A 114,352-nucleotide genomic window follows, 5' to 3' on the forward strand; every position below is an offset into this window, starting at 1 on the left:
CCCGGCCTCCGCGAAGCCGGTCACGCTCTTCGCGGAGATCCCCGGCACCCCCACCTACACCCCGCGCGACCTGCTGCGGCTGTCCGCCGTGCTGGCCCCGCTCACCGCCGCCCTGGTCCTGCTGTTCGCCGTCGCGGTGTGGCCGCTGCTCGGCGTGCCCGTGACCCGCTAAGGAGTTCCGTCATGCTCAACCGTGTCGTCGTAGCACCCAGCGGCTTCAAGGAGTCGCTCTCCGCCCAGGCCGCCGCCGACGCCATCGCGGCGGGTGTCCGCCGGGTCCTGCCGGACGCCGAGATCGACCGCATCCCGCTGGTGGACGGGGGTGAGGGAACCGCCTCCGCGCTCGCCGCCGCCACCGGCGGCCGGCTGGTCGCGCTGGCCGCCACGGGACCGGTCGGCGAACCGGTCGGCACCCACTTCGCGGTGCTCGGCTCCCAGGACACGGCGGTGGTGGAGATGGCAGCCGTCGCCGGCCTCTCCCTCGTCCCCCGCGCCCGCCGCGACCCGGGCGCCACCACCACGTACGGGGTCGGGGAGCTGATCCGTGCCGCGCTCGACCAGGGCGTCCGGCGGATCCTGGTCGGCTGCGGCGACTCGGGCACCTCCGACGGCGGGGCGGGCGCCCTCCAGGCGCTCGGCGCACGGCTGCTGGACGCCGACGGGTTCGAACTGGGCCCGGGAGGGAGCGAGTTGGCACGCCTGGGGCGCGTCGACCCGTCCGGGCTCGATCCCCGCCTCGCGGACGTGGAACTCCTCGTCGCCTGCAACCCGTACAACGTGCTGTGCGGGGAGCGGGGCGTGGCCCGGGTGTTCGGCCCGCAGAAGGGGGCGACCCCGCGGCAGGTGGAGGAGTTGTCGGCGGCGCTGGAGAACTGGGCGCGGGTGCTGACCCGGGACCTCGCCGTCACCGGCACCGACCTGCGGCTCGGCCGCGGCACGGGCGCCTCCGGCGGCCTGGGGGCCGGACTCGCCGCGCTGGGCGCGTCCCTCGTCCCCCGCTTCCCGGTGCTGCTGGACCACCTCGACCTCGACGAGCGGCTGGCCCGCGCCGATCTGGTCGTCACCGCGGAGGGGGCCCTGGACCACCAGACACCGCGCGGCAAGGTGCCGGCGGAGGTGGCGCGGCGGGCCAAGCTCTCCGGGCGGCCGGTGCTGGCGCTGGCGGGGACGCTGGGTGAGGGGGCGGGGGAGGTGCCGGGGGTGGACGCCTGCCACGGCATCCTGCCCGCGCCGATGGCTCTGGCGGAGGCGCTGGTCCGCGGCGCGGAGCTGCTGACCGACGCCACGGAGCGCGCCCTGCGCATGATCGTCCTCGGCGCCCGCCTGCCGGTGGCCCGGGCCTGATCCCCGCCCCGGACCCCGCTCCGCGGGCTGATTCGGCCCCTCCGGCGTTTGTGGAGCGGGGGTCCGGGGGCAGCGCCCTCCCCGGGGGGGAACGGGGAGGGGCGGCGGGGCGAGCGAACCCTCAGGCGGACACGTCCGGCACGCAGCGGCCGTCCACCGTGCGGTAGGTCCAGCGGGCACCGTCACGGACGAGTTCGCGTACCGCCCGCACGAACCGCTCCACGTGCTCGTCCGGCGTACCCGCACCGAAGCTCACCCGGATCGCGTTGAGCGACTTCTCACCGGACGCCGCCTCGGGAGCGCCGCACTCGCCCTGCGCCCGCCCATCGCCCCCGAGCAGCCTGCGCAGCAGCGGGTGCGCGCAGAACAGCCCGTCGCGCACCCCGATGCCGTACTCGGCGGAGAGCGCGGCGGCGAAGTGGGAGCTGTTCCAGCCCTCGACGACGAAGGACAGCACGCCGACCCGCGGCGCCTCGTCCCCGAACAGCGACAGGAACCGCACCCCGGGCACGTCGGCGAGCCCGTCCCGGACCACGCGGACCAGCGCCTCCTCACGCGCGGCCAGCGCCTCGAAGCCGGCCTCGGTGAGCGCCTTGCAGGCGGAGGCGATGGCGTACGCGCCGATGACGTTGGGCGAGCCGGCCTCGTGGCGGGCGGCGCCCTCGTGCCACTCCACGTCCACTCCCCCGTCCGCGCCCCGGGTGACCTTCCGGCTGGCGCCGCCGCCCGCGAGGTAGGGCTCGGCCGCCCGCAGCCAGTCGGCGCGGCCGGCCAGCACACCGGAGCCGAAGGGGGCGTACAGCTTGTGCCCGGAGAAGACGACCCAGTCGACGTCCAGGTCGCGCACGCTGACCGGGTGGTGCGGGGCGAGCTGGGCGGCGTCCAGCACGATCCGCGCACCGTGCGCGTGCGCGGCGGCCGCCAGCTCCCGCACGGGCCACAGCTCACCGGTGACGTTGGAGGCGCCGGTGACGCAGACCAGGGCGGTGCCGTAAGGATCACGGTCGGCGAGGGCGCGTTCCAGGGCCGTCACCGCGGCGCGGGGGCTGTCGGGCGCGTCGAGGCAGGTGACGCGTGCGCCGCGCCAGGGCAGCAGGGAGGCGTGGTGCTCGGTCTCGAAGACGAACACCTCGCAGTCCTCGGGGAGCGCGGTGGCGAGCAGGTTGAGGGAGTCGGTGGTGGACCGGGTGAAGACCACCTGGTCCCCGGTGCGGCAGTCCAGGAACTCCGCGACGGTGCGGCGGGCGTTCTCGAACAGGTCGGTGGAGAGCTGGGAGAGGTATCCGGCGCCCCGGTGGACGCTGCCGTAGTACGGCGCGTAGGCGGCCACGTCGTCCCACACCCGCTGCAGGGCCGGGGCGCTGGCGGCGTAGTCGAGGGCGGCGTAGGTGACCTCGCCGCCGGTGACGAGGGGGACGGTGACGTCCCGGCCCAGGACGGGCAGCGGGGTGCGGACGGACCGGTCGACGGCAGCGGTGGAGACGGACATGGCGGAACTCCCGGTGAGGCAGGCGGAACCCCCGCGCGAGCGGACGGCGCTCGAGCGCGGAAGGGAAGGAAGAAGGGGTGCGCGGAGGCGGGGCTCGGCGGCCCTAACGCATTCGCTGGCTCACAGGGGGCTCCTCGACGACCAGGACCCCTGGTGTACGAGGGGTCCGCGCTTGCCGTGGACCTCGCTGCCCACGGCCTGGTCTTCACCCGGGGCACCCCGCCACGGACGGAGGGTTGCCGGACAGCCGGCCGGGGCCTGATGGCTGTCACTCATGACCTGGGAGGAAACTACGTGACGTGCGCGACGTCCCGCAACCCGTGTCCGGATCGCGGGACGTCGGGGGCCGTCGGGCCGCTACGCGTTGCTGACGGCGACCCAGCGCTCCAGGACCCGCTTGGCGGCCCCGGAGTCGATGGACTCGGCCGCCTTCGCCATCCCCGCGCGGATCTGCTCCGTCAGGGTGCCGGGGCCCGGCTCCAGGGCGACCAGCGCCGCCGCCGAGTTCAGCAGCACCGCGTCCCGCACGGGGCCGGTCTCACCGTCCAGCACCCGGCGGGCGACCTCCGCGTTGTAGGAGGCGTCGGCGCCGCGCAGGGCCTCCACCGGCACCAGGTCGATGCCGACGTCGCGCGGGTCGAAGGTCTGCTCGTCGACCGCGCCGTCACGGACCACCCACACCCGGGAGGTGGCGGTGGTGGTCAGCTCGTCCAGGCCGTCGTCGCCGCGGAACACCAGCGAGGAGTGGCCGCGCCCGGCGAAGACCCCGGCGATGATGGGCGCCATGCGGGCGTCGGCGACCCCCACCGCCTGCGCCTTGACCTGTGCCGGGTTGGACAGCGGGCCGAGGAAGTTGAAGACGGTGCGGATGCCGAGCTGGCCGCGCGCCGCGGCCACGTGACGCAGCGCCGGGTGGAACTTCACCGCGAAGCAGAAGGTGATCCCCGCTTCTTCGGCGACCTCGGCGACCCGTCGCGGGGTCAGTTCCAGGTTGACGCCGAGCTTCTCCAGGACGTCGGAGGCGCCGGACGCGGAGGAGGCGGCCCGGTTGCCGTGCTTGACGACCTTCGCGCCGGTGCCGGCCACGACGATCGAGGACATCGTGGAGATGTTCACCGTGCGGGCGCCGTCCCCGCCGGTGCCGACGATGTCGACGGTGGCGCCCGGCACCTCGATGACGTTGGCGTGGTCGTACATGGCGCGTACGCAGCCGGTGATCTCCTCGACGGTCTCGCCCTTGGCCCGCAGCGAGACCGCGAAGCCGGCGATCTGCGCGTCGGTCGCCTCGCCGCGCATGATCAGGTCCATCGCCCAGGCGGTGTCGTCGGCGGACAGGTCCCGTCCGTCCAGCAGTCCGTTCAGTACGGCGGGCCAGGAGCGGCCCGCCGCGGTGTCGCCTCCAGCGGGGGTCACAGCGCTCATGGCCGCTCCTGATGGTCGTGGAAGAGTGCGGGGATCCGGCAGGGTCCCGGGCTCCACCCTATCCAGCTCCGGGCACGGCGAAGGGCCCCCGTCCGTTCTGCGGACGGGGGCCCTTCACTGTCGTGTGGCGACGGGGGTGAGGTGTTCCGGGGGATCAGTGGTGGCCGTGGCCGCTCGTGATCTCCTTGTACTCCTCGACGGTCGGCTTGGGAATCTGGGACTCCCCGCCGTAGTAGCCCTTGCTGAGCTTGGCGCGCAGCTTCTCGCTCATCTTCACCTTGCGCCGGACGCCGTTCTCGTCGACCTCCGGGCCGAGCTCGAGCGGCTTGTACTGCTCGTGCGCGGTGAGGGTGTGCAGCTGCTCCTGGCTGAGCGGCTCGTGGACCTCGATGAACTCACCGTGCGGCAGGCGCTTGATGATGCCGGTCTCCCGGCCGTGCAGCACCTTCTCCTTGTCCCGGCGCTGGAGGCCGAGGCAGATCCGCTTGGTGACGACGAAGGCCACGACCGGGGCGACGAAGAACGCGATGCGCACGAACCAGGTGATCGCGTTGATCGACAGGTTGAAGTGCGTGGCCCACAGGTCGTTGCCGCCGCCGACGAGGAGCACGAAGTACAGCGTGATCCAGGCGACACCGAACGCGGTACGGGTCGGGGCGTTGCGCGGGCGGTCCAGGATGTGGTGCTCGCGCTTGTCGCCGGTGACCCAGGACTCGATGAACGGGTACACCGCGATCGACACCAGGACCAGCGGGAAGATCAGCAGCGGGACGAACACGCCCAGTACGAGGGTGTGGCCCCAGAAGTTGATCTCCCAGCCCGGCATGACACGGATCAGGCCCTCGGAGAAGCCCATGTACCAGTCGGGCTGGGCGCCGGTGGAGACCATGTCCGGCCGGTAGGGGCCGATGTTCCAGATCGGGTTGATCGTGGCGATCGCCGAGACGGCCGCCAGCACACCGAAGACCAGGAAGAAGAAGCCTCCGGCCTTGGCCATGTACACCGGCAGCAGCGGCATGCCGACGACGTTCTTGTTCGTCTTGCCGGGGCCCGCGAACTGCGTGTGCTTGTGGTAGAAGACCAGGATCAGGTGCGCCACCACGAGGCCGAGCATGATGCCCGGCAGCAGCAGGATGTGGACCGAGTAGAACCTGGCGATGAAGTCGTCGCCCGGGAACTCGCCGCCGAAGATGAAGAACGACAGGTACGTGCCGACGATCGGCACGGACAGGACCGCGCCTTCCATGAAGCGGATACCGGTGCCGGAGAGCAGGTCGTCCGGGAGTGAGTAGCCGGTGAAACCGGTGAACATGCCGAGGACGAACAGCAGGAAGCCGAACAGCCAGTTGATCTCACGCGGCTTGCGGAACGCGCCGGTGAAGAACACACGCATCATGTGGACGAACATGCCGGCCAGGAAGACCAGCGCCGCCCAGTGGTGGATCTGCCGGATCAGCAGACCGCCACGGACGTCGAAGCTGATGTCCAGCGTCGACTTGTAGGCCTCACTCATCAGCTGGCCCTGCATGGGGATGTAACTGCCGTGGTACTCCACCTCGTTCATCGACGGGTGGAAGAACAGCGTCAGGTACACACCCGTGAGGATGATGATGAGGAAGCTGTAGAGGCAGATCTCACCCAGCATGAACGACCAGTGGTCGGGGAAGATCTTGCGCATGTTGGCCTTGGCCAGGGAGTAGATCCCCAGCCGGCCGTCGGCCCAGTCGGCGACGCGTTCGCCGGCCGGCGCCTTCCCGCGCGAGCGGGACTCGGGGGTCGTTGTGGTACTCATCCGCGCTCCCAGAAGGCAGGACCGACGGGCTCGTCGAAGTCGCCGAGCGCTTCGAGGTAGCCCTCGTCGTTCACGCCGATGCGCAGCTGCGGCAGGGCGTGACCGGCGGGACCGAAGATCACCTTGGCACCGTCGGAAAGGTCGAAGGTGGACTGGTGACAGGGGCAGAGCGCGTGGTGCGTCTGCTGCTCGTACAGGGAGATCGGGCAACCGACGTGGGTGCAGATCTTCGAGTAGGCGAGGATCCCCTCGTGCGACCACTCCAGCGCCTGCTTGTCCTTGATGTCGTCCGGCTGGATGCGGACCAGCATCAGGGCTGCCTTGGCGATCTCGGTCATGAAGCCGTGCTCGTGCGGGTCGAGACCCTCGGGCTGGGCGAAGGTGAGCGAGCCCACGATGATGTCGGACGGCCGCAGCGGCTCGTTCGTGTTCATGTTGACCAGCAGCTTGCCCTTGGACCACGCGGTCTCGCGCAGCTTGGTCCCCGGCAGCGGTCCGAGGTCGCGCAGCAGCACCACTCCGGAGAGCGGGAACAGGGCGAGCGCGCCGAACATCGTGTTGCGGATCAGCTTCCGGCGGCCGAGCACCGACTCCTTGGCACCCTGGCGGAAGTCGTCCATGACCTTCGCCTTGACCTCCGGGGAGGCCTCGATCGGGTGACGCTCGTCGGCGATCTCGTGGTCGGACATCAGCGTGCGGGCCCAGTGGACCGCGCCGGCGCCGATGGCGAACAGGGCGACGCCGAGGGTCATGCCGAGCGCGAAGTTCAGCGCGCTGACGTGACCGAGCATGAAGATGTAGACGGACTGGTCGACCGGGATCGTCACGAACGAGACGATGAAGCCGACGGTGGCCAGCATCGACAGCGTGAACAGCAGGGCGACCGTGCGCTCGGACCGCTTGGCGGCCCGCTCGTCGAGGTCCTGGATCCTCGGCTCGTGGGGCGGCAGCCCCGGGTCGGCGAACGGGTTCTTCTCGTCCGCCGCCTTCACCGCGCCGTGGCTGGTGTCCTGCGCTGCGGGCAGGTTCTCTTCGGGAATGTCTTGGCTACTCATGACTTCTTGGCCTTTGCGGTCCGAGCGGCGACCCAGACGGCGACCGCGACCAGCGCGCCGAGTCCGAAGACCCACGCGAACAGACCCTCGGAGACCGGGCCAAGTCCGCCGAGCGCGAGACCACCGGGGCTCTCCGACTCGTCGCTGTTGACCGTGTGCAGGTACGCGATGATGTCCTTCTTGTTCTGCTCCGACAGCGTGCTGTCGGGGAAGGAGGGCATGTTCTGCGGGCCGGTGAGCATGGCCTCGTAGATGTGCTTGGGCGCGACGTCCTCGAGGTTCGGGGCGTACTTGCCGTGCGTGAGCGCGCCGCCCTTGCCGGTGAAGTTGTGGCACTGCGCGCAGTTGTTGCGGAACAGTTCACCGCCCTTGGCGATGTCGGCACCCTCGGGGCCGTACTGCTCCTCGGTGGGGATCGCCGGACCGGCACCCAGGGAGGCGATGTACGCGGCCAGCTGGTCGATCTCGGCCTGCGAGTAGACGGCCGGCTTGTCGGGCAGCTGGGCGCCCTGCGAGGTGGCGGCCGGCATGCGGCCGGTGCTCACCTGGAAGTCGACCGCGGCGGCGCCCACGCCCACCAGGCTCGGACCGTCGGAGGTGCCCTGACCGCCGGTGCCGTGGCAGCTGGCGCAGCCGACCGCGTAGAGCTTCTTGCCCTCCTCGATGGTGAGGGACTGGGCGGTTTCGTCGGCCTGCGCCTTGTCCGCGGGTGCGAACACGGCGTAGAGCCCCCCGGTGCACGCCAGGGCGAGGAGTAGGACGACGAGCGCCGCCAGCGGGTGGCGTCGTCGTGCGGAGAGCTTTTTCACGGATTACCCCGGTGTCAGGATCTTCTGCGTCGATGCTTCTGGTTGGTGCGCTGCTTCGCGCGCGAGGCGGAGGGGCCTGCTACTTGATCATGTAGATCGTGGCAAAGAGGCCGATCCAGACGACGTCGACGAAGTGCCAGTAATAGGACACGACGATGGCCGCTGTCGCCTGTTCGTGTGTGAACCTCCGTGCCGCGTAGGTCCGGCCCAGGACCAGCAGGAAGGCGATGAGACCGCCCAGCACGTGCAGGCCGTGGAAGCCGGTGGTCAGGTAGAAGGCCGAGCCGTACGCGTCGGAGGAGAGAGACAGGCCGTAGTGCTTGACCAGCTCGGTGTACTCGAGGACCTGTCCTCCGATGAAGACCGCACCCATGATGAAGGTGACGATGAACCACATCCGGAGCTTCTTCACGTCACCGCGCTCGGCGGCGAAGACGCCGAGCTGGCAGGTGAGGGAGGAAAGCACCAGGATCGTGGTGTTCGCCGCCGAGAACGGGAAGTTCAGGGAGTCGGCCTTCTCCGACCAGAAGTCGGGTCCGGTCACCGATCGCAGGGTGAAGTACATCGCGAAGAGGGCCGCGAAGAACATCAGCTCGGAACTCAGCCAGATGATGGTTCCGACGCTGGTGAGGTTCGGTCGGTTGACCGACGGGTGCGCGTGCCCGGTGTCTACTGTCGTTGCTGTCGCCACGCCGACATTATGTCGGTCGCTTATCCCGCCCTCACTCCCGGGGGTGCCGTTCGGTGTGTTCCCCCCTCCTGGACTGCCCGGATGGCCCACCCGGAGGCCCGTCGGGACCCGTTCGAAGCCGTGTCCGAACCAGTGTTGACCGGGGGTCCGAGGGGGTAGCATCCGCGCCATCGGTACCCGAAGTTCCCGACAGAGCCGTGCCCTCTCTCTTACGCGTGGAGGAACAATGCAGGCGACCGCCACGGTGCTGGTCTACAGCGACGACGCCAACACCCGGGAGCAGGTGCGGCTCGCCACCGGGCGGCGGCCGGCCCCGGACGTGCCCGTAGTGGAGTTCGTGGAGTGCGCGACCCAGGCGGCCGTGCTCACGGAGCTGGACCGGGGCGGCATCGACGTGTGCGTGTTCGACGGCGAGGCCGTGCCGATGGGGGGCATGGGCCTGTGCCGGCAGATCAAGGACGAGGTGTTCGACTGTCCGCCGGTGCTGTTGCTGATCGCCCGGCCGCAGGACGCCTGGCTGGCGACCTGGAGCCGGGCGGAGGCCGCGGTGACCCTGCCGGTTGAGCCCGTGGAGTTCGCGTCCGCGCTGGCCGGGCTGCTGCGGCGGAAGCGGCTGCAGAGCGCGTAGTCACTCCGCCGGTCCTGTGATGCGGCGGCCGCGGGTCCGTCGTGGCCGGCCGCGCGGTTCCCCGCGCCCCTGAGGGGGTCACACCGCCGTCGGGCGGAGGCGTGCCGTGTCGCCGGAGCGGGGGGACACGGGGGTGGTGAGGGCGCTGCCGGCCTGCCACTTCTCCCAGTCGAGGTTCCAGTCGCCGTAGCCGTTGCCGAAGGGTTCCATCGTGTCGCCGGCCGAGTTGACGACCTCCACGATGTCGCCCTCGCGCACGGCGCCGAAGAACCACTCGGCGTTGGCGGTGTTCATGCCCACGCAGCCGTGGCTGACGTTGGCGGAGCCCTGGGAGCCGACGGACCAGGGGGCGGCGTGCACGTACTCGCCGCTCCATGTCACCCGGGTGGCCCAGTGGACGTCCATGTCGTAGGACTCCGAGGAGCCCTCGGCGATGCCCACGGTGCTGCTGCGCATCCGTACGAGGGGTTCCTTGGCGAGGACCACCTTGACGCCGTTGCGGGTCTCGAAGCCGGGCTTGCCGGTGGTGACGGGGATCTGCTTGATCTCCTCGCCGTTCTTGAAGACCGTCAGGGTGTGCGCGGCGGCGTCGGTGAGGGCCGTCACCCGGTCACCGGTGCGGATGGTGAGGGGGGCGGAGGCGCCGCCCCTGAGCCGGTCGCCGACCTTGATGCCCTCCAGGGTGCTGCGGACCCGGACGGTGGCGTGGGCGGGCCAGTAGTCCTTCGGGCGGTAGTGCAGCTTCTTGTCGTCGACCCAGTGCCAGGAGCCGGTCACGGCGGGCGTGGAGTCGACCTTCAGGGCGCGTTCTACGACGGCCCGGTCGGCCCGTGCCCTGACCGGTTCGTTCAGCTCGGCGGTGAGGGGCTGGCCGACGCCGTAGGTGCCCGCCCGGGGTCCGAGGGCGACGTCCAGGCGCTTGGCGGCGGCGGGCCTGCCGGTGGTGAAGGTGAGGACCTTCCGGCCGGGCGCCCCGTCCTCGTCCTCGGTGCTCACCCGGACCGTGTACCGGGCGTCGGCGGCCAGCGGGGAGGTGCTGTGCCACCGGCTGCCGTCGGCGGCCAGTTCGCCCGTCACGTGGCGTCCTGAGGCGTCCACGGCGGTGACGTCCGTGATGCGTCCGTCGGAGTCCTCGGCGACCACTTCCAGGGGCTTGTCGGGGTCGGCGGGTTTGCCCTCCTCGATGCCGATGAAGGAGATCTGGTCCGCCGCGTCGTAGGGCTCGGCGGACAGCGGGCTGCCGTCGGAGGAGCAGCCTGCGACGCCCGCGCCGAGGGCGATCACCAGCAGCGCGCAGCCGGCGACGCGGCTCCGGCCGGCGCCCGCGCCACGGGGGGACTCTGTCTGTCTCATGACCTCACGCTAGGAAGCCGGGCCCGCGTCGGCTCACTGGACGGCCCGAACGGGTGAGGCCGGGGGGAAAAGCGGGGGCCCGGACGCTCCTGACGGAGTGTCCGGGCCCCGAAGTGCCGTGGCGCGTGTTACTGGGTGCGGTTCTCACCGCGGTAGTACTCGAAGACCCAGCCCCAGATGCCGAGCAGCAGCACCGGCGCCGAGAAGTACATCAGCCACCAGCCGACGGCGACACCCAGGAAGGCGAGGGCGCCACCCGCGGCGAGCGCCAGCGGCTGCCAGCTGTGCGGGCTGAAGAACCCGACCTCGCCGGAGTCGTCCGCGACGTCCGCCTCCTTGTTGTCCTGGGCGCCCACGTCGACCCGCCGGGCGGTGAAACCCAGGTAGAAGCCGATCATGATGCTCAGGCCGAACGCCAGGAAGAGGGCCGTGGTGCCGACCGGCTCCTTCGACCAGACGCCGTAGACACCGGCGACGATCAGGAAGAAGAGGCTCAGCCACATGAACAGGTTGCCCTGGATTCTCACTTGCCGGCCTCCTTGCCACCAGCGAGCGCCTTCTCCCCGTGACCGGCGTTCTCGAGCTCGTCGAGCGCGGCGATCTCCGGGTGGTGCAGGTCGAACGCCGGGGATTCGCTGCGGATCCGCGGAAGGGTGATGAAGTTGTGGCGCGGCGGCGGGCAGGAGGTCGCCCACTCCAGGGAGCGGCCGTAACCCCACGGGTCGTCGACGCCGACCGGCTTGCCGTACTTCGCCGTCTTCCAGATGTTGTAGAAGAACGGCAGGATCGACAGGCCGAGCAGGAACGAGGCGATCGTGGAGACCGTGTTCAGCGCGGTGAAGCCGTCGGCCGCCAGGTAGTCCGAGTACCGGCGCGGCATGCCCTCGACACCCAGCCAGTGCTGGACGAGGAAGGTGCCGTGGAAGCCGATGAACAGCGTCCAGAAGGTGATCTTGCCCAGACGCTCGTCGAGCATCTTGCCGGTGAACTTCGGCCACCAGAAGTGGAAGCCGGCGAACATCGCGAACACCACGGTGCCGAAGACCACGTAGTGGAAGTGCGCCACCACGAAGTAGCTGTCGGAGACGTGGAAGTCCAGCGGCGGCGACGCCAGGATCACGCCGGTCAGACCACCGAAGAGGAAGGTGATCAGGAAGCCGACCGACCACAGCATCGGCGTCTCGAAGGACAGGCTGCCCTTCCACATGGTGCCGATCCAGTTGAAGAACTTCACGCCCGTCGGCACCGCGATCAGGAAGGTCATGAAGGAGAAGAACGGCAGCAGCACGCCACCCGTGACGTACATGTGGTGCGCCCACACTGTCACCGACAGGCCGGCGATGGCGATCGTCGCGGCGATCAGGCCCATGTAACCGAAGATCGGCTTGCGGGAGAAGACCGGGATGATCTCGGAGACGATGCCGAAGAACGGCAGCGCGATGATGTACACCTCGGGGTGGCCGAAGAACCAGAAGAGGTGCTGCCACAGCAGCGCTCCGCCGTTGGCCGAGTCGAAGATGTGCGCCCCGAACTTGCGGTCCACCTCGAGGGCGAACAGCGCGGCGGCCAGCACCGGGAAGGCCAGCAGGACCAGCACACCGGTCAGCAGGACGTTCCAGGTGAAGATCGGCATGCGGAACATCGTCATGCCGGGAGCGCGCATGCAGATGATCGTGGTGATGAAGTTGACCGAACCGAGGATCGTGCCGAAGCCGGAGAAGGCCAGGCCCATGATCCACATGTCGGCGCCGATGCCCGGCGAGCGGACCGCGTCGGACAGCGGCGAGTAGGCGAACCAGCCGAAGTTGGCCGCGCCGTCCGGGGTGAGGAAGCCACCCAGCGCGATCAGCGAGCCGAACAGGAACAGCCAGTAGGCGAACATGTTCAGCCGCGGGAACGCCACGTCGGGCGCGCCGATCTGCAGCGGCATGATCCAGTTCGCGAAACCGGCGAAGAGCGGCGTCGCGAACATCAGCAGCATCACGGTGCCGTGCATCGTGAACGCCTGGTTGAACTGCTCGTTGGAGACGATCTGCAGGCCCGGGCGGGCCAGCTCGGCACGCATGACGAGCGCCATCACGCCACCGATGACGAAGAAGGCGAACGACGTCACCAGGTAGAGCGTGCCGATCGTCTTGTGGTCAGTGGTCGTCAGCCACTTGATCACGACGCTGCCACGGTTCTGGCGCCGCACCGGCAGCTCGTCCTCGTAGTGGGACCCGGCTGCCTCGGCACCCTGGGGTTGGTTGAGGATGCTCACAGGATGTTCGACTCCCGGTTCTTCTCAGGGCCCGTCTGTCCGATGCCGGCGGGCACGTAACCGGTCTGCCCCTTCTTCACGAGGTCCTTCAGGTGCTGCTCGTACCGCTCCTGGGAGACGACCTTCACGTTGAAGAGCATCCGGGAGTGGTCGACGCCGCAGAGCTCGGCGCACTTGCCCAGGAAGGTGCCCTCACGGCTGGGGGTCACCTCGAAGGCGTTGGTGTGCCCCGGGATGACGTCCTGCTTCATCAGGAAGGGCACCACCCAGAAGGAGTGGATGACATCACGCGAGGTCAGCACGAAGCGGACCCGCTTACCCTCGGGCAGCCACAGGGTGGGGCCCGGGTTGTTGGTCTGCGGGTTGCGGGTGCCGGGGACACCGCAGTCGTAGACACCGCCGGCGTCGGCCGGGAACGCGTCCTTGTAGCGGTCCGGAATCGCGTCCAGTTCCTTGGACTTCTTGGCGTCGCCCGTCGAACCGTCGACGTTCTCGACGTAGTTGAAGCACCAGCTCCACTGGAAGCCGACCACGTTGACCGTGACGTCGGGATTCTTCTCGAGCTTCAGCAGCTCGGACTCATCGCGCGCGGTGAAGAAGAAGAACACCGAGACGATGATGAGGGGGACGACCGTGTACAGCGCCTCGATGGGCATGTTGTACCGGGTCTGCGGAGGGACCTCCACCTTGGTGCGGCTGCGCCGGTGGAAGAACACACTCCACAGGATCAGGCCCCACACCAGCGCGCCGATGGCGAGCGCGGCAGCCCAGGATCCCTGCCACAGGGAGAGGATCCGCGGAGCCTCTTCCGATGTTGGGGTGGGCATACCGAGGCGGGGGAAGTCCTCCCATGTGCAACCGGTGGCGGTCGCCAGGACCAGGCCCGCGGTCAGTGCCTGCAGCAGCTTCCGCCGCATGGGGCGCCGCGGCGAGCGGTCGGAGCCGTTGGGACTCACGTAGCGCCTTCCCGAGAGTCTCGCCCGCGCTGTACGGCTGCGGCCTGGCCTTCTCGCTGGTCGGTCGCCGCCCTGCGTCGGGCAGGGGTTTGGATGTTTATGCGGACCAAACCCTAGCCGACGCCCTCCGGGGGGTCGCGGGGAGGGGGGCCTAGTCGGTCCGCGGGTCGCTGGATTGGCGGCTGCGGGTGCGCGGGCGCCTGCCGCGCGGTTCCCCGCGCCCCCGGGGACGGCTGCCGCGCCGGAGTTCTACCGTTGCCGTATGGCCTACTTCGACGCCGCTTCCGCCGCTCCTCTCCATCCTGTTGCCCGGCAGGCCCTGATGGCCTCCCTCGACGAGGGGTGGGCCGACCCGGCGCGGCTCTACCGGGAGGGGCGGCGGGCCCGGATGCTGCTGGACGCGGCGCGCGAGGCCGCCGCGGAGGCGGTGGGGTGCAGGGCGGACGAGTTGGTGTTCACCCCGTCGGGGACCTCGGCGGTGCACTCCGGTGTCGCGGGCGCGCTGGCGGGGCGACGGCGCGCCGGGCATCACCTGATCGTGTCGGCGGTCGAACACTCTTCTGTCCTCCACGCGGCGGAGGTTCACCGCGCCGGCGGGGGGCCGGTCACCGAGGTGGCGGTGGAACGCACGGGTGCCGTGAGCCCGTCGGCGTACGCCGGGGCGCTGCGGCCGGACACCGCGCTGGCCTGCCTCCAGTCGGCCAACCACGAGGTGGGGACCGTGCAGCCGGTGGCCGAGGTGGCCGGGGCGTGCCGGGCGGCGGGGGTGCCGCTGCTGGTGGACGCGGCCCAGTCGCTGGGCTGGGGGCCGGTGGAGGGCGACTGGTCGCTGCTCGCGGCGAGCGCGCACAAGTGGGGCGGTCCGGCGGGCGTGGGGCTGCTCGTCGTGCGCAAGGGGGTGCGGTTCGCTCCCCAGGGTCCGCGGGACGAGCGGGAGTCGGGGCGGGCGCCCGGGTTCGAGAACCTGCCGGCGATCGTGGCCGCGGCGGCGTCCCTGCGGGCGGTGCGGGCGGAGGCCGCCGGGGAGGAGGCGCGGCTGCGGGAACTGACGGAGCGCATCCGGGCGCGGGTGCCGGGTCTTGTGCCGGACGTGGAGGTGGTCGGCGACCCGGAACGGCGGCTGCCGGGGATCGTCACCTTCTCCTGTCTCTATGTCGACGGGGAGACGGTGCTGCACGAGCTGGACCGGGCCGGTTTCTCCGTGTCGTCCGGGTCCTCGTGCACGAGCAGCACGCTGACGCCGAGCCATGTGCTGAGGGCGATGGGGGTGCTCAGCGAGGGGAACATCCGTGTCTCGCTGCCGCCGGGGACGCCGGAGGAGGACGTCGAGCGCTTCCTGACGGTGCTGCCGGAGGTGGTGGCGGGGGTGCGGGAGAAGCTGGGCGCGCCGGTGTCCGCGGGGGACACCGCGGCAGGGCGGAGCGAGGACACCGTGGTCGTGGACGCGCTGGGCCGCCGCTGCCCGATCCCGGTGATCGAGCTGGCGAAGGTGATCGGGGACGTCCCGCTCGGCGGCACGGTCCGCGTCCTGGCCGACGACGAGGCCGCCCGTCTGGACATCCCGGCCTGGTGCGACATGCGGAACCAGCAGTACCTCGGCGAGGAACCGGCCCCCGGGGGAACCGCCTACTCGATCCGCCGCCTCACCTGACCCCCTCGGGGGCGCGGGGGAACGCACGGCCGGCCCCACGCCCCCGGGTGACTCAGCCCAGGTGTGCCCGGACCTCCTCCGCCGCCTCGTCCCCGTACGCCTTCGTGAACCGCTCCATGAAGTGCCCGCGCCGCAGCTGGTACTCCTGCGTGCCCACCGTCTCGATGACCAGCGTGGCGAGCATGCAGCCCACCTGCGCCGCGCGCTCCAGCGACACGCCCCACGCGAGCCCCGACAGGAAGCCCGCCCGGAACGCGTCACCGACCCCCGTCGGGTCGGCCTTGCGCTCCTCGTCCGGACACCCGACCTCGATCGTCTCCTCGCCGGCCCGCTCGATGCGGACACCGCGCGCGCCGAGGGTGGTGACCCGGTGGCCGACCCGGTCGAGGATCTCGGCGTCGCTCCAGCCGGTCTTCGTCTCGATGAGCCCCTTCTCGTACTCGTTGGAGAAGAGGTAGGTCGCCCCCTCCAGCAGTATCCGGATCTCCTCGCCGTTCATCCGGGCGATCTGCTGGGAGAAGTCGGCGGCGAACGGGATGCCCCGCGAGCGGCACTCCTCGGTGTGCCGGAGCATGCCCTCCGGGTCGTCGGCGCCGATGGAGACCAGGTCGAGGCCGCCCACGCGGTCGGCGACGGTCTTCAGCTCGATCAGCCGGGCCTCGCTCATCGCGCCCGTGTAGAAGGAGCCGATCTGGTTGTGGTCCGCGTCCGTGGTGCACACGAAGCGGGCGGTGTGCAGGGTGTCGGAGATACGGACGGAGTCGGTGTCGACGCCGTGCCGGTCCAGCCAGGCCCGGTACTCGTCGAAGTCGAACCCGGCCGCTCCGACCAGGATCGGCCGGGTGCCGAGCTGGCCCATTCCGAAGGCGATGTTCGCGGCGACGCCACCCCGGCGTACGTCGAGGTTGTCGACCAGGAAGGACAGCGAGACCGTGTGCAGCTGGTCCGCGACGAACTGGTCGGCGAAGCGGCCGGGAAAGGTCATGAGATGGTCGGTGGCGATGGAGCCGGTGACTGCGATGCGCACGGCGTCGATTCTCCTGGGGGAGGCGGGTTGACACTTCACGCTACCGGGTGGGAGCGACCCGCAGAAGCGTCGGAAACTACCCGATAGTAGGGCTTTCTTCGTGACCTTGGTCGTGCATACGGTGCGAACATGACGAACATCAAGGTCCACACGTCCACGCCCGTCGACCTCGAGGGCGACCTGGCGTCGCTGCGCGGCGACTGCGCCCGGATGGCGCCCCACTGGGCGGTGCCGGACCGGGCCGTCGCGCGGCCGGTGTCCCCGTCCCTGATCCACGGTGTGAGCGTGCCGCCCGCGTCCGCCCGGCTGCTGGACGCGATGTCCGAGTACGGCGACTGAGCCGACGCGGGAACCGCGCGCTCCCCCGCTGCGTCCCATCGCCGTCCCCCGTAAAGGGGATGCGGGATACGACCCCTCAGCGGTCCCGGCAGGACCGGGCAGGGTCCACTGGGACAGTTGCGCAGCCGAAGGAGCGATGCGGTGAACACCGAGCGACCCGACAACGACGACGCCGAGGCGCGCACCGACGCCGGCAGCACGGGCGGCACCGGGGGCGCTTCGGGCCGCGACGGGGCGGCGGACGCCGGGCAGCGGCGGGACCGCCCGGCCGGCCCGGAGGCGCCGGCCGCCGACGCCCCCGCCGGGGAGCCGGAAGGCGAGCGGACCGAACCGGAGCCGGCCGACTCCGCCGCCCCGGTCACCCGGGCCCCGCAGGACGAGCCCGAGCCGTCCGAGCCCCCCGCCCCGGAAACCCGGGCCCCGCAGGACGAGCCCGAGACCGGCCGTCCGGCCGACGGTCTCGCCGTCGCGAAGGCGGAGGAGCCCGGGGAGGCGCCGGACGCCGCCGCGGAGGAGCCGTCCGCCGCCGGGACGGAGACGTCCGGGCGCGGGCCGGAGCCCGGCCCGGACGAGACGGTCGTCGGGGAGCACCGGACCGGCGGCCGGCGGTCCGCGGACGGGAGCGCCGGCGGTCCGGCGCGACGGCGTTCGCCCGTGCTGATCGCGTCCGTCGCCGCTGCCGTACTGCTGGTCGGAGGCGGTGGCGCCTACCTGGCGACCGGGGCCGTGGGCGGCTCCGGCGACTCCGGGGCCGGGACGACCCCGGGGGCGAACGGTGACCCCACTCCCCCGCCGCTCGCCCTCGACGGCCACTCCGAGGGCGCCGGGAACGGCATCGCGCCCGGCGAGCCCGACCCCTACGGCACCACCTACCGCGCCGACGGCACGCTTCCCGCGGGTCCCGGCTCCGCACCGGTGTACCGCGCCGGCGGGCAGGTCGCCGAGGAGCGGGTGGTCGCGCTGGCGAAGGCGCTCGGACTCGACGGGAAACCGGTCGCGGAGGCCGGCGGCTGGCGGATCGGCGGCCAGGACGGCTCCGGTCCGACCCTGCGGGTGGAGCGGGAGGCCCCCGGCTCGTGGACGTACAGCGCGTACACCCCGCGCACCGACAACTGCAAGGGGGCCACCTGCAAGCCCCCGTCCGCCGGTGACGCCTCCCCGGTGAGCGAGGCCGCCGCCAGGAAGGCCGCCGCGCCGGTGCTGAAGGCGGCGGGGCAGGACGACGCGAAGCTGGACGCGAGCCAGGTCATGGACGGCAGCCGCGTGGTGAACGCCGACCCCGAGGTGGGCGGACTGCCGACGTACGGCTGGACGACCGGTGTGATCGTCGGCCCCCGGGGCGAGGTGGTCGGCGGCAACGGCCGGCTCGCGGAGCCGGTCAAGGGGGACACGTACCCCACGGTGAGCGCGGGGCAGGCGCTGGACATGATGAACGCGGCGCCGGGCGACGGCCCGCGCACGGGCATCGGCGGCTGCGCCACGTCCGTACCGCTGGAGGAGGACCGGCAGCAGGAACGGTGCGACCCGGGGGCGAAGCCCGCCGGGGAGAGCCTGACCGTCGACGGCGCGGTGTTCGGACTGGCCGCGCACTCCGTGGAGGGGCGGCCCGCGCTGGTGCCGTCGTGGCTGTTCGAGGTGCGGCCGGAGGGCGCGCGGGAGGCGGTCACGGTGACCCACCCTGCGGTCGACCCGGAGTTCCTGGCCCCGCGGGAGCAGTCCGGTGAGCCCACTCCGGCACCCACGGAGCCCGGTGACGGGCCGACGTCCGCGCCGTCGGCCCGGGAGACCCCCGTCGAGGGCTACACGGCCGAGGGCTCGGAGCTGACCGTGGTCTTCACGGGCGGGGTGTGCGCCGACTACGAGGTGACGGCGACCGCGGACGGCGGCCGGGTGACGGTGCGGGTCACCGAGACGCCCTGGCCGGACAAGGTGTGCATCATGATCGCCAAGCGGTACCAGGAGACGGTGCGGCTGGACGCGCCGCTCGGTGACCGCGCGGTGGTGGACACCGACGGGAAGCCGGTGCCGCTGCACAAGGAAGGGGCCCGGCTGCCCGCGCCGCCCACCCGGTGACCCCCCGGCGCACGGCGAAGGCGGCGGCCCCGGGAGGGGTCCGCCGCCTTCGTCCGTGTCGCCGAGAGGCCGGGAGCCGGCTCAGCTGAAGGAGTCGCCGCAGGCGCAGGAACCGGTGGCGTTCGGGTTGTCGATCGTGAAGCCCTGCTTCTCGATGGTGTCGACGAAGTCGATGGTGGCGCCGCCCAGGTACGGGGCGCTCATGCGGTCGGTGACGACCTTCACACCGCCGAAGTCCTTCAGCACGTCGCCGTCGAGCGAACGCTCGTCGAAGAAGAGCTGGTAGCGCAGGCCGGAGCAGCCGCCGGGCTGGACGGCGACGCGCAGGGCGAGGTCGTCACGGCCTTCCTGGTCGAGCAGGGCCTTGACCTTGGACGCGGCGGCGTCGGTCAGGACGATGCCGTCGGTGACGGTGGTGGTCTCGTCCGATACGGACATCTACATCTCTCCCGGGTTGTACGGAGACTGCTTGCCGACGGTTGCAACCGGCGGGACCGCGGATTCATTCCGGGCCGGGCGCGTCTTTTCCTCGCCTCCCTCCTCATGCTCGCACACGCGATGCGGAGCGGAAACCGGCTGCCGCGGGGCCCCGTGGGAATGGATCGGCGCCCGCCGGGATTCACGTCACACGGACGCTATGGCCGTCGTCAAAGTGACGTGAACCGGTTATGATAGATAGCGTCATTTCGACGAGAAGTCGCCAGAACAGAAAGGGTGCGTGTCGTGACCACCGCCCAGACCCAGGAGCTCGACGTACAGCCGACGCCCCTCGCCCTGCTGCTCCTCGGCCGTGAGGCCGACCCGAGGAGCGAGCGCGGTGTGGAGTGTCCCGGCGACCTCCCCTCGCCGTCCGACCCGGACCTGGTGGAGCGCGCCCGCGCCGCCAAGGAGAAGCTCGGGGACAAGGTCTTCGTGCTCGGCCACCACTACCAGCGCGACGAGGTCATCCAGTTCGCGGACGTCACGGGCGACTCGTTCAAGCTGGCCCGGGACGCCGCCGCGCGGCCGCAGGCGGAGTACATCGTCTTCTGCGGTGTGCACTTCATGGCCGAGTCCGCGGACATCCTCACCGGGGACGAGCAGAAGGTGGTCCTGCCCGATCTGGCCGCCGGCTGCTCCATGGCCGACATGGCCACCGCCGAGCAGGTCGCCGAGTGCTGGGACGTGCTGACCGAGGCCGGGGTGGCCGAGCAGGTCGTCCCCGTCTCGTACATGAACTCCTCCGCCGACATCAAGGCCTTCACCGGCAAGCACGGCGGCACCATCTGCACCTCCTCCAACGCCCGGCGCGCCCTGGACTGGGCCTTCGAGCAGGGCGAGAAGGTGCTGTTCCTGCCCGACCAGCACCTGGGCCGCAACACCGCGGTGCGGGACATGGGCATGTCCCTGGAGGACTGCGTCGTCTACAACCCGCACAAGCCGAACGGCGGGCTGACCGCGGACGAGCTGCGCGGCGCGAAGATGATCCTGTGGCGCGGCCACTGCTCGGTGCACGGCCGCTTCAGCCTCGACTCGGTCGACGACGTGCGCGAGCGCATCCCCGGGGTGAACGTGCTGGTGCACCCCGAGTGCCGGCACGAGGTCGTGGCCGCGGCGGACTACGTCGGCTCGACCGAGTACATCATCAAGACGCTGGAGGCGGCCCCGGCCGGCTCCAAGTGGGCCATCGGCACCGAGCTGAACCTGGTACGGCGCCTGGCGAACCGTTTCGCGCCGGAGGGCAAGGAGATCGTCTTCCTCGACAAGACGGTCTGCTTCTGCTCCACCATGAACCGCATCGACCTCCCGCACCTGGTGTGGGCGCTGGAGTCGCTCGCCGAGGGCAAGCTGGTCAACCGCATCGAGGTGGACAAGGAGACGGAGGCGTTCGCGAAGCTCGCGCTGGAGCGGATGCTGGCGCTGCCGTAGCCCCCCCGGACGCTGCCTCACACGCGGCAGGCCCTGTCCGACACCGGATGTGTCGGGCAGGGCCTGCTCGCGTCGTACGGGGCGTCAGACCTTCGCGGCCTCGGGTTCGCCGGCCGCCGCCCGGTCGGGGGCGCCGCCCTTCTTCGCCGCCTTCTTCGCCGCGCGCCGCTCCTTGCGCAGCTCCAGCATCACGTAGAGCGTCGGCACCAGGAGCAGGGTCAGCAGCGTCGACGTGATCAGACCGCCGATCACCACCACGGCCAGCGGCTGGGCGATGAAGCCGCCCTCGCCGGTGACGCCCAGCGCCATCGGCAGCAGGGCGAAGATGGTCGCCAGGGCCGTCATGAGGATCGGCCGCAGACGGTGGCGGCCGCCCTCCAGCACGGCCTCGACGACGCCGTGCCCCTGCTCGCGGTACTGGTTGATCAGGTCGATCAGCACGATCGCGTTGGTGACCACGATGCCGATCAGCATCAGCATGCCGATCATCGCCGGGACGCCCATCGGGGTGCCGGTGATCAGCAGCAGGCCGAGCGCGCCGGTCGCCGCGAACGGGATGGACACCAGCAGGATCAGCGGCTGGGCGAGCGACCGGAAGGTGCCGACCAGCAGCATGAACACGATCGCGATCGCGGCCAGCATCGCCAGGCCCAGGTTGGCGAACGCCTCGTCCTGGTCCTCGGTCACACCGCCGATCTCCGCGGTCGCGCCCTCGGGCAGCGTCAGCGCATCGATCTTCGCCTGGAGGTCCACGCCCACGGCGCCGGTGTCCTCACCGACCGGCCTGGCGGTGACCGTGGCCGAGCGCTGGCCGTCGATCCGGGTCATGGAGACCGGCCCGTCCACCACCTCGACGGTGGCGACGTCGCTCAGCTTCAGCGGCCCCAGCGGCAGGTTCCTCAGCTCCGCCACGGTGCCGGCCGACCGCTCCGAGCGGATCACGATGTCGCGCTCGGTGTCGTCGAGCACCGCCTTGGCGGCCGGGGTGCCGCGCACCGCCTGGGCGACGACCGCGCCGAGGGTCTGGTCGTCGAACCCGGCCGCCGCGGCCTTGTCGTTGGCCTTGACCGAGATGCGGGGCACGCTCTGCGCCAGGTCGCTGGTGACGTCCGTGACGCCGTCCAGGGAGGCCACCGCTTCGCGGACCTGCTCCGCCGCCTCGCGCAGCACCTGCGCGTCGGCCGCCTTGACCACCACGCTCAGGTCCTGGCTGCCGAAGCCGTCACCGGCCGCGACGGTGGTGGTGCCGATGCCGTCGAGTTCCCCGAGGCCCTGCTCCAGGCTGTCCCGCACGTCCGCGGAGGACGCGTCGTCCTCCAGCATCACCTGGTACGTGGCCTGGTTGGTGTCCGTACCGCCGCCGAAGGCCGCCATGAAGCCGGACGAGCCGACCGTCACCTGGAAGTCCTCGACACCCTCGGTGTCGCCGAGCAGCTTCTCGACCTTCCGCGCCTGGGCGTCGGTCGCGGCCAGGCTCGTGCCGGGCCGCAGCTCCTGCCGGACGGTGAGGACCTGCTGCTCGCCCGGGTCGAAGAAGTTGGTCTTCAGCAGCGGCGCCATGGCGAACGTGCCGATCAGCACGACGACCGCGATGGCCAGGCTGGCGAGCCTGCGCCGGGTGGCGAAGCGCAGGACGGAGAGGTACGTGCGCTGGAGGCGGCTCCTGGCCTCCTTCTCCTCGGCGAGCCGGCGCGCCTCCTCGGCGTCGTCGGGCGTGCCCTTCGGGGGGCGCAGGAACCAGTACGACAGCACCGGGACGACCGTCAGCGACACCAGCAGGGAGGCCAGCAGCGCGGCGGTGACGGTGAGGCTGAAGGAACCGAACAGCTCGCCGACCATGCCGCCGACCAGGCCGATCGGCAGGAAGACGGCGACGGTGGTGAGGGTCGCGGAGGTGACCGCGCCGGCCACCTCGCGGACCGCCTTCATGATCGCCTCGTGGCGCTCCTCGCCGTAGCCGAGGTGCCGCTTGATGTTCTCCAGGACGACGATGGAGTCGTCCACGACCCGGCCGATGGCGATGGTCAGGGCGCCCAGCGTCAGCATGTTCAGCGACAGGTCGCGCGTCCACAGCACGATCAGGGCGAGGACCACGGACAGCGGGATGGACACCGCGGTGACCAGGGTCGAGCGGACCGACGCCAGGAAGACCAGGATCACCACGACGGCGAAGAGCAGACCGAGCGCGCCCTCGGTGGTCAGGCCGTCGATGGCCTTGGACACCGCCGGGCCCTGGTCGCTGACGACGGTGAGAGTGGCGCCGTCCCCGAGGTCCTCGCGCATCCCGGGGAGCTTGTCCTGGACGGCCTCGGAGATGGCGACCGCGCTGCCGTCGTGGTCCATGGTGGCCATCACGGCGAGACTGGGCCTGCCGTTGGTGCGGGTGAGGGAGTCGGCCCTGGCCTCCTCCTGCGTCACCCGGGCGACGTCGGCGAGGCGGACCGGCTTGCCCTTGCCGGGCTCCCCGGTGACCCGCAGGTCCTCGATCTGCTGGAGCGAGGTGAAACCGCCGCCCACCTGGACGGTGCGGTTGGCGCCGCCCTCGTCGAAGGAGCCGGCCGGCACGGTCGCGCCGCCCGCCGTCAGGGCCTGGGCCAGCGACTGCGCGGTCAGGCCGGCCTTCGCCAGCCCGGCGGTGTCCGGGGTGACCGTGACCTGGAGGTCGCGCACGCCGTCCACCAGGACCTGGCCGACGCCGTCGATGCCCTCCAGCGTGGGCACCACGGTCCGCTCCAGCTGGTCGGCGAGCGCCTGCTGGTCCTTGTCGGAGGTGACGGCGAGCACCACGGTCGGGATGTCGTCCGTGGAACCGGCGACGACCTGCGGGTCGACACCGTCCGGCAGGAAGGCACCGGCCCGGTTGACGGCCTGCTGGACGTCGGCGACGAGCTGCTGGGTGTTGTTGCCGTAGTCGAAGGACGCCATGATCACGGCGTTGCCCTCGCTCGCCGTCGAGGTGACGCCGGAGATGCCGTCGACGGCCTCCAGGGCGTCCTCGACGGGTTCGACGACCTGCTTCTCCACCACGTCCGGGGAGGCGCCCTGGTACGGCGCGATCACGGACACCATGGGCAGTTCGATGGTGGGCAGCAGTTGCTGCTTGAGCTGGGGTATCGCGATCGCCCCGAAGACGAGCGCGATGATCGACACCAGTCCGATCAGCGCCCGCTGCGCGAGGCTGAATCTGGACAGCCAGGACATGGGCAGGGTCTCTTTCCGTGGAGCGGCAGAAGTCCGGAAGGCGGGCGCGCGCGCAAGTGGGCGCCCGCTCTACACCCTGGGCCATCGCCGGGGGCCGATCCGTAGACCCGAGGTCCCATCCCGTCGTGCGGCGCGTACTGCCGTCGCAGTACGCCCCGAAGGCCTCACTCCACCCTTGGACGGACCAGGCCCGACTCGTAGGCGGTGACCACCAGCTGGGCCCGGTCGCGGGCCCCCAGCTTGGCCATGGCCCGGTTGACGTGCGTCTTCACGGTCAGCGGACTGACCTCGAGGCGTTCGGCGATCTCGTCGTTGGAGTGGCCGCCCGCCACCTGGACGAGCACCTCGCGCTCGCGCCCGGTGAGCGACCGGAGTTTCTCGGCGCGGTCCTGGTCGCGGTCGGGGTCGGCGGGGCCCTCCTGGGCGAGGAACCGGGCGATCAGGCCCTTGGTGGCCACCGGGGACAGCAGCGCCTCCCCCTCGGCGGCGATCCTGATGGCGTTCAGCATCTCCTCGGGCTCGGAGCCCTTGCCGAGGAAGCCGGAGGCGCCGGCCCGCAGCGACTGCACCACGTAGTCGTCGACCTCGAAGGTCGTCAGGATCACCACCCGCACCCCGGCGAGCGCGGGGTCGGCGCTGATCATGCGGGTGGCGGCGAGCCCGTCGGTACCGGGCATCCGGATGTCCATCAGGACGACGTCGGCGCGCTCCTCCCGGGCCAGCCGGACCGCCTCCGCCCCGTCGGAGGCCTCCCCCACCACCTCCATGTCCGGCTCGGAGTCGACGAGCACGCGGAAGGCGCTGCGCAGCAGTGTCTGGTCGTCGGCGAGCAGGACGCGGATCGTCATACGGGCTCCAGCGGCACGGTGGTCACGGGCGGCGGCGCCGGGACGGTCAGGGACGGCCCTCCTCGGCGGCGGACGTGCGGGTCTTGACGGGAAGGATCGCATGGACGCGGAAACCGCCGCCGTAACGGGGACCGGTGGTGAGGGTGCCGCGCAGGGCGGTGACCCGCTCGCGCATGCCGAGCAGTCCGTGCCCGCCGCCGGGGCTCTGCTGCCGCTCCCCGTCGCTGCCGTCGTCGATGACCGTGATCTCGATGTGGGGTCCCACGCGGACGACGCTGACCTCGGCCCGCGCCCCGGTACCGGCGTGTTTCTGCACGTTGGTCAGGGCCTCCTGGACGATCCGGTAGGCGGCCAGGTCGACGGCGGCGGGCAGTTCGGTGCCCTGGTCGGTGCGGGCGACCTCCACCCGCAGTCCGGCGCTGCGGAAGGTGCCGGCGAGCTCGTCGAGGCGGTCCAGGCCGGGCGCGGGCTCGGTGGGCGCCTCGGGGTCGCCGGACTGGCGCAGCAGGCCCACGGTGGCGCGCAGCTCGCCCAGTGCGGAACGGCTGGCCTCGCGCACGTGGGCGAGGGCCTCCTTGGCCTGGTCGGGGCGCTTGTCCATGACGTGGGCGGCGACTCCGGCCTGGACGTTGACCAGGGCGATGTGGTGGGCGACCACGTCGTGCAGGTCGCGGGCGATGCGCAGGCGCTCCTCGGCGACCCGGCGGCGGGCCTCCTCCTCCCGGGTGCGTTCGGCGCGTTCGGCGCGTTCGCGGATCGCCTGGACGAAGGCGCGGCGGCTGCGCACGGCGTCGCCCGCGGTGGCGCCGATGCCGGTCCAGGCGAAGATCGCCAGGTTCTCCTGGGCGTACCAGGGCAGGGGGCCGGCCACCATCGCGGTGCCGGTGAGGACGGTCATGGTGAGCAGGCCGACGCGCCAGGTGGTGGGGCGGTCGGTGGCGGAGGCGACGGTGTAGAGGGCGACGACGGCGCACATGACGACGGGGGCGCGGGGGTCCCCGGTGACGGACTCGGCGACCGAGACACCGCCGGCGAGCGCGAGCACCGTGCGGGGGGCGCGCCGGCGGAAGACGAGCGCGGCGGCGCCGAGCGTCATGAGGAGCAGGCTGAACGGGTCGGGGGTGCGCAGTTCCCAGTTGACGCCCTCGGAGTCGTGCGGGTCGACGAAGGAGCCGGCGACCATGCAGACGAGGACGCCGGCCGCCAGGGCCGCGTCCAGGGCGAAGGGGTGCGCCCTGGCTCGGCACCGGGCGCGTGTCAGGGTGCTCACGGCTGTCCACGGTAGCCGGGCGGTGCCGCCCGGGATCCGTGCGCCCGGGCGGCCCGGCGGTGCCGCGTGATCGTCAGGGGCCCGGGATGAGGCCGTCGTCGCTGAGCAGTTCCCTGACCTCCTCCAGGGTCGCCTCCGGCGACGGCAGGATCAGGTCGGAGGGTTCCAGTGCGTCGTCGGGCAGGGGCTCGCCGAGTTCGTGGACCTTGGCCAGCAGGGCCTTCAGGGTCGCGCGGAAGCCGGGACCGTCGCCGTTCTCCATCTCGGCGAGCAGTTCCTCGTCCAGCGCGTCCAGCTCGGCGAGCCGGCTCTCCGCCAGCCTCACCTGCCCCTCTCCCATGATCCGTACGATCATGTCGCCCTCCTCGGCGCGGGCTACTGCTTGTCGAAGCGCGGAGTGTCCTGCGGCTGCTGCTGGGACTGCGTCTGGCCCTGGCCCTGGCTGCCCTCGATGGCCTGCCGGTCGCCGCTGCCGCCGGCCAGTTCCGCCTTCATGCGCTGCAGTTCCAGCTCCACGTCCGTACCGCCGGAGAGGCGGTCCAGCTCGGCCTGGATGTCGTCCTTGTGCATGCCGGACTGGTCGTCGAGGGCGCCGGAGGCGAGCAGTTCGTCGATCGCGCCGGCCCTCGCCTGGAGCTGGGCGGTCTTGTCCTCGGCCCGCTGGATCGCCAGGCCGACGTCGCCCATCTCCTCGGAGATGCCGGAGAAGGCCTCGCCGATGCGGGTCTGTGCCTGGGCGGCGGTGTAGGTGGCCTTGATGGTCTCCTTCTTGGTGCGGAAGGCGTCCACCTTGGCCTGGAGGCGCTGGGCGGCGAGGGTGAGCTTCTCCTCCTCGCCCTGGAGCGTGGCGTGCTGCGTCTCCAGGTCCGTCACCTGCTGCTGGAGCGCGGCGCGGCGGGAGAGCGCCTCGCGCGCCAGGTCCTCGCGGCCCAGCGCGAGCGCCTTGCGGCCCTGGTCCTCCAGCTTGCCCGACTGGGACTGGAGCTGGTTGAGCTGGAGCTCCAGCCGCTTGCGGGAGGTCGCCACGTCGGCGACGCCGCGGCGGACCTTCTGGAGCAGCTCGAGCTGCTTCTGGTACGAGTAATCGAGGGTTTCGCGCGGGTCCTCGGCCCGGTCAAGGGCCTTGTTCGCCTTCGCGCGGAAGATCATCCCCATACGCTTCATGACACCGCTCATGGGCTTCGCGCGCCCCCTTCTGACGTCCAGCTCCAGCGACTGCAACAGAACCCACAGTACGGGCCCTGCCTCCATTACCGCACTGTTCGGGGACGGATGCGCTCATCCCCAAGGACGACTGCGTATCCTCCCGGTCCGGCGTAGGGAGTAGGTGGTTCCCGGGGTACGGTCCGCTGGGGCCGTCCCGGGGAGCCGCACTACGTCCCCTCCTGTCCTTTTGGAGACGTCCGGTGTTGCCGGATCGTTCCCCACCGGGCTGGGGTCCAACCCCGGGACCCCGTACCCTTGGGTTTTGTGTTCCGTAGCCGTGCCAAGGAAGAGAAGGCATCCGTCGCCGACAAGGCGACGTTGACCGACTCCAAGCAGACCCGTCACCCGGAGGCCCCCAAGGGCCGCCCCACACCCAAGCGCAGTGCGGCCCAGTCGCAGCGCCGCAGCGTGGCCAACACGTCGATGACGCGCAAGGATGCCGCCAAGCGGCAGCGCGAGGAGCGCCGTGCCGCGCTGGAGCGTCAGCGCCAGGCGCTGGCCAGCGGCGACGAGCGCTACCTGCCCGTGCGCGACAAGGGGCCGGTGCGCCGGTTCGCCCGCGACTACGTGGACTCCCGGTTCAACATCGCGGAGTACTTCCTGCCGATGGCCGTGATCATCCTCGTGATGAGCGTGATCCAGGTGCCCCAGCTGCAGAACGCGGCCCTGCTGCTGTGGCTCGTGGTCATCGTGATGATCGTGCTCGACTCGATCGTGACCGGGTTCCGGCTGAAGAAGCGGCTCGCCGAGCGCTTCCCGGACGACAGCAGGCGCGGCGCGGTCGCCTACGCCCTGATGCGCACGCTCCAGATGCGCCGGCTGCGGCTGCCCAAGCCCCAGGTCAAGCGCGGGGAGCGGCCCTGAGCACCACGCCGTTCGCCGGCGCACCCGGCCGGTTGAGCGGGCCCGGCGGTCTGCGGGACGTCGTCCGGCAGGAGCTGGTGGCCCGTCAGCTGGAGGAGCAGATAGTCGGGCGCTTCCCGGTCGGACGACGGCTGAGGGTGCTGGACGTGGGCATGGGCCGGGGTGCGCAGGCGCTCCGGCTGGCCCGGGCCGGTCACCACGTGACCGGGGTGGAGCACGACGCGGCGATGATCTCCGCCGCGCGGGAGGCGCTCGCGGGGCAGCCCGAGGGCATCCGGGAGCGGATGCGGATCGTGGAGGGGCGGGCCGGGGACACCGGGGTGCACTTCCTGCCGGGCAGCTTCGACGTGGTGCTGTGTCATGGCGTGCTCATGTACGTGGAGGAGCCGGACGCGCTGCTGGCGGGGGTGGCCCGGATGCTGGCGCCCGGAGGGCTGCTGTCGCTGCTGGTGCGCAACGGCGACGCGCCGGCGATGCGGGCGGGACTGTCCGGTGACTGGACCGGGGCACTGACCGCCTTCGGCGCGACGTCGTACGGGCTGAAGTGGCTGACGTCGACGCTCGCGGGGATCGGGGCGCCGTTGCACACGTGGTACGGGGTGCGGGTCTTCACGGACACGGTGGCGGACGACGCGTGCCCGCCGGCCGGCCTGGACGCGCTGCTCGCGGTCGAGGACCGGGCCGGGCGCACGGACCCCTATCGCGGGGTCGCCTCTCTGCTGCACCTGTGCGGCGTCCGGGGCTGAGCCCGGGGGCTGCCGCCGGGTCTCTTCCGCCGCCCTCCCGTCCCCGGGGGCCGGGCCCCCGGACCCCCTTGGCGCCGTTTCCCGCGCCCCCGAAGGGCGCGGGAAACCACGCGAGCGAACCCTGGGGGCTCAGGCCTCCTCCGGCTCCGCTTCCGGTTCCGTTTCCGCGTGGAGGCTCATCGGGCCGTAGATCTCGGTGGTGTCCTCCAGCAGCCGCACCTGGTCGGCGCCACCCTCCGCGAGGGCCTTCCAGTTCTCCCCGATCCAGGACTCGGCGTCCCCCTGTGTGGGGAACTCCTCCGGCGGCACCGCGGGCTCGACCTGCGTCCCGTCGGTCTTCTCGAACCGCCACGTCCATGCCGCCATGTACGCCTCCCATGGGTGTGAGCACGCTGAGCACACTGTCACGACAGGAGCCGGATCCCGGTCCGGCTCCTGCCCGGAAGCCTAGTCGGACGCGCAGCGGCCGTGGGGACAGGAGAAGATCGGGTCCGTGGAACTGACTCTGCTCGGCACCGGTGCCCCCGCGGGACTGCCCCGCCCCGACTGTCCCTGCGCCGCGTGCGCCTCGGCCCTCGGCGCGGACGCGCGGGCGGCCACCTCGCTGCTCGTGGACGGGGCACTGCTGCTCGACCTGACGCCGGGCGCGGCGTTCGCGGCCGCCCGCGCGGGCCGTTCGCTGGGCGGCGTGCGCCAGGTGCTGCTGTCGCATCCGCACGACGGCCCCCCGGTGGAGGTGCCGGCCGGACTGCCGCAGCCGGGACGGGTCCCGGACGGGCGGGAGTTGGCACTGCTGACGGGCCATCGGGTGCGGGCGGTGGCGCTGGACGCGCCCGGGACCGGGTACGCGGTGACCGGCCCGGACGGGCAGCGGCTGCTGTACCTGCCGCCGGGCGGGGCGCCGGCCGGTCTTGAGGAGCCGGCCCCGGCGTACGCGATGGTGCTGCTGGACGTGGTGGGGCGGCCGGACGCGCTGGCCCGGCTGCGGGAGGTGGGCGCGGTCGGCCCCACCACGGACGTCGTCGCCGTCCACCTGGACCACGACGTGCCGCCGGGAGGCGAGGTGCGGCGCCGGCTCGCGGCGGCCGGGGCCCGCGCCGTACCGGACGGGACCACGCTGGAGGTCGGCGCGTACGAGGACGTGCCCGACGTGCCGCGCCGGACGCTGGTGCTGGGCGGGGCGCGTTCGGGCAAGTCGGTGGAGGCCGAGCGGCGGCTGGAGGCGTTCCCCGAGGTGCTGTACGTGGCGACCGGCGGGTCGCGGGGCGGGGACACCGAGTGGGCGGTGCGGGTGTCGGCGCACCAGGAGCGGCGGCCGGGGTCCTGGCGGACCGTGGAGACCTGCGACCTGGTGCCGCTGCTGACGGAGGACGGGCCTCCGCTGCTGGTGGACTGCCTGTCGCTGTGGCTGACGGACGCGATGGACGCCGTCGGGGCGTGGGACGACGCGGAGTGGGCGGACGGCGGGGAGCGGGCGCTGCGGGAGCGGGTGCGGGCGCTGACGGAGGCGGTGCGGGGGACCCGCCGGACGGTGGTCGCCGTGTCCAACGAGGTGGGCTCGGGCATCGTGCCCGCCACCCCGTCCGGCCGCCGTTACCGTGACGAACTGGGCCGGCTGAACGCGGCGTTCGCGCAGGAATGCGAACAGGTGCTGCTGGTGGTGGCGGGGCAGGCGGTCGTGCTGCGCGGCTGACCCGGCTCAGGGTCCCGGTTTCCGGGCGATGACGCGGTAGGCGTTGGCGAACGGGGTGTGGCGCAGCAGGGGCGCGAGGGCCAGGTCGGCTGCCGCGGCGGCGACCACCAGCGGGGTGCCCGCGCACAGCAGCACGGCGCGCAGCCGCCGCTGGAGGGGGGTCGGCGGGATGGCCCGCCAGGGGGTGTCCGGGGCGGGCAGCGCGTGGGAGAGGGCGAGGGCGGCCAGGCCCGCGAGGTCGTGCGGGACGTGCGCGGCGCGGTGTCCGCCGGTGACGAGCGTGCAGCCGCGCTCCTCCAGCGCCGCGCGGAGGTTGCGCCGGGGCATCAGGTGCAGCCGGCGGGGCTGGTCGTAGGGCAGCCACCAGCGGCCGAACAGCGCGGCGAACACGCAGCGCGGGTCCAGGGTCTCGATGAGGAGGTGGCCGCCGGGGCGCAGGGCGTCCAGGGCCGCGTGGAGCTCCGCACGGGGATCGGTGGTGTGTTCCAGGTGGTGCAGCAGGCTCACGACGTCGTACCGGCCGGCCAGGCGGGCCCCGACCGCGGGGTCGGTCAGCGACCCGATGTGGGCCTCCTCGACCCGGCCGAGCGCGCGGGCCTGCTCCACGCGCGCGGTGAGGTCGGTGCCGTCGAAGGCGGTGTACGGGAAGTACTCCCGCGCGCTCTGCGGGAAGCGGGCGAGACCGGTGCCGACGTCCAGCCAGCTCTCCGGTTCACCGAAGGGGAGCATCGCGCGGGCGGCGGCACGGCGACGGTGCCGCGCGGAGTGCAGGGCCAGGACGCGTTCGGTGGCGGGGTCGCGGGGGGCGCCGCGCACGGCCCGCCGGTAGAAGGCGAGGCCCTCGGCGGTGAGCCGGGGGTTCTGGAAGGTGTGGCCGCAGTCCCGGCACTCGTCGACGGTGAACAGGCCGGGCCGGTGCCGGCGCAGGTCGCCGGTTCTCAGCCGGTTGCGCAGCCGCGCGGAGCCGCACCAGGGGCAGTCCCCGCGGCGCGGCTCGTGCACCCGCGCGGAGCCGTGCGGAACGGGGATCGCGGCATCTGGGGTGGGCGCGGACATGGGCGGCTCCCTGCGTGCGGGCGTACGGCGCGGAGGTGGGGGACGTACCGGACGGGCGGGGCGGACAGCACGTGACAGCCCTTGTCCGGCGATACCTGGCAAAACGTTACGGACGGGGAGGCGTTCCGGGGTGGAACGGCGCCGGGGCGGCGTGGTGCCGGCGAGATCGCGCGCGGGGCCGGACGGCGCGCCGTGCTGTTCGACCGGGGCCGGTACTGTTCGGCGAATGAGCTCGCTTAATCTCGACGACTTCACCGATCTGATCGAGCGTCCGGACGGCGGGGTGCGCCGTGACGCGGAGGCGCGCCGGGAGCGCCAGGTCGTGCCGCCCGGATCGCTGGGCCGGTTCGACGACCTCGGTGAGTGGCTGGCGGCGGCACAGTCCGCGGTGCCGGTGCGGCCGGTCGAACGGCCGCGCGTGGTGCTGTTCGCCGGCGATCACGGCATCGCCGGGCTCGACGTCTCCGCGCGGGCCGCGGGCAGCGCCGTGGAGCTGGTGCGCGAGGTGCTGGACGGCGGCCGCCCGGTGTCCGTGCTGGCGCGGCGGCTCGGGGTGCCGGTGCGGGTGGTCGACATGGCCCTGGACTGCGACCCCGGGGAGCTGCCCGAGGACGTCGTGCGGCACCGGGTGCGCCGGGGCAGCGGGCGGATCGACATCGAGGACGCGCTGACCCAGGAGGAGGCCGAGGCGGCGTTCCGCGCGGGGATGGCCGTGGCCGACGAGGAGGCCGACTCCGGTACGGACGTGGTGGTGCTCGGCGACGTGAGCGTGGGCGGCACCACGGCGGCGGGCGTGCTGGTGGCCGCGCTGTGCGGGACGGACGCGTCGGTGGTGACCGGGCGCGGCGGGCTGGCGATCGACGACCTGGCGTGGATGCGCAAGTGTGCGGCGATCCGTGACGCGCTGCGGCGGGCGCGGCCGGTGCTGGGCGATCAGTTGCGGCTGCTGGCGGCGGTGGGCGGGGCCGACCTGACCGCGATGACGGGGTTCCTGTTGCAGTCGGCGGTGCGGAAGATGCCGGTGGTGCTGGACGGGGTGGTCACGGCGGCGTGTGCGCTGGTGGCGCAGCGGGTGGCGTTCCGGGCGCCGGACTGGTGGCTGGCCTCGCACGCGAGCGGGGAGCCGGGGCAGGCGAAGGCCCTGGACCGGATGGCGCTGGAACCGCTGCTGTCGCACGGGGTGCGGGTCGGCGAGGGCACCGGCGGCCTCCTGGCGCTCCCCCTCGTCCAGGCGGCGGCGGCCCTGTCGGCGGAGCTGCCGGAACGCGAGTGACCCCGGCACGCGGGCGCCGGCCTCACCCCCCGCCGGAACGCCGGTCGCGCTCCGGCGGACGGGGTGGATCCGGCCGCCCGCCGAGCCAGTCCTCCACGGCCCGCCGCGGTCCCGACCAGCGGCGGTCGTGCCGGTACGCCCGGAGCATCGACTTCGCCCGCGCCCGGTGCCGCCGCCGGTAGAACCGCCGCGCCCACAGGGACTCCGGCCGGGCCAGCCGCAGCGCCCCGATGAGCGCCACGACCGGGACGACCGCGCCGAACACCGCGAGCCGTGCCTTTCCCTTGAGCAGCGCGACCAGCGCGAAGAACAGGTTCACCCCGATGGTCGCGGCGGCACCCGCGCGGTTCTGCAGTTCGTCCTCCGAGAGGTCGTTGACGCCGAACGGGCTGAACCCCGCCAGCAGCAGCCCCACCAGCGCGGCGGTGAGGACGACCATCTCGACGCTCTTGCGCCCCGCCTCCGTCCAGTACACGTCGGCCAGGTGCAGGATCAGCGCGAACTCGTCCAGCACCAGCCCCGCGCCGATCCCGAAGATCACCGCGCTGAGCGCCGCGCCGAAGCCCTCCCCGCCGCTCGCCACCGCGCCGAACCCGCCGATCACGGTGAGCACGACCCCGGGCACCACGTGGTGGATGTGCACCGATCCCGCCGTGACGTTCCCGAACGGCCCCTTGCCGGCCCGGATCAGCCGCGTGATGGCCCGGGTGATGAGGAAGGTGAGGACGAAGGCGGCCAGCGCGAGGAGCAGCGGGAGCTTGCCCGGCTCGATGATGTTCCGCTCCAGCCACAGTCCCATATGCGCACTTTATCCAGGGCCGGCGCGGGCGTTGCGGTGACCGCCGGGTAATCTGCGCCGGTGCCCGCCCCTTCCCCCGCCTCCCTTGCCGACGGCCTCCGTTTCGCCTTCGGCACGCTCACCGTGCTCCCGGTCCCGCTGACTCGCTGGGACCGGCCGGCCGCGCGTGCCGGCATGCTGTGCGCCCCGGTGGTCGGCCTGGTGGCCGGTGTCCTGGCCGCCGGTACGGGTCTCCTCCTGCTGCTCCTCGGCACGGGCGCCCTGCTCGCCGCCGTCGCCAGCGTCGCCGTGCCGGCCGTCCTGACCCGGGGGCTGCACCTCGACGGGCTCGCCGACACCGCGGACGGGCTCGGCAGCGGCAAGCCCGCCGGGGACGCACTGCGCATCATGAAGCAGTCGGACATCGGCCCGTTCGGTGTCCTGACGCTGGTGTTCGTGCTGCTGGCGCAGGTGACCGCGCTGGCCCAGGCGTACGGCCACGGCGGGGCACGGGGTGCCCTCGCCGCCGTCGTGTCGGCGGTCGTGGCGCGGCTCTCGCTCACCCTGGCCGCCCGCGACGGGGTGCCGCCCGCCCGGCCCGAGGGGCTGGGCGCGGCGGTCGCGGGGGTGGTCCCGCTGCCGGGCGCGGTGGGCACCGCGCTCGCGGTCACCGGGCTCGCGGCGGCCGGGGGCTCGTTCCTCGGGGGTGCCGACGTCCTGCGCGCCGTGCTCGCCGTGCTGCTGGCCGTCGCCGTCGCCGAACTCCTCCTGCGGCACTGCGTGCGCCGCTTCGGCGGCGTCACCGGCGACGTGTTCGGCGGGGTCGCCGAGACGGCGGCGACGGCCGCGCTCGTCGTGTTCTCCCTGGGCTGACCGCGGGCGGACCCGCCGGGCGCAGAGCCGTCCGGCGGGTCCGCCGGGACGTCACCGCCGGGTGAGGAGCGCGGTGATCGCCGTGCCGGCGCCGCCCGCCACCGCGACGGCCGTCAGGCCGACACAGCGCGCCCGGAGCTGCCGGTAGCGGCCCTCGTACTCGGTGCGCAGTTCGGCCGCCCGGTCACGGATCCGCACCAGCGTCTCCCGGGAGGCGGCGATCCGGTCGGCCCGGTACACGCGCTCCACCTCCTCGCGCTGAGCGGTCGTCAGCCACGGGAGTTCCGCGGTGAAGCGGCCGGCCCGGCGCCGTGCCTCGTCGACCTCGGCGGCCCACAGGAGGTGGCCCTCGAGCTGGTTGAGACCCCGGGCGCTGTCCCGGCGGGGGTTCACGCGCTCCTCCATGGTCGGGCCCCCGGGCTCATCGCTGCTTGTCGCCGGGGGCCACCGTCGCGGAGGTGTCGGGACGGTTCTCCCGGTCGTCGAGCGCGGCGACGTCCGGGTGGTGCAGGTCGAAGGCGGGGGATTCGCTGCGGATCCGCGGCAGCGTGGTGAAGTTGTGGCGCGGCGGCGGGCAGGAGGTCGCCCACTCCAGGGAGCGGCCGTAACCCCACGGGTCGTCGACGCCGACCGGCTTGCCGTACTTCGCCGTCCTCCAGATGTTGTAGAAGAACGGCAGCAGCGACATGCCGAGCAGGAACGAGGAGATCGAGGAGACCGTGTTGAGCCCGGTGAAGCCGTCGTTGGCGAGGTAGTCGGGGTAACGGCGCGGCATGCCCTCGGCGCCCAGCCAGTGCTGGACGAGGAAGGTGCCGTGGAAGCCGGCGAACAGCGTCCAGAAGGTGATCTTGCCCAGGCGTTCGTCGAGCAGCTTGCCGGTGAACTTCGGCCACCAGAAGTGGAATCCGGCGAACATCGCGAAGACGACGGTGCCGAAGACCACGTAGTGGAAGTGCGCCACCACGAAGTACGAGTCGGTGACGTGGAAGTCCAGCGGGGGCGAGGCCAGGATCACGCCGGTCAGACCACCGAAGAGGAAGGTGATCAGGAAGCCGACGGACCACAGCATCGGTGTCTCGAAGCTCAGTGATCCCTTCCACATGGTGCCGGTCCAGTTGAAGAACTTCACACCGGTGGGAATGGCGATCAGGAAGGTCATGAAGGAGAAGAACGGCAGCAGCACGCCGCCGGTGGCGTACATGTGGTGCGCCCACACCGTCGCCGACAGCCCGGCGATCGCGATGGTGGCGGCGACCAGGCCCATGTAGCCGAAGATCGGCTTGCGGGAGAAGACCGGGATGACCTCGGAGACGATGCCGAAGAACGGCAGCGCGATGATGTACACCTCGGGATGGCCGAAGAACCAGAACATGTGCTGCCACAGCAGCGGCCCGCCGTTGGCCGCGTCGTAGATGTGGGCCCCGAACTTGCGGTCCGCCGCCAGCGCCAGGAGTGCGGCGGCGAGCACCGGGAAGGCCAGCAGGACCAGCAGGCCGGTCAGCAGCACGTTCCAGGTGAAGATCGGCATGCGGAACATCGTCATGCCCGGGGCGCGCATGCAGATGATCGTGGTGATGAAGTTGACCGAGCCGAGGATCGTGCCGAAGCCGGACAGCGCCAGACCCATGATCCACAGGTCACCGCCCAGGCCCGGCGAGCGGACCGAGTCCGACAGCGGGGTGTAGGCGAACCAGCCGAAGCTCGCCGGCCCGTCCGGGGTGAGGAAGCCGCTCACCGCGATCAGCGAGCCGAACAGGAAGAGCCAGTAGGAGAACATGTTCAGCCGCGGGAACGCCACGTCGGGCGCCCCGATCTGCAGCGGCATGATCCAGTTCGCGAAACCGATGAACAGCGGCGTCGCGAACATCAGCAGCATGATCGTGCCGTGCATCGTGAACGACTGGTTGAACTGCTCGTTCGAGACGATCTGCAGGCCCGGGCGGGCCAGCTCGGCGCGCATCACCAGCGCCAGGATGCCGCCGAACACGAAGAACGCGAAGGAGGTGCAGAGGTAGAGCGTGCCGATCGTCTTGTGGTCGGTGGTCGTCAGCCACTTGATCACCACGTTGCCCGGCCGACTGCGCCGGACCGGCAGCTCGTCCTCGTACGTCTCCTCGTCGAGCGAGACCACTGTGCTCTTGTCCGCCACTGTGCCAGTCCTCCTACGGCCTCGGGGACAGTCCCCAGGGCAGCATGGCGGGAGGAGGACCCGCCGTGCCCGAATCCGGGCGCCGTGGCGCGCTTTCCACTCGGCATTCGGGTGATACCGGCCCCGCTTCGCACGTGTGCGCGGTCGCGCGGCGCGCGAGGCGGGCCCGCGCACCGGTCGTGTCAGCGGGCGGAGACCGTCTCCCGCCGCCGCGCGACCGCACGCCTGCCGGGTCCCGCCCGCCGTTCCCCGGCCGACCGGGTGGCGGGCACCCCGGTGACCTGCAGCGGGCTCAGCACGGCCGGCGCCACGCGTCCAGTTCGTACGTCTTGAGCAGGGAACTCAGCCGCAGGCGCCGGGAGTCGGCGCAGAAGCGGGAGGTGGGCAGCTCGTACTCGACGTGGAAGACGGCCTTGCCCGCCTCGACGAACGGGGTGAGCGCGTCGCACTCGCCGTACTGGGCGCACTGTTCGTTGACCGCGAAGTCGAAGTCGCCGACCAGCTCGGGGATCTGGTCGAGGTCGTTCTTCAGGCCGACGGCCAGTCCGCGCTCGTGGGCGAGCCGGGCGATCAGCCGGTTGTAGCGGAGCTGGTCGGCGGCGGTGAGCGGGAAGCCGGTGCGGTTGCGGTAACCGTCCATGTTGTCCGGCTCCACCGCGTCGAAGCCCTTGTCGCGGCACATGTCGAACCGCTCGGCCATGAGCGGCTCCAGGACGTCGGTCCGGCGGATGTCGAGCCAGCGCTCCCCCTCCCAGCCGTTGCCCCGGCCGATCACCGACGGCGGGAAGTCGTCCGCGTCCGGCCGGAAGTCCTCCCAGGCGCCGGTGGACAGGTAGCAGATGACCTTGCGGCCGTCGCGGTGCAGTCCCGCGACCGTCGCCCGGGAGTGGTCGAAGCCGTCGATGTCGTACACGGGCACGTCGACGGAGGTGTCGAGCCGGCCGCTGAGCTGCCACTGCCAGGCGGTGCCGGGGCCGGGCCGCCAGCGGTCGCCGGACGGGGACTGCGCCCCGGGCCCGGCGGCACCGGAGCAGCCGGCCGTCAGCAGGGCGAGCAGCAGCACGAGCAGGATCGGTCGTCTCACCGGGCGGTCTCCAGGCGGCGTGAGCGGTACGCGGACACCCTTGAGGACGCCTCCGGCGGCCCGGCGGTTGTGGCGGCGGCACCCGGAGCCGCGCCCCGGAGTCACCGCAGGGCGAACACCCGGATGAATGAGCGAACGCACGGACGCGCGTAGGCTCGTCCCGAGTGTCCGCCGTACCGGGCAGGGCCCCGACGAGGCCGCACCCGGACAGCGCAACTAGGGTCGGCTGCCGGGCCCGGTCGACCCACACCTTTCGGCCACCGCAACTTCACATCGGAAGCGAGATTCCACCACCGTGACTGCTCTCACTCTCAGCACCGCCGCGGCCCCCGGCCTGCGGGTCGACGCGATCGTGATCGGTGTCGCCAAGGGCTCTGCCGCAAAGACCGCGGGCCCGGTCGTCGCACCGGGCGCCGAGGCCGTGGACCAGGCGTTCGACGGCAGGCTCGCCGGCGTCCTGGAGACTCTCGGCGCGTCCGGTGCCGAGGGCGAGGTGACGAAGCTCCCCGCGCCGTCCGGCTTCAAGGCACCGCTCGTGGTGGCGGTGGGCCTCGGCGCCCAGCCCGACAAGGACGCCGGCTACGACGCCGAGGCGCTGCGCAGGGCGGCCGGTGTGGCCGCCCGTGCCCTCGCCGGCTCCCGGAAGGCCGCCTTCGCCCTGCCCCTGACGGACGCCGCCGACGCCGGCGCGGTCGCCGAGGGCGTGCTGCTCGGCGCTTACTCCTTCGACGCCTACAAGGACACCGGCGCCTCCGCCCGGAACGGCAAGAACGGCAAGGCCCCGCTCGCCGAGGCCGCGCTGCTCGGCGGCAAGCCCCGCGACAAGGCGTTCAAGGCCGCCGTGGAGCGGGCCACCGCCGTCGCCGAGGAGCTCAACCGCGCCCGCGACCTGATCAACACCCCGCCCAACGACCTCAACCCCGAGGCGTTCGCGGCCGTCGCCCAGGCGGCGGCCAAGGAGCACGGCATCAAGGTGCAGGTGCTCGACGAGAAGGCCCTGACCAAGGGCGGCTACGGCGGCATCCTCGGCGTCGGCGCCGGCTCCGCGTCCGGCCCGCGCCTGGTCAAGCTGTCGTACACCTCCTCCAAGGCGAAGAAGCACCTCGCCCTGGTCGGCAAGGGCATCACCTACGACTCGGGCGGCATCTCGCTGAAGCCGGCCGGTCACAACGAGACGATGAAGTGCGACATGAGCGGTGCCGCCGCGGTGTTCGCCGCGGTCGTCGCCGCCGCCCGGCTCGGCCTGGAGGTCAACGTCACCGGCTGGCTGGCGCTGGCCGAGAACATGCCGTCCGGCTCGGCCACCCGCCCCGGCGACGTGCTGCGCATGTTCAGCGGCAAGACGGTGGAGGTGCTCAACACCGACGCCGAGGGCCGGCTCGTCCTCGCCGACGCCCTGTGGGCGGCCTCGCAGGAGAAGCCGGACGCCATCGTGGACGTCGCGACGCTGACCGGCGCGATGATGCTGGCGCTGGGCAGCCGCACCTTCGGCATCATGGCGAACGACGACGCGTTCCGCTCCGCGGTGCACGAGGCCGCCGAGGAGGCGGGCGAGCCGGCCTGGCCGATGCCGCTGCCCGAGCACCTGCGCAAGGGCATGGATTCGGCCACCGCCGACATCGCCAACATGGGTGAGCGGATGGGCGGCGGCCTGGTCGCCGGTCTGTTCCTGCGCGAGTTCGTCGGCGAGGGCATCACCTGGGCCCACCTCGACATCGCCGGCCCGGCCTTCAATGAGGGCGGCCCGTTCGGGTACACGCCCAAGGGCGGCACCGGCTCCGCGGTGCGCACCCTGGTGCGGCTGGCGGAGCGGGCGGCCGCCGGCGACCTGGGCTGAACCGCGGTGGACGGCCGGGGCCTCGCACGCGGGTAGGGCGAGGCCCCGGCCGTCCGCCGGGCGGGTGTGCCCGCCGGGGACCGGACGCGGGCGGAGCGTACCGGCCGGTGTCCGGGCGGGCGGGCCGGGACACCCGTCGCGGCCCGCCGCCGGTGGGCCGCACCGCGGTCCGGGGCGCGTGAACGTGGGACGTGTCACACATCGGCCCGGCGTCTCGTTCAGGCGTGACAAGTGCGAGGATAGGGCTCGGCAGGACAGGGCCCACATAAGGGCCGAGAACATTGAGCGGCCGGACACCAGCCGCCGACCGGTCACTGGAGACCGGCGTGGCGCACATGCATGGAGGACGTGACGTGGCGAACGACGCCAGCACCGTTTTCGACCTAGTGATCCTCGGCGGTGGCAGCGGTGGTTACGCCGCGGCCCTGCGCGGGGCACAGCTGGGCCTGGACGTCGCCCTGATCGAGAAGAACAAGCTCGGCGGCACCTGCCTGCACAACGGCTGCATCCCCACCAAGGCCCTGCTGCACGCGGGCGAGATCGCCGACCAGGCCCGCGAGAGCGAGCAGTTCGGCATCAAGACGTCCTTCGAGGGCGTCGACATGGCGGGTGTGCACAAGTACAAGGACGACGTCATCGCCGGCCTGTACAAGGGCCTGCAGGGTCTGGTCGCCTCCCGCAAGGTGACCTACATCGAGGGTGAGGGCCGGCTGTCCTCCCCCACCTCCGTCGACGTGAACGGCCGGCGCGTCCAGGGCCGCCACGTGCTGCTGGCGACCGGCTCCGTGCCGAAGTCGCTGCCCGGCCTGGAGATCGACGGCAACCGCATCATCTCCTCCGACCACGCCCTGGTCCTGGACCGCGTGCCGAAGTCCGCGATCGTCCTGGGCGGCGGTGTCATCGGCGTCGAGTTCGCCTCCGCGTGGAAGTCCTTCGGGGCCGAGGTCACCGTCATCGAGGGCCTGAAGCACCTCGTCCCGGTCGAGGACGAGAACAGCTCGAAGCTGCTGGAGCGCGCGTTCCGCAAGCGCGGCATCAAGTTCAACCTGGGCACCTTCTTCGAGAAGGCCGAGTACACCCAGGACGGCGTGAAGGTCACCCTGGCCGACGGCAAGGAGTTCGAGGCCGAGGTCCTGCTCGTCGCCGTCGGCCGCGGCCCGGTCTCGCAGGGCCTGGGCTACGAGGAGGCCGGGGTCGCCATGGACCGCGGCTACGTCCTGGTCGACGAGTACATGCGGACCAACGTACCCACCATCTCGGCCGTCGGTGACCTGGTCCCGACGCTCCAGCTCGCGCACGTCGGTTTCGCCGAGGGCATCCTGGTGGCGGAGCGCCTGGCCGGTCTGAAGACCGTCCCGATCGACTACGACGGTGTCCCGCGGGTGACGTACTGCCACCCCGAGGTCGCCTCCGTCGGCATCACCGAGGCCAAAGCCAAGGAGATCTACGGCGCGGACAAGGTCGTCGCCCTGAAGTACAACCTGGCGGGCAACGGCAAGAGCAAGATCCTGAAGACCGCGGGCGAGATCAAGCTCGTCCAGGTCAAGGACGGTGCGGTGGTCGGTGTCCACATGGTCGGCGACCGTATGGGCGAGCAGGTCGGCGAAGCCCAGCTGATCTACAACTGGGAGGCGCTGCCCGCCGAGGTGGCGCAGCTCATCCACGCCCACCCGACGCAGAACGAGGCGATGGGCGAGGCCCACCTGGCGCTGGCCGGCAAGCCCCTCCACTCCCACGACTGACGCTCTCGGTCACCGGGCGCGACGACACAGACTTCCGCACTTCCAAAGGAGCAACCGAAACCATGCCGGTTTCCGTAACCCTTCCGGCGCTCGGTGAGAGCGTCACCGAGGGCACCGTCACCCGCTGGCTGAAGGCCGAGGGCGAGCGTGTCGAGGCCGACGAGCCGCTGCTCGAGGTCTCCACCGACAAGGTCGACACCGAGATTCCCGCCCCCGCCTCCGGCGTGCTGTCCTCCATCAAGGTCGCCGAGGACGAGACCGTCGAGGTCGGCGCCGAACTGGCCCTGATCGACGACGGCTCCGGCGCCCCGGCGGCCGAGCAGGCCCCCGCCGCCGAGCAGGCCGCCCCGCCGGCTCCCGCCCCGGAGCCCCAGGCGCAGCCGTCCACCGAGCAGTCCGCCCCGGCTCCGGCGCCCAGCGCCGAGGCCTCGGCCGGCGGCGGTTCCGCCGAGGGCACGGACGTGGTCCTGCCCGCGCTCGGCGAGTCCGTCACCGAGGGCACCGTCACCCGCTGGCTGAAGTCGGTCGGTGACAGCGTCGAGGCCGACGAGCCGCTGCTGGAGGTGTCGACGGACAAGGTCGACACCGAGATCCCGGCGCCCGCCTCCGGCACGCTGCTGGAGATCGTGGTCGGCGAGGACGAGACGGCCGAGGTCGGCGCCAAGCTCGCCGTCATCGGTGAGGCTGGTGCCGCTCCGGCCGCCGCCCCCGCCCCGGCCGCCCCCGAGGCCCCGGCCCAGCCCGAGCCCGCCCCGGCCGCTCCGGCTCCGGCACCCGCCCAGGAGGCCGCTCCCGCCCCGGCTCCGGCTCCGGCTCCGGCTCCGCAGCAGGCCGCCCCGGCTCCGCAGCCGGCCGCTCCGGCGCCCGCTCCGGCCGCTCCGGCTCCGGCTCCGCAGGCGCCCGCCGCCCCGGCCCCGGCTGCCGCCCAGGCCACGGACGAGGGTGCCTACGTGACCCCGCTGGTGCGCAAGCTCGCCGCCGAGAACAGCGTCGACCTGTCCACCGTCAAGGGCACCGGCGTCGGCGGCCGCATCCGCAAGCAGGACGTCATCGCCGCCGCCGAGGCCGCCAAGGCCGCGGCTCCGGCTCCGGCCCCGGCCGCCGCTGCCGCCGCGCCCGCCGCGAGGAAGGCCCCCGCCCTGGAGGCCTCCCCGCTGCGCGGTCAGACCGTGAAGATGCCGCGGATCCGCAAGGTCATCGGCGACAACATGGTCAAGGCCCTGCACGAGCAGGCGCAGCTGTCCTCGGTGGTCGAGGTCGACGTCACCCGCCTGATGAAGCTGCGCGCCCGCGCCAAGGACGCGTTCGCGGCCCGCGAGGGCGTCAAGCTCTCCCCGATGCCGTTCTTCGTCAAGGCGGCGGCCCAGGCGCTGAAGGCGCACGCGCCGATCAACGCCAAGATCAACGAGGCCGAGGGGACCATCACCTACTTCGACACCGAGAACATCGGTATCGCGGTGGACTCCGAGAAGGGCCTGATGACCCCGGTCATCAAGAACGCCGGCGACCTCAACATCGCCGGTATCGCCAAGGCCACGGCGGAGCTGGCGGGCAAGGTCCGCGGCAACAAGATCACCCCGGACGAGCTGTCCGGCGCGACCTTCACCATCAGCAACACCGGTTCGCGCGGCGCGCTGTTCGACACGATCATCGTGCCCCCGGGCCAGGTCGCGATCCTCGGCATCGGTGCCACGGTCAAGCGTCCGGCCGTCATCGAGACCGAGGAGGGCACGGTCATCGGCGTCCGCGACATGACCTACCTGACCCTCTCCTACGACCACCGTCTGGTGGACGGCGCCGACGCGGCCCGTTACCTGACGGCGGTCAAGGCGATCCTGGAGGCCGGCGAGTTCGAGGTCGAGCTCGGCCTCTGACCCGACCGGTGGTCTCCGGCCGCTGACAGGTCGTACGGTGCCCCCGTCCGGTAGCCCTTGAGGGCTTCCCGGGCGGGGGCACCGGCGTATGGGGCGTGTAAGTCTCGTCTCACCTGGGGGAAAGCGCCCCCGTGCGCCCCTGCGGGGCGGGCTCACGGCCGTATTGTCTATTCGTCAAAGCCCCCCGGGGGCCCGCGGGCCCCGCTAAGGAGCCCCTCATGACCGCGCCCGTCGTCCACTCGCTGCGCGAACAGATCCGCGAGCACATCCTGGAAGGGATCATCAGCGGACGCTGGAAGCCGGGCGAGCGGATCGTGGAGCGGCGGATCGCGACCGAGCTGGAGGTCAGCCAGACGCCCGTGCGGGAGGCGCTGCGCGAGCTGGAGTCGCTGCGGCTGATCGAGTCGGCGCCGAACAAGGGCGTACGCGTGCGGAACCTGACGGCCGCCGACCTGGAGGAGAGCTACCCCGTCCGGGCCGGCCTGGAGGCGATCGCGGCGGAGCTGGCGGCGGGGCGGCTGGCGGAGGACTGCTCGGCGCTGGAGCCGCACGTCGCGGCGCTGTACGAGGCGGACCGGCTGGCCGACGGGACGGGGCAGGTACGGCACACGGTGGCGTTCCACCGGGAGCTGGTGCGGGCGGCGGGCAACTCGGTGCTGCTGCACACCTGGGAGGGGCTGGGGATCGAGGTGTTCACCGCTCTGTCGATACGGTGGCTGGGGACGGTGCAGCAGTCGTACGCGGAGGAGCACGAGGAGCTGGTCGCGGCGTTCCGGCGGCGTGATCCGCGGATCGCCGAGCTGGTGAAGGCCCACGTGCTGGGGTGCGCGCCGCGGGCGTAGGCCCCGTGGTTGTCTTCGCCCCCGCCGCCCCGACCCGTTTGCGTAGTTCCCCGCGCCCCTGAAGGGGCGCGGGGAACTACGCGATCAGCCACGGCGGGCCGGCGGTCGCCGTACGACGGAACCGCCGCGCTCTTCCGCGCCCATACGCCCTCACCTGCGCAAACAACCCCCATCGACAGTCACCCGGTGCCACCGCCGGAGGCACCCCGTGCCGACTTTCTCGGGATCGAGAGGTTTTACCCCTCAACCCTTTGATCGATCATCGATCAGGGGGTTATTGTCGCCTGCGGACTTCCACCGAAGTCCCCCGCCCTGTCCTGCCAAAGACCAAGGGCACCCCCGAACCCTTACCGATGAGGGAACCCCCTTCGACTGAGGAAGGCGGCGACATGACCGACCCCAACGCCATCCAGCCGAGCGAGCTCGACCAGCTCCCGGACCGCGACCCCGAGGAGACCGCCGAGTGGCAGGCCTCCCTGGACGCCGTCACCAAGGCGGCCGGGCCGCACCGTGCCGCGTACCTGATGCGCCGCACGCTGGAGCGCGCCGAGGGCGCCGGCATCGCGCTGCCGAAGCTCCTCGAGACCGACTACGTCAACACCATCCCCACCTCCGCCGAGCCCGCCGTGGACGGCGACGAGGCGATGGAGCAGCGCATCACCGCCTGGAACCGCTGGAACGCGGCCGCCATGGTGACCCGGGGCAGCAAGTACGGCGTGGGCGGCCACATCGCCACCTTCGCCTCCGCGGCCTGGCTGTACGAGACCGGCTTCAACCACTTCTTCCGCGGCAAGGAGGGTGACGGCTCCGGCGACCAGCTCTACATCCAGGGCCACGCCTCCCCCGGCATCTACGCCCGTGCGTTCCTCGACGGCCGGATCAGCGAGCAGCAGCTCGACAACTTCCGCCGGGAGGCGGGCGGCAACGGACTGCCGTCCTACCCGCACCCGCGCCGGCTGCCCTGGCTGTGGGAGTTCCCCACCGTGTCGATGGGCCTCGGGCCGATCTCCGCGATCTACCAGGCGCGCTTCAACCGCTACCTGACCAGCCGCGGCATCAAGGACGTCTCCGACTCCCACGTGTGGGCGTTCCTCGGCGACGGCGAGATGGACGAGCCCGAGTCGACGACGGCGCTCACCCTCGCCTCCCGCGAGCAGCTGGACAACCTGACCTTCGTCGTCAACTGCAACCTGCAGCGCCTCGACGGTCCGGTCCGCGCCAACTTCAAGATCGTGCAGGAGCTGGAGGCCCAGTTCCGCGGCGCCGGCTGGAACGTCATCAAGACGCTGTGGGGCACCGCGTGGGACGAGCTGTTCCGGCTCGACACCACCGGCGCGCTCGTACGCCGTCTCCGTGAGGTGCCGGACGCGCAGGTGCAGACGTACCAGACGCGCGACGCCGCCTACATCCGCGAGGACTTCTTCGGCAAGGACCCTGCGCTCGTCGAGATGGCGAAGCTGCTGAGCGACGACAAGATCCTCGAGTGCTTCCACCTCTCGCGCGGCGGCCACGAGTCCCGCAAGGTCTACGCCGCGTACCGGGCCGCGCTGGCCCACAAGGGCGCGCCGACCGTGATCCTGGCGCAGACCGTCAAGGGCCACACCCTCGGTGAGGGCTTCGCCTCCAAGAACGCCAACCACCAGATGAAGAAGCTGTCGGTGGACGAGTTCAAGGCGATGCGCGACCGGCTGGAGCTGCCGATCCCGGACTCCCGGTTCGCCGACGGCGAGGTCCCCTACGTGCACCCGGGCGCCGACTCCCCCGAGGTGCGCTACCTCCAGGAGCGCCGCGCCGCCCTCGGCGGTCCGGCCCCGGCCCGCCGCGTGCACCCGGTCGCGCCGCTGCCGCAGCCCGCCGACAAGGCGTTCGCCGCCTTCGACAAGGGCTCCGGTTCGCAGAACGTGGCGACCACCATGGCGTTCGTCCGCCTGGTCAAGGACCTGGTCCGCGACAAGGAGACCGGAAAGCGCTGGGTGCCGATCGTCCCCGACGAGGCGCGCACCTTCGGCATGGAGAGCCTCTTCCCGTCCCTCGGCATCTACTCGCCGATGGGGCAGACGTACGAGCCGGTCGACCGCGACCAGCTGATGTACTACAAGGAAGCCAAGAACGGCCAGATCTTCAACGAGGGGATCACCGAGGCCGGCGCCATGGCCGAGTTCGTCGCCGCCTCCACGTCGTACTCGACGCACGGCGAGACGATGATCCCGTTCTACATCTACTACTCGATGTTCGGCTGGCAGCGCACCGGCGACCAGATGTGGCAGCTCGGCGACCAGCTCGGCCGCGGCTTCCTGGTCGGCGCCACGGCCGGCCGCACGACGCTGACGGGCGAGGGCCTCCAGCACGCCGACGGCCACTCGCCGGTCATCGCCGCGACCAACCCGGCGGCGCTGACGTACGACCCGGCGTTCGCGTACGAGATCGGCGTCATCGTCAAGGAAGGTCTGCGCCGGATGTTCGGCGAGGGCCGGCCGGGCGAGGACCAGGACGTCTTCTACTACCTGACGGTCTACAACGAGCCGCTGCCGCAGCCGGCGAAGCCGTCGGCGGCCGGTGTCGACGAGGGCATCGTCAAGGGCCTGTACCGCTTCAACACGGCGGAGACGGCCGGGCTGACCCCCGCCGCCAACGCCCCGCGCATCCAGCTGCTCGGCTCCGGTACGGCGATCCACTGGGCGCTGAAGGCACAGCGGCTGCTCGCGGAGGAGTGGGGTGTGGCCGCCGACGTGTGGTCCGCCACCTCCTGGACCGAGCTGCGCCGCGACGCGCTGGAGGCCGACGAGGCGCTGCTGCGCGGCGAGGAGCGGGTGCCGTTCGTCAAGCGGGCGCTCCAGGGCGCCGAGGGCCCGGTGCTGGCCGTGTCGGACTACATGCGCCAGGTGCCGGACCAGATCGCGCAGTGGGTCGAGCAGGACTACAGCTCGCTGGGCGCCGACGGCTTCGGCCTGTCGGACACCCGTGAGGCGGCCCGCCGCCACTTCGGTGTCGACGCCGAGTCCATCGTCGTCGCGGCCCTGGCCCAGCTGGCCCGGCGCGGCGAGGTGAAGGCCGCCGCCGTGAAGGAAGCGCGCGAGAAGTACGGCCTGTAGGGGCCGGCCGTGCGGAAGGCCCCCGGCGCTCGGTGAGCGCCGGGGGCCTCCTGCATGATGTGCTGCATGCGCGCTGCCCGATTGATCAAGATGGTGCTGCTGCTCCAGTCCCGGCCCTCCATGACCGCCGCCGAACTGGCGCGGGAGCTGGAGGTGTCGGAGCGTACGGTCACCCGGGACGCGCAGGCGCTGTCGGAGGCCGGGGTGCCGGTGTACGCGGACCGGGGGCGGATCGGCGGCTACCGGCTGGTCGGCGGCTACCGGACGCGGCTGACCGGGCTGGCGCGCGGTGAGGCGGAGGCGCTGTTCCTGTCCGGGGTGCCGGGGGCGCTGCGCGAGATGGGGCTGGAGGACGCGGCCTCGGCGGCCCGGCTGAAGGTGTCGGCCGCCCTGCTGCCGTCCCTGCGGGACGCCTCCCGCACGGCGGCCCAGCGCTTCCACCTGGACGCCCCGAACTGGTTCCGCGAGCCGACGACGCCCGAGCTGCTGCCCGCCGTCGCGGACGCGGTCTGGGACGACCGGCGGATCACCGCCCGCTACCGGCGCGGCGAGGCCGAGGTGGAGCGGGGGCTGGAGCCGTACGGGCTCGTGCTCAAGGCGGGCGTCTGGTACCTGTGCGCGCGGGTGGCGGAGCAGGACGCCTTCCGGGTGTACCGGATCGACCGGTTCACGGCGGTGGAGGCGGGCGGCGAGCGTTTCGGGCGCGCGGCGGACTTCGACCTGCCGGCGTTCTGGGAGGAGCGGGCGGAGCAGTTCGCGCGGTCGATCCTGCGGGCCGAGGTGGTGGTGCGGCTGTCGCCCGGGGGCGTGCGCCGGCTGCCGCAGGCCCTGGACCCGCTGTCCGCACGGGAGGCGCTGGAGCACGCCGGCGAGCCGGACCGGGACGGGTGGGTGCGGGTGACGCTGCCGGTGGAGTCGGAGGAGGTCGCCTTCGCGCAGCTGACGGCACTGGGGGCGGAGGCGGAGGTGCTGGAGCCGGTCTCCCTGCGGGAGCGGTTCGCGGCGGAGGCCGCGCGGCTGGCGGCACTGTACGGGCGGTGAACGGCGGATGCCCCCGCGCCCCTCGTGGCGGATTGACGCGCGTCCGGGGTGCGTCCGCGGGGTGCAGGGTCGATGCTGGACCACGTGATGGACGAGACGGAGTTCTGGGAGCTGGTGGACACCGCCCGGGAGGACGCCGAGGGCGACCCCGAGGAACAGGCCGATCTGCTCGTGGAGCGGCTCGTACGGCTGGATCCGGAGGCGGTCCTGGACTTCGCCCGTCACTTCGAGTCCCGCTACCACCGCGCCTACCGCTGGGACCTGTGGGGCGCCGCGTGGGTGCTCCTCGACGGCGCGAGCGACGACGCCTTCGACTTCTTCCGGTGCTGGCTGATCGGCCAGGGCCGTGAGGTCTTCGAAGGGGCGCTGCACGACCCGGACGCGCTGGCCGACCTGCTGGACGACGACTTCGACGAGGAGATCGACGGCGACGGCGAGGACCTCGGCTACGCGGCGGACGAAGCCTACGAGCAGCTCACCGGGACGGTGGCTCCGGACCTCGAGCTGCCCCCGGCCCCGGTGGAACCGGAGGGCACACCGCTCGACTTCGAGAACGAGGCGCTGCTCGCCGAGCGCTACCCGCGGCTCTGGGAACGCTTCCGGGACTAGGCCCCTTATCGGCGGCGAGGCCACGACCCGGTGGCGGTCGCGTGCCCGGTCACAGACGCCGGTGGGGAGTCGGCGCCTGGCGCAGGGGCGCGGCGTTGGCCTGGGTGAGGGCGGAGGCGGTGTGGGCGGCCGGTCCGAGGACGACGGCCGCGGCGGCGCACAGCGCCGCCCAGGGGCGGCGCAGCACGGCCGCCCAGGTGCTACTTCGGGGGGTGTCACTCATGGGTGTGCTCTTCGTTCTGTGCGATGTTCTGCTTCACGGTGTTCCGTACGGGTGGGCCGGTGTCCTTCCCCAGGGCCTGCTCCGCGGTGTCGCGGCCCTGGATGCGGGCCGCGAGGGTCCTGATGTCGGGGAGGCGCGCCTGGAGGGCGGCGCCCGGGCAGCTGGTCATGAACCCGTCGCTGTGGCCGGCGACCGCGTGCAGGGTGGCCGTGGTGCCGGCCGCGTAGCGGCTGCCGCCGTTGCTGGAGACCAGCCGCACCTCGGCGCGCGGGTCGGTGCCGGACGTGCCGAGCTTCCACGCGGCCAGCGCGGCGATCGCGTCGAGCATCTCGGACGGCACGTGGGCGCCCTCCGTGAAGGTGCCGAGGGCGGCGATGCCGGTGGTGCGGTGGTTGAAGCCCTGGGTGTGGGCGCCGGTGACGGGGCGGTCGGTGCCGCCCGCGCGGCCCTCGTAGATGGTGCCGCAGCGGTCGACGACGAAGTTGTATCCGAGGTCGTCCCAGTCCCGGCCCACGGTCTGGCCCTCGTACAGGCCCCTGATGATGCCGGGGGCCTCCGCGCAGTCGTACGTGCCCGGTGAGTCGGTGTGGTGCACGAAGACCGCGACGACCTCGTCGTCGTAGCGCGGTGGCGGCTGCTCGCGGGCGTCGTCACCCAGCCAGACGGCGCGCGGCACGATCGGCGGCCGGGGCGCCTGGAAGGCGGGTTCGGCGCGTGCGGCGGAGGCCGTGCCGGCGGACCCCGCGGCCCGCTCGACGCCGTAGGCGCACAGCACCAGGGCGACGGCGGCCGCCAGGCCCGGCAGACAGCCGAGCGCCACCCCGGCGGCCGTCGGCAGCCGGGGGGTGCCGGGCCCGCCGGGTATCCGGGAGGCCCGGCGCTTCCGCGCTCCGCGCGGTCGTCTCGGGACACGCATGGCCCCACTGTGGGCCGCGTCGGCGGGGTCCGCGATCCGTGGTGTGCCATCCGGTGGAACCATCGCCCCGGTCCGCGACGTTTCCCCCAGTGCACGCGCGCGTGGCCGCTGTCCGGCGGCCGTCGCGCGCGTGGCTGATCACCGGGCCCCTCCCCCACGTATTGGGGGGTCCGAGAGAAAGGCGGCGTGCGTGGACCTGCTCGACATCCTGCTGTTGCTGGTCGTCCTGGCCTACGCGGCGTCCGGTTACCGGCGCGGTCTGCTGGCCGGCTGCGTCTCGCTCGCCGGTTTCGTGGGCGGTGCGGTCGTGGGCGTGTGGATCCTGCCGTGGGTCATGGACCTGGTGACGGCGGGGACGACGCGGGCGACGGTGACGGCCGTGTTCACGGTGCTGCTGCCGGCCGTGGTGGGTCACGAGCTGGCGGGACGGCTGGCGCTCCGGCTGCGGCGGGAGCTGGACGCCGGCCCGCTGCGGGTGGCGGACGGGCTCGGCGGCGCGGTGGCCAACGCGGTGGCCGTGCTGATCGTGGCGTGGGTGGCGGCGAGCGTGCTGGGAGCGTCCTCGTCGCCGCTGGTGACGTCGGCGATCAGGGACTCGCGGCTGCTGGGCGCGGTGCAGGACGTGATGCCGGACACCACTCCGGGCTGGTTCTCCCGTGCCACCTCGGCGCTGACCGAGGCGGGGTTCCCGCAGGTGTTCAACCCCTTCGAGAACGAGTCGACCGCCGAGGTCGCCGAGCCGTCCGGCGACAGCGTGACGGCGGCCGCGACCCGTGCGGCGCAGCGCAGCACGGTGAAGGTCGAGGGCGTGGCGGGCACGCAGGGCCGCGAGGGCAGCGGGTTCGTGTACGCGCGGGAGCACGTGATGACCAACGCGCACGTGGTGGCGGGCATCGACGAGCCGACCGTGCGCGTGGGCGGGGTCGGGCGGACGTACGAGGCGCGGGTGGTGCTCTTCGACCCGCAGAAGGACGTGGCCGTGCTGTACGTGCCGGACCTGCGGGCTCCGGTGCTGCGGTTCGTGGACGACGCGGGGCGCGGCGACTCCGCTGTGGTCGCGGGCTATCCGCAGGACGGCGACCTGAACCTCCAGGCGGCGACGGTGGCCAACCGGCTCCAGGCCCGGGGGCAGAACATCTACAGCGACGCGACGGTCACCCGCGAGATCTACTCCATCCGCTCCACCGTCCGCCCCGGCAACTCCGGCGGGCCGCTGCTGACCACCGACGGCCGGGTGTTCGGCGTGGTCTTCGCGCGCTCCACCACGGACGCCGAGACGGGTTACGTGCTGACGGCGGACGAGGTGGCGGAGGACGCCGAGCGCGCGGCGGACGCCACCACCCCGGTGGACACCGGCGAGGTCGTGACCTCCTAGGAGGTGTAGGACACCCCCTGGCCGCGGTCGGCGCCGGTCACACCAGCGGGCGTCCCATCAGGACGTCGTCGACGTAGGCGCCGTCGAGGTGGAACTCCTCCGGCAGCACGCCCTCCACGACGAAGCCCTCCGAGGCGTACAGCGTCCGGGCGGGGGTGTTGTGGCCCAGGACGCGCAGCGTGATCCGCCGGGCGCCCCGGCGCCGGGCCTCGGCGACGGCGGCCCGTACCAGGGCCCGGCCGACGCCCCTGCCGCGGGCCTCCTCGGCGACGGCGAGGCCGCGGATCTGCTGGACGTGCTCGTTGGACTTGAGCGGGGTGGGGTGGCCGAGCCGGATGTAGCCCACGGGGCGGCCGTCGTGCTCGGCGACGAGGTGGGCGTCCGGTCCGCAGGTCTCGCGGAAGAACGGCTCGCCCGGCTCGGGCCGGGGCATGACGGCGAACAGGTGGGACCACGTCTCGCGGTCGAGGCGTGCGAGGTCGCCCTCGTCCTCGGGGCGGGCGGGACGTATGAGGGGCGCGGTCATGGCGTCACTGTACGGCCGTGACGCGGCGGCCTGCCGTGATTTCCGCGCCGCGAGGGGCAGGATGGACGGCATGGAGCGTGCGCGAATCGCGGTGGCCGGGGCGTCCGGGCTGATCGGGGGTGCCCTGGTGCGGTCCCTGACGGCGGACGGGCACACGGTGGTCCGGCTGGTGCGGGCCGCGCCCCGGGCGGCGGACGAGGTCCGGTGGGATCCGGAGCGGGGTTCCGTGGACGCGGCCGGGCTCGCCGGGTGCGACGCGGTGGTGAACCTGGCGGGCGCGGGTGTCGGCGACCGCCGCTGGACGGACGCCTACAAGGCGCGGATCCGCGACAGCCGGGTACGGGGCACGACCGCGCTCGCCGAGGCGGTCGCCGGCCTGCCGGAGGACGCACGGCCCCGGGTGTTCCTGAACGGCAGCGCGATCGGCTACTACGGCGAGACCGGTGACCGGGCGGTGGACGAGGGCGCGCCTCCGGGTGAGGGTTTCCTGCCGGGGGTGTGCGTGGAGTGGGAGTCCGCGGCGGCGCCCGCCCGGGAGGCGGGCGTGCGGACGGTGTTCGCGCGGACCGGTCTGGTGGTGGCGCGCGGGGGCGGGGCGTGGGGCAGGCTCTTCCCGCTCTTCCGGGCCGGTCTGGGCGGGCGGATGGGCGACGGACGCCAGTACTGGTCGTTCATCGCCCTGCACGACGAGGTGGCGGCGCTGCGCCACCTCCTCGACACCGACGGGCTGTCCGGCCCGTTCAACCTGACGGCTCCCCATCCGGTGACCAACCGGGAGGTCACCGCGACGATGGCCCGTGTGCTGCGCCGGCCGGCGCTGTTCCCGGTGCCGGAGGCGGTGCTGCGGACGGTGCTGGGCGAGATGGCCGGGGACGTGCTGGGCAGTGCCCGGGTCCTGCCGGCGCGGCTGCTGGAGTCGGGCTTCCGCTTCGCGTTCCCGCGGATCGAAGGGGCGGTGCGGGCAGCGCTGTGAGCGGCCCGCGACGCACCACCAAGACCGGTTGTGACCGAATCCGACCGAAGCACGCAGGGAACTGAGCCCCCTGCGACCTCACTGTGCCCATTCGGCGTGCGTATGCGACCGTCGTGCGCCCGTGCACTGGCCGTGCGCGACTGACCCGGTAACCGGCCGCGAACCTAACCTCGACCAGAACTCGGGTATCCCTGGGGCCTGTTGAGGGCATGACGTCTCCAGCGCCCGCACAACCTCGAGGAGGGGACGTGCTTGAGCCCACGTACCAGGCGGACGTCGTCGTCGTCGGAGCCGGGATCGCCGGCCTCTCCGCGGCTCGACGACTGACCAGCGCAGGAGTCACCACCGTCGTCCTGGAGGCAGCCCCCGAGGTGGGCGGTCGCATGACGACCGAGAAGATCGACGGCTTCCGGCTCGACAGGGTCGGGCAGCCGCTGTCCACGGGACATCCCCAACTGCGGGAGGCCGCGGCGCTCGACGGGCTGATGCTGAGGCCCTTCGCACCCGGCGTCCTGCTGCACAGCGACGGACGGCACCACCGCGCCGGCGCACAACCAGGCGCACGGGGGGCGCGCAGCGCGAGGGGCGCACTGCACGCGGTGCGCACCCTGGCGAGCACGCCCCGGCCGGGCACCGGTCCCCGGAGGCCGGTGGCCGTGCCGGGCCGGCAGGTGTCCCTGCCCCGCCACCGCAGCGGCGCCCCGCTGGGCACGGCGGTGGACCAGGCCCGGCTGGGGGCGGCGCTGACCAGGCTGGCGGGCACGCCCGTGGAACGGCTGCTGGCGCGGCCCGAACTGCCCGCCGCCGAGGCGCTGGTGACCCGGGGCCTGCCCGCCCGTACCGTCGACGGCTTCCTGCGCCCGCTGCTCGCCGCGCTGTTGTGCGACCCGGACCTGACGACCTCCAGCCGGTGCGCGGACCTGGCACTGCACGCCTTCGCGAGCGGGCGGCTGTGTCTGCCGGAGGGCGGCGCTGAGGCGCTGCCGCAGCGGCTGGCGCGCACGCTGCCACCGGGCACGGTGCGCACGGGGGTGCGGGTCACGTCCGTGTCGACGACCTCGGTGACCACCGCGGAGCACGGCGAGTTCCGGTGCGCGGCGGTGCTGGTCGCGACGGGGGCGCGGGCGGCGGCGGAACTGCTGCCGGGGCTGCGGGTGCCGGCCTTCCACCCGGTGACGGTGGTGCACCACACGACCGACGAGGTTCCCTCGACCGGTGCGTCGCTGCTGCTGGACGCCGACCGGGGCGGGCCGGTGGCGCACACGGCGGTCGTCAGCGCGGTGGACCCGTCCCGCGCGCCCGCCGGGCGCACGCTGGTGACCTCGACCGTCCTGGGGGCGGCGACGGCGGGGGTGGACACGGGGGTGCGGATGCATCTGGCGCGGTTGTACGGGGTGTCGACGGCCCGGTGGGAGACGCTCGCGGTGCGGCACACCGCGGACGCCGTACCGCAGATGCGGCCGCCGCACGACCTGCGGCGGCCGGTACGGCTGCTGGCGGGACTGTACGTGTGCGGGGACCACCGGGACACGGGGTCCGTGCAGGGGGCGTTGCACTCGGCCGGGCGGGCGGCGGCGGCGCTGCTCGCGGACCTGGGAGTGAACGGTTCGCTGCACACGGCGGATCCGGTGGCCACGGCGCACGCGGCGTGACGCTGCCGCCGGGCCGGTGAGCACCCCCGGCGCGGGTGTGCGCCGGGGGTGCTCGCGCGGCCCGGCGACAGCGGGTGCCGTCACGTCCACCCGTGCCGCCCTGGGGTGCCTCCCAGGCCCTCGGGGCACTGGGGGAGGCACGACTGCCCGCGGTGGCGGTGGGTGGTGGGCGGCCTCCGGGTCGCCCGCGCGGGCGGCGGGTTGTCGTCAGCCGTGGGCCGCGACCCTGTCGCGGTAGGTGCGGACCGGGGCCGCGTCCCGGTACGGGTCCAGTCTGCGTTCGAAGTCACGGACGTACTCCAGCGCCCGGACGGAGCGCATCTCGGCCGCCTGCCCGGCGGCCTCCGCCGCCAGCTGGCACGCCTGGTCAAGTTCGCCGAGCCCCAGCCGCGCCGTGGCCAGCACCATCCGGCAGAACAGCCTGCTCCGGGCGTACCCCGGCGCGCGCAGTTGCAGCGAGCGCTCCGCGTGCTGGGCGGCGGCCCGGAACTGCTGGAGGTCCCGGTGGCAGTGACCGAACTCGTCCGCGAGCTGAGCCTCGTCGAAGAAGCGCGCCCAGTACGGCACCTCGTCCCCCGCCCGCGCGCTCTCCAGGGCGCGTTCCGCGCGGACCAGCGCCGCGGTGGCGGCCCGTACCTCCCCGAGCACCGCGTGCCCCCGCGCCTCCGCGGCGTGCAGCAGCGACTGCACGGCGGCCGGCGCGGAGCCCCCCGCCCCCTGCTGGGCGACCCGCGCGAGCTGTACGGCCTCCCGCCCGTGGCCGAGGTAGACGGCCTGCCGGCTCATGGTGACCAGGACGTACGCGCCGTAGGGCCGGTCCCCCGCCGCCTGCGCGAGCCGCAGCGCCTGCACGAAGTACCGCTGGGCGAGCCCGTGCGCGGCGATGTCGAACGAGGTCCAGCCGGCCAGCCGGGTCAGGTCCGCCGCGGCGGCGAACAGCCGGCGGCCCGTCTGCTCGCCGTACGTCCCCCGCAGCATCGGTTCGCACTCGTGCTCCAGGTACCGCACCAGGGCCTGACGGGCGTGCCCTCCCCCGTACGCGTCGTCGAGGGTGCGGAACAGCTCGCCGACCGACCGCAGGGCGGCGATGTCACCGCCGGTGACCCGCTGCCCCGGCCCGCGCTCGGCGGTGCCGCGCCTGCGGGCGAGGAGGTCGGACGGCAGCAGGGCGCGGGGGGCGGGGCGCCCCTGGGCGGGGACCCGGGCCGGCGGTTCGGCGCGGGCGACCTTCTCGTCGGCCCGTCCGATGAGCCAGTCCCGGCTCGGCACGACCAGCCCCGCCGAGGTGAACGCGATCTTGCGCAGTTCGGCGTGGCTGCCGGAGTCCTTGCGCCACAGCCCGCTGACGATGTCGACGGCCTCCTCGGGGCCGGCCGCGAACTCCAGTCCCGCGTAGACCGGGGCGCACGCGTCGAGCCCCAGGTCCTGGGCGGTCAGCCGGCGACCCAGCCGCCGGGTGAAGACCTCGGCGATCAGCGCCGGCGTCGTCCCGCGCGGCTGCTGCCCGCGCAGCCAGCGGGTGACGGACGTCTTGTCGTATCTCAGGTCGAGCCCGTGTTCGAGACCGAGCTGGTCCACGCGACGGGCGAGTCCCGCGTTGGAGAACCCCGCTTCTGCGATGAGCGCGGCGAGCTGTCGGTTGGGCGTGCGCTGCGCGGGTCGTTCCGTCATCTGCGGTGCGGTCTCCTGCCTTCCGGCTGTGGGGTGCCCGGATTGCCTGTGAGCAGCCCGTTCGGCGTCATGGGACGGCGCGAATGTAGCGGAGAGTGAGCACCCGATCGCAGGCAACAACCGGCATTCATCCGATCGTGTGAGGATTGACCCGAAAGCTGACGGGCGGCCGGCGGACGTACAGTGGCGTGGGCGCGTCGCGCGCCCGACGACGTTCTTGGGAGGCGTGTCGCCGTGAGTGAGTTGCGGTTCGTCCGGATGGGCTTCGGGGCCGAGGCCGTCGACTACCAGCTGGCCTGGGACGAGCAGCGCCGGGTGCACGCGGCGCGGTTCGCCGACGAGGCGCCCGACACCGTGATCCTCCTGGAGCACCCCCCGGTCTACACGGCCGGCCGGCGCACCGAGGCGAGCGAGCGCCCCCTCGACGGCACGCCCGTCATCGACGTGGACCGCGGCGGCAAGATCACCTGGCACGGACCCGGCCAGCTGGTGGGCTACCCGATCCAGAAGCTGCCCCGCCCGGTGGACGTGGTCGCGCACGTCCGGCGCCTGGAGGAGGCCCTGATCCGCACCTGCGCCGACTTCGGCCTGGAGACCACGCGGGTCGAGGGCCGCAGCGGCGTCTGGGTCCTCGGCGACCCGGTCGAGCAGCGTCCGGCGCCGGGCGGGCTCTCCCTCGACTTCGACCCCCGGCTGCAGGACGACGAGTTCGACCCGCGTCTCAACGGCCCGGAGTACGCGCCGTCCAACGCCGGCCAGCGCCGCGAGGACCGCAAGATCGCCGCCATCGGCATCCGCGTGGCCAAGGGCGTCACGATGCACGGCTTCGCGCTCAACGTGAACCCCGACAACAAGTGGTTCGACAAGATCATCCCGTGCGGGATCCGCGACGCGGGCGTCGCCTCCCTGGCGAACGAACTCGGCCGGGACATCACGATCGACGAGGTGCTCCCCGTGGTGGAACGCCACCTCCAGGACATCCTCCTCAACGCCGAGCTGAAGCCGCGGGAGATCGAGAGAACACCGGCATAAACGCCGCCCGCCCGGCGTTGAACGCTCCGGGCGCCCAGGTCGCGGCGAGGACCGGGGGCGGCCGCCCTCGGCAGGGCCACACCCTCGCCGGGCCTTCACATCCACGGGCGTACGCTTGAGCACGCCGAAGAATCAATCGCTAGGGAGCCGGTCGTGTCCGCAGTCGCACCCGACGGACGCAAGATGCTGCGCCTGGAGGTCCGCAACAGCCAGACCCCCATCGAGCGCAAGCCCGAGTGGATCAAGACCCGGGCGAAAATGGGTCCCGAATACTCCAAGATGCAGAACCTGGTCAAGAGCGAGGGTCTGCACACCGTCTGCCAGGAAGCCGGCTGCCCGAACATCTACGAGTGCTGGGAGGACCGGGAGGCGACCTTCCTCATCGGCGGCGACCAGTGCACCCGGCGCTGCGACTTCTGCCAGATCGACACGGGCAAGCCCGAGGCGCTGGACCGTGACGAGCCGCGCCGCGTGGGCGAGTCGGTCGTCACCATGGACCTGAACTACGCCACCATCACCGGCGTCGCCCGCGACGACCTGGAGGACGGCGGCGCCTGGCTGTACGCGGAGACCGTGCGCCAGATCCACGCGCAGACGGCGGAGCGCGCCGACGGCCGCACCAAGGTCGAGCTGCTGGCCCCCGACTTCAACGCCGTGCCCGAGCAGCTGGCCGAGGTCTTCTCCTCCCGCCCGGAGGTCTTCGCGCACAACGTCGAGACGGTTCCCCGGATCTTCAAGCGGATCCGCCCCGGCTTCCGCTACGACCGCTCCCTGAAGGTCATCACCGAGGCCCGTGACTACGGCCTGGTCACCAAGTCCAACCTGATCCTCGGCATGGGCGAGACCCGTGAGGAGGTCAGCGAGGCGCTGCGGCAGCTGCACGACGCGGGTTGCGAACTGGTCACCATCACGCAGTACCTGCGGCCCTCCGTGCGCCACCACCCCGTGGAGCGCTGGGTGAAGCCGCACGAGTTCGTGGAGCTGAAGGAGGAGGCCGAGCAGATCGGATTCTCCGGTGTGATGTCCGGCCCGCTCGTCCGCTCCTCGTACCGCGCCGGCCGGCTTTACCAGATGGCGGTGGAGAAGCGGGGCGCCTACGTGGCCTCCCAGGCCGTCTGAACCGGCCCCGGCGGCCCCGGCCGGGGCGCCGGACAGAGCGTGTGAAGTCACGCACAAGGCCCTACCGGTCAGTAGTGGCCGAGAGAACGCGGTCCCGACCGTCCTCGCAGATGAGGGCACAGGTCGGGACCGCGTCGGCGTTCCGGGGCCGCGCACCTGGGCTTCATGCCTGTTTGACCGGCTGGTCACGCCCTGGTAACACCAGTCAGTGAGCCTGGAATCACCGCACGTACACCGCGCACACCCCTACCCGCCCGCTCCGAGGGAGACCGCCGCCATGCAGGCCGCGCCCGTCCGCGCCACCGCCATCCCGTCCTTCACCACCGCCCTGCGCGCCGTCGAGTCGCTGCTGATGAGCAGTGGTCAGCGCACCGCCCGCCGCAACGCCTGGACCTCCGTGCTCGAGGACCGCCGGCGCGCCAAGGACCGGGTCGAGACCCAGCGGGTCCTCGACCGGACCGTCGCCCCCCGCCCCTGAGGCCCGTCACCCCCGGCACTGCCGTCGAAGGCGCTCCGGGGGACACGTAGACTTCATGGCATGGCGAGGAAGGAAACCGCAGCGGACGCTGCGAACCCCGGGCGACTGAAGCAGATCGCCCTGACCTACAAGATGACCCGCAGGGCCGACAAGAAGATCGGTCTTGTACTCGCGGCTGTCGGAATCGTCACCTTCGGTGTCTTCCTCGCGATCGGTTTCTTGATCGGGCACCCCATCTATCTCGGCATCCTGGGCTTCCTGCTCGCCTTCCTCGCGACGGCGATCGTGTTCGGGCGCCGGGCCGAGCGGGCGGCCTTCGGGCAGATGGAGGGACAGCCGGGCGCCGCCGCGGCGGTGCTCGACAACATCGGCCGGGGCTGGACGACGACGCCGGCCGTGGCGATGAACCGCAGCCAGGACGTGGTGCACCGCGCGGTCGGCAAGGCCGGCATCGTGCTGGTGGCCGAGGGCAACCCGAACCGGGTGAAGAGCCTGCTGGCGGCCGAGAAGAAGAAGATGAACCGCATCGTCGCGGACGTCCCGGTGCACGACCTGATCGTGGGCACGGGCGAGGGCCAGGTGGAGCTGAAGAAGCTGCGCACGACGATGCTCAAGCTGCCCCGGGTGCTCTCCGGCCCGCAGGTCACCGCGACCAACGACCGGCTGCGGGCCCTGGGCGACCTGATGAGCAACATGCCGCTCCCCAAGGGTCCGATGCCCAAGGGGATGAAGCTGCCGAAGGGCGGCGGCGGCCAGCGGGGCCGCTGAGCCCCACCCCTGACGTGAAGACGCCGCTGGGGGCGCCGGAATGGATTCCGGCGCCCCCAGCGGCGTCTCCGTCACCTGACGGAGGCGGAGCTCAGATCCGCACCTCGACCGTGCGGGCCAGCCGGTCGTGCAGACCGCGCCCGTCGCGGTCCCAGACGAGGGCGGGGACGGCGAGGCACAGCAGGGCCGAGCGCACCAGACCGCGCAGCGGCTGGACCCGGCCGCTGTCCAGGGCGACGACCCGCAGCCCGAACAGGCGCTTGCCCGGGGTGAACCCGACCGTGCCGACGGTCAGGGCGCTCAGCACCAGGAACACCAGCAGCGCCCAGTTGCCGGTCGTCTGTCCGTCGTAGCCGTCGGTGATGAGACCGTATGCGATCAGCATGCACAGACCCCAGTCCACGGCGAGGGCGCCGAGCCTGCGGCCGGGGCGGGCGATCGAGCCCGGTCCGTCCTCCGGCAGCCCCAGCTGCTCGCCCCGGTAACCGAAGTCGGCACCGGCGTCCTCCAGGGCCGCGCGGGGCCCGGACAGCCATGATCCGATTGCTTGCCTGTTGTCCACCCGTCCACGGTACTGCGCACGGACATGACCACAGGACGGCGGGGTGCGCCGGGGCTACCGTGGGAGAGGGGCTGGTTAACTTGTGCGAAACAAATGGGTCACGCACGAGAAATGACCCGTCCCTAGGGTCGAGTGCAGCGAGTGCCGCCCACGCCCGGCAGCACAGACGATCTACCACCCCGGCGGGACGGTCGGGAGTAGGAGGAGCTGGATGTTCCAGAACGCCGACGACGCCAAGAAGTACCTCGCGGACGAGGACGTCAAGTTCATCGACGTCCGGTTCTGCGACCTGCCGGGTGTGATGCAGCACGTCACGATCCCCGCCGAGGCGTTCGACCCCGACGAGGAGCTCGCGTTCGACGGGTCGTCGATCCGCGGGTTCCAGGCGATCCACGAGTCGGACATGTCGCTGCGCGCGGACCTGTCGACCGCACGGCTCGACCCGTTCCGCCGTGACAAGACGCTGAACATCAACTTCTTCATCCACGACCCGATCACGGGCGAGGCGTACTCCCGCGACCCGCGCAACGTGGCGAAGAAGGCCGAGGCGTACCTGGCCTCCACCGGGATCGCCGACACCGCCTACTTCGGCCCGGAGGCCGAGTTCTACGTCTTCGACAGCGTGCGCTTCAAGACGTCGGAGAACGAGTCCTTCTACCACATCGACTCCGAGGCGGGCGCCTGGAACACCGGCGCCCTGGAGGACAACCGCGGGTACAAGGTCCGCTACAAGGGCGGCTACTTCCCGGTCCCGCCGGTCGACCACTTCGCCGACCTGCGCGCCGAGATGTCCCTGGAGCTGGCCAAGGCCGGCCTGAAGGTCGAGCGCCAGCACCACGAGGTGGGCACCGCCGGCCAGGCGGAGATCAACTACCGGTTCAACACGCTGCTCGCCGCCGCCGACGACCTCCAGCTCTTCAAGTACATCATCAAGAACGTCGCCTGGCGCAACGGCAAGACCGCGACCTTCATGCCGAAGCCGATCTTCGGCGACAACGGCTCCGGCATGCACGTCCACCAGTCGCTGTGGGCGGGCGGCGACCCGCTCTTCTACGACGAGCAGGGCTACGCCGGCCTGTCGGACACCGCCCGCTACTACATCGGCGGCATCCTCAAGCACGCCCCGTCGCTGCTGGCCTTCACCAACCCGACGGTGAACTCCTACCACCGTCTGGTGCCGGGCTTCGAGGCCCCGGTGAACCTGGTGTACTCGCAGCGCAACCGGTCCGCCGCGATGCGCATCCCGATCACCGGCTCCAACCCGAAGGCCAAGCGCGTGGAGTTCCGCGCCCCCGACGCCTCCGGCAACCCGTACCTGGCCTTCTCCGCCCTGCTGCTCGCGGGCCTGGACGGCATCAAGAACAAGATCGAGCCGGCCGAGCCGATCGACAAGGACCTCTACGAGCTGGCTCCCGAGGAGCACGCCAACGTGGCGCAGGTCCCCACCTCCCTCGGCGCGGTGCTGGACCGCCTGGAGGCCGACCACGAGTTCCTCCTCCAGGGCGACGTCTTCACGCCGGACCTGATCGAGACGTGGATCGACTTCAAGCGCCAGAACGAGATCGCCCCGCTCCAGCTCCGCCCGCACCCGCACGAGTTCGAGCTGTACTTCGACGTGTGATCCACCCGTCACGCGTGTGACGTGTGCGTACGGCGCCCCCGCTCCGGTCCCGGAGCGGGGGCGCCGCCGTCCGTACGCCGATGCGTCCGCCGATCCGTCGGCTGACCGGAAAGCTTCCTTCTTCCCGGCCGGAGAGGGATCCTTGGTCTGACACTGCTGTTCGAGAGAAAGTCACGGGGATGTCCGAAAGGGACGACGAAGAGCGGGAGTTCGATCTCACGTGGGCGGACGGCGCCGCGCACAAGGAGCCGTCGGCGCGGGCCCGCATGCTCGCCGCCCGCTGGAAGGACAACCCGCCCGGACCGGTCCCGTTCCGCGCCGACCCGGAGCACAGAGCGTCCTCCGGCCGCTCCCCCTGGGTGTCGACGGCCGTGGTCCTCGGCTGTGTCGTGGCGGTGATCCTGCTGCTCGGGTACGTCAACTTCCGGCCGTACTGATCGCCGCGGCCCGCGCTCCGGGACGACGCGGTGCCGGACGGCCCCGCACGGCGGGGGCGCCCGGCACCGGGGCGGGTGTCAGCGGTTGTAGCGCATGAAGGCGCGCACCATGTGGCACGTGGTGTCCGAGGGCGGGTGGACGCCGATCAGGGCGGCCGTGCTGCGGATCCTCTCGTCACGCGCCTGGGCGGGCAGGTAGACGCCGGAGTCGAGCAGGGCGATGGCGAGCCGCATCGCCTTGAGCCGGCGGTTGTGCGTGACGTACCACTCGCGCGGGCGGCCCGCCGGCAGGGGGCTCTTCTCCACCGGGGCGCAGGGCAGCTCCAGCAGCACGGGACGCGTCGCGGTGGACTGGGTGGGCAGGGGCTTCGGCTTCAGGGCGGCAGCGGGCACGGGCATCCTCCTGTCGCGGTCGGGGCGCTCGGCCGGAGTCCACGACGACCCCGGCGATTCCCTCGAACACTGCTTCCATTCTACTGCCCGGCACTGACAATCAGCAGGCCCTTTCGAGCCGTCAAATGCGCTGGTAAGGGCAGGTTTTCACGTCCCGCACCACCGGTCCCGCCAGACCCGCGCACACGGTCTCCGAATTCGAACAGCGAGGGTGGCGGCGTACCGTGTGCGGCATGGAGATCTGGATCAATCCGGCCTGCTCGAAGTGCCGTTCCGCCATCGGCCTGCTCGACGCCGAGGGGGCCGACTACACCGTCCGCCGCTACCTGGAGGAGGTACCGGGCGAGGACGACATCCGCGCGGTGCTGGAGCGGCTGGGACTGGAGCCCTGGGACATCACACGGACCCAGGAGCCCGAGGCGAAGGAGCTGGGCGTCAAGGAGTGGCCGCGGGACGCCTCCGCGCGGGACCGCTGGATCGCGGCGCTGGCCGCCCACCCGAGGCTGATCCAGCGCCCGATCATCACGGCGGACGACGGGACGGCGGTCGTGGCCCGCTCGGAGGAAGCGGTCCGGGACGCCCTCACCCGCCGAACCGGTCTGTGACGCAGGCCACTTGGGATACTTGGCGGGACGGCTGAGCAACTCCGTTCGGTATCTCGTACATAGCGGCGTACGCCCCCCTACCTCTTCAGGAGGCGCGCATGTCGCGCAGGAGAAGTCTCGGTCCGAAGAAGAAGCTCGCGCTGTTGCTGAGCGCCGCCACGGTGGCGGGAGGCGGTGCCGTCGTCATGGCGACCACGTCGAACGCCACCCCGCCGGCGGCCGCCACCAAGTCGGCGGCGAACTCGACGGTGTGTCAGGGACTGGCCACCGCGCTCGGCAACAACGAGAGGTTCATCGAGGGCCAGCGGGCCGCCCCGGACGCCCAGTCCCAGGCGCGGATCGCCAACCGCGAGGCGGTGATCGCGCAGATCAAGGTCCAGCAGGAGGCGTCCGGGTGCACGGTTGGGGAGTCGGCTCAGGGCTCCCAGACCGCGCAGCCGGAGCAGCCCCCCGCCCCGTCGCAGCCCGCCCAGGGTGACCAGGGTCAGGGCGGCCAGGACCAGGGCGGCGGCCAGGCCGGCGGTGAGGGTGCCGCGGCCTCCGGCGAGCAGGTCTGCAACGGTTCGACCGTGACCCTGTCCGGGGAGGGCGGCGCCCCGGCCGCGTCCAGCAACCAGTTCCCGGCCGGGACGAAGCTGAAGGTCACCAACCTGGACAACGACAAGTCCACGACGGTGGAGGTCACCTCGGTGTCCGGCAGCTGCGTGCTGCTCAACAACGCCGCCTTCGAGCAGGTCCGCGAGCCCGGCAAGTTCCTGATCCGCCGCGCGGTGATCGAGAAGGTGGGGTGAAACCCGGATTCCCACCCCAGGGGCCCGCTGCTCACGGTCGGGAGCGGCGGGCCCCGGCGCGTCCATCGCATACACCGCGCCCGTCCCCGCTCCCCCTCACTGAGCGGGGCGGGGCACACCGGCGCCAGGTAACACGGGGTTCACATTCGGGCAATGGCCGGGAAATCGCCTGTTGACAAGCTGCGTGACATCGACGGCGGCGCCCCAGTGCCGCAGCGCCGCAGCACCCGCACAAGCGCGCCAGACCCACCCCCGAAGGATGTGGACCGTGAGCTTCAAGGCCGAGTACATCTGGATCGACGGCACCGAGCCGACCGCCAAGCTGCGTTCCAAGACGAAGATCCTGGGCGACGACGCCAAGGGCGCCGACCTGCCGATCTGGGGCTTCGACGGGTCCTCCACCAACCAGGCCGAGGGTCACGCCTCCGACCGCGTCCTCAAGCCGGTCTTCGTCTGCCCGGACCCCATCCGCGGCGGGGAGGACGTCCTGGTGCTGTGCGAGGTCCTGAACACGGACATGACGCCGCACACGTCCAACACCCGTGCCGCGCTGGCCGAGGTCGCCGAGAAGTTCGCCGCCCAGGAGCCGGTCTTCGGTATCGAGCAGGAGTACACCTTCTTCAAGGGCGCCCGCCCGCTCGGCTTCCCCGAGGGCGGCTTCCCGGCCGCGCAGGGCGGCTACTACTGCGGCGTCGGCTCGGACGAGATCTTCGGCCGGGACGTCGTCGAGGCGCACCTGGAGAACTGCCTGAAGGCGGGTCTGGGCATCTCCGGCATCAACGCCGAGGTCATGCCCGGTCAGTGGGAGTTCCAGGTCAGCCCGCTGGCCCCGCTGGAGGTCTCCGACCAGCTGTGGGTGGCCCGCTGGCTGCTCTACCGCACCGCCGAGGACTTCGACGTCTCCGCCACCCTGGACCCCAAGCCGGTCAAGGGCGACTGGAACGGCGCCGGGGCGCACACCAACTTCTCCACCAAGGCGATGCGCGAGGGCTACGACGCGATCATCACCGCGTGCGAGTCGCTCGGTGAGGGCTCCAAGCCCCTGGACCACGTCAAGAACTACGGCGCCGGCATCGACGACCGCCTCACCGGCCTGCACGAGACCGCCCCGTGGAACGAGTACTCCTACGGCGTCTCCGACCGCGGCGCCTCGGTGCGCATCCCGTGGCAGGTCGAGAAGGACGGCAAGGGCTACATCGAGGACCGCCGTCCGAACGCCAACGTCGACCCGTACGTGGTGACCCGTCTGATGGTCGACACGTGCTGCACCGCGCTGGAGAAGGCCGGCCAGATCTGATCCGGACCCGCAGTCGTCACGAGGGGCGTCCGCCGTTCACGGTGGGCGCCCCTCGCGTCGTCTGCTTCAATAGGCACATGGCCGGCTACCGGAAGTGCGAGGCGACGAGGCGCAGTGACCTCGAGCCGTTCTGGCCGTCCCGTCAGCACCACGACTTCGACCGGGTGTGTTGTCGCGCGACGAACGCGCCGGCCCTCTGACGCCCGGATCCCCTTCCGGCCTTCGGCCGCCGCGCACCGCGTACGTCCTCGACGAACCCTTCGCGCGAAAGAGCTGACGTCTCATGGCGACCACCCGTTCCCTGTCCTCCCTCCCCTCCGTCTCCCCCGCCGTTCCCGCCCCGCCCCGGCTGCGTGCCGTGGAGCGGGACGAGGTGGTGACGGTCGCCGACCTGCTGCCGCCCGGCGCCACCTGGCTGCCCGCGCCGCCGAACGCGGTGCCCGTGCTGCCCGGGCGGCCCCCGATGGTCGGCTATCTCGTCCTGGTCCCCGCGGACCGGCAGCCGCCGTTCACGGTGGCGGCACCGGAGCCCGCCGGTCCCGTCGGCGACCCCCTCGTCCGCGTCGACGCCGTGCAGCGCACCGCCGAGGTGGACGGGCGCCCGCTCGACCTCACCTACCTGGAGTTCGAGTTGCTCGCCCACCTGGTGGCGCACCCGGGCCGGGTGCACACCCGGGACCAGCTGGTCGGCACGGTGTGGGGCTACGGCCACGTCGGCGACGGCCGCACCGTCGACGTCCACATCGCCCGGCTGCGCCGCAAGCTGGGTGCCGAGCACCGCGACACGATCCGCACGGTGCGCCGGGTCGGCTACAAGTACGTCCCGCCGGCGGGCCGCTGAGCCGCGCGGCCCGGTCTGCCGTCAGCAGATCCCTGTTCCCTCCCGCCGCCCGGGCGGGCAGAGTCGCCGGTATGAGACTTCTGTTGCTGGGTGGTACGGAGTTCGCGGGCCGGGCCGTCGCCGAGGCGGCCGTGGGACGGGGCTGGGAGGTGACCGTCTTCCACCGGGGCCGGCACGAGGCCCCGGCGGGCGTACGGACGCTGGTGGGCGACCGCACCGCGCCGGACGGTCTGGCCGCGCTCGACGAGGACCCCGGGGAGTGGGACGTCGTCGTGGACACCTGGTCGGCCGCGCCGCGCGCGGTGCGGGACGCGGCACGGCTGCTGCGGGACCGCGCCGGCCGGTTCGTGTACGTGTCGAGCTGCTCGGTGTACGCGTGGGCCCCGCCCGCCGGGTACTCCGAGGAGGCTCCGGTCGTGGACGGCGCCTCCCCCGACGCGGACCTCACGGACTACGCGCGGGACAAGCGGGGCGGCGAGCTGGCCGCCGTGGACGCCTTCGGCGCGGACCGGTCGCTGCTGGTACGGGCGGGGCTGATCCTCGGCCCGTACGAGAACGTGGGGCGGCTGCCCTGGTGGCTGAACCGGACGGCGCGCGGTGGCCCGGTCCTCGCCCCGGGACCGCGGGAACTGCCGCTGCAGTACGTCGACGTCCGCGACCTCGCGGAGTGGATCCTCGGGGCGGCGGAGCAGGGGCTGAGCGGGCCGTACAACCTGGTCTCCCCGCAGGGGCACACCACGACGGGCGAGCTGCTGGAGGCGTGCGTGCGGGCGACCGGAGGCACCGCCGAGCTGCGGTGGACCGCGCCCGAGGTGGTCCTGGAGGCGGGCATCGAGCCGTGGACGCAGCTGCCGGTGTGGGTGCCGCCGGGCAGCGACCTGCACGACGCGCTGCACTCGTCGGACGTCTCCCGGGCGGTCGCCGCGGGGCTGCGCTGCCGCCCGGTGGCCGAGACCGTGGCGGACACCTGGCGCTGGCTGACGGAGATCGGCGGCACCGCGCCGCAGCGTCCCGACCGCACCCTCAAGGGGCTCGACCCGGAGGTGGAGGCGAAGGTGCTGGGCACGGACCGGGGGGTGTAGGCAGCACCACCCCCGGTCCGGGGGCCGGGCCCCGTGTGCCCGCGCTCCGGCTCGCCCAGACTGATGCCCATGACCATCGACTGGAAGAACGGCGACGGGCGGAGCAGGGCACGGGGCATGGCGCGCGCCGCGGTACGGGGACTGGCGCTGACGCTGGTGTCGCTGCCGGGATCGGTGCTGTGCTTCGTCCTGACCCTGGTGTCCGTGGCGCTGATACCGATCGGCGTGGGCATCGTCACCACGCCGTACGTGCTGCGGGGCGTGCGGACGTTCGCGAACTGGCGGCGGGTGCTGGCGGCCGAGTGGGGCGGGGTGCGGATCCCCCCGTCGTACCGGCCGCTCCCCGCGGACGCCAATCCCTGGGCCCGGACGTTCGGGATGCTGCGCGACCCGGCGACCTGGCGGGACCTGCGGTGGCTGCCCGTCGACATGACCGCCGGGTTCGTCACCGCGCTGCTGCCGTTCGCGCTGGTGGTCTACCCGCTGGAGGGGCTGGCGCTGGCGATCGGCCTGTGGCGGGTGATGCCCGACGGGTACTGGTACGGCTTCGTTCCGGTGCACGGGCAGGCGTCCGCGCTCGGCGCGGGAGTGCTCGCCCTCGGGCTGCTGCTCGTCGCGCACCTGTTCGCCGTGCGCCTGCTGCACGGGCACTTCCTGCTCACCCGGGCCGTCCTGGGTGCGCGGCGCGGTGAACTGAGCGAGCGGGTGCGGGTGCTGACCGAGACCCGGCGGGACGCCGTGGACACCTCCGCCGCCGAACTGCGGCGCATCGAGCGGGACCTGCACGACGGGGCGCAGGCACGGCTGGTCGCGATGGGGATGGACCTGGGGACGGTCGAGGCGCTGATCGAGAAGGACCCGGCACAGGCCCGTGAGCTGCTGACGCGGACGCGGCAGTCCTCCGCCGAGGCGCTGACCGAGCTGCGGGAGCTGGTGCGGGGCATCCATCCGCCGGTACTGGCCGAGCGCGGCCTCGGTGACGCGGTGCGGGCGCTGGCGCTGCGGCTGCCGGTGACCACCGAGGTGAGCGTGGAGCTGCCCGGGCGGGCCGAGGCGCCGGTGGAGTCGGCCGCGTACTTCGCGGTGAGCGAGGTCCTCACGAACGCGGTGAAGCACTCCGGCGCGGACCGCATCTGGGTCGACCTGCACCACGCCGGGGACCATCTGCGGGTGAGCGTCACCGACAACGGCCGGGGCGGCGCGGTGACCGGGGCCGGTTCGGGACTGGCCGGGGTGGAGCGGCGCCTGGGTACATTCGACGGCGTCCTGGCCGTCAGCAGCCCCGCGGGCGGCCCCACCATGGTCACCATGGAGATCCCTTGCGCGTTGTCCTAGCCGAAGACCTGTTCCTGCTGCGCGACGGACTCGTCCGGCTGCTCGAGGCCCACGACTTCGAGATCGCGGCGGCCGTGGAGTCCGGTCCCGAGCTGGCCCGGGCCCTCGCCGAGCGGGAACCCGACGTCGCCGTGGTCGACGTCCGTCTGCCTCCGACGCACACCGACGAGGGCCTCCAGTGCGCGCTCGAGGCGCGCCGCCGGCGTCCGGGACTGCCGGTGCTGGTGCTCTCGCAGCACGTGGAGCAGTTGTACGCGCGCGAGCTGCTCGCCGACGGCAGTGGCGGGGTCGGCTACCTGCTGAAGGACCGGGTGTTCGACGCCGAGCAGTTCGTGGACGCCGTACGGCGGGTGGCGGCGGGCGGTACGGCGATGGATCCGCAGGTGATCCAGCAGCTGCTGGCACGGCGGTCGGGCGGCGACCGGCCGCTGGCGCGGCTGACGCCCCGGGAGCTGGAGGTGCTGGAGCTGATGGCGCAGGGGCGGACCAACGCGGCGATCGCGGGCCGGCTGGTGGTGACGGAACGGGCGATCGCCAAGCACACAGCGAACATCTTCGCCAAACTGGGCCTGGAGGTCTCGGACGACGACAACCGGCGCGTGCTGGCGGTTCTCGCCTATCTCGACCGGGGCCGGTGAAACCGGACGCACCGCCTCACCCCGGGTGTGCGATCAGCAACTCCCGGTGTTATATGGCCTGTTGAAACCCCTGTGGCCGTACTGACTTTCCACCGATTCGCGGGACGGGTGAACACCCGTGGGGCGGCTTCCGTACTCAAGGGAGCCGCTTCACTCCTGTCGGGCCGCTCGATGCCCCGCAATGGGATGCCCCCGTAAGGAAGGTCAAGAGGAGTTCCATGGGACGCAACACAAGAAAACGTCGTATGCCGCTGGCGACCAAGGTGACCGCCGGGGCGGCGGCTCTGGCGCTCGGCGGGGGCGGGCTGGTCTGGGCCAATTTCTATGCCTCGGCCCACGAGGACGGAGGTCACCACAACCGGACGAAGTCGCGGAACGCGCAGATCGCGACGATCAACTGTCCGGACGTCGGCCAGAAGCTGACCAAGGTGCCGCGCGGCGCCCGCAAGGGCGTGGCGAAGGAACTGGCGGCGCTCGACCGGCAGATCACCGACGCGTACACGCGTCTGGCGGAGACCCGCCAGGCCCAGGCCGGTGACGCGAACTACGTCGACAACGCCATCCTCGGGCCGCTGAAGTCCAAGCGGACGGCCACGCTGGACCGCATCGGCATCAACATCAACCGGGCGGGCGGCAAGGCGCCGCGCGACTTCGGCCGGTTCGCCCGGTGCCAGGGCGTTCCCGTCGACCAGCCGGACACCGGCGACGGGGGCGGCCAGGACCAGGGCGGCGGTGGCCAGGACCAGGGCGGCGGCCAGGACAACGGTGGCGGCCAGGACAACGGCGGTGGCCAGAACAACGGCGGCGAGCAGGGCAACGGCGGCCAGGCGCAGAACGGCCCCGTGGCGGACGACTTCATCAGGATCGAGGACGTCCAGCCGAACTCCCGCAACCTGCCCAACGGGCTGGCCGCGAACGGCGACGGCGGTTCGACGGGCTCCTTCACCACCGAGTGCGGCACCAACGAGAACGCGCTGCGCAACTCGGACAACGTGATCGTCGCTCCCGGCGTCAGCAATGGCGCCCAGCACCAGCACGACTACGTCGGCAACCAGGCCAACACCGCCTTCGCGAGCGACCAGGACCTGGCGAACGGCGACACCACCTGCCAGAACCAGGGCGACCGGTCGTCGTACTTCTGGCCGGTGCTGCGGATCCAGGACGGTACGCAGGACATCGACCAGGGCCAGCCGGGCGGCGGCCAGGACGGCAACGTCGGCAAGATCGTCGCGCCCTCCGCGGCGGAGCTGAAGTTCGTCGGCAACCGCACGAGCGACGTCGTCGCGATGCCGAAGGCGCTGCGCATCATCACCGGTGACGCGAAGGCCTTCACCAACGGCCTGAACAACGCCAACACGGCCTGGAGCTGCACCGGCTTCGAGGACCGGCAGGTGACGGACAAGTACCCGATCTGCCCCGAGGGCAGCAGCGTGGTGCGGACGTCCGCCTTCCAGAGCTGCTGGGACGGCCAGAACATCGACAGCGCCAACCACCGCACGCACGTCGACTTCGTCGAGGCGGACGGCACCTGCTCGAACGGCTTCCAGGCCATCCCCCAGCTCCAGGTCCGCCTGGTGTACGACGACATCCCGGCCCCGCAGATCGAGAACGGGCAGGTCGTGAACCCGTTCGCGGTCGACTCCTTCCCGGAGCAGCTGCACAAGCCGATCACCGACCACAACGACTTCATCAACTTCTTCGACGAGGACCTGATGAACGAGATGGTCGAGTGCATCAACAGCGGCCAGGACTGCCAGTAGTGCGGTAGCCCGGCAGCCCGGTGACGGGAAGAGGCCGGCGGTGGGAGATCCCACCGCCGGCCTCTTCGCCGTCCGGCCCGCGAACCGGTCAGCCGTGGTGGCCGCCCTGGTTGTGGCTGCCACCGGGGTTCATGTGCTCCGAGCCCTCTTCCATGGTCCCGCCGAGCGTGCTCCGCAGGGCCGTGACGGTCCGCTCCTCGCCCACGGCCACCCACTTGCGGCCGACGAGGTAGTAACCGCCGTAGTCCTTGGCGGTGTTGAGCCACTCGCGCTGGCCGCGATCGGTGGCGAAGGTGGCCAGGACGTACTTCTCGCCGCCCTTCTTGCACAGCGCCTGGCGGATGGTGTCGGCGTCGGTCTGCATGTTCGGTTCGCACTTCGCCTCGGCGGCCAGGTGCTCCAGGCTGCCCGTCGCGGTGGGCGGCACCTGGTCCTCGTCCGAGCTCCCGGCTCCGCAGCCCGCCAACGCCAGGGCCGCCACCGCGCCGGTCAGCGCGAGCATCGGTCGGGTCACCCTCATGTGTTCCTCCGGTCCTTGACGGCGGCATCGTGACGGCGACACGCCGCACGGAGCCCCGGCGCGGGGCCCTCGGCCTCCCATACGGACGCGGCGCCCGCCGTGCTCAAATGCCGGGCCGGGTCAGGTGACCATCCGCCCGTTCGGTCGTTCTGCTGGGCGTGCAGTCACAGGATGCCGCCCAGCCCGCCGCGCCCTCCTCACCGGCCGGTCCGGTCGTCGACGTCGAGCAGGCCGAGGCCGCTCTCGTCGAGCACTACCCGCGGCTGGTCCGGCTCGCGTACCTGGTGCTGCCCGCCTCCATGGGCCGGCGCAGGCGGGTCCTCACCGCGCACGGCCTGGTGCAGCGGGCGCTGCCCCGCGGCCGCACCCCCGCGCCGCTGATCCCGGCCCAGCAGGCCGGCCGGGCCGGCGACCCGGGATACGCGCTGGTCCGGCTCCGGGTGGTGCGCACGGCGCTGAGGCGCGGGGCCCGCGGCGGACGGTGGGCGCAGTCGCCGGCGCTGCCGCGGGTGTGGGGGCTGAGGCTGTTCCCGCGCCCCGGCGGCGCCGGTGAGCTCGCCCTGGACCAGCGGCTGTCGGCCCTGTCCGGTCCGGCGCGTGCCGCCCACGCGCTGCGCGGCTTCGAGCGGCTCCCGGACGGTGACGTCCGCCAGGTGCTCCTGGCCGCGGGCGTCGCGGACGCCGAGGGCGCGCTGGTGGAGGCGGACCGGATCCCCGACCCGTACCGGCTGCTGGACTCCGGCGAGTTCGACGCCTGCTCGTTGCAGGCCAGGCCGACGGATCTGCTGCGCCGCCGCCGGCACCTGAAGGCCGCACTGGTCGGCGGGGCGGCGCTGACGGTGTGCGGGACGCTGCTCGCGCTGCCGGGCGACGGCTGGGGCGCGGACGGTGCCGCCGCTCCCCCGTACGCGCGGAACCCGGCCGCACGGGCCGCGCTGGACCCCGGGAAACTGACCCGGGTCTCCCCCGCCGCGTGGCGGACGTCCGCGCGCACCGACTTCTCCGTGTGGCCGGCGCGCGGCGACCGCACCGGCGACCGGGCGCTGCTGCGCCGTGCGCTGGCCGTCTGGGCGCGGCCCGGGAAGGGCGTGCGGGTGTCGGCGACCCCGGGCACCCCGGCCGGCGGGCCGGCGGGACCGCCCCAGCTGCTGTACGCGGGCACGGTCGACACCGCGCGGGTGGTGCTCCTCCACGACGGTCTGCGCGTCGTCCGGTACGCCGAACCGGAGGAGGACACCGGGGGCGTCGTGCTGGACCTCGCCCGCGCCGACGGTGCGGGCAGGGCCGGTTCCGGCGCGGTGGTGCTGAGCCGGACCGACGGCAACGTCCGCTATCTGACGGCCCCCTGGGTGCGTGCGGCGGCCGAGCGGGACCTGCGCGCGCCGGGCTCCGGCGCGATGGCCCTGACCCTCGCCGACGGGGTGACCTCGCCCCTGGCGAGCCCCGCGCTGCGGGAGGGCCCCTGCACCTCCTGGAACGTGCTGCGCCTGAGCAACGGCACGGGCACCCGGCTGCTGACCGACCTGGGCGAGCTGGTCCCGGCCCGGCTGACCGCGGGACCTCCCCGGTCGCCGCGGGACGCCTCGGGTGCGAAGGCGCTGCGCACCTGGGCGCCGTACGCCTGCTCGCTGGCCGCGGTGCGCTCGGCGGGGGTGCGGAGCGTCAACGCCTGGGTGTTCGCCGAGCAGCCGCTGCCCGGGTCGGACGGGTCGGCCGAGTGGGTGTGCACACGGGCCGAGACCTGGCGGGGCGGCGGGACCAGGGTGCTGGCGCAGTTCCACCCGCCGGGCGCCCGGTCCGGGGCGGTGGCGGCGACGGCGCAGGACGTGCCGGAGTGCGGGGTCAAGGAGCCGCGGGTGCTCGCCGGGGTGCTGTGGAGGTCGGGGTCGGGCGGCTGGTACCTGCTGGCCGCCGGCAGCCGCGACACCGCGTCGGTCAGGGCGACGGGCGGGATCGAGGGGTCGTCCCGGGGCCACCTGCTGACCGTCCGTGCCGAGAAGGGTGCGCGGGCGGACCTCCGGGGGAGACTGGAGGACGGGCGATCGGTCGGCGGGCTGCGCTGACGGCGTGAACACCGCCGGCCGGTCCGGACCGTTCGAGGCCGGATCTGATCGGTAAGGTGTTCGCATGACTACCGGGGTACGCCGCAGGATGGGAGTGGAGGAGCGGCGGCAGCAGTTGATCGGCGTGGCCCTCGAACTGTTCAGCCGACGCTCTCCCGACGAGGTCTCCATCGACGAGATAGCGTCGCGGGCCGGCATCTCACGCCCGCTGGTCTATCACTACTTCCCCGGCAAACTCAGCCTGTACGAGGCCGCGTTGAGGCGGGCCTCGGAGGACCTGGCGTCCCGGTTCGTGGAGCCCCACGAGGGCCCGCTGGGATCACGGCTGCGGCGTGTGATGGCCCGGTTCTTCGACTTCGTGGAGGAGCACGGCCCCGGTTTCGCCGCCCTGATGCGCGGCGGCCCCGCGGTCGGGTCGTCGGCCACCAACGCCCTGGTCGACTCCGTACGGCAGGCCGCGTACGAGCAGATGCTGTCGCACATGGGTGTGGTGGGCCCGGCGCCCGCCCGGCTGGAGCTGGTGGTGCGGTCCTGGGTCTCGCTCGTCGAGTCGACGGCGCTGATCTGGCTGGACGGTCGGCGGGTGCCGCGCGAGGAGCTGGAGGCCCAGCTGGTGCAGGACTTCGCCGCGCTCGCCGCCGTCGCCGCCTCCCGTGACGAGGAGCTGGCCGCGCTGCTGCGCGCCGTGCTGAAGAACGAGCCGGGCGACGGGCCGTTCACCGAGCTGGCGGTGCGGCTCGTCGCACTGGCCGGTCCGTGAGCACGGAGAGGACGGCGGCCCCGGTCGTCGAGTGGTCGTGACCCCCGCGCCGGCCCGCGCGGACCTACTCGCCCTCGAACTTCCGGTACGACGCGTCGAGCTCCCGCACCTCGGCGGAGGCGTGCAGCGTCTGCCCCTCGGACGGCTTGACGTACTGCCGCAGCAGGTCCAGCACGGCCTCGGTGAGCCGGGCCTTGGTCTCGTCGCTGCGGCCGGCCAGCAGGGCGATGTGGACGTGCACCAGGGCGTGCCCGCCGGTGTCGGGACCGACCACGACGTCCTCGGTCCGCCGGAACCGGGTCTTGCACGCCGGCGGCCTGGCGGCGGCGATCTCCACCACGGCGGTGTGCAGGTCCCGCGCGAACGCGGGCCGGTCGAAGCCGTCCGCGAGCCGCTCGGAGTAGTCGACGGTGATCTGCGGCATGAGCCCTCCTGTTCAAGGTCAGGAGGGCTCACACTAACCGCAGTGTCCTACGGGGTCAGCCGGCGGTGGTGAACACCGCGACCGTGCGCGCCGGAACGGTGAACGTGCCGGTCCCCTTCGCGTACGACGAGGTCTTCACGACCGCGTCCCCGCCCGCCGCCTGCACCGGGTGCAGCCGGTAGCCGGTCCCGGCGAGCGTGCCGACGCGCTGCTCCTGCCGCTGCGGGGTGGCGTTGAACACGACGACCAGGTCACCGAGCCGCATGGTGATCACACCGGGCGTCTCGTCCTTCCCGGAGAGCGGGAAGGAGAGCCGGGACTGCACCTGGGCCGCGGTGTCGAGGGAGAAGACCTTCTCCGTCGTGCGGATCCGCAGCAGGTCCTGGTACGCCGCCGTGGTGCCCAGGATCTGGGGGCAGCCGACCCGCACCGAGCCCAGCAGGGGCTTGGCATAGGACCACTTGTCCTCGTTGTCGGCGGCCGGCGGCAGCCCCCGGCCGAAGCCGTTGCCGGCCGCGCAGTTCCAGTGGATGGCGTTGAACCAGTCGCCGCTGTCGTAGGAGTTGCGGTCCAGCGACTTGGAACGCAGCAGGTCGGTGCCCGCCTGGGAGAGCGCCGGGCCCTGGGAGAGGGTGGCCGTCGCCATCGCGAGGACCTGCATGCGCGCCCGGTCACCGGCCGGGGTGTCCTCCGGCAGCTTGAAGGCGAGCGCGTCGAACAGCGACTCGTTGTCGTGCGCGTCCGCGTAGGCGAGGGCGTCACCGGGTACGGCCGCGTATCCGGCGGGTGCGCCGTTGTAGTCGACCTGCGAGCCCTTGACCTCCTTGCCGCTGGTGTCGGTGAAGGTGTAGCCGGCGAGGTTGCCGGAGAGCCCGACCTTGATCAGGTCCTGGTAGTGCAGGAGACGGGCCTTCTGCTCGGCCTCGGTGCCGTTGCCCTTCGAGGAGTTGGGGTCGGTGTACAGACCGGAGGCGAAGCCCTGCACTCCGGGGTCCTCGTCGAAGGGGCCGCCACCGCGCACGGCGTCACGGGCCCGGTCGGAGAAGGTGGCGATGCCGGTGCCGGCCATGTTCTTCTGCGTGGCCTGCTCGAAGCGGACGTCGTCGGCGATCTCGCCGAAGTTCCAGCCCTCGCCGTACAGGATGATCTTCTTGCCGTCGACGCCGTCCTTCTCCGGGGTGAGGGCGTCCAGGGCCTCGCGGACGGCGAGCATGTTGGCCTTGGGGTGGTGCCCCATGAGGTCGAAGCGGAAGCCGTCGACCTTGTACTCCCTGGCCCAGGTGACGACCGAGTCGACGACGAGCTTGCCCATCATGGCGTTCTCGGGGGCCGTGTTGGAGCAGCAGGTGCTGTTGGCGACGGAGCCGTCGGCGAGGAGCCGCTGGTAGTAGCCGGGCACGATCCGGTCCAGGACCGAGGTCTTCGCCTGGCCGTGGGACGCGGTGTGGTTGTAGACCACGTCCATGACGACCCCGAGGCCCTCCTCGTTGAGCGCCTTGACCATCTCGCGGAACTCGACCGTGCGGGCGGTGCCGTCCGGGTCGGTGGCGTAGGAGCCCTCGGGGACCGTGTAGTGGTACGGGTCGTAGCCCCAGTTGTAGGCGTCCTTGGCGGCGGCCTTCGCCACGCACTTCTGCTGCTCGGCGGAGTCGGCCGGGTAGGAGGCGAGGTCGCAGTCGACGCGCGTCTGGTCGGACTTCTTCTCGGGGATGGTGGCGATGTCGAACGCGGGCAGCAGGTGCACGTAGGAGGTGCCGGACTCCGCCAGCTCCCGCAGGTGCCGGCTGCCGTCGCTGTCCTTGTCGGTGAAGGCCAGGTAGGTGCCCGGGTTCTTCGCCGTGCGGTCCTCCACGGAGAAGTCGCGGACGTGCAGTTCCTGGATCTGGGCGTCCTTCAGCGGCACCGCCTTCGGCTTGGCGAGGGACGACCAGCCCTTGGGGGCGAGGCGCCGGTCGGCGAGGTCGACGACGAGGCTGCGCTCGGAGTCGGTGGTCAGGGCGACCGAGTAGGGGTCGGTGACCGTGTTGGTGGTGATCTCGCGGGTGCTGGGCGCCCACACCTCGACCTTGTACCGGTACTCCTTGCCCTTCCAGGAGGGCGGGCCGGTGACGGACCAGACGCCGGTCGTGTCGTCGCGGCGCATGCGGACGGTGCGGTCGCCGATCTCCAGCGACACGTTCCGCGCGGTGGGTGCCCACACCGAGAGGGTCGGGCGGCCGTCGCGGAAGACCGGGCCGAGCCGCGCCTTCGTGGCGCCGGCGGCGTAGAGGTCGTCGAGGACGCCGGCGGCCTGCACGCCGGTCGCCGCGAGGACCGCGCCGTTCGCGGCGTGCTGGGCGGCGACGACCTGGCCGCGCAGGGCCTCGCGTACCCGGTCCCGGTCGCGCGGGTCGACGGACCAGGCGGTGCCCCGGGCGAGGTGCGGGAACTTCGCCTTCTGGGCGTCGGTGAGCGCCGCCCTGGTCAGGCGCAGCCAGCGGGCGTCGCCACTCTTCAGCGTCCCGTCCCGGACCGTGACGGAGCCGGTGCGGGAGGCGAGGAGCTGGGTGGAGGCGGCGGCCTCGGAGCCGTCCCAGACGAGGGTGTCGCGGTCGATCCAGACCGCCTTGGAGGTGGTCAGGTCGAGGGCCGCCGCGGAGCCGGCGGGCTGTGGCAGCAGGTACTTCTCCTGGCCGCTCACCAGCCACACCTCGTGGCCCTTGGCCTTGAGGTCGAGGGACTGGTCGGTCGGGAGGTCCTTCTCGTCGCCCTTGTGGAGGATGTAGCTGAGGCTGGTGGCACCCGCGGCGAGCGGCACCTCGAAGACAGCGCCATAGGTGTCGGTCTTCACCGGCTCCAGGGGGTTCGACCAGTCGGTGGGCTCCGCGGCACCGGTCCAGGTGTGCAGGCCCCAGCCGTCGTAGTCGCCGTCCGCGCGGTGGTAGTGCAGGACCGCCTTGGTGGTGTCCTGGGCGGGGTACTCGGGCCGTTCGGTGACGACGGGTTCCTCGCCCTGCTCGATCCAGACCTCGCCGGTCCTGGTGAGGTCGATCGTGCGGTCGGTGGCGACGTCCTTGTTGCCGTCCTTGTCGATGACGAGGAAGCCGAGGTCGGACGCGCCGGGCTTGAGCTTGACGTGGGCGAAGGCGCCGTAGGCGTCGCGGCCGGTGAAGGGGTGGCTGTCCGGCCATTCGGTGGCCTCGCCGGCGGCGAGGTCGCCCCACGCGTACAGGCCCCAGTCCTCGTAGTCGCCGTCGGTGCGCTTGTAGTGGACGACCGCGTAGTCGCGGGAGGCGGCGGTGGGCGGCTCCGCGACGGGCGGGGTGCCGGTGGTGGAGGCGGCCAGGGCGCTCGCGGTGCGGCCGGCCGAGTCGATGACGACGGCCTTGTAGCGCAGGGCGGTGCCGGCGGGCACGTCCTCGCCGATGGTGTGGGTGACCTTGTGGGGGGCGTGGTCGGAGGAGCCGAGCGTCCGCCACTTCCCGTCTCCGGTCTGGGCGGCGAAGACGACCCGGTTGAGCTGCCCGCCCCGCACGTCGGCGGTGAGTTCGACGGTGCCGGTGGCGCCGGCCTCGGGGGCCTTCAGGGTGACCGTGGGCTTCGCGGCGGGCTTGCCGAGCGGGCCGGAGGCCTTGAGGACGATCGCCGAGCCCGCCGGGACGGTGACGGTGATCTTCTTGTCGGCGTCGCTGGTGACGGTGGCGTCGGTGCCGTACAGGCCCTTGAAGGCCATGCGGGCGGAGCCGGTCGGGAAGGTGGCCCGCTTCGTCTCGCCGGCGTTGTTGAAGGCGACGACGTACTCGGTGGTGTCCTTGCCCGTGCCGGTGCGGGAGAAGGCGTAGACGCCCGCGCCGTCGGCGGCGTACCGCTCCTGCTGGATGCCGTCGGTCAGGGCCGGGTGGGCCTTGCGCAGCTGCGCGAGTGCGCTGATCTGCCGGTAGAGCGGCGAGCGCGTGTCGTAGGTGTCCTCGGCGTGGGTGCGATCGGAGCCGATCAGGTCGTCGTCGAGGTAGTCGGCCGTGCGGGAGGCGAAGAGGGTCTGGCGGGCGTCCTTGTCGCCGCCGGCGCCGGTGAAGCCCTGCTCGTCGCCGTAGTAGACGACCGGGTTGCCGCGGCTGAGGAACATCAGCTCGTTGGCGAGCATGTCCTTCTTCAGCAGTTCCGCGTCGGAGGCCCCCGGGTTGTCCTGCTTCAGGAACGTCCCGATGCGGCCCATGTCGTGGTTGCCGAGGAAGGTGACCTGCTCGTAGGCGTTGGCCCTGTCGGTCGTGTACTTGTGGTCGGCGCCGAAGACGGAGGCGAGCTTCCCGGCGCTGCCGCCCTGGGAGGCGTACTGGCGGGCCGCCTCCTGGAACGGGAAGTCGAGCGTGGCGTCGAGGCGGCCCTCGGTGACGTAGGGGGCGGTGACGTCGGTGTCGGCGGAGTAGACCTCGCCGAACATGAAGAAGTCGTCCCGGCCCCGCTTGGCCGCGTAGGCGTCCAGGGCGGTGGCCCACTGGGTCCAGAACTCCATGTTGACGTGCTTCACGGTGTCGATCCGGAAGCCGTCGATGTCGAAGTCCCTGACCCAGCGCTGGTAGATCTTCTCCATGCCGTCGACGACCTCGGGACGCTCGGTCCACAGGTCGTCGAGGCCGGAGAAGTCGCCGTACTCGCTGGACTCCCCGGCGAAGGTGGAGTCGCCGCGGTTGTGGTACATCGTCGGGTCGTTGAGCCAGGCGGGGACCTTGACGCGCTTCTTCGCGTCGGGCACCCGGGGGGTGCGCGGGAAGGAACCGGCGTCCACCCGCGGGAACGGCCGGGTGCCGTCGGCGTAGTCGGTGTCGTCGAAGGGCTCGCCGTCCTTCGTCAGGTACGGGAAGGCGCCCTTGGAGAGGTAGCCGTAGGACTTCTCCTCGTAGTCGACGACGTCGGCGGTGTGGTTGGTGATGACGTCGAAGAAGACCTTCATGCCCTTGGCGTGGGCCTTGTCGATGAGGGTCTCGAGGTCCTCGTTGGTGCCGAAGTGCGGGTCGACCTGGGTGAAGTCGGTGATCCAGTAGCCGTGGTAGCCGGCGGAGGCGTCCTTGCCGGTGCCCTGCACGGGCTGGTTCTTGAAGATCGGCGCCATCCAGATGGCGGTGGTGCCGAGGCCCTTGATGTAGTCGAGGTTCTTCGTCAGGCCCTTGAGGTCGCCGCCCTGGTAGAAGCCCTTGTCGGTGGGGTCGTACCCGTGGGTGAGGCGTGAGCCGGTCAGCCCGCCGCGGTCGTTCTTCGGGTCGCCGTTGGCGAAGCGGTCCGGCAGGACGAAGTAGAACTGCTCGCGGGTCAGGTCGTGTCGCGCCGGCGACGAGGCGAGCTTCGCGTCCGAGGGGGGCGCGGGCGGGGTGGCTGCGCGGGCGGCGAGCGGCTGCACGAGCGCCGCGGCGAGCGCGGCCACGGTCACGGCGGCGATGCGCCGTCCCCGTGCGGTGCGGCGCCCCGGGGGCGCGGGCCATCTGGGTATCAAGGCGTGAACTCCTTGTGCTTACGGCTCATTGGGTCCGACCCCACGCCACGGCACGGCACGGCCTGTTTCGGCCACGTCACCGGAGCGTCGGCGTGACGTTATCGCCGTTGAAAGCTTTACAGCAAGGGTTCTGAAAGTAACGGTAAGGAATTGCACCGGAGACGCCGGTCGCGCCGCCGCCCGTGAACGGCGGGGCGACCGGCGCGTGTTCAGCAGCCGGACTTGCCGGCGTACACCGCGAGCGCCGTGTTGGCGCCCAGGGTGGCGGTCAGCTGTCCCGAACCGTTGACCGTCACGGGGGTGTTGTTCTGCACGTTGCAGTACGTGCCCGCCGGGAGGGAGGTCTGGTAGGTGCGGGTCAGGGAGCCGGACTCGTGGTTGATGGCCACGAAGCCCCTGTTGCCGCGGCCGAAGGCGATGGCGTCGCCCCCGTTGTCCCACCAGTTGGTGACCGCCTGGCCGCGGGTGGCGTTGCGGAAGCCCACCATGGACTTGATCTCCGGCCAGTTGTGCTGGCACTTCCAGCCGTTCTGCCAGCAGGCGTTCACCTGGCCGCCGTTGGGCGGGCCGGCGTCGTGGTCGGAGAACTCGTAGCCGGAGTTGATGTCCGGGGCGCCGTAGGGCCAGGCCAGCATGAAGACGTTGGCCAGGGTGTAGGTGGCGTTGTCCTTGTAGGACAGGGTGCTGCCGTTGCGCTCGGTGTCGTGGTTGTCGACGAAGACGCCGGAGACGGAGCTGTTCATGTAGCCCCAGCCCTCGCCGTAGTTCTTCAGGTAGGCGAGGTTCTCGTTGTTGAAGACCCTCTTGAGGTCGTAGGCGTAGCGGAACTCCTGGACGTCGCCGTTGCCCGTGTACTCGGTGGGCTGGACGGCCTCGCCCGCGCCGAAGATGACCTCCTGCTTCCAGTAGGCGCCCGGGTTGGTCAGGCGGGACTTGATGTTGGCGAGGTCGGCGGCCGGCATGTGCTTGGCCGCGTCGATGCGGAAGCCGTCCACCCCCAGGGAGAGCAGGTCGTTCATGTACCGGGCGATGGCTCCGCGGACGTAGTCCTCGCCGGTGTCGAGGTCGGCGAGGCCGACCAGTTCGCAGTTCTGGACGTTCCCGCGGTCGCCGTAGTTGGTGATCTGCGAGGTGCAGTTGTCGAAGTCGTACGAGGAGTACAGGCCCGGGTAGTTGTACTTCGTGTACGACGAACCGCCGGTGCCGGTGCCGTTCCCGGCGGACATGTGGTTGATGACCGTGTCGGCGACGACCTTCACGCCGGCCGCGTGACACGTGTCGACCATGTTCTTGAAGGCGGTCCGGTCGCCGAGCCGCCCGGCGATCCTGTAGCTGACGGGCTGGTACGACGTCCACCACTGCGCGCCCTGTATGTGCTCGGCGGGCGGGGAGACCTGGACGTATCCGTAGCCGGCGGGGCCCAGGGTGCTGGTGCACTCGCGGGCGACCGAGGCGAAGTTCCACTCGAAGAGGACGGCGGTGACGTCCTTGGCGCCGGGCGGGGAGGCCTGCGCCCCGGTCGGGGTCATGACAACCGAGGCTGCCGCGAGCGCGGTGGCGAGGGCGAGGGTTCTGCGTGCCATGTGGGGTTCCTTCTTCATCGAAGGGTGTGGGGATACCGCCGGAGTTGGTTGAAGCTTCTTGCAGAAATCTTCAGCAACCTTGCGGCAACGCAGATGTTAGAGGCCCGCCACCCGAAAGGGCAGCGGGCCGTACCAACTTCAAGGAAAAAAGTTGCCGGACGGGGGGCGTCAGCCCGCGGTCCACCACACGGTGGTGTCCGCCGGGACCCTCGCCTCGCCGCCGGTCTCGGCGACCTCGGCGTTGGCGATCAGCACCCGGCCGTACGCGGGCACGGTCACCGGCTCGCCCGTGGTGTTCGCGACGCAGACGAAGTCCCCGCGGCGGAAGGCCAGGACGCCCTCCGGGGCCGGCAGCCACTCCACCGCGTCCCCCGCGCCGAGGTCGGCCTGGTCCCGGCGCACCGCGAGCGCGCTGCGGTACAGCTCCAGGGTCGAGCCGGGCGTGCCGGTCTGCGCCTCGACGCTCAGCTCGCCCCAGCCCTCCGGCTGCGGCAGCCAGCTGCCGCCGTCGCCGAATCCGTACGACGAGCCCTCGCGGGTCCACGGGATCGGCACCCGGCAGCCGTCGCGGTAGCCGTCCTGGCCGGCGCCCCGGAAGTACGCCGGGTCCTGGCGCACCTCGTCGGGGAGGTCCACGACGTCGGGCAGGCCGAGCTCCTCGCCCTGGTAGACGTAGGCCGAACCGGGCAGGGCCAGCATCAGCAGGGTCGCCGCGCGGGCCCGGCGCAGGCCCAGCTCGCGGTCGCCGGCCAGCCGGATCTGCGTGCCGAGGCCGGGCGGGTTGGCGAAACGGGTGGCGTGCCGGGTGACGTCGTGGTTGGACAGCACCCAGGTGGCGGGGGCGCCGACCGGACGCATGGCGTCCAGCGTGCGGTCGATGACGGTGCGCAGCTCCTCGGCGTCCCAGTGGGTGCCCAGGTACTGGAAGTTGAACGCCTGGTGCAGCTCGTCGGGGCGCACGTAGTGGGCGGTGCGCTCGACCGTCGGGGTCCACGCCTCGGCGACGAAAATGCGCTCACCCGAGTACTCGTCGAGGATCAGGCGCCACTGCCGGTAGATGTCGTGCACGCCGTCCTGGTCGAAGAACGGCATGACATCGTTGCCCAGCAGCTTGAGCTGCTCGTGGTCTCCGAGGTCCGGCAGGCCCTCGGCCTTCACCATGCCGTGGGCGACGTCGATGCGGAAGCCGTCCACGCCCATGTCCAGCCAGAACCGCAGGATGGAGCGGAACTCGTCGCCGACGGCCGGGTGCTCCCAGTTGAAGTCGGGCTGCTCGGGCGCGAAGAGGTGCAGGTACCACTCGCCCGGGGTGCCGTCGGGCTCGGTGACGCGGGTCCAGGCCGGGCCGCCGAAGATCGACTCCCAGTCGTTGGGCGGCAGTTCGCCGTTCTCCCCCTTGCCGGGGCGGAAGTGGTAGCGGTCGCGCGAGGGCGACCCGGGGCCCTCGGCGAGGGCGCGCTTGAACCACTCGTGCTGGTCGGAGGAGTGGTTGGGCACCAGGTCGACGATGATTCGCAGGCCCAGTCCGTGGGCGTCGCGGATCAGCGCGTCCGCGTCGAGCAGGGTGCCGAACATCGGGTCGACGGCGCGGTAGTCGGCGACGTCGTAGCCGGCGTCGGCCTGCGGGGAGGCGTAGAAGGGGCTGAGCCACACGGCGTCCACGCCGAGGTCGCGCAGGTACGGCAGACGGGCGCGGATGCCCTCCAGGTCGCCCATGCCGTCGCCGTTGCTGTCGGCGAAGCTGCGCGGGTACACCTGGTAGATCACCGCGTCCCGCCACCAGTCGCGGCGCCGCGCGACGGTGGCGACGGCCGCGTCGGTCGTGGGGGTCGGGGCCGGGGCGGCGGAGTGCTGCTGGCTCATGTCGTCCTTGATACGAGTGCGGTCGGGGAAGCGAGTGGGGGTCGGCGGTGGTCGGGCGGGAGACGAGGCGGCCGCGGTGACAGCGGGGTCGGATGGGCACCGCGGCCGCCTACCCGCGCGAGTCAGGCGCGCGGGAGTCGTTGCCCGAAGGGGGATCAGCCCTTCGTGCCGCCGGCCGTGAGGCCGGTGACCAGGTTCTTCTGCACGAGGTAGAAGAACGCGGAGACCGGGATCGCGATCAGGACCGCGGTGGCGGCCATGAGGTTGCGCTGTGCGTCGTGCTCGCTGACGAAGCTCTGCAGACCGACGGCGAGGGTGTACTTCTCGTCGTCGAGCATGAACGTCGTGGCGAAGGCGACCTCGCCGAACGCGGTGATGAAGCTGTAGAACGCGGCGACCGCGAGACCGGGCCGGGCCAGCGGGAGGATCAGCCGCAGGAAGGTGCCGATGGGGGTCAGTCCGTCGACGCGTCCCGCCTCGTCGATCTCGAACGGGATGGTGTCGAAGTAGCCCTTCATCAGCCAGGCGCAGTACGGCACCGCCGTCGAGCAGTAGACGAGGATGAGTCCGAAGTAGGTGTCGATGAGCTGCAGGTCCGAGAGGATCTGGTACATCGGCACCATCAGGACGGCCACCGGGAACATCTGGGTGAGCAGAAGCACCCACATGAACTTCTTGTACCCCGGGAAGCGCATCCGGGAGACCGCGTAGCCGGTGGTGGCGGCGACGAAGACGCCGATGACCGTGGTCCCGAGCGAGACGATCAGCGAGCTCTTCAGCCAGTCGAAGAAGTTCGTGTCCTGCAGGACGTGTGTGTAGTTGTCCAGCGTCATTTTGCCCCAGATGCCGCCGGGACGCAGGTAGTCGTCCGGGTCGGGGCCGAGGGACAGGAAGACCAGCCAGGCGACCGGGAACAGCGCGATCAGGGCGGCCACGGTCAGGACGCCGTGCGAGGTGAGCTTCGCGAGCGGGCTCACCTCGCCGCGCCGGCGGGTCCCGCGGGCCGGGGTCTTGTCGTCGGCAGGCCGGTCCGCCGGAGCAGCAGGGGGGGTGACGGTAGAGGTGCTCATGGGAACTCCTGCCTCAGATCGCGAGCTGCTGCTCATTGCGGTTCAGCCAGCGGCGGTAGAAGGAGGTGAAGACGACCAGGATGGCCAGCAGCAGCATGCCGTAGGCCGCGGACTCGGCGAACTCGCGCGGCTGCTGTCCGAAGCCGAGGTAGTAGGCCCAGGTCACGAGGATCTGCGCGTCCGGCGCGGTGTTGCCGAACAGCAGGAAGATCACGGCGAACTGGTTGAAGGTCCAGATGATGCCGAGCAGGACCACGGTGGAGCTGACCGAGCGCAGGCCGGGCAGGGTGACGTGGCGGAATCGCTGCCAGGCGGTCGCGCCGTCCATCTCGGCCGCCTCGTACAGGGTGGCGTCGATGGACTGCAGCCCGCCGAGCAGGGAGATCATCATGAAGGGCACACCGCACCAGGTGTTGACCATGATGGCGGAGAACCGCTGCCAGAAGGTGTCCTCCAGCCAGGCCGGTGTCGGCAGGCCGAGGAAGTCCAGGCCGGAGTTGATGATGCCGGCGTCGGCGAGCATGAAGCGCCAGCCGAAGACGGTGACGAAGGTCGGCACGGCCCACGGCAGGATCAGGATCAGCCGGTAGAGGGTGCGGCCGCGCAGCTTCTGGTTGAGCAGCAGGGCCAGGCCCAGGCCGATGCCGTAGTGCAGGGCGACACAGGCGGCCGTCCACACGATCGTCCAGATGAACTTGGACCAGAAGCGGTCGTAGGCCGTCTCGCCCCACAGGATGTCGGCGTAGTTGTCGATGCCGATGAACTTGTAGGTGGCCTCGATCTCGTTGACGCCGATGGTGCGGGCCGAGTTGAGGCTGTCGGCGTCGGTGAGCGTGAGGTAGAAGCCGTACGCGAGGGGGTACAGCACGATGACGCCGAGCACCAGCGCCACCGGCGCGATCATGGCGTAGGCGTACCAGTACTTCTGGTAACCGCGCTTCAGGCGGCTGACCGGCCCGGGGCGGGGCGCGCGGTCACCGCGGCGCTTGCCGGTCGCACGGTCGATGGCGACTGTCATGGTTCGGCACCTTCTGGATGATCAAGGGGGACGGCACACAGGCCGGCGACCGCCGGACCCTCCCCTCCTGGAAGCGGGTCCGGCGGCCACACGGGCGTTACTTGCTGAAGTCCGGCACCAGCTTGGTGATCGCCGCCTCCGCGTCGCTCAGGCCCTTGTCCAGGGACTTCTTGCCGCCGGCGATCTGCGGCAGCTCGGTGTCCATCGGACCCCACAGCGAGCTGTACTCGGGCAGGGCCGGGCGCGGCTGGGCGGCCGAGAGGACCGTCTGGTAGCCGGCGATGCCCGGGTCGGCCTTGACCTGGTCGGTGTAGGCGTCGTCACGCGTGGGCAGCGTGGAGTTCTTCAGCGCGATGGTCTCCTGCGCCTTGGCCGAGGTCATGAAGTTCACGAACTTCAGCGCGGCCTCCTGCTTCTCCTTCGTGGAGCCCGCGTAGACCGAGAGGTTGTGGCCGCCGGTCGGGGCGCCCGCCTTGCCGGCGGAGCCGGCCGGGACGGTGGCGATGCCGAGGTTGTCCTTGTCCTTGAACGCCGAGCCCTTGTAGAAGTTGGTGATCTCCCACGGGCCCTGGATGATCGAGGCGACCTTGCCGTTGACGAACGCGTCCTGGATGTGGGCGTAGGCGTCGGCGGTCACGTCGGCCTTGTGCAGGCCCTTGCCCTCGAAGAGGCTCAGCCAGGTGCCGTAGGCCTTCTCGGCCTCGGGCGACTTCACGGTGATCTTCTTGGCGTCGGCGTCGACCATGTCGGTGCCCTCGCCGTACAGGAAGGACTGGGCGTAGTAGCCCTGGGTGGAGCCCCAGTAGCCGTCGACGCCGGTCTTGTCCTTGACGGTGGCGGCGGCCTTCTTCAGGTCGTCCCAGGTCTTGGGGGCCTCGACGCCGGCCTTCGCGAACAGCGCCTTGTTGTAGACGAAGGCGAGGGTGTCCGTGGTGAAGGGGACGCCGTAGGTCTTGCCCTCGTACTTGGCCTGCTCGAGCAGGTTGGGCTTGAACTTGTCCTGCTCGGCGAGGGCCTCGGTGCCGTCCAGCGGCAGGAAGAAGCCCTTCTTGGCGAACGCGGGGGTCCAGCCGACCTCGGAGCGCAGCACGTCGGGGGCGCCCTTGGAACCGGCGGCGGTGTCGAACTTGTTCTGCGCCTGGTCGAAGGGGACGTTGACGAACTTGACCTTGATGTTCTTGTTGGCGGCCTCGAACTCCTTGACCAGGGCCTGGTAGGTCGGCGCCTCGTTGGTCGCGTTGGAGGTGTCCCACCAGGTGATGGTGACCGGGCCGCCGGCCTTGTCGCCGCTGTCGCTGTCGCCGCCGCAGGCCGTCGCCGCGAGGGCGAGGGACGCCACCAGCGCGGTGGCCGCTATGCCACGCCGCATGAGGTTCTCCTTGAGGGTTAAGCCCGTGAGTGCAGGTGCGGCCCCGTCTGCCGTCCTGCGAATCGTGCCGACTGCGCCGATGGAGCCGCCGGGCGACGTGAACGTAACAGCGCTGGAACTTTTCCGAAAGACCTTGCAGAAAAGTTTTGCAAGCGGGGTCGAGAGTTATGCCGCCGTGACCTGTTCTCGACCGTGGCGCGACCCGGCTTTCCGCCCGTACGGCGGGGGTTCGGACTGTTGTGCAAGACTCTGCAAGCACTTGCCATCCGTTGTCGCCGGGGGAATCATCCCTTGCGGACCGGACGCCGACCACGACTTGAGGGATCGCGATGACCCAGCAGCCCGCGACGGGCCGTCCCACGGCGCGCACCAGGCGTCCGATCGGTGGGCAAGGTGAGAACCGGCAGCTACAGTCCGGTCCTGTGACCACACGGCTTGCTGATATCGCTGCTCAGGCGGGGGTGAGCGAGGCGACCGTCAGCCGGGTCCTGAACGGGAAGCCGGGCGTCGCCGCCACCACCCGCCAGTCCGTGCTCGCCGCCCTCGACGTCCTGGGCTACGAGCGCCCGGTGCGGCTGCGGCAGCGCAGCGAGGGCCTCGTCGGGCTGATCACGCCCGAGCTGGAGAATCCGATCTTCCCGGCGCTGGCCCAGGTGATCGGGCAGGCGCTGACCCGGCAGGGCTACACGCCGGTGCTCGCCACCCAGACCCCGGGCGGGTCGACCGAGGACGAGCTCACCGAGATGCTCGTGGACCGCGGGGTGGCCGGCATCATCTACGTCTCCGGGCTGCACGCCGACACCACCGCCGACATGCAGCGCTACGAGCGACTGCGGGCACAGGGCGTGCCGTTCGTCCTCGTGGACGGTTTCTCGCCGAAGGTGCAGGCGCCGTTCATCTCCCCCGACGACCGGGCCGCGATGGCGCTCGCCGTCACCCACCTCGCCTCCCTCGGGCACACCCGGATCGGGCTGGCGCTCGGGCCGAAGCGGTTCGTGCCGGTGCAGCGCAAGATCGAGGGCTTCGTGCGCGCCGTGCAGGAGCAACTGGGCCTGACGGCCGAGACGGTCGAGACGGAGCTGGTGCAGCACTCGCTGTACACGCTGGAGGGCGGCCAGGCCGCCGCCACGGCGCTGATGGACCGCAACTGCACCGCGGTGGTGTGCGCGAGCGACATGATGGCCCTGGGCGCGATACGGGCCGCCCGGCAGCGCGGTCTGGACGTGCCGAAGGACATCTCGGTGGTCGGCTTCGACGACTCCCCGCTGATCGCCTTCACCGACCCGCCGCTGACCACGGTCCGCAAGCCGGTCCCGGCGATGGGCCAGGCCGCGGTGCGCACGCTGCTGGAGGAGATCGGCGGGACGCCCGCACCGCACAGCGAGTTCGTGTTCATGCCGGAACTGGTGGTGCGCGGTTCGACCGCTTCGGCCCCTGGGGACCGGAATCGTCCTTAGGGCGGAGAAGGTGCGGGTCCTGCCCGACCGAGGGATGATCAGAGGGGGACGTCTTTTCTGGCAGACTCTGTGCCCATGGGTGACCCGACCGTGACCACGCTCGAAGGCCAGGAACAGGCCGTAGCGCACCCCGTCGCGGACGAGACGGCGGGGCGGCGCGGGCTGCTCCGCCCGCGCGCCCCCCGCCGGCCGCGGCTGTGGTTCGAGATCCTCCTGATCGCGGTGAGTTACTGGACGTACTCACTCATCCGCAACGCGGTGCCCGAGCAGCGGGCCGAGGCCCTGCGCAACGCCGACTGGATCTGGCAGTTCGAGGGGCGACTGGGCCTGGCCTTCGAGGAGTCCTTCAACCAGGCCGTCAATGCGGTGACTTGGCTCATCGTCGGCATGAACTACTACTACGCCACCTTGCACTTCGTGGTGACGCTGGGTGTCCTGGTGTGGCTCTACCGTAGTCACCCCGGCCGGTACGCGGCGACCAGACTGGTGCTGTTCACCACGACGGGCTTCGCGCTGGTCGGCTACTACCTGTATCCGCTCGCCCCGCCCCGGCTGATGAACGGCCAGGACTTCGTCGACACCGTGCTGGTCCACCAGACCTGGGGGTCGATGGCCTCCGGCGACCTGAAGAACATGTCCAACCAGTACGCGGCGATGCCGTCGATGCACATCGGCTGGTCGCTCTGGGCCGGTCTGACGATCTTCGCGCTGGCGACCGTCCCCTGGGCGCGGGTGCTCGGCCTGGTGTACCCGGTGGCCACCCTGGTCGTCATCGTCGCCACCGCCAACCACTTCTGGCTGGACGCGGTGGGCGGGGTGGTCTGCCTGGCCGTCGGCTACGGCATCGCGCTGGCCTGGTACGGCCGTCAGCCGTACGCCCTGCCCCGGCGGGTGGAGGAACCCGCGCGGAAGGCACGGCTGAGGGGACCCGCGCGGCAGGAACGGGCCCCGGACGCGCCGGTCGCCGCGCCCTCCACCGGCACCTCGAACGCCTCCGAGGCCGTGGACGCCGCCGAGCGGATCCGGGTGCCGAAGCAGGGGTGAGTGAGTGGGGGTCCCGGAGCGGCGACGAGCGCCCGCGGACCCTACGACCCGCCGTAGAACAGCTCCTCCACCACGCCCCGCGCCCGTCGTGCCGTGCGCCGGTACGCGTCGAGCATGTCGCCCGCGTGCCCGGGGCCGTAGCCCAGGTAGCGGCCCACGGCGCCCAGTTCCCGCGGCGCGGTCGGGAAGGTGTCCCCGGCGCGCCCCCGCACCAGCATCACGGCGTTGCGCACCCGGGTGGCCAGCACCCACGCCTCGTCGAGGATGCAGGCGTCCTCCTCGGAGATCAGCCCGGCCGCGCGGGCGGCGGCCAGCGCCTCCCGCGTGCGGGTGGTGCGCAGGCCCGGTTCCCGCGCCGCGTGCCGCAGCTGGAGCAGCTGCACGGTCCACTCCACGTCGGACAGCCCGCCCGGGCCGAGTTTGGCGTGCAGCTTGGGGTCGGCGCCGCGCGGCAGCCGCTCGGACTCCATGCGGGCCTTCAGCCGCCGGATCTCGCGGACGGCTTCCTCGTCGAGGCCCTCGGCCGGGTAGCGCAGCGGGTCGATCAGCTCGGTGAAGCGGCGGCCCAGCTCCTCGTCCCCGGCGACGGGTTCGGCGCGCAGCAGCGCGTGCCGCTCCCACACCAGCGACCAGCGCCGGTAGTACGCCTCGTACGACTTCAGGGTGCGCACCAGCGGGCCGGACTTGCCCTCCGGGCGCAGGTCGGCGTCGATCAGCAGCGGCGGGTCGGCGCTGGGGGCCTGGAGCAGCCTGCGCATCTCGGCGACGACCTTGTTCGCGGCCTCGGCCGCTTCCCGTTCGTCGGCGCCGTCGCGCGGTTCGTGGACGAACAGGACGTCGGCGTCGGAGCCGTAGCCCAGTTCGTGCCCGCCGAAGCGGCCCATGCCGATGATGGCGAACCGGGTGGGGAGGGTGTCCCCCCAGCCCTCCCGGACCACCGCGCGCAGCGTGCCGGCGAGGGTGGCGGCCGTCAGGTCCGACACCGCGCCGCCGACCAGGTCCACCAGGGCGCCCTGGTCGGCCTCGGCGGGCTGGGACTCGGTGCCGTAGGAGCCGACGATGTCGGCGGCCGACGTGCGGAACATCTCGCGGCGGCGCACCCCGCGGGCGGCGGTGACGCCCTGGGTGGCGTTGTCGGCGCGGCGGACGGCGGCGAGGACCTCCTGCTCCAGCGAGGCGCGGGAGCGGGGGGTGAGTCCCCCGCCGTCGCCGTCGCCGAGCAGCGCCACCGCCTCGGGGGCGCGCATCAGCAGGTCGGGGGCGAGCCGCCCGGCGGAGAGCACCCGGGCGAGGTTCTCGGCGGCGGCGCCCTCGTCGCGCAGCAGCCGCAGGTACCAGGGGGTCTTGCCGAGCGCGTCGGAGACCTTGCGGAAGTTCAGCAGACCGGCGTCGGGGTCGGCGGAGTCGGCGAACCAGCCGAGCAGCACCGGCAGCAGGGTGCGCTGGATGGCGGCCTTGCGGGTGACGCCGGACGCCAGCGCCTCCAGGTGGCGGAGCGCGGCGGCCGGGTCGGCGTACCCGAGGGCCACCATGCGTTCCCGGGCCGCCTCGGCGCTGAGCCGGGCCTCACCGGGGGCGAGCGCGGCGACGGCGTCGAGCAGCGGCCGGTAGAACAGCTTCTCGTGCAGCCGCCGTACGACGGAGGCGTGCCGCTTCCACTCCCGGCTGAGGGTGGTGACCGGCTCGGTGCGCAGGCCCAGGGAGCGGGCCAGCCGGCGCAGGTCGGTCTCGCCCTCGGGGACGAGGTGGGTGCGGCGCAGCCGGTGCAGCTGGATGCGGTGTTCCATGGAGCGCAGGAAGCGGTAGGCGTCGTCGAGCTGGGCGGCGTCGGCCCGCCCCACGTAGCCGCCGGCGGCGAGGGCCTTGAGCGCGTCGAGGGTGGTGCCGCTGCGCAGGGAGGCGTCGGCGCGTCCGTGCACCAGCTGGAGCAGCTGCACGGCGAACTCGACGTCCCGCAGCCCGCCGGGGCCGAGCTTGAGCTGGCGGTCTATCTCTGCGGCGGGGATGTTCTCGACCACCCGGCGGCGCATCTTCTGCACGTCGGCGACGAAGTTCTCCCGCTCGGCGGCCTGCCACACCAGCGGCTGGACCGCGGCCACGTACTCCTCGCCGAGCGCGAGGTCGCCGGCGACCGGGCGGGCCTTGAGCAGCGCCTGGAACTCCCAGGTCTTCGCCCAGCGCTGGTAGTAGGCGAGGTGGGAGGCGAGGGTGCGCACCAGCGGCCCGTTGCGGCCCTCCGGGCGCAGATTGGCGTCGACGGGCCAGATGGAGCCCTCGACGGTGGTCTCGGAGCAGATCCGCATCAGGTGCGAGGCCAGCCGGGTCGCGGCGCGCAGCGCCTTGTCCTCGTCGGCCCCGCCGGCCGCCTCCCCCACGAAGATCACGTCGACGTCGGAAACGTAGTTCAGCTCGTGTCCGCCGCACTTGCCCATCGCGATCACCGCGAGCCGGCAGAGGGCGGCGTCCTCCGGCGCGTCGGCCTGTGCGAGGGCGAGGGCGGCGCGCAGGGTGGCGGTGGCCAGGTCGGCGAGCTCGGCCGCGGTCTCGGCGACCTCGATGGTGCCGCAGACGTCGCGGGCGGCGATGGACAGCAGGCAGCGCCGGTAGGCGACGCGGAGCGCGACGGGGTCGCCGGCGTCGGCGAGGCCGCGTGCGAACTCCTGGACGCCGGGGTGGAGGTCGCGCGGCTCGTAGGTGACCAGGGCCTGCCAGTCGCTGGGGTGGCGGGCCAGATGGTCGGCGAGCGCCTCGGACGCGCCGAGCACCCCGAGCAGCCGGTCCCGCAGCGGCTTGGCCGCTATCAGGGTGTCCAGCAGTTCCTGGTGGGCGGTGGGCCCGTCCTGCGCCTCGAGCAGCCGCACCAGGCCGAGCAGCGCGAGATCGGGATCGGCGGTCTGGCCGAGGGCGTCCAGCAGCACCGGGTCGTCGCGCACGGCCGCCAGCCCGTCGCTGTCGAGCAGCCGTTCGGCGGCGGACGGATCGGTGAAACCGTGCCGCAGCAGCCGCGTGAAGATACTGCTCCTGCGCCCCGGCGCCGACGTCATCCCCGGCCTCCCTCGTGCCTCGGATCAGGGTCGTACGGCCCTGAGCCTAGCCGGAGTACGGGCGCGCGGCCCTGGCGCCCGCCGCCCGGGGCGTCCCGCGATGAGTTCCGGGCGCGGGCGCGGTCCGAAGGAGGAAGGCACGAAAGGCCGACCCGCGAGGAGTCCCCGTGAACGTCACCCCCGAGGCCCGCCTCGACGCGCGCTACAGCGATCCGGAAGCGGGTCCGCCGCCCTGGTCGGAGGTGGAGCGGCTGATCTCCGGGGCCGAACTGTTCTGGATCTCCACGGTCCGTCCCGACGGCCGTCCCCATGTCACCCCGCTGCCGGCCGTCTGGTCGGAGGGCGCGCTGCACTTCTGCACCGGCCCCGAGGAGCGCAAGGCCCGCAACCTGGCCGGGAACCCGCACGTCGTGCTGACCACCGGCACCAACACGTGGGACCGGGGCTACGACGTGGTGGTGGAGGGCGAGGCGGTACGCATCGCCGACGAGGCGCGGCTGCGGGAGCTGGCGGCGGCGTGGGAGGAGAAGTACGGCGGCTTCTGGCACTTCGAGGTGCGGGACGGGCACTTCCACCACGGTCCCGGGCACGCTCTGGTGTTTTCGGTGGCGCCGCGGACCGTGTTCGGCTTCGGTAAGGGGGAGCCGTTCAGCCAGACCCGGTGGCGGTTCCCCGGCACCGGTGACGCCGTATCCGACGAAGGAGCCTGATCTCGTGGACATGACCCTCGAAGTGATCCCGCTGCCGGTGAGCGACATCGACCGGGCCAGGGACTTCTACCGGGACAAGGTCGGCTTCCACGTCGACATCGACCAGGAGGTCATGCCGGGCATGCGCATCGTCCAGCTGACCCCGCCGGGCTCCGGCTGCTCGATCGCGCTCGGCGAGGCGCTGTGGGAGTACACGCCCGGCAAGACCCCCGCGCCCGGCGCCTACCAGGGGCTCCAGCTCTGCGTCGCCGACATCGAGGCGGCCCACGCGGAACTGGTCGGACGGGGCCTGGACGTCTCCGAACCGGTTCGGTACGCCGAGTCCGACGGCGCCACCTTCATGTACTTCACCGACCCGGACGGCAACGGCTGGGCCGTCCAGGAGTACCGCAAGCGGGCGGAGGAGCCGCTGCACAAGCTGCTGGGGGACCAGGCCGGCGGATAGGACACCGGGGCCGACACCTCCGGCAATTGATCCCCTCACGTGTCAAACCACCCCAAAAGGTCACTCGGACGGGGACGGACGGCCCTGCGTGTGCCACAGCGCGCGTCCCGGCCCCGCACCGGGGCACCGGCAGGGGCCGTACGCGGACATCCGATGAGGGGAAAGCGCCGATGAGTGAGTCCGTAGGTACCGGAGCCGGGGGCGCCGGAGAGAAGGTCAGGGCGGAGACCTCCGCGACGGCCGGGCAGGCCAAGCAGTCCGCCGGCCAGGTCGCGGGGACCGCGGCGGAGCAGGCCCGCAACGTCGTGGGCGAGGCACGGCAGCAGGCCGGCACGGTCATGGAGGACCTGCGCGGCCGCGCGGTCCACGAGGCGGACGGGCAGGCCAGGCGGGCGGCCGGCACGCTGCGGAGCTGGGCGGAGGACTTCTCCGGACTGGCCGCGCACGCCGAGGGCGACTCGCCTGCCCGCAGCCTGGCGGCCCGGGCCGGCGACAAGGGGCAGCGGGCGGCCGACTACCTGGAGCGGCAGGGAGTCGAAGGGCTCGCCGCCGACCTGCAGAACTTCGCCCGCCGCCGTCCGGGCGCTTTCCTCGGCGGCGCCCTGCTGGCCGGACTGGCCGTCGGGCGCCTGGCCAAGGTGACGCAGTCGGCGTCCCGGCCGGACGGGAACGGGCAGGCGCGGGGCACCGCGGCCCCGGAGCCGCAGGCCCTGCCGGTCGCTCCCCCGCCGGTACCGCCGAACCCGATCTCCGCCCCGCCCGGCGGCGCACCGGGCCGCCCGTTCCCGGAGGCGTGAGATGGCCACGATGTCGCCACTGTCCCGGGCCCGCTCCGCCGAGCCCGCGGTCGCGGACCGGGAGAGGTCCACGGGCGAGCTGCTCTCCGACGTGACCTCGGACCTCCAGGTCCTCTTCCGCCAGGAGGTGGAGCTGGCCAAGGCCGAGATCAAGGAGGAGGGCGCCAAGGCGGGCAAGGCGGCCGGCATGTTGGGCGGTGCCGGCTTCGCCGGCTACATGGTCCTGCTGTTCCTGTCGCTGGCGGCCGTGTTCGCGCTGGCCAGTGTGATGGACGAGGGCTGGGCCGCCCTGATCGTCGCCGCCCTGTGGGGGATCGCCGGAGCCGTGCTCTACCAGAGGGGCCGGGCCAAGATGCGCACCGTCTCCCCCAAGCCCGAGCAGACCGTCCAGACCCTGAAGGAGGACGCGGAATGGGCACGTCACCCGACCACATGAGGGCCGAGATCGCGGCCACGCGCAACCAGCTGTCCGCGGACGTGGACCGGCTCGCCGACCGGGCGAGCCCGCGCCGCATGGCCCGCCGCCGCAAGGCGAGGATGCGCCGCACGGTGTCGGGCGTCCGCGACCGCGTCATGGGCACCGCGTCCCACACCGCGCACGGCATGGCGGACACCGCGCGCTCGGCGTCCGGGTCGGTGCAGTCCGCGGCGGGCTCGGCGGCCGAGTCGGTGCAGGAGGGCACCGGGCGGGCGGCCGAGTCGGCGCGCGAGGCCGCGGGGCAGGCCGGTCAGGCCGTCCAGCAGACACCGGAGATGGCCCGCCGTCAGACGCAGGGCAACCCGATCGCCGCCGGCCTGGTCGCCTTCGGCGTGGGCCTGCTGGCCGCCTCGATGATCCCCGCCTCCGAGAAGGAGCAGCAGAAGGCGTCCGAGCTGATGGAGCGGGGCGCCGAGGCGCTGGAGCCGGTGAAGCAGGCCGCCACCGAGTCCGCGCAGAACCTGAAGGAAGGCGCGAAGGAGGCCACGCAGAGCGCGGCCGCGGAGGTGAAGGACACCGCCCAGCAGGCGGCCCGCACCACCCAGGACGAGGCCCGCGGCCAGGCCGGCCAGGTCACCGACCAGGCCCGCGACTCCGGCCGCACCCTCAAGGACGAGGCGCGGAACCGCTCCGGACCCTCGTAGGGACCCGGATCCGCGCACGGAGCCTCGCCGGCCGTCGCCCGCGGCCCGGCGGGGCTCCCCCCGCGTGTCCGGCGGGCGTCGCGCGCCCGGGGATCACCCGATGGCGTGCTTCGGGCCGGTGACGCCCCCATGACCCCGGCGGGCTGCCTACCGTGAGGCACCTCGCGACACGCGCGTACGGCGGAGGGGCACGGGTGACGGTGGACGGTGAGGCGGTACGCCTCGACGACGAGGACCGGGCGGACGAACCGGGGTGGGAGGTCGACCCCGACGACGAGTGGGGCGTGGCCGTCGTCGCCACGGTGGGGCGCCAGTTGAAGCTGCGCCGGGAGGCCGTGGGGATGCGGGCCGCGGACTTCGCGGCGGCGGTGAAGTACGGGGAGGACCTCGTCTACAAGGTCGAGAGCGGCAAGCGGATCCCCCGGCCCGAGTACCTGGAGAGGGCGGACGAGGTCCTGGGGGCGGGCGGGTTGCTCGCCGCGATGAAGGAGGACGTGGCGAAGGTCCGGTATCCCAAGAAGGTACGGGACCTCGCGAAGCTCGAATCCCAAGCCGTGGAGCTCGTTTCGTACGGCAGTCACAACCTGCACGGGCTGTTGCAGACCGAGGAGTATGCCCGGGCCCTTCTGAGTACCCGGCGTCCCGCTCTGGCGGAGGACGACCTGGAGCGGGCGGTCGCCGCTCGGGTGGCCCGGAAGGCGATCTTCGAGCGGCGTCCCGCCCCCGAGTTGAGCTTCGTACAGGAGGAGGTGACGCTCAGGCGCCCTGTCGGAGGCAGGTCGGTCCTGCGCAGGCAGCTCGAAGCTCTCCTGGAACTGGCGCAACTGCGGCACGTCGAGCTACAGGTGATGCCGACGCTCCGCGGTGACCATCCGGGTACCGGAGGACGCATTCAGGTGCTCAAGTTCGCAGACGGCTCAGCGGTGGGCCGGGCCGACGACGAGTTCGGAAGCCGCCCGGTCACCGATCCTCGCCAACTGCGGATCCTTGAGCTGCGCTATGGCATCATCCGAGCCGAGGCGCTGACCGCGCGGGAGTCATTGGCCTTCATCGAACAGGTGCTGGGGGAAACATGAACCGCAAGGGCTCGGGCGGACATAGTGAACTGAACTGGTTCAAGAGCAGCTACAGCGACAGCAGCAACCCGAACGACTGCGTCGAGGTCGCGACCGCCCCCGGTACCGTGCACGTCCGGGACTCCAAGGTCCCGGACGGGCCCCGGCTCACGCTCACGTCCGCCGCGTGGAGCAGCTTCGTGGAGCGCACCGCCGGCTGAGGCCCGGGGGCCGCCCCGAGAGCGGCCCCCGGTACGCGTCAGCTCGCGTAGGTTTCGAACTCGGCGATCCTCGGGGTGCCGTTGGCGCTGGTGATCTCGAGGGTGATCTTCTTCAGGGACGTCGGGGCGAAGCCGATGACGCCCGAGCCGCTGCCGGAGGCCAGGACGGCGCCCGTGTCGTGGTTGAGGACACGGTAGGAGCCGATGGTGCCCGAGCCGGAGCCCAGGCGGATGTTGGCCTTGGAGACCGTGGTGGCGGAACCCCACTTGACCGAGACCGAGCCGGTCGAGCCGGACGGCGACCAGTAGGTGCTCAGGTTGCCGTCACGGACGTTGCCGTAGCTGGTGCCGTCGGCCTTGGAGGAACCGTCGGCGCCGGCGCCGAGGCTGAGGTTGGTGCCGGTGGGCGGGTCGGTCGGGTCCGGGTCGGTGGGGTCCGGGTCCGGGTCCGTCGGGTCGGGGTCGGTCGGGTCCGGGTTCTGCGGGGTGCAGCTGCCGTCCGAGACCTTCAGGCCCTTGTTGGCGCCGGCCGTCTGACTCACCACGCCCGGCACGCAGTTGGCCGCGTCGAGGGTGTAGGCGTACGGGATGCTCACCGAGGTGTTCGACGTCGGGTTCGGACCGGCCGGGTTGTTGTCGCCGCTGCGCGAGGACCAGGTCACGTTGTCGAAGATGTTCCCGCTGACCTGCCAGTAGCCGGCCTCGCTGGTGTAGAAGGTGCCGAGGACGTCCTTGGAGTCCTCGAAGTAGTTGTTGTCCACCTTGGCGCGGGCGCCGGCCCGGGAGTTGATCCCGGACTCGTTCAGGCTCTTGTAGTGGTTGTTGTAGACGTGCGCGATACCGCCGCGCAGCAGGGGCGCGCGGGAGTCGATGTTCTGGTACAGGTTGTGGTGGAACGTGACGTAGCCGTTGGAACGGTCGCTCTCGCTGGAGCCGATGAGGCCGCCGCGGCCGGAGTTGCGCAGGATGCTGTAGGACAGCGTGACGTACTGGGTGTTGTCCTTCATGTCGAACAGGCCGTCGTAGCCCTCGGACTCACCGCCGGACGCCTCCAGCGTGGCGTGGTCGACCCAGACGTTGCGGACACCGCTTTCCATGCCGATGGCGTCGCCGCCGTTCGAGGTGGGCGAGCCGGACTTCTTGACGTTCCGCACGGTCACGTTCTGGATGATGATGTTGCTGGACTCCCGGATGTGGATGCCCAGCTGGTCGAAGACGGCACCGCTGCCGACACCGACGATCGTGACGTTGCTGATCTGCTTGAGCTCGATCACGCCGGCCGCGGTGTTGCAGCTGCTGCCCGACACCTTGGCGGTGTTGCCGTGGTTGATGGTGCCCTCGACCTGGATGACGATCGGGGTCGAGCTGCTGGCCCGGCTGCACAGGGCCTGGTGAATGGCGGTTCCGGTGGTGGCACGGACCGTCTGGCCGCCCGCGCCGCCGGTGGTCCCGCCGTTCTGCGTCGCGTAGCCGGTGACACCGCCCGTCGCGGCGGATGCCGTGGACGTCGACACGGCCAGGCCGGTCGCGGCCGCGAGGGCTCCCGTGGCCAGTAAAGCGGAGAGCCGCACGGCGACTGATCGTCTCATCTCGTCCTCGCCTTTCGTTCTACGTGTCAGGGGGTGAGGGGACACCGCGGATGTCATGGGCATGACAGTGCAGCCGATGAGGGAGGGCGGGGTGGGCCGGACCCATCGGTGAGAAAGCGCTTTCTTTCTGTCTCTGTCGCGACAGTAGGGCCACGCCCGAGTGACTGGCAAGGCTCCGCGCAGTTACGGATCAGAAGCTTCCGCTTCGGTGGAACACGTGACTGTCGTCGGGGAACGCGCGGGGGCCGGTGGTCGGTGACCACCGGCCCCACGGGTCGGTCGGAGCGGGAACCCGCGGCGCGAACCCGCCGGGACCCGGTCCGCGCCTACAGCACCGGCAGGTTCTTCCGCAGCTCGAAGGCGGTGACCTCGGAGCGGTACTCCTCCCACTCCTGCTTCTTGTTGCGCAGGAAGAAGTCGAAGACGTGCTCGCCGAGGGTCTCGGCGGCCAGGTCGCTGCGCTGCATCAGGGCCAGGGCCTCGCCCAGGTTCTGCGGGAGGGGCTCGATGCCCAGCGCGCGGCGCTCCGCGTCGGAGAGGGCCCAGACGTCGTCCTCCGCGCCCGGGGGCAGTTCGTAGCCCTCCTCGATGCCCTTCAGGCCGGCCGCGAGGAGCAGGGCGTACGCCAGGTAGGGGTTGGCGCCGGAGTCGAGGGAGCGGACCTCCACGCGCGCCGAGCCGGTCTTGCCGGGCTTGTACATCGGCACCCGGACCAGGGCCGAGCGGTTGTTGTGGCCCCAGCAGATGTAGGACGGGGCCTCGCCGCCGGCGCCGGCGGTGCGCTCCGAGCCGCCCCAGATGCGCTTGTAGGAGTTGACCCACTGGTTGGTGACCGCGGAGATCTCCGCCGCGTGCCGCAGCAGGCCGGCGATGAAGGAGCGGCCGACCTTGGAGAGCTGGTACTCGGCGCCGGACTCGTAGAACGCGTTGCGGTCGCCCTCGAAGAGGGAGAGGTGGGTGTGCATGCCGGAGCCCGGATACTCGGAGAAGGGCTTGGGCATGAAGGTCGCCTGGACGCCCTGTTCCAGCGCCACCTGCTTCATGACCAGGCGGAACGTCATGATGTTGTCCGCCGTGGAGAGCGCGTCCGCGTAGCGCAGGTCGATCTCCTGCTGGCCGGGAGCGCCCTCGTGGTGGGAGAACTCCACCGAGATGCCCATCGACTCCAGCATGGTGATCGCCTGGCGGCGGAAGTCCATGCCGACGTTCTGCGGGGTGTGGTCGAAGTAGCCGGAGTTGTCCGCGGGGGTCGGGCGGCTGCCGTCCAGCGGCTTGTCCTTCAGCAGGAAGAACTCGATCTCCGGGTGGGTGTAGAACGTGAAGCCCAGGTCGGAGGTGCGGTTGAGGGCGCGCTTGAGGACGTAGCGCGGGTCGGCGAAGGACGGGGAGCCGTCCGGCATCAGGATGTCGCAGAACATCCGGGCCGTGCCGGGGGCCTCGGCGCGCCAGGGGAGGATCTGGAACGTCGACGGGTCCGGCTTGGCGATCATGTCGGACTCGTACACCCGGGCGAAGCCCTCGATGGCGGAGCCGTCGAAGCCGATCCCCTCGTCGAACGCCTGCTCCAGCTCGGCGGGGGCGACGGCCACGGACTTGAGGAAGCCCAGCACGTCGGTGAACCACAGGCGCACGAACCGGATGTCGCGCTCCTCCAACGTCCGGAGCACGAACTCCTGCTGCTTGTCCATCTTCCGCTTCCCCATCCTTGCCGGTCAGGCCGCCTGTCCGCGCCCGCGCCACGGGAGGCGGGCGGGCGTCCGAGCGGGCACACGGGCATCCCACCACACCAGCGTTTCATACGCGTTGCCGACCTTGATCGGCCGACCGGCGGTGGGGCGAACACCCCGCACACGACAGGTGTACCGCTCCGGTGTCCATCTTGCCTGTTCGGGGCCGTGTACGTCACGGGCGGTGGCGCCGGCCCCGCGGAGCCTCACGGTCTCGGCGAGATGCCCAGGAGCAGGGGGCCGGTGGGATCGGCGACGATGTCCGCGACCGTGACCGGGTCGAGTGTGGCGTAGAACGCCTCCTGGGCCCGGCGCAGGGCGCCGCGCAGCCGGCAGGCGGAGCTCAGCGGGCAGGGGGCCGAACCGACCGTGCCCTCGCAGTCGACCACGTCCCCCTCACCCTCGAAGGCGCGGACCAGGGCGCCCACGGAGGCGGTGCGGCCCTCCTCCGTCAGCCCCAGGCCGCCGCCCCGGCCGCGCCGGGCCGTGAGCAGGCCCATGTGCTGGAGCTCGGCGACGACCTTGGCGGCGTGGGTGTACGGCACGTCCATGGCCGTGGCCACGTCCCGGGTGGTGGGGTTCGGGTCGCCGGTCACGGCGAGGCGCATGAGGACCCGGAGAGCCAGGTCGGTGGAGCGCAGGAGCCGCATACCGTGCAGGGTAGGTAATGCGAATCGGCGGTTCAAATTAGTGGAGGTGGAGGTTGTGTGTGGTTCCGGGCGGGCGGGGGCGGGCGGGTGCCGGGTCCGGTCGGATTCCGATTCTCACCGCCTCTACGACTCGCCCCGCCTTCCCTATTACGATCAGCTGATCCGTTCGTCCCACGCCTCCCCCGAAGGACACTCCCATGGGCTCCGCCAAGAAGAGCAGCGCGGCACGTACGGCACGCATAGAGGAGATGCGGCGCGCCGAGAAGGCCCGCGAGCGCCGCAACCGGATCCTCGTCATCACGGCCAGTGTGGCGGTCGTCGCCGGTCTCGCCGTCGGTGGGGTGGTGCTCGTCCAGTCGCAGTCGGACGGCGGCGGCAGCTCGGCGGGCGACGCGAAGAACGCCGGCAAGTTCGTCACCGGCAAGGACGGCGTGCGTGCCTGGGAGGGCGACCTCGGCCGCAACCACGTGACCAAGGCCGTGGACTACCCCGTCACTCCCCCGGTGGGCGGTGACCACAACCCCGCGTGGATGAACTGCAACGGGGACGTCTACGCCGACGAGATCAACAACACCAACGCGGTGCACTCGCTGGAGCACGGAGCCGTGTGGGTGACGTACAACGGGGACGCCGGCAAGGCCGACGTGGACGCGCTGGCCGCCAAGGTGAAGAAGACGCCGTACACGTTCATGAGCCCCGTGGACGGGCAGAAGGAGCCGCTGCTGCTGACCGCCTGGGGGCACCAGCGGACGGTGACCGGGGCGGACGACCCGGCCGTGGACACGTTCCTCCAGAAGTTCGTCCAGGGTGAGCAGACGCCCGAGCCCGGGGCCGCGTGCACCAACGGACTGAGCAAGTGAGGCAGTTCCCGCTGATCGTGGGGGCCGCGGTGACGGCGCTCCTCGCGACCGGGGCGATCACCTACGCGGTGGCCGGGGACGAGGGGGCGTCGGGCGTCGTACCGGCCGCGGACTCGGCGGACGCCGGGTTCGCCCGCGACATGGCCGTGCACCACCAGCAGGCCGTGGAGATGTCGTACGTCGTGCGGGACCGGACGGACGACGAGGAGGTCCGGCGGCTCGCGTACGACATCGCCCAGACGCAGGCCAACCAGCGGGGCATGATGCTCGGCTGGCTCGATCTGTGGGAGCTGCCCAAGGTGTCCGCGGATCCGCCCATGACCTGGATGGGGATGGACGGGAGCGCCTTTGGCGAGGACGGGGCGCTGATGCCGGGGATGGCGACGAACGCCGAGATGAAGCGGCTGGGGACGCTGAACGGGAAGCAGGCGGAGATCTTCTACCTCCAGCTCATGACGGAGCACCACAAGGGTGGGGTCCACATGGCGCAGGGGTGCGTGAACGCCTGCGAGGTCGGGGTCGGGAAGCGGCTCGCGCGGGGCATGGTGGAGGCGCAGGAGTCGGAGATCGCGCTGATGGCGGCGATGCTGAAGGAGCGGGGGGCGACCGCCTCCCGGCCGTGACCGCGCGGGTCCCGGCCGTGCGGACACCGGGGCTCCGAGACATCGCGTCGGTTTGACGATTACACTGGGGCGCGTGCCTCAACTACGTCTCGCCCTGAACCAGATCGACTCGCGCGTCGGTGATCTCGCCGGCAACGCCGAAACGATTGTCCGCTGGACCCGGCACTCCGCCGAACAGGGAGCGCACCTCGTGGCGTTCCCGGAGATGGTGCTGACCGGGTACCCCGTCGAGGACCTCGCCCTGCGGTCGGCCTTCGTCGAAGCCTCCCGGGCGGCGCTGCGCTCCCTCGCCGCGCGGCTCGCCGAGGAGGGCTTCGGGGAGCTCCCGGTGATCGTCGGCTATCTCGACCGCAGTGCCGCCGCCCAGCCCCGGTACGGGCAGCCGGCCGGTGCGCCGCAGAACGCGGGCGCCGTGCTGTACGGGGGTGAGGTGGCGCTGACCTACGCCAAGCACCACCTGCCGAACTACGGCGTCTTCGACGAGTTCCGGTACTTCGTCCCCGGCGACACCATGCCGGTGGTGCGGGTGCGGGGCGTGGACGTCGCCCTCGCCATCTGCGAGGACCTGTGGCAGGACGGGGGGCGGGTGCCGGCGGCGCGCTCGGCACGGGCCGGGCTGCTGCTGTCGATCAACGCCTCGCCGTACGAGCGGGACAAGGACGACACCCGGCTGGAGCTGGTGCGCAAGCGGGCGCAGGAGGCCGGGTGCACGACCGCGTACCTCGCGACGACGGGCGGCCAGGACGAGCTCGTCTTCGACGGGGACTCGATCGTGGTGGACGGTGCCGGTGAGGTCGTGGCGCGGGCGCCGCAGTTCGCCGAGGCGTGCGTCGTGGTCGACCTGGAGCTGCCCGCGGCGGTCGCCGACGCGCCGGTGGGTGTGGTCGACGACGGGCTGCGGATCGAACGGCTCGTGCTGTCGGAGGAGCCCGTGCCCGCGTACCGGGCGGAGCCCGCCGGGGGGTACGCCGAGCGGCTTGACGACGACGAGGAGGTGTACTCCGCGCTGGTCGTGGGGCTGCGGGCGTACGTCACGAAGAACGGTTTCCGGTCCGTGCTGATCGGGCTGTCCGGGGGGATCGACTCGGCGCTGGTCGCCGCGATCGCCTGTGACGCGGTGGGCGCGGAGAACGTCTACGGCGTGTCCATGCCGTCGAAGTACTCCTCGGAGCACTCGAAGGGCGACGCGGCGGAGCTGGCGCGCCGGACGGGGCTGAACTACCGGACCGTCGCGATCGAGCCGATGTTCGACGCGTACATGGGGTCGCTGGGGTTGACGGGCCTCGCGGAGGAGAACCTGCAGTCGCGGCTGCGGGGGACGCTGCTGATGGCGATCTCCAACCAGGAGGGGCACATCGTGCTGGCCCCCGGGAACAAGTCGGAGCTGGCGGTCGGGTACTCGACGCTGTACGGGGACTCGGTCGGGGCGTACGGGCCGATCAAGGACGTGTACAAGACGTCGGTGTTCCGGCTGGCGGAGTGGCGCAACCGGGCGGCGGTGGAGCGGGGGCAGACGCCGCCGATCCCGGAGAACTCGATCTCCAAGCCGCCGAGTGCGGAGCTGCGGCCGGGGCAGGTGGACACGGACTCGCTGCCGGACTATCCGGTGCTCGACGCGATCCTGGCGCTGTACGTGGACCGGGACCAGGGGGCCGACGAGATCGTCGCGGCCGGGTTCGACGCGGAGCTGGTGGCGAAGACGCTGCGGATGGTGGACCGGGCGGAGTACAAGCGGCGGCAGTACCCGCCGGGTACGAAGATCTCCCCGAAGGGCTTCGGCAAGGACCGCCGGCTGCCGATCACCAACGGGTGGCGCGAGGGCGCGGCGGGGACGGCCGGCTGACGGCCGCCGCTCGTGTGCCCGCGGCGCGGCTGCGCTTCGCCCGCCGCGGGCAGCCGTGCCGGCTCGCCCCGGTACCGGGGCGGCACCGGGGCCCGTTCTAGTCCGACGGAGTCGTGAGCGTGACACGGGCCGCGACCGGGAGGTGGTCGCTGGCCGTGGCCGGGAGGGTCCAGGAGCTCTCCGGTTCGGCGCCCCTGACCAGGATCTGGTCGATCCGCGCCATCGGGAACGACGCCGGCCAGCTGAAGCCGAACCCGCTGCCCACCGCGCCCTGCGTGGAGCGCATCTGGGAGGTGACCGCGTTCAGGGCGCGGTCGTTCATCGTGCCGTTGAGGTCGCCGAGCAGGACGACGTTCGGCAGGGGCTCGCCGGCGATGGCCTCCCCCAGCGCGTCGGCGCTCTTGTCGCGCTGCCGGGCCGTGAAGCCGGCCTCCATCTTCACCCGCACCGAGGGCAGATGGGCGACGTAGACCGCGACCTGACCGGCGGGCGACGAGACGGTGGCCCGCATCGCGCGCTTCCAGCCGAGGCGGATGTCGACCGCCTTCACGTCGGTCAGCGGGTACTTGCTCCACAGACCGACGGTTCCCACCACCGCGTGGTGCTTGTACGCCGGTGCCAGCGCCGACTCGTAGGCGGGGACCTTCGACGCCTTCAGCTCCTCCAGGGCCAGCACGTCCGCGCCCGCGGCGGCGACGTCGCGGGCCGTGCGGGCCGGGTCCGGGTTGTCGGCGTTGACGTTGTGGGTGACCACCGTCAGGTCGCCGCCGGGCACGTTCTTGTCGCTGAGCAGGCCGCCGAAGAGGTTCAGCCAGACGGCGGCCGGGAGGATCGTCGCGATCAGCGCCGTCGCCGACCTGCGGACCAGCGCGAGGACGAGCAGCAGCGGGATGAACAGGCCCAGCCAGGGCAGGAACGTCTCCGTCAGGCTGCCGAGGTTGCCGATCCGGTTCGGGATGTGGGAGTGACCCAGCATGACCAGGGCCAGCAGGGCCGCGCAGGCCGCCAGGACCAGGCCCCGGCGCCAGACGCGGCGGTCGCCGCGCCACCCTCTGCCCAGGCGGTCCACCAGGCGCCGGAACGGGGAGACCGGGCGCTCGGGCCCCGAGCCGCCGCCGTCCGTCTCCGTCATGTACGCCTGCTGCGCCATACCGTCGCCTCACAACCTGCCGTGCACACCGTCACCCCGTTGGTGAAGACCCTAGGGGATGTTCGGCTCCGATCTCGCCGCCGCTCGGCGGCCGTACGGGGGCGAGGACGTACGGGGGCGCCCGGACAGTTCCGGACGGGGGCGGTGAAAGCGCCGTCTGTGACCGAACCCGCACCCGGGAACTAGCCGCTGACGGGGCGTAGGCCCTGGAGGAGGGTGTCCACGACGCGTGCGGCGAGGTCGTCCGGGAGGTCGGCGTCGGGACACAGGACGGTACGGACGAGGACGGGGCCGACGACGATGTCGTGGAGGAGTTCCACGTCGACGTCGGCGCGCAGTTCGCCGTTCTCCCGGCCCCGGCGCAGCACCTCGAGACCGAGCGTGCGCCGCGGCACGACGACGGTGTCGTGATAGGCGGCCCAGAGGTGCGGGCTGCTCTTCATCTGGGCGTGCACGTTGTGCAGGATCGCCGAGGTCCTGCCCGCCGGGCCGCGCGGCCGCAGGGACTCCAGCAGGACGACGAGGTCGTCGCGCACGGAGGTGCCGGGCAGTTCGGGGTCCGGCGGCCCGGCGGCGCGCACCACGTCGACGAAGAGGTCCTCCTTGCCGCTCCAGCGGCGGTAGATGGTGGCCTTGCCGACGCCCGCGGTGCGGGCGATGCGCTCGATGGAGAGCTCCGCGAGGGGCACGCCGTCCTCCAGGAGCCCCATCACCGACTCGATGACGGCGCGTTCGACCGCCTCGCTGCGGGGGCGGCCCCGTGCGGGTCCCTCCTGCCGGGGGGCGGTGCCGGACGGAGTCACGTCGTCGGTTCCTTTCGGTGGGCTGCGCCGATTGTCTCCCCTCAGTCCGCGGCCGAGACCAATTCCGGCCCCCGGTCGCCCTCTTCGGACTTCGGCGGCCGGCCGGGCAGGTAGACGGCGACGACGACCGCGCCGAGCGCCGCGATGCCCGCCCCCCACAGGGCCGTGATGTGCATCGCGTGCAGGAACGCCTCGTCGGCCGCGCGGGTCAGGGCCTCGCCGCCGGCGCCCAGGCGGTCCGCGACGGCCAGGGTGGCCTCGATGGACTCGCCCGCGGCGTGCCGGGCGCCGAACGGCAGCAGGCCGAGTTCGTCCTCGATGTCGCCGCGGTAGGCGGTGGACAGCACCGAGCCCAGTACGGCGATGCCCAGGGCGCCGCCGATCTGGCGGAAGGTGTTGCTGAGCGCGGAGGCGGACCCCGCCTTCTCCCGCGGCAGGGCCTGCATGATGACGACGCTGACCGGCGTCATGACGTGCGCCATGGCGGCGCCCATGAGGAAGAAGACGGTCTCCATCACCCAGAGCGGGGTGTCCCGGCCCAGCAGGACGAACGCGGCCAGCGTCGCCGCGAGCAGGAGCAGGCCGGCGGTCGTGGTGGCCCGGTTGCCGAAGCGGTCCACCGCGAGGCGGGCCCGGGGGGCGAAGACGAGCTGGGAGACGGCCAGCGGCAGCATCAGCAGGCCCGTCTCCAGCGGCGAGTAGCCGCGCACGCTCTGGATGTAGAACACCGCGAAGAACGTCACACCCATCAGGGCGAAGAACACCAGCGTGACCGCGACGATCGCCGCGGAGAACACCTTGTTCCCGAAGTAGGCCATGTCGACGGACGGGTGCTCGCTGCGCTTCTCGTGCACCACGAAGGCGACGAGGACGGCGAGTCCGGCGCCGGTGGTGGCGAGCACGGTGGCGTCGGTGAAGTCGGCGAGCTGGCCGCCCTTGATGATGCCGTAGACCAGCAGCACCAGGCCGGTGACGGACAGCACGACGCCGACGGGGTCGATCCGGCCGGGACGCGGGTCGCGGGAGTCGGGGACCAGCCACAGCATCAGCGCGACGGCGAGGACGACGATGGGCACGTTGACCAGGAAGACCGAGCCCCACCAGAAGTGGTCCAGGAGCAGTCCGCCGGTGATCGGGCCGATCGCGATGGCCAGGCCCACGCCGCCCGCCCAGACACCGATGGCCTTCGGCTGCTCGTCGCGTTCGAAGACGTTCATCAGGACGGCCAGGGTGGCCGGCATGACGAACGCCGCGCCCACTCCCATCACGGCGCGGAAGCCGATCAGCTCGGCCGGTGAACCGGAGAACGCGGCGAGCGCGGACCCGATGCCGAACGCGGCGAGACCGCCGATCAGCACCTTCTTGCGGCCGAGCCGGTCCCCCAGGAGTCCCGCGGTGAAGAGCAGGCCGGCGAAGACGAGCGTGTAGGAGTTGATCGCCCACTCCAGCTCGCTCTGCGTGGCGCCCAGGCCGGCGGGGGCCGGTGTGGAGATCGTCTTGATGGCGACGTTCAGGATCGAGTTGTCCACGACGACGATCAGCAGGCTCAGCATCAGCACGCCGAGGATCGCCCAGCGGCGCCGGTGCACGGCTTCCGGGACCCTGCGGGCAGGTGGGGCGGCAGGAGAGGTCATGCGGCTCAGCGTAGCCATTTTCGATACGACACCGTCTCGTATCAGGGGGCGTTTTGCCCGGTTATTTCCAGGACATCCCGCGCGGACGCGGTGGCCGGGGGCTGCCTCTGGCCCTCGCCCGGTCGAGGTGCCACCATGGACGTGGTCCGGGGACGCCGTCAGGGCGCCTCGAGATGACGTGTTGGGAGACGGTTCCATGACGCAGCTTTCGGCTGCCCGGACCGGGACGGCACCCGGTTCCCCCTCCGGTGGCAAGACGCTGTACGGAGGCAAGGGCTCGCGCCGCATCACTGTCCGTGACATCGCCCTCGCCAAGGAGCGCGGCGAGAAGTGGCCCATGCTCACCGCGTACGACGCGATGACCGCGTCCGTGTTCGACGAGGCCGGCATCCCGGTCATGCTCGTCGGCGACTCCGCGGGCAATTGCCACCTCGGGTACGAGACCACGGTGCCCGTCACCCTGGACGAGATGACCATGCTGTCCGCCGCGGTCGTACGGGGCACCTCGCGCGCCCTGATCGTGGGCGACCTGCCGTTCGGCTCCTACCAGGAGGGCCCGGTGCAGGCGCTGCGCTCGGCCACCCGGCTGATCAAGGAGGCGGGCGTGGGCGCCGTGAAGCTGGAGGGCGGCGAGCGCTCGCACCGGCAGATCGAGCTGCTCGTGGAGTCCGGCATCCCGGTGATGGCCCACATCGGGCTGACCCCGCAGTCGGTGAACGCGATGGGGTACCGGGTCCAGGGCCGCGGCGAGGAGGCCGCGCAGCAGCTGCTGCGGGACGCGAAGGCCGTGCAGGACGCGGGCGCCTTCGCGGTGGTGTTGGAGCTGGTCCCGGCGGAGCTTGCGGCCGAGGTCACCCGGATGCTCCAGATCCCCACCGTCGGGATCGGCGCGGGCCCGCAGACGGACGCCCAGGTGCTGGTGTGGACCGACATGCTCGGGCTCACCGGGGGCCGGGTGCCGAAGTTCGTCAAGCAGTACGCCGACCTGCGCGAGGTCATGAGCGGGGCGGCGCGGGCGTTCGCCGAGGACGTGGTCGGCGGGACGTTCCCGGAGGAAGCGCACTCCGTGCACTGATGACGTGCCCCGGGCGGCTTCGCCGCCACTGACCCGTTCGGGTCACCGAGCCACTGCCGCACCACCTGTCGGCCCCGTCGATCTTCCCCCGTCGGCGGGGCCGACCCTTCGGTGCGCCCGCACCGCAGGGGCACCGTCGGCGGAGCTGTCGGTGGATGTCGGTGGGATGTCGGTGGAGCTGTCGGTGGGATGTCGGGGGTCTGTCGGCGGGGGTTGCGACAGTCGTCGGCATGACGCGAAACGACAAGACATCGGGGAGCGCCGTTTCCGTACGGGGGCTGGTCAAGCACTACGGGGAGACCAAGGCGCTGGACGGGGTCGACCTGGAGGTCCGCGAGGGCACCGTCATGGGGGTGCTCGGGCCGAACGGGGCCGGCAAGACCACGCTGGTGCGGATCCTGTCCACGCTGCTCACGCCGACGGCCGGGCACGCCACCGTCGCCGGGTACGACGTGGTCCGCCAGCCCCGGCAGCTGCGCCGGGTGATCGGGCTGACCGGACAGTACGCCTCCGTGGACGAGAAGCTCCCCGGCTGGGAGAACCTGTACCTGATCGGGCGGCTGCTCGACCTGCCCCGCAAGGAGGCACGGGCCCGTGCCGACGAACTGCTGGAACGGTTCTCGCTCACCGAGGCGGCACGGCGGCCGGCCGCCACGTACTCCGGCGGGATGCGGCGGCGCCTCGACCTGGCCGCCTCGATGATCGGCCGGCCGGCCGTGCTGTACCTGGACGAACCGACCACCGGCCTCGACCCCCGTACCCGCAACGAGGTGTGGGACGAGGTCAAGCGCCTGGTCGGGGACGGGGTGACGGTGCTGCTGACCACCCAGTACATGGAGGAGGCGGAACAGCTCGCCTCCGAGCTGACCGTCGTCGACCGGGGCAAGGTCATCGCGAGCGGCGGCATCGAGCAGCTGAAGGCGAGGGTCGGCGGCCGTACGCTGCGGATCCGCCCGGCCGACCCGCTGCGGCTGCGCCCGCTGGCCGAGGCGCTCGACGCCCTCGGCATCACCGGACTGGCGTCCACCACCGTGGACACCGAACGGGGCGCCGTGCTCGTACCGGTGCTCAGTGACGAGCAACTGACCGCCGTGGTCGGCGCGGTCACCGCGCACGGGATCACGCTCAGCTCCCTCACCACCGAACTGCCCAGCCTGGACGAGGTGTTCCTGTCCCTCACCGGCCACCGCGCCAGTGCCCCGCAGGACGCCGCGCCCGCCGAGACCCCCGAGGAGGTCGTCGCCGCATGAGTGCCGCCACCGCCACCACCGCGACCACCGCCGCCACCGCCACCGCCGCCGGTGACCTCCGTGCCGACGGGCGCATCCCGCTGCGCGCCCATGTGCGGCACACGAGCGCACTGGTGCGCCGCAACCTGCTGTGGATCCGGCAGGACCCGGAGTCGATGTTCGACGCCGTGCTCTTCCCGATCGTCTTCACCCTGCTGTTCGTGTACGTCTTCGGCGGCTCCATCGGGCAGTCGCTGGGCGGCGGGCAGGAGGCCTACGTGCAGTACATCGTGCCCGGGCTGATGGCCATGATGGGCATGAACATGGCCCAGGGGGTGGGTACGGGCTTCAACCAGGACTTCAACACCGGCGTCATGGACCGCTTCCGGTCGCTCCCCATCGGGCGCGGCTCGGTGCTGTTCGCGAAGATCTCGGTCGAGATGATGCGGATGCTGATCGCCACGGCGATCCTCATGGTCGTCGGGGTGCTCGTCGGATTCGACATCACCGACTGGCCGGGGCTGTTCGCCGCCGTGGGACTGTCCGCGGTGTTCGGATCGGCGCTGATGTGGGTCTTCCTCACCCTGGGCGTGGTGATGAAGAACGCGCAGTCGGTGCAGGCGATGGGCTTCCTGGTGCTGATGCCGCTGCAGTTCGGCTCGTCCATCTTCGCGCCGCCGCAGTCGATGCCGGGCTGGCTGCAGAACTTCACCGAGTACAACCCGCTGTCCTCGCTCGCGGACGCCGCGCGCGGGCTGATGGTGGGCGGTCCGGTCGCGCAGGACCTGTGGATGACGCTCGCCTGGTCGGTGGGGATCACCGCCGTGATGGCGCCGGTCGCGATCCACAAGTTCCGTACGAAGACCTGATCACGCGGGTTCGAGCAGGGCGGCGGCCTCCTCCTCGGAGAGGCCGGCGCCCTCGGCGTACGCGGCCTCGTATGCCGCGTCGCCGAGGACCGCACGGGTGCGCGCCTCCGCGCGTTCGCGCACCTGGCGTTCCACCAGCCCGGCGTGGTGCCCGGGCGGCAGCCAGGAGTCGGCGGCGCCGACGCAGCGGGCCGCGTCCCGGGCGTGCCGCCCCGCGTCGAGTCCGGCGAGGGCGACGGCACCGAGGGTGAGGTAGGCGGCGCGCATGTGCGGCGCCATGGCGGCGGCCAGCGGATCGCCCGCCTGCCGGACCGCCTCACGGACGACGGCCAGGCCCCGCTCGTCGTCGCCCTCGGCGATCTCCAGCCAGCCCTCGGCGCCCAGGATGAACGCGTCGAAGACGACGTAGTGCGCGATGACGAACTCCTCGCGCAGGGCCCGCAGGTGCTCGCGCGCCTCCGCCGTGCGCCCGGTCGAGCAGAGCCAGCCGGTGAGGAAGAGCCGGGCGGCGGGCAGGGCCTCGGTGTGCCGGCCCCGCGAGTCCTCGATAACCCCGCGCAGCAGCCGCTCACCGCGCTCGTGGTCGCCGGCCTCCAGCAGCGCGCTGCCCAGCCGTGCGGTGAGCACGGCCCGGTGGGCGCGGGCGCCGAGGCGGTCCGCGCACTCGATCGCCGCTTCGAAGTCCGCGGCGGCCTCCACGTACGCGCCGGCCCGTTCGCGGGCCTCTCCGCGGGCGGAGAGGGCCTCGGCGATGCCCCAGGTGTCACCGAGCCCGCGGTGGATCTCCAGCGCCTCGTCGGCGTCGCGGCGGGCGTCACCGGCCCAGTCACTGCGGTTGGCGAGGAAGTTGGCGCGCAGCTGGAGGTTGCAGGCCAGCTCCCACTCGAACCCCGGGTTCTCCCGGCAGGTCCGGATCGCCGCGTCGACCACGAGGCGCAGCCGCTCCATGTCGCCGGTCAGCATCACGGCGAACACCCAGAGCAGGCCCGGCGGACGGCAGACCTGCGGCAAGCCGGGTGCGTAGGTCGCGCCGACGAGGCGCAGCTTGTGCTGGGCCTGCGGGGTCTGCCAGTCGTCCAGCTCGGTGTCCATGTGGGCCAGGTGGGCGAGGTGCACCCCGCGCCGGGCCTCGGCGAGGACCTCCCCGGTCATGGGCGGCGGGGCGTCGGTGCAGCGCTGCCACAGCGGGGCGGCGGGCCGTACCGGCTCGGTGAACGGGTCGGGGGCGAGGGCCATCACCTCGGAGCACCAGTTGCGGGCCTCGATGCGCAGGTCGCGCATCTGCCAGTACCAGGTGAGCGACAGGGTGATGCACAGGGCCTCCTGCTCGTCGCGCAGGGCGACGGCGTGACGCAGGGCCGTACGCACGTTCTCGTACTCCCGCTCCAGCAGCGCGATGGCGGCCGGCTGGCGCGGGCCGCGCAGCATCGGCTCGGTGGTGCGGGCGAGTTCGCGGTAGTACGTCAGGTGCGCCCGCTCGGCCTCCGGGCGGCGCCCGGACTCGTCGAGGCGCTCGCCGGCGTACTCGGCGACGGTCTCCAGGAGGCGGTAGCGCATCTCGCCGTCACCGGAGAGGGCGGCCACCACCAGCGACTTGTCGACGAGGGAGCCGAGCGCGTCGAGTGCGGCCGGTCCGCAGACGGCCTCGGCGGCGACGAGGTCGCAGCCGCCCGCGAAGACCGACAGGCGGCACAGGACGTCGCGTTCGTCCTCGTCGAGCAGGTCCCAGGACCAGTCGACGACGGCCCGCAGGGTCTGCTGCCTGGGCAGGGCGGTGCGGCTTCCCGAGGTGAGCAGCCGGAAGCGGTCGTCGAGCCGGTCGGCGATCCGGCGCGGGCTGAGCATCCGCAGCCGCGCGGCGGCGAGTTCGATGGCGAGTGGCAGCCCGTCGAGACGGCGGCAGATCTCGGCGCACGCCTCCGGGTCGTCCTCCGTGGAGAAGCCCGGGCGGGCCGCGGCCCCGCGGTCGGCGAGCAGCCGCAGCGCGACCGGCTCGGGCAGCGGCTCCACCGGGCGCAGCAACTCCCCGCGCACGCCCAGGGGTTCGCGGCTGGTGGCGAGCACGGTGAGGCCGGGGCAGCGCTCCAGCAGCGTCTCGACGAGGTGGGCGGCGGCGTCGACGACGTGCTCGCAGTTGTCGAGGATCAGCAGCATGCGGCGCCGGCCGCAGTGCTCGGCGAGACGTTCCACCGGGTCGGCGTGCCGGTCGGTGACGGCCCGCATGCTCTCGGCGCCGGCACCGTACAGGACGGTCTCGCGGGCGCCGACGGCGGTGAGCACGGCCTCGGGCACGGCGCCCGGGTCGTCGACGGGGGCGAGTTCGACCAGCCACACGCCGTCCGGGGTGGCCTGCCGCACCGTCTCGGCGGCCTCCTGGGAGAGCCGGGTCTTGCCCGCCCCGCCGGGTCCGAGGAGGGTGACGAGCCGGGCGGCGGCGAGGTCGGCGCGGATGGTCTCGATGTCGCTCTCCCGGCCGACGAACGAGGTCAGCCGGGCCCGCAGGTTGCCCGGCGGCACGTCCCGCGGCGCCCGGGCGGCGGCCGGCTCCGGCCCCGGTCCCAGCAACTCCGCGTGCAGCGACCGCAGTTCCGGGCCGGGGTCGGAGCCGAGGCGGTCGGCGAGCAGGCGTCGTACGCCCTCGTAGGCGGCGAGCGCCTCGGCGCTGCGGCCGGTGTCGCGCAGGGCGCGCAGCCGCAGGGTCTGGAGGGGTTCGTCGAGGGGGTGGCGGTCGCACAGGGCGGTCAGCTCGGGCAGGGACTGCTCGGCGCCGCCGAGGGCGAGGGCGGCGGTGTGCCGGGCGCGCAGCACGTCCAGGTGCCGGGTCTCGACGCGGGCCGCCTCGGCGGTGCGGTCGGGCAGCCCGGCCAGGGCGGCGCCGCCGCGCCACAGGGCGAGGGCGTCGTCCAGTACGGCGGCGGCCTTCGCCGGGTCGCCGTCGGCCAGGGCGCGCAGCCCCTCACCGGCCAGCCGCTCGAAGCGGTGCAGGTCGATGTCGTCGGGCGTGGCGGTCAGCCGGTAGCCGCCGTCGGCGGACGTGATCGCGTCCGCTCCGAGCGCCCGGCGCAACCGGCCGACCAGGGCCTGCAGCGCACCGGTCGCGTCGGCCGGCGGGGCACCGTCCCACACCTCGTCGACCAGCAGCCCCACGGGGACCGTACGCCCGGGCCGCAGGGCGAGCACGGTCAGCAGCGCACGCAGCCGCGCCCCGCCGACGGGGACGACGGTGCCGTCGGGACGGAGTGCCTGGGTGGTACCGAGGATGCGATAGCGCACGGGGTCATTCTCTCCGGTACCGGTC

At 72.2% G+C, this 114,352-nt stretch carries 98 protein-coding genes and 1 riboswitch (1 of these 99 only partly in view); of the genes, 53 read left to right on the forward strand and 45 right to left on the reverse strand.

Going from position 1 to position 114,352, the window contains the following annotated elements:
* Positions 1 to 172, forward strand: partial view of an SLC13 family permease gene (locus IE118_RS01835; protein ID WP_189555426.1) — the 3' end only. The gene continues 1,244 nt to the left of window position 1, outside the view; 172 of the gene's 1,416 nt are visible here — the last part of the coding sequence; the start codon falls outside the window, past its left edge; its stop codon occupies positions 170 to 172.
* 11 nt (positions 173 to 183) lie between these two features.
* Positions 184 to 1,344 (forward strand): glycerate kinase, encoded by a 1,161-nt coding sequence (locus IE118_RS01840; RefSeq protein ID WP_189555427.1) that lies wholly within the window; start codon positions 184 to 186, stop codon positions 1,342 to 1,344.
* A 121-nt stretch (positions 1,345 to 1,465) separates the two neighbouring features.
* Here the strand turns inward: IE118_RS01840 and IE118_RS01845 are convergent, their stop codons facing one another.
* From IE118_RS01845 to ctaE, 6 genes are all read right to left on the reverse strand, one after another.
* Positions 1,466 to 2,833, reverse strand: a complete 1,368-nt coding sequence (locus tag IE118_RS01845; protein ID WP_189555428.1) for an aminotransferase class V-fold PLP-dependent enzyme — start codon at positions 2,831 to 2,833, stop codon at positions 1,466 to 1,468.
* Between the two features lie 163 nt (positions 2,834 to 2,996).
* Positions 2,997 to 3,113, reverse strand: a riboswitch (SAM riboswitch).
* A gap of 77 nt (positions 3,114 to 3,190) precedes the next feature.
* Complete coding sequence (gene trpD / locus IE118_RS01850; RefSeq protein ID WP_189555429.1) at positions 3,191 to 4,255, reverse strand: anthranilate phosphoribosyltransferase; 1,065 nt, start codon at positions 4,253 to 4,255, stop codon at positions 3,191 to 3,193.
* A 154-nt stretch (positions 4,256 to 4,409) separates the two neighbouring features.
* A complete protein-coding gene (gene qcrB / locus IE118_RS01855) occupies positions 4,410 to 6,047 on the reverse strand; it encodes a cytochrome bc1 complex cytochrome b subunit (RefSeq protein WP_189555430.1) in 1,638 nt (545 codons plus the stop codon).
* Positions 6,044 to 7,102, reverse strand: coding sequence for a cytochrome bc1 complex Rieske iron-sulfur subunit (qcrA, locus tag IE118_RS01860; RefSeq protein ID WP_189555431.1), 1,059 nt, complete (start codon positions 7,100 to 7,102; stop codon positions 6,044 to 6,046). The genes qcrB and qcrA overlap by 4 nt, the downstream gene beginning before the upstream one ends.
* Complete coding sequence (gene qcrC, locus IE118_RS01865) at positions 7,099 to 7,911, reverse strand: cytochrome bc1 complex diheme cytochrome c subunit (protein ID WP_189555432.1); 813 nt, start codon at positions 7,909 to 7,911, stop codon at positions 7,099 to 7,101. Before qcrC ends, qcrA begins: the two co-directional genes overlap by 4 nt.
* A gap of 79 nt (positions 7,912 to 7,990) precedes the next feature.
* Complete coding sequence (ctaE, locus tag IE118_RS01870; RefSeq protein WP_189555433.1) at positions 7,991 to 8,602, reverse strand: aa3-type cytochrome oxidase subunit III; 612 nt, start codon at positions 8,600 to 8,602, stop codon at positions 7,991 to 7,993.
* Positions 8,603 to 8,828: 226 nt separating this feature from the next.
* Between ctaE and IE118_RS01875 the strand changes: the two genes are divergently transcribed.
* Entirely contained in the window at positions 8,829 to 9,230 is a 402-nt protein-coding gene (locus tag IE118_RS01875) for a response regulator (protein WP_189555434.1), read from the forward strand.
* Between the two features lie 78 nt (positions 9,231 to 9,308).
* On the opposite strand, the gene IE118_RS01880 is transcribed toward IE118_RS01875, so the two are convergent.
* The 4 genes from IE118_RS01880 to ctaC all read right to left on the reverse strand — a co-directional run bounded on the left by IE118_RS01880 (position 9,309) and on the right by ctaC (position 13,799).
* Complete coding sequence (locus tag IE118_RS01880) at positions 9,309 to 10,583, reverse strand: L,D-transpeptidase (RefSeq protein ID WP_189555435.1); 1,275 nt, start codon at positions 10,581 to 10,583, stop codon at positions 9,309 to 9,311.
* Between the two features lie 128 nt (positions 10,584 to 10,711).
* On the reverse strand, positions 10,712 to 11,110 hold the full coding sequence (locus tag IE118_RS01885; protein WP_189555436.1) for a cytochrome c oxidase subunit 4: 399 nt from the start codon (positions 11,108 to 11,110) through the stop codon (positions 10,712 to 10,714).
* Positions 11,107 to 12,843 (reverse strand): aa3-type cytochrome oxidase subunit I, encoded by a 1,737-nt coding sequence (gene ctaD / locus IE118_RS01890; protein ID WP_189555437.1) that lies wholly within the window; start codon positions 12,841 to 12,843, stop codon positions 11,107 to 11,109. Before ctaD (IE118_RS01890) ends, IE118_RS01885 begins: the two co-directional genes overlap by 4 nt.
* Entirely contained in the window at positions 12,840 to 13,799 is a 960-nt protein-coding gene (gene ctaC / locus IE118_RS01895; protein WP_189555438.1) for an aa3-type cytochrome oxidase subunit II, read from the reverse strand. Before ctaC ends, ctaD (IE118_RS01890) begins: the two co-directional genes overlap by 4 nt.
* Before the next feature lie 262 nt (positions 13,800 to 14,061).
* Between ctaC and IE118_RS01900 the strand changes: the two genes are divergently transcribed.
* Positions 14,062 to 15,450 (forward strand): cysteine desulfurase/sulfurtransferase TusA family protein, encoded by a 1,389-nt coding sequence (locus IE118_RS01900; protein ID WP_189555439.1) that lies wholly within the window; start codon positions 14,062 to 14,064, stop codon positions 15,448 to 15,450.
* A gap of 52 nt (positions 15,451 to 15,502) precedes the next feature.
* Here the strand turns inward: IE118_RS01900 and IE118_RS01905 are convergent, their stop codons facing one another.
* Positions 15,503 to 16,477 (reverse strand): carbohydrate kinase family protein, encoded by a 975-nt coding sequence (locus tag IE118_RS01905; protein ID WP_189555440.1) that lies wholly within the window; start codon positions 16,475 to 16,477, stop codon positions 15,503 to 15,505.
* Between the two features lie 129 nt (positions 16,478 to 16,606).
* Here IE118_RS01905 and IE118_RS01910 point away from each other — a divergent pair, with 129 nt between their 5' ends.
* Both IE118_RS01910 and IE118_RS01915 read left to right on the forward strand, forming a co-directional pair.
* Positions 16,607 to 16,816 carry a hypothetical protein gene (locus tag IE118_RS01910; RefSeq protein ID WP_189555441.1) on the forward strand — a complete coding sequence of 70 codons (210 nt, stop codon included), beginning with the start codon at positions 16,607 to 16,609 and terminating at the stop codon, positions 16,814 to 16,816.
* A gap of 141 nt (positions 16,817 to 16,957) precedes the next feature.
* A complete protein-coding gene (locus IE118_RS01915) occupies positions 16,958 to 18,889 on the forward strand; it encodes a hypothetical protein (RefSeq protein ID WP_229846637.1) in 1,932 nt (643 codons plus the stop codon).
* An 81-nt stretch (positions 18,890 to 18,970) separates the two neighbouring features.
* On the opposite strand, the gene IE118_RS01920 is transcribed toward IE118_RS01915, so the two are convergent.
* Positions 18,971 to 19,327, reverse strand: a complete 357-nt coding sequence (locus IE118_RS01920; protein WP_189555442.1) for a HesB/IscA family protein — start codon at positions 19,325 to 19,327, stop codon at positions 18,971 to 18,973.
* Between the two features lie 285 nt (positions 19,328 to 19,612).
* Here IE118_RS01920 and nadA point away from each other — a divergent pair, with 285 nt between their 5' ends.
* Complete coding sequence (nadA, locus tag IE118_RS01925) at positions 19,613 to 20,797, forward strand: quinolinate synthase NadA (RefSeq protein WP_189555443.1); 1,185 nt, start codon at positions 19,613 to 19,615, stop codon at positions 20,795 to 20,797.
* Positions 20,798 to 20,881: 84 nt separating this feature from the next.
* Here the strand turns inward: nadA and IE118_RS01930 are convergent, their stop codons facing one another.
* The 5 genes from IE118_RS01930 to IE118_RS01950 all read right to left on the reverse strand — a co-directional run bounded on the left by IE118_RS01930 (position 20,882) and on the right by IE118_RS01950 (position 27,292).
* Positions 20,882 to 23,998, reverse strand: a complete 3,117-nt coding sequence (locus IE118_RS01930) for an efflux RND transporter permease subunit (RefSeq protein ID WP_189555444.1) — start codon at positions 23,996 to 23,998, stop codon at positions 20,882 to 20,884.
* A gap of 164 nt (positions 23,999 to 24,162) precedes the next feature.
* Positions 24,163 to 24,846: a response regulator gene (locus IE118_RS01935; RefSeq protein ID WP_189555445.1), complete on the reverse strand. Its 684-nt coding sequence runs from the start codon at positions 24,844 to 24,846 to the stop codon at positions 24,163 to 24,165.
* 46 nt (positions 24,847 to 24,892) lie between these two features.
* Complete coding sequence (locus IE118_RS01940) at positions 24,893 to 26,116, reverse strand: sensor histidine kinase (protein WP_189555446.1); 1,224 nt, start codon at positions 26,114 to 26,116, stop codon at positions 24,893 to 24,895.
* Between the two features lie 73 nt (positions 26,117 to 26,189).
* Complete coding sequence (gene pspAA / locus IE118_RS01945; protein WP_189555447.1) at positions 26,190 to 26,471, reverse strand: PspA-associated protein PspAA; 282 nt, start codon at positions 26,469 to 26,471, stop codon at positions 26,190 to 26,192.
* Between the two features lie 20 nt (positions 26,472 to 26,491).
* Entirely contained in the window at positions 26,492 to 27,292 is an 801-nt protein-coding gene (locus IE118_RS01950; RefSeq protein ID WP_189555448.1) for a PspA/IM30 family protein, read from the reverse strand.
* A 294-nt stretch (positions 27,293 to 27,586) separates the two neighbouring features.
* Here IE118_RS01950 and IE118_RS01955 point away from each other — a divergent pair, with 294 nt between their 5' ends.
* Positions 27,587 to 28,186 (forward strand): DUF3043 domain-containing protein, encoded by a 600-nt coding sequence (locus IE118_RS01955; RefSeq protein ID WP_229846638.1) that lies wholly within the window; start codon positions 27,587 to 27,589, stop codon positions 28,184 to 28,186.
* Positions 28,187 to 28,263: 77 nt separating this feature from the next.
* On the forward strand, positions 28,264 to 28,932 hold the full coding sequence (locus IE118_RS01960) for a class I SAM-dependent methyltransferase (protein ID WP_189556052.1): 669 nt from the start codon (positions 28,264 to 28,266) through the stop codon (positions 28,930 to 28,932).
* 129 nt (positions 28,933 to 29,061) lie between these two features.
* On the opposite strand, the gene IE118_RS01965 is transcribed toward IE118_RS01960, so the two are convergent.
* The gene (locus tag IE118_RS01965; protein WP_189555449.1) at positions 29,062 to 29,298 is read right to left on the reverse strand and encodes a hypothetical protein; all 237 of its coding nucleotides are present in this window, start codon (positions 29,296 to 29,298) and stop codon (positions 29,062 to 29,064) included.
* A 127-nt stretch (positions 29,299 to 29,425) separates the two neighbouring features.
* Between IE118_RS01965 and IE118_RS01970 the strand changes: the two genes are divergently transcribed.
* The gene (locus tag IE118_RS01970; RefSeq protein ID WP_189555450.1) at positions 29,426 to 30,625 is read left to right on the forward strand and encodes a bifunctional adenosylcobinamide kinase/adenosylcobinamide-phosphate guanylyltransferase; all 1,200 of its coding nucleotides are present in this window, start codon (positions 29,426 to 29,428) and stop codon (positions 30,623 to 30,625) included.
* Positions 30,626 to 30,631: 6 nt separating this feature from the next.
* Here IE118_RS01970 and IE118_RS01975 read toward each other — a convergent pair whose 3' ends face one another.
* A complete protein-coding gene (locus tag IE118_RS01975) occupies positions 30,632 to 31,681 on the reverse strand; it encodes a class I SAM-dependent methyltransferase (protein WP_189555451.1) in 1,050 nt (349 codons plus the stop codon).
* A gap of 226 nt (positions 31,682 to 31,907) precedes the next feature.
* On the opposite strand from IE118_RS01975, the gene cobT reads away from it, so the two are divergent.
* Positions 31,908 to 32,954, forward strand: a complete 1,047-nt coding sequence (gene cobT / locus IE118_RS01980) for a nicotinate-nucleotide--dimethylbenzimidazole phosphoribosyltransferase (RefSeq protein ID WP_189555452.1) — start codon at positions 31,908 to 31,910, stop codon at positions 32,952 to 32,954.
* Positions 32,955 to 32,976: 22 nt separating this feature from the next.
* Here cobT and IE118_RS01985 read toward each other — a convergent pair whose 3' ends face one another.
* Positions 32,977 to 33,753: a hypothetical protein gene (locus IE118_RS01985; RefSeq protein ID WP_189555453.1), complete on the reverse strand. Its 777-nt coding sequence runs from the start codon at positions 33,751 to 33,753 to the stop codon at positions 32,977 to 32,979.
* 60 nt (positions 33,754 to 33,813) lie between these two features.
* On the opposite strand from IE118_RS01985, the gene IE118_RS01990 reads away from it, so the two are divergent.
* Positions 33,814 to 34,605, forward strand: a complete 792-nt coding sequence (locus tag IE118_RS01990; RefSeq protein ID WP_189555454.1) for an adenosylcobinamide-GDP ribazoletransferase — start codon at positions 33,814 to 33,816, stop codon at positions 34,603 to 34,605.
* Positions 34,606 to 34,656: 51 nt separating this feature from the next.
* On the opposite strand, the gene IE118_RS01995 is transcribed toward IE118_RS01990, so the two are convergent.
* The 3 genes from IE118_RS01995 to IE118_RS02005 all read right to left on the reverse strand — a co-directional run bounded on the left by IE118_RS01995 (position 34,657) and on the right by IE118_RS02005 (position 37,838).
* Positions 34,657 to 34,998 (reverse strand): hypothetical protein, encoded by a 342-nt coding sequence (locus IE118_RS01995; protein WP_189555455.1) that lies wholly within the window; start codon positions 34,996 to 34,998, stop codon positions 34,657 to 34,659.
* A gap of 28 nt (positions 34,999 to 35,026) precedes the next feature.
* Positions 35,027 to 36,754: an aa3-type cytochrome oxidase subunit I gene (gene ctaD / locus IE118_RS02000; protein WP_189555456.1), complete on the reverse strand. Its 1,728-nt coding sequence runs from the start codon at positions 36,752 to 36,754 to the stop codon at positions 35,027 to 35,029.
* Between the two features lie 292 nt (positions 36,755 to 37,046).
* Positions 37,047 to 37,838 (reverse strand): endo alpha-1,4 polygalactosaminidase, encoded by a 792-nt coding sequence (locus IE118_RS02005; RefSeq protein ID WP_189555457.1) that lies wholly within the window; start codon positions 37,836 to 37,838, stop codon positions 37,047 to 37,049.
* Positions 37,839 to 38,133: 295 nt separating this feature from the next.
* Here IE118_RS02005 and IE118_RS02010 point away from each other — a divergent pair, with 295 nt between their 5' ends.
* The 7 genes from IE118_RS02010 to IE118_RS02040 all read left to right on the forward strand — a co-directional run bounded on the left by IE118_RS02010 (position 38,134) and on the right by IE118_RS02040 (position 48,875).
* Positions 38,134 to 39,675, forward strand: a complete 1,542-nt coding sequence (locus IE118_RS02010) for a leucyl aminopeptidase (protein WP_189555458.1) — start codon at positions 38,134 to 38,136, stop codon at positions 39,673 to 39,675.
* Between the two features lie 353 nt (positions 39,676 to 40,028).
* A complete protein-coding gene (gene lpdA / locus IE118_RS02015; RefSeq protein ID WP_189555459.1) occupies positions 40,029 to 41,417 on the forward strand; it encodes a dihydrolipoyl dehydrogenase in 1,389 nt (462 codons plus the stop codon).
* Positions 41,418 to 41,479: 62 nt separating this feature from the next.
* The gene (gene sucB, locus IE118_RS02020; protein ID WP_189555460.1) at positions 41,480 to 43,291 is read left to right on the forward strand and encodes a 2-oxoglutarate dehydrogenase, E2 component, dihydrolipoamide succinyltransferase; all 1,812 of its coding nucleotides are present in this window, start codon (positions 41,480 to 41,482) and stop codon (positions 43,289 to 43,291) included.
* A 218-nt stretch (positions 43,292 to 43,509) separates the two neighbouring features.
* On the forward strand, positions 43,510 to 44,133 hold the full coding sequence (locus tag IE118_RS02025) for a GntR family transcriptional regulator (protein ID WP_189555461.1): 624 nt from the start codon (positions 43,510 to 43,512) through the stop codon (positions 44,131 to 44,133).
* A 389-nt stretch (positions 44,134 to 44,522) separates the two neighbouring features.
* Positions 44,523 to 47,225, forward strand: coding sequence for a pyruvate dehydrogenase (acetyl-transferring), homodimeric type (aceE, locus tag IE118_RS02030; RefSeq protein WP_189555462.1), 2,703 nt, complete (start codon positions 44,523 to 44,525; stop codon positions 47,223 to 47,225).
* A 66-nt stretch (positions 47,226 to 47,291) separates the two neighbouring features.
* The gene (locus IE118_RS02035; protein WP_189555463.1) at positions 47,292 to 48,266 is read left to right on the forward strand and encodes a helix-turn-helix transcriptional regulator; all 975 of its coding nucleotides are present in this window, start codon (positions 47,292 to 47,294) and stop codon (positions 48,264 to 48,266) included.
* An 87-nt stretch (positions 48,267 to 48,353) separates the two neighbouring features.
* Positions 48,354 to 48,875 carry a DUF4240 domain-containing protein gene (locus IE118_RS02040; RefSeq protein ID WP_189556053.1) on the forward strand — a complete coding sequence of 174 codons (522 nt, stop codon included), beginning with the start codon at positions 48,354 to 48,356 and terminating at the stop codon, positions 48,873 to 48,875.
* Between the two features lie 49 nt (positions 48,876 to 48,924).
* Here the strand turns inward: IE118_RS02040 and IE118_RS02045 are convergent, their stop codons facing one another.
* Positions 48,925 to 49,098 carry a hypothetical protein gene (locus IE118_RS02045; protein WP_189555464.1) on the reverse strand — a complete coding sequence of 58 codons (174 nt, stop codon included), beginning with the start codon at positions 49,096 to 49,098 and terminating at the stop codon, positions 48,925 to 48,927.
* Entirely contained in the window at positions 49,091 to 49,918 is an 828-nt protein-coding gene (locus IE118_RS02050) for a peptidoglycan recognition protein family protein (protein ID WP_229846665.1), read from the reverse strand. The genes IE118_RS02045 and IE118_RS02050 overlap by 8 nt, the downstream gene beginning before the upstream one ends.
* A 286-nt stretch (positions 49,919 to 50,204) precedes the next feature.
* Between IE118_RS02050 and IE118_RS02055 the strand changes: the two genes are divergently transcribed.
* Positions 50,205 to 51,389, forward strand: coding sequence for a MarP family serine protease (locus IE118_RS02055; RefSeq protein WP_189555466.1), 1,185 nt, complete (start codon positions 50,205 to 50,207; stop codon positions 51,387 to 51,389).
* A 37-nt stretch (positions 51,390 to 51,426) separates the two neighbouring features.
* Here IE118_RS02055 and IE118_RS02060 read toward each other — a convergent pair whose 3' ends face one another.
* Positions 51,427 to 51,915: a GNAT family N-acetyltransferase gene (locus IE118_RS02060; RefSeq protein ID WP_189555467.1), complete on the reverse strand. Its 489-nt coding sequence runs from the start codon at positions 51,913 to 51,915 to the stop codon at positions 51,427 to 51,429.
* Positions 51,916 to 51,985: 70 nt separating this feature from the next.
* On the opposite strand from IE118_RS02060, the gene IE118_RS02065 reads away from it, so the two are divergent.
* Together IE118_RS02065 and IE118_RS02070 are read left to right on the forward strand one after the other, a co-directional pair.
* Positions 51,986 to 52,888 carry a TIGR01777 family oxidoreductase gene (locus IE118_RS02065; RefSeq protein WP_189555468.1) on the forward strand — a complete coding sequence of 301 codons (903 nt, stop codon included), beginning with the start codon at positions 51,986 to 51,988 and terminating at the stop codon, positions 52,886 to 52,888.
* Between the two features lie 248 nt (positions 52,889 to 53,136).
* Positions 53,137 to 54,540 carry an NAD(P)/FAD-dependent oxidoreductase gene (locus IE118_RS02070; protein ID WP_189555469.1) on the forward strand — a complete coding sequence of 468 codons (1,404 nt, stop codon included), beginning with the start codon at positions 53,137 to 53,139 and terminating at the stop codon, positions 54,538 to 54,540.
* A gap of 207 nt (positions 54,541 to 54,747) precedes the next feature.
* Here the strand turns inward: IE118_RS02070 and IE118_RS02075 are convergent, their stop codons facing one another.
* On the reverse strand, positions 54,748 to 56,211 hold the full coding sequence (locus IE118_RS02075; protein WP_189555470.1) for an NsdA family TPR-like regulatory protein: 1,464 nt from the start codon (positions 56,209 to 56,211) through the stop codon (positions 54,748 to 54,750).
* 234 nt (positions 56,212 to 56,445) lie between these two features.
* Here IE118_RS02075 and lipB point away from each other — a divergent pair, with 234 nt between their 5' ends.
* From lipB to IE118_RS02095, 4 genes are all read left to right on the forward strand, one after another.
* Positions 56,446 to 57,243, forward strand: a complete 798-nt coding sequence (lipB, locus tag IE118_RS02080; protein WP_189555471.1) for a lipoyl(octanoyl) transferase LipB — start codon at positions 56,446 to 56,448, stop codon at positions 57,241 to 57,243.
* 153 nt (positions 57,244 to 57,396) lie between these two features.
* Positions 57,397 to 58,362 (forward strand): lipoyl synthase, encoded by a 966-nt coding sequence (lipA, locus tag IE118_RS02085; protein ID WP_189555472.1) that lies wholly within the window; start codon positions 57,397 to 57,399, stop codon positions 58,360 to 58,362.
* 277 nt (positions 58,363 to 58,639) lie between these two features.
* The gene (locus IE118_RS02090) at positions 58,640 to 58,840 is read left to right on the forward strand and encodes an SCO2195 family GlnR-regulated protein (protein ID WP_189555473.1); all 201 of its coding nucleotides are present in this window, start codon (positions 58,640 to 58,642) and stop codon (positions 58,838 to 58,840) included.
* Between the two features lie 60 nt (positions 58,841 to 58,900).
* Complete coding sequence (locus tag IE118_RS02095) at positions 58,901 to 59,608, forward strand: DUF4191 domain-containing protein (RefSeq protein WP_189555474.1); 708 nt, start codon at positions 58,901 to 58,903, stop codon at positions 59,606 to 59,608.
* 91 nt (positions 59,609 to 59,699) lie between these two features.
* Here IE118_RS02095 and IE118_RS02100 read toward each other — a convergent pair whose 3' ends face one another.
* Positions 59,700 to 60,170 (reverse strand): RDD family protein, encoded by a 471-nt coding sequence (locus tag IE118_RS02100; protein WP_189555475.1) that lies wholly within the window; start codon positions 60,168 to 60,170, stop codon positions 59,700 to 59,702.
* 211 nt (positions 60,171 to 60,381) lie between these two features.
* Between IE118_RS02100 and glnA the strand changes: the two genes are divergently transcribed.
* Positions 60,382 to 61,791: a type I glutamate--ammonia ligase gene (glnA, locus tag IE118_RS02105; RefSeq protein WP_189555476.1), complete on the forward strand. Its 1,410-nt coding sequence runs from the start codon at positions 60,382 to 60,384 to the stop codon at positions 61,789 to 61,791.
* A 179-nt stretch (positions 61,792 to 61,970) separates the two neighbouring features.
* Positions 61,971 to 62,228: an SCO2583/SCO2584 N-terminal domain-containing protein gene (locus IE118_RS02110; protein ID WP_189555477.1), complete on the forward strand. Its 258-nt coding sequence runs from the start codon at positions 61,971 to 61,973 to the stop codon at positions 62,226 to 62,228.
* Between the two features lie 78 nt (positions 62,229 to 62,306).
* Here IE118_RS02110 and IE118_RS02115 read toward each other — a convergent pair whose 3' ends face one another.
* A complete protein-coding gene (locus tag IE118_RS02115; RefSeq protein WP_189555478.1) occupies positions 62,307 to 62,621 on the reverse strand; it encodes a hypothetical protein in 315 nt (104 codons plus the stop codon).
* A 233-nt stretch (positions 62,622 to 62,854) separates the two neighbouring features.
* Between IE118_RS02115 and IE118_RS02120 the strand changes: the two genes are divergently transcribed.
* From IE118_RS02120 to IE118_RS02155, 8 genes are all read left to right on the forward strand, one after another.
* Positions 62,855 to 63,226 (forward strand): ArsC/Spx/MgsR family protein, encoded by a 372-nt coding sequence (locus IE118_RS02120; protein ID WP_189555479.1) that lies wholly within the window; start codon positions 62,855 to 62,857, stop codon positions 63,224 to 63,226.
* Positions 63,227 to 63,324: 98 nt separating this feature from the next.
* Positions 63,325 to 64,017, forward strand: coding sequence for an SCO2207 family protein (locus IE118_RS02125; RefSeq protein ID WP_189555480.1), 693 nt, complete (start codon positions 63,325 to 63,327; stop codon positions 64,015 to 64,017).
* Positions 64,018 to 64,285: 268 nt separating this feature from the next.
* A complete protein-coding gene (gene glnII / locus IE118_RS02130) occupies positions 64,286 to 65,314 on the forward strand; it encodes a glutamine synthetase (RefSeq protein ID WP_189555481.1) in 1,029 nt (342 codons plus the stop codon).
* A gap of 283 nt (positions 65,315 to 65,597) precedes the next feature.
* Complete coding sequence (locus IE118_RS02135; RefSeq protein ID WP_189555482.1) at positions 65,598 to 66,155, forward strand: winged helix-turn-helix domain-containing protein; 558 nt, start codon at positions 65,598 to 65,600, stop codon at positions 66,153 to 66,155.
* 71 nt (positions 66,156 to 66,226) lie between these two features.
* Complete coding sequence (locus tag IE118_RS02140; protein WP_189555483.1) at positions 66,227 to 67,237, forward strand: NAD-dependent epimerase/dehydratase family protein; 1,011 nt, start codon at positions 66,227 to 66,229, stop codon at positions 67,235 to 67,237.
* A gap of 69 nt (positions 67,238 to 67,306) precedes the next feature.
* Positions 67,307 to 68,572: a sensor histidine kinase gene (locus IE118_RS02145; protein ID WP_189555484.1), complete on the forward strand. Its 1,266-nt coding sequence runs from the start codon at positions 67,307 to 67,309 to the stop codon at positions 68,570 to 68,572.
* On the forward strand, positions 68,557 to 69,210 hold the full coding sequence (locus IE118_RS02150; protein ID WP_189555485.1) for a response regulator: 654 nt from the start codon (positions 68,557 to 68,559) through the stop codon (positions 69,208 to 69,210). Before IE118_RS02145 ends, IE118_RS02150 begins: the two co-directional genes overlap by 16 nt.
* A 218-nt stretch (positions 69,211 to 69,428) precedes the next feature.
* Positions 69,429 to 70,970 carry a DUF1996 domain-containing protein gene (locus tag IE118_RS02155; protein ID WP_189555486.1) on the forward strand — a complete coding sequence of 514 codons (1,542 nt, stop codon included), beginning with the start codon at positions 69,429 to 69,431 and terminating at the stop codon, positions 70,968 to 70,970.
* Between the two features lie 88 nt (positions 70,971 to 71,058).
* Here the strand turns inward: IE118_RS02155 and IE118_RS02160 are convergent, their stop codons facing one another.
* Entirely contained in the window at positions 71,059 to 71,490 is a 432-nt protein-coding gene (locus tag IE118_RS02160) for a hypothetical protein (protein WP_189555487.1), read from the reverse strand.
* 158 nt (positions 71,491 to 71,648) lie between these two features.
* On the opposite strand from IE118_RS02160, the gene IE118_RS02165 reads away from it, so the two are divergent.
* Together IE118_RS02165 and IE118_RS02170 are read left to right on the forward strand one after the other, a co-directional pair.
* Positions 71,649 to 73,553: a hypothetical protein gene (locus IE118_RS02165; protein ID WP_189555488.1), complete on the forward strand. Its 1,905-nt coding sequence runs from the start codon at positions 71,649 to 71,651 to the stop codon at positions 73,551 to 73,553.
* Positions 73,554 to 73,617: 64 nt separating this feature from the next.
* Positions 73,618 to 74,313: a TetR/AcrR family transcriptional regulator gene (locus IE118_RS02170; RefSeq protein WP_189555489.1), complete on the forward strand. Its 696-nt coding sequence runs from the start codon at positions 73,618 to 73,620 to the stop codon at positions 74,311 to 74,313.
* Positions 74,314 to 74,377: 64 nt separating this feature from the next.
* Here IE118_RS02170 and IE118_RS02175 read toward each other — a convergent pair whose 3' ends face one another.
* From IE118_RS02175 to IE118_RS02205, 7 genes are all read right to left on the reverse strand, one after another.
* On the reverse strand, positions 74,378 to 74,737 hold the full coding sequence (locus IE118_RS02175) for a 5-carboxymethyl-2-hydroxymuconate Delta-isomerase (RefSeq protein ID WP_189555490.1): 360 nt from the start codon (positions 74,735 to 74,737) through the stop codon (positions 74,378 to 74,380).
* 55 nt (positions 74,738 to 74,792) lie between these two features.
* Entirely contained in the window at positions 74,793 to 80,204 is a 5,412-nt protein-coding gene (pulA, locus tag IE118_RS02180; RefSeq protein ID WP_189555491.1) for a pullulanase-type alpha-1,6-glucosidase, read from the reverse strand.
* A gap of 209 nt (positions 80,205 to 80,413) precedes the next feature.
* Positions 80,414 to 81,787, reverse strand: coding sequence for an alpha-amylase (locus tag IE118_RS02185; RefSeq protein WP_189555492.1), 1,374 nt, complete (start codon positions 81,785 to 81,787; stop codon positions 80,414 to 80,416).
* A 168-nt stretch (positions 81,788 to 81,955) separates the two neighbouring features.
* On the reverse strand, positions 81,956 to 83,650 hold the full coding sequence (locus tag IE118_RS02190) for a glycoside hydrolase family 13 protein (protein WP_189555493.1): 1,695 nt from the start codon (positions 83,648 to 83,650) through the stop codon (positions 81,956 to 81,958).
* Positions 83,651 to 83,805: 155 nt separating this feature from the next.
* Entirely contained in the window at positions 83,806 to 84,720 is a 915-nt protein-coding gene (locus tag IE118_RS02195; protein ID WP_189555494.1) for a sugar ABC transporter permease, read from the reverse strand.
* Between the two features lie 13 nt (positions 84,721 to 84,733).
* Positions 84,734 to 85,738: a carbohydrate ABC transporter permease gene (locus IE118_RS02200; RefSeq protein ID WP_189555495.1), complete on the reverse strand. Its 1,005-nt coding sequence runs from the start codon at positions 85,736 to 85,738 to the stop codon at positions 84,734 to 84,736.
* Positions 85,739 to 85,835: 97 nt separating this feature from the next.
* Positions 85,836 to 87,107 carry an extracellular solute-binding protein gene (locus IE118_RS02205; RefSeq protein WP_189555496.1) on the reverse strand — a complete coding sequence of 424 codons (1,272 nt, stop codon included), beginning with the start codon at positions 87,105 to 87,107 and terminating at the stop codon, positions 85,836 to 85,838.
* Positions 87,108 to 87,529: 422 nt separating this feature from the next.
* On the opposite strand from IE118_RS02205, the gene IE118_RS02210 reads away from it, so the two are divergent.
* Positions 87,530 to 88,564 (forward strand): LacI family DNA-binding transcriptional regulator, encoded by a 1,035-nt coding sequence (locus IE118_RS02210; RefSeq protein WP_189555497.1) that lies wholly within the window; start codon positions 87,530 to 87,532, stop codon positions 88,562 to 88,564.
* 75 nt (positions 88,565 to 88,639) lie between these two features.
* Positions 88,640 to 89,608, forward strand: a complete 969-nt coding sequence (locus IE118_RS02215; RefSeq protein ID WP_189555498.1) for a phosphatase PAP2 family protein — start codon at positions 88,640 to 88,642, stop codon at positions 89,606 to 89,608.
* Between the two features lie 41 nt (positions 89,609 to 89,649).
* On the opposite strand, the gene IE118_RS02220 is transcribed toward IE118_RS02215, so the two are convergent.
* Positions 89,650 to 92,652 carry a bifunctional [glutamine synthetase] adenylyltransferase/[glutamine synthetase]-adenylyl-L-tyrosine phosphorylase gene (locus IE118_RS02220; RefSeq protein ID WP_189555499.1) on the reverse strand — a complete coding sequence of 1,001 codons (3,003 nt, stop codon included), beginning with the start codon at positions 92,650 to 92,652 and terminating at the stop codon, positions 89,650 to 89,652.
* A 167-nt stretch (positions 92,653 to 92,819) separates the two neighbouring features.
* Here IE118_RS02220 and IE118_RS02225 point away from each other — a divergent pair, with 167 nt between their 5' ends.
* From IE118_RS02225 to IE118_RS02255, 7 genes are all read left to right on the forward strand, one after another.
* Complete coding sequence (locus IE118_RS02225) at positions 92,820 to 93,362, forward strand: pyridoxamine 5'-phosphate oxidase family protein (protein ID WP_189555500.1); 543 nt, start codon at positions 92,820 to 92,822, stop codon at positions 93,360 to 93,362.
* Between the two features lie 4 nt (positions 93,363 to 93,366).
* The gene (locus IE118_RS02230) at positions 93,367 to 93,807 is read left to right on the forward strand and encodes a VOC family protein (RefSeq protein ID WP_189555501.1); all 441 of its coding nucleotides are present in this window, start codon (positions 93,367 to 93,369) and stop codon (positions 93,805 to 93,807) included.
* 170 nt (positions 93,808 to 93,977) lie between these two features.
* Positions 93,978 to 94,604, forward strand: a complete 627-nt coding sequence (locus IE118_RS02235) for a hypothetical protein (RefSeq protein WP_189555502.1) — start codon at positions 93,978 to 93,980, stop codon at positions 94,602 to 94,604.
* A 10-nt stretch (positions 94,605 to 94,614) separates the two neighbouring features.
* A complete protein-coding gene (locus IE118_RS02240; protein WP_229846639.1) occupies positions 94,615 to 95,040 on the forward strand; it encodes a phage holin family protein in 426 nt (141 codons plus the stop codon).
* Positions 95,016 to 95,726, forward strand: coding sequence for a DUF3618 domain-containing protein (locus IE118_RS02245; protein WP_189555504.1), 711 nt, complete (start codon positions 95,016 to 95,018; stop codon positions 95,724 to 95,726). Before IE118_RS02240 ends, IE118_RS02245 begins: the two co-directional genes overlap by 25 nt.
* 194 nt (positions 95,727 to 95,920) lie before the next feature.
* Complete coding sequence (locus IE118_RS02250; RefSeq protein WP_189555505.1) at positions 95,921 to 96,802, forward strand: helix-turn-helix domain-containing protein; 882 nt, start codon at positions 95,921 to 95,923, stop codon at positions 96,800 to 96,802.
* Positions 96,799 to 97,002, forward strand: a complete 204-nt coding sequence (locus IE118_RS02255; protein WP_189555506.1) for a DUF397 domain-containing protein — start codon at positions 96,799 to 96,801, stop codon at positions 97,000 to 97,002. The genes IE118_RS02250 and IE118_RS02255 overlap by 4 nt, the downstream gene beginning before the upstream one ends.
* A gap of 38 nt (positions 97,003 to 97,040) precedes the next feature.
* Here IE118_RS02255 and IE118_RS02260 read toward each other — a convergent pair whose 3' ends face one another.
* From IE118_RS02260 to IE118_RS02270, 3 genes are all read right to left on the reverse strand, one after another.
* Positions 97,041 to 98,591 carry a pectate lyase family protein gene (locus tag IE118_RS02260; protein ID WP_189555507.1) on the reverse strand — a complete coding sequence of 517 codons (1,551 nt, stop codon included), beginning with the start codon at positions 98,589 to 98,591 and terminating at the stop codon, positions 97,041 to 97,043.
* A 326-nt stretch (positions 98,592 to 98,917) separates the two neighbouring features.
* Positions 98,918 to 100,279, reverse strand: a complete 1,362-nt coding sequence (gene glnA2 / locus IE118_RS02265) for a gamma-glutamylpolyamine synthetase GlnA2 (protein ID WP_189555508.1) — start codon at positions 100,277 to 100,279, stop codon at positions 98,918 to 98,920.
* A gap of 245 nt (positions 100,280 to 100,524) precedes the next feature.
* The gene (locus IE118_RS02270; protein WP_189555509.1) at positions 100,525 to 100,968 is read right to left on the reverse strand and encodes an RrF2 family transcriptional regulator; all 444 of its coding nucleotides are present in this window, start codon (positions 100,966 to 100,968) and stop codon (positions 100,525 to 100,527) included.
* A gap of 197 nt (positions 100,969 to 101,165) precedes the next feature.
* On the opposite strand from IE118_RS02270, the gene IE118_RS02275 reads away from it, so the two are divergent.
* The 3 genes from IE118_RS02275 (at position 101,166) to IE118_RS02285 (ending at position 104,294) form a co-directional block, all read left to right on the forward strand.
* Positions 101,166 to 101,828 carry a thioredoxin-like domain-containing protein gene (locus tag IE118_RS02275; RefSeq protein ID WP_189555510.1) on the forward strand — a complete coding sequence of 221 codons (663 nt, stop codon included), beginning with the start codon at positions 101,166 to 101,168 and terminating at the stop codon, positions 101,826 to 101,828.
* Complete coding sequence (locus tag IE118_RS02280) at positions 101,825 to 102,451, forward strand: DUF305 domain-containing protein (RefSeq protein ID WP_189555511.1); 627 nt, start codon at positions 101,825 to 101,827, stop codon at positions 102,449 to 102,451. Before IE118_RS02275 ends, IE118_RS02280 begins: the two co-directional genes overlap by 4 nt.
* 73 nt (positions 102,452 to 102,524) lie before the next feature.
* Positions 102,525 to 104,294: an NAD+ synthase gene (locus tag IE118_RS02285; protein ID WP_189555512.1), complete on the forward strand. Its 1,770-nt coding sequence runs from the start codon at positions 102,525 to 102,527 to the stop codon at positions 104,292 to 104,294.
* Positions 104,295 to 104,391: 97 nt separating this feature from the next.
* On the opposite strand, the gene IE118_RS02290 is transcribed toward IE118_RS02285, so the two are convergent.
* From IE118_RS02290 to IE118_RS02300, 3 genes are all read right to left on the reverse strand, one after another.
* On the reverse strand, positions 104,392 to 105,444 hold the full coding sequence (locus IE118_RS02290) for an endonuclease/exonuclease/phosphatase family protein (RefSeq protein ID WP_189555513.1): 1,053 nt from the start codon (positions 105,442 to 105,444) through the stop codon (positions 104,392 to 104,394).
* A 182-nt stretch (positions 105,445 to 105,626) separates the two neighbouring features.
* Positions 105,627 to 106,247: a TetR/AcrR family transcriptional regulator gene (locus tag IE118_RS02295; RefSeq protein WP_189555514.1), complete on the reverse strand. Its 621-nt coding sequence runs from the start codon at positions 106,245 to 106,247 to the stop codon at positions 105,627 to 105,629.
* Positions 106,248 to 106,288: 41 nt separating this feature from the next.
* On the reverse strand, positions 106,289 to 107,881 hold the full coding sequence (locus IE118_RS02300) for a DHA2 family efflux MFS transporter permease subunit (RefSeq protein WP_189555515.1): 1,593 nt from the start codon (positions 107,879 to 107,881) through the stop codon (positions 106,289 to 106,291).
* A 196-nt stretch (positions 107,882 to 108,077) separates the two neighbouring features.
* Between IE118_RS02300 and panB the strand changes: the two genes are divergently transcribed.
* The 3 genes from panB to IE118_RS02315 all read left to right on the forward strand — a co-directional run bounded on the left by panB (position 108,078) and on the right by IE118_RS02315 (position 111,054).
* Entirely contained in the window at positions 108,078 to 108,956 is an 879-nt protein-coding gene (panB, locus tag IE118_RS02305; RefSeq protein WP_189555516.1) for a 3-methyl-2-oxobutanoate hydroxymethyltransferase, read from the forward strand.
* Between the two features lie 230 nt (positions 108,957 to 109,186).
* Entirely contained in the window at positions 109,187 to 110,206 is a 1,020-nt protein-coding gene (locus tag IE118_RS02310; protein ID WP_189555517.1) for an ATP-binding cassette domain-containing protein, read from the forward strand.
* Positions 110,203 to 111,054 (forward strand): ABC transporter permease, encoded by an 852-nt coding sequence (locus IE118_RS02315; RefSeq protein ID WP_189555518.1) that lies wholly within the window; start codon positions 110,203 to 110,205, stop codon positions 111,052 to 111,054. The genes IE118_RS02310 and IE118_RS02315 overlap by 4 nt, the downstream gene beginning before the upstream one ends.
* Here the strand turns inward: IE118_RS02315 and IE118_RS02320 are convergent, their stop codons facing one another.
* A complete protein-coding gene (locus IE118_RS02320) occupies positions 111,055 to 114,327 on the reverse strand; it encodes an ATP-binding protein (RefSeq protein WP_229846640.1) in 3,273 nt (1,090 codons plus the stop codon).
* Positions 114,328 to 114,352: the final 25 nt, after the last annotated feature.

It is taken from the genome of Streptomyces pilosus, assembly GCF_014649835.1.
GTDB lineage: Bacteria > Actinomycetota > Actinomycetes > Streptomycetales > Streptomycetaceae > Streptomyces > Streptomyces pilosus.

Coding starts and splice junctions, on each gene's coding strand:
- panB (WP_189555516.1), top strand. CDS start 108,078: ATGACGCAGCTTTCGGCTGCCCGGACCGGGACGGCACCCGGTTCCCCC.
- qcrA (WP_189555431.1), bottom strand. CDS start 7,102: ATGAGTAGCCAAGACATTCCCGAAGAGAACCTGCCCGCAGCGCAGGAC.
- IE118_RS02200 (WP_189555495.1), bottom strand. CDS start 85,738: ATGACAGTCGCCATCGACCGTGCGACCGGCAAGCGCCGCGGTGACCGC.
- IE118_RS01910 (WP_189555441.1), top strand. CDS start 16,607: ATGACGAACATCAAGGTCCACACGTCCACGCCCGTCGACCTCGAGGGC.
- pspAA (WP_189555447.1), bottom strand. CDS start 26,471: ATGATCGTACGGATCATGGGAGAGGGGCAGGTGAGGCTGGCGGAGAGC.
- IE118_RS02300 (WP_189555515.1), bottom strand. CDS start 107,881: ATGACCTCTCCTGCCGCCCCACCTGCCCGCAGGGTCCCGGAAGCCGTG.
- IE118_RS02045 (WP_189555464.1), bottom strand. CDS start 49,098: ATGAGTGACACCCCCCGAAGTAGCACCTGGGCGGCCGTGCTGCGCCGC.
- IE118_RS01875 (WP_189555434.1), top strand. CDS start 8,829: ATGCAGGCGACCGCCACGGTGCTGGTCTACAGCGACGACGCCAACACC.
- IE118_RS02195 (WP_189555494.1), bottom strand. CDS start 84,720: ATGAGCACCTCTACCGTCACCCCCCCTGCTGCTCCGGCGGACCGGCCT.
- IE118_RS02040 (WP_189556053.1), top strand. CDS start 48,354: ATGGACGAGACGGAGTTCTGGGAGCTGGTGGACACCGCCCGGGAGGAC.
- IE118_RS02235 (WP_189555502.1), top strand. CDS start 93,978: ATGAGTGAGTCCGTAGGTACCGGAGCCGGGGGCGCCGGAGAGAAGGTC.
- IE118_RS02185 (WP_189555492.1), bottom strand. CDS start 81,787: ATGGCACGCAGAACCCTCGCCCTCGCCACCGCGCTCGCGGCAGCCTCG.
- IE118_RS02275 (WP_189555510.1), top strand. CDS start 101,166: ATGGGCTCCGCCAAGAAGAGCAGCGCGGCACGTACGGCACGCATAGAG.
- cobT (WP_189555452.1), top strand. CDS start 31,908: ATGAGCTCGCTTAATCTCGACGACTTCACCGATCTGATCGAGCGTCCG.
- IE118_RS01985 (WP_189555453.1), bottom strand. CDS start 33,753: ATGGGACTGTGGCTGGAGCGGAACATCATCGAGCCGGGCAAGCTCCCG.
- IE118_RS01920 (WP_189555442.1), bottom strand. CDS start 19,327: ATGTCCGTATCGGACGAGACCACCACCGTCACCGACGGCATCGTCCTG.
- IE118_RS02240 (WP_229846639.1), top strand. CDS start 94,615: ATGTCGCCACTGTCCCGGGCCCGCTCCGCCGAGCCCGCGGTCGCGGAC.
- IE118_RS02170 (WP_189555489.1), top strand. CDS start 73,618: ATGACTACCGGGGTACGCCGCAGGATGGGAGTGGAGGAGCGGCGGCAG.
- IE118_RS02025 (WP_189555461.1), top strand. CDS start 43,510: ATGACCGCGCCCGTCGTCCACTCGCTGCGCGAACAGATCCGCGAGCAC.
- IE118_RS02245 (WP_189555504.1), top strand. CDS start 95,016: ATGGGCACGTCACCCGACCACATGAGGGCCGAGATCGCGGCCACGCGC.
- glnA2 (WP_189555508.1), bottom strand. CDS start 100,279: ATGGACAAGCAGCAGGAGTTCGTGCTCCGGACGTTGGAGGAGCGCGAC.
- IE118_RS02110 (WP_189555477.1), top strand. CDS start 61,971: ATGTCCGAAAGGGACGACGAAGAGCGGGAGTTCGATCTCACGTGGGCG.
- trpD (WP_189555429.1), bottom strand. CDS start 4,255: ATGAGCGCTGTGACCCCCGCTGGAGGCGACACCGCGGCGGGCCGCTCC.
- IE118_RS02135 (WP_189555482.1), top strand. CDS start 65,598: ATGGCGACCACCCGTTCCCTGTCCTCCCTCCCCTCCGTCTCCCCCGCC.
- IE118_RS02155 (WP_189555486.1), top strand. CDS start 69,429: ATGGGACGCAACACAAGAAAACGTCGTATGCCGCTGGCGACCAAGGTG.
- glnA (WP_189555476.1), top strand. CDS start 60,382: ATGTTCCAGAACGCCGACGACGCCAAGAAGTACCTCGCGGACGAGGAC.
- IE118_RS02095 (WP_189555474.1), top strand. CDS start 58,901: ATGGCGAGGAAGGAAACCGCAGCGGACGCTGCGAACCCCGGGCGACTG.
- IE118_RS01840 (WP_189555427.1), top strand. CDS start 184: ATGCTCAACCGTGTCGTCGTAGCACCCAGCGGCTTCAAGGAGTCGCTC.
- IE118_RS01950 (WP_189555448.1), bottom strand. CDS start 27,292: ATGAGCGGTGTCATGAAGCGTATGGGGATGATCTTCCGCGCGAAGGCG.
- IE118_RS02315 (WP_189555518.1), top strand. CDS start 110,203: ATGAGTGCCGCCACCGCCACCACCGCGACCACCGCCGCCACCGCCACC.
- IE118_RS02205 (WP_189555496.1), bottom strand. CDS start 87,107: ATGCGGCGTGGCATAGCGGCCACCGCGCTGGTGGCGTCCCTCGCCCTC.
- qcrB (WP_189555430.1), bottom strand. CDS start 6,047: ATGAGTACCACAACGACCCCCGAGTCCCGCTCGCGCGGGAAGGCGCCG.
- IE118_RS02065 (WP_189555468.1), top strand. CDS start 51,986: ATGGAGCGTGCGCGAATCGCGGTGGCCGGGGCGTCCGGGCTGATCGGG.
- IE118_RS02035 (WP_189555463.1), top strand. CDS start 47,292: ATGCGCGCTGCCCGATTGATCAAGATGGTGCTGCTGCTCCAGTCCCGG.
- IE118_RS02290 (WP_189555513.1), bottom strand. CDS start 105,444: ATGGCGCAGCAGGCGTACATGACGGAGACGGACGGCGGCGGCTCGGGG.
- IE118_RS02260 (WP_189555507.1), bottom strand. CDS start 98,591: ATGAGACGATCAGTCGCCGTGCGGCTCTCCGCTTTACTGGCCACGGGA.
- IE118_RS02090 (WP_189555473.1), top strand. CDS start 58,640: ATGCAGGCCGCGCCCGTCCGCGCCACCGCCATCCCGTCCTTCACCACC.
- IE118_RS02215 (WP_189555498.1), top strand. CDS start 88,640: ATGGGTGACCCGACCGTGACCACGCTCGAAGGCCAGGAACAGGCCGTA.
- sucB (WP_189555460.1), top strand. CDS start 41,480: ATGCCGGTTTCCGTAACCCTTCCGGCGCTCGGTGAGAGCGTCACCGAG.
- IE118_RS02075 (WP_189555470.1), bottom strand. CDS start 56,211: ATGACGGAACGACCCGCGCAGCGCACGCCCAACCGACAGCTCGCCGCG.
- IE118_RS02120 (WP_189555479.1), top strand. CDS start 62,855: ATGGAGATCTGGATCAATCCGGCCTGCTCGAAGTGCCGTTCCGCCATC.
- IE118_RS02255 (WP_189555506.1), top strand. CDS start 96,799: ATGAACCGCAAGGGCTCGGGCGGACATAGTGAACTGAACTGGTTCAAG.
- IE118_RS01930 (WP_189555444.1), bottom strand. CDS start 23,998: ATGTCCTGGCTGTCCAGATTCAGCCTCGCGCAGCGGGCGCTGATCGGA.
- IE118_RS01975 (WP_189555451.1), bottom strand. CDS start 31,681: ATGTCCGCGCCCACCCCAGATGCCGCGATCCCCGTTCCGCACGGCTCC.
- IE118_RS02190 (WP_189555493.1), bottom strand. CDS start 83,650: ATGAGCCAGCAGCACTCCGCCGCCCCGGCCCCGACCCCCACGACCGAC.
- IE118_RS01935 (WP_189555445.1), bottom strand. CDS start 24,846: ATGACGATCCGCGTCCTGCTCGCCGACGACCAGACACTGCTGCGCAGC.
- IE118_RS02220 (WP_189555499.1), bottom strand. CDS start 92,652: ATGACGTCGGCGCCGGGGCGCAGGAGCAGTATCTTCACGCGGCTGCTG.
- IE118_RS01880 (WP_189555435.1), bottom strand. CDS start 10,583: ATGAGACAGACAGAGTCCCCCCGTGGCGCGGGCGCCGGCCGGAGCCGC.
- IE118_RS02125 (WP_189555480.1), top strand. CDS start 63,325: ATGTCGCGCAGGAGAAGTCTCGGTCCGAAGAAGAAGCTCGCGCTGTTG.
- IE118_RS02175 (WP_189555490.1), bottom strand. CDS start 74,737: ATGCCGCAGATCACCGTCGACTACTCCGAGCGGCTCGCGGACGGCTTC.
- IE118_RS02145 (WP_189555484.1), top strand. CDS start 67,307: ATGACCATCGACTGGAAGAACGGCGACGGGCGGAGCAGGGCACGGGGC.
- IE118_RS02270 (WP_189555509.1), bottom strand. CDS start 100,968: ATGCGGCTCCTGCGCTCCACCGACCTGGCTCTCCGGGTCCTCATGCGC.
- IE118_RS01965 (WP_189555449.1), bottom strand. CDS start 29,298: ATGGCGGCATGGACGTGGCGGTTCGAGAAGACCGACGGGACGCAGGTC.
- IE118_RS02310 (WP_189555517.1), top strand. CDS start 109,187: ATGACGCGAAACGACAAGACATCGGGGAGCGCCGTTTCCGTACGGGGG.
- IE118_RS01845 (WP_189555428.1), bottom strand. CDS start 2,833: ATGTCCGTCTCCACCGCTGCCGTCGACCGGTCCGTCCGCACCCCGCTG.
- IE118_RS01900 (WP_189555439.1), top strand. CDS start 14,062: ATGGCCTACTTCGACGCCGCTTCCGCCGCTCCTCTCCATCCTGTTGCC.
- aceE (WP_189555462.1), top strand. CDS start 44,523: ATGACCGACCCCAACGCCATCCAGCCGAGCGAGCTCGACCAGCTCCCG.
- IE118_RS02140 (WP_189555483.1), top strand. CDS start 66,227: ATGAGACTTCTGTTGCTGGGTGGTACGGAGTTCGCGGGCCGGGCCGTC.
- IE118_RS02060 (WP_189555467.1), bottom strand. CDS start 51,915: ATGACCGCGCCCCTCATACGTCCCGCCCGCCCCGAGGACGAGGGCGAC.
- IE118_RS02160 (WP_189555487.1), bottom strand. CDS start 71,490: ATGAGGGTGACCCGACCGATGCTCGCGCTGACCGGCGCGGTGGCGGCC.